100 protein-coding genes (1 of these 100 running past the window's edge) are annotated in these 115,343 nt (G+C 46.4%); 53 read left to right on the top strand and 47 right to left on the bottom strand.

Features of this window, described 5'->3' with window-relative positions:
- Together recN and nadK are read right to left on the bottom strand one after the other, a co-directional pair.
- Nucleotides 1-1,063: the 5' portion of a DNA repair protein RecN gene (gene recN / locus LSG34_RS17865; RefSeq protein ID WP_233010494.1), read on the bottom strand. 605 nt of this gene lie to the left of the window's left edge; only the first 1,063 of its 1,668 coding nucleotides appear in the window; the start codon lies at nucleotides 1,061-1,063; its stop codon lies off the left edge, out of view.
- A gap of 79 nt (nucleotides 1,064-1,142) precedes the next feature.
- Nucleotides 1,143-2,036, bottom strand: a complete 894-nt coding sequence (nadK, locus tag LSG34_RS17860) for an NAD(+) kinase (RefSeq protein WP_233010493.1) — start codon at nucleotides 2,034-2,036, stop codon at nucleotides 1,143-1,145.
- 178 nt (nucleotides 2,037-2,214) lie between these two features.
- On the opposite strand from nadK, the gene hrcA reads away from it, so the two are divergent.
- The 8 genes from hrcA (at nucleotide 2,215) to LSG34_RS17820 (ending at nucleotide 11,058) form a co-directional block, all read left to right on the top strand.
- Nucleotides 2,215-3,240 (top strand): heat-inducible transcriptional repressor HrcA, encoded by a 1,026-nt coding sequence (gene hrcA, locus LSG34_RS17855; protein ID WP_233010492.1) that lies wholly within the window; start codon nucleotides 2,215-2,217, stop codon nucleotides 3,238-3,240.
- Nucleotides 3,241-3,269: 29 nt separating this feature from the next.
- Nucleotides 3,270-3,839, top strand: a complete 570-nt coding sequence (grpE, locus tag LSG34_RS17850; RefSeq protein ID WP_127020729.1) for a nucleotide exchange factor GrpE — start codon at nucleotides 3,270-3,272, stop codon at nucleotides 3,837-3,839.
- Nucleotides 3,840-3,981: 142 nt separating this feature from the next.
- A complete protein-coding gene (locus LSG34_RS17845) occupies nucleotides 3,982-5,262 on the top strand; it encodes a PqiA/YebS family transporter subunit (protein ID WP_233010490.1) in 1,281 nt (426 codons plus the stop codon).
- Nucleotides 5,255-7,009 carry an intermembrane transport protein PqiB gene (gene pqiB, locus LSG34_RS17840; RefSeq protein ID WP_233010489.1) on the top strand — a complete coding sequence of 585 codons (1,755 nt, stop codon included), beginning with the start codon at nucleotides 5,255-5,257 and terminating at the stop codon, nucleotides 7,007-7,009. Before LSG34_RS17845 ends, pqiB begins: the two co-directional genes overlap by 8 nt.
- On the top strand, nucleotides 7,009-7,572 hold the full coding sequence (locus LSG34_RS17835; protein ID WP_233010488.1) for a PqiC family protein: 564 nt from the start codon (nucleotides 7,009-7,011) through the stop codon (nucleotides 7,570-7,572). Before pqiB ends, LSG34_RS17835 begins: the two co-directional genes overlap by 1 nt.
- 292 nt (nucleotides 7,573-7,864) lie before the next feature.
- Nucleotides 7,865-8,131, top strand: coding sequence for an OadG family protein (locus LSG34_RS17830; RefSeq protein WP_233010487.1), 267 nt, complete (start codon nucleotides 7,865-7,867; stop codon nucleotides 8,129-8,131).
- Complete coding sequence (oadA, locus tag LSG34_RS17825; protein ID WP_233010486.1) at nucleotides 8,128-9,918, top strand: sodium-extruding oxaloacetate decarboxylase subunit alpha; 1,791 nt, start codon at nucleotides 8,128-8,130, stop codon at nucleotides 9,916-9,918. The genes LSG34_RS17830 and oadA overlap by 4 nt, the downstream gene beginning before the upstream one ends.
- 9 nt (nucleotides 9,919-9,927) lie before the next feature.
- Nucleotides 9,928-11,058 carry a sodium ion-translocating decarboxylase subunit beta gene (locus LSG34_RS17820; protein ID WP_233010485.1) on the top strand — a complete coding sequence of 377 codons (1,131 nt, stop codon included), beginning with the start codon at nucleotides 9,928-9,930 and terminating at the stop codon, nucleotides 11,056-11,058.
- 21 nt (nucleotides 11,059-11,079) lie between these two features.
- Here LSG34_RS17820 and LSG34_RS17815 read toward each other — a convergent pair whose 3' ends face one another.
- Nucleotides 11,080-12,177 carry an anhydro-N-acetylmuramic acid kinase gene (locus LSG34_RS17815; protein ID WP_233010484.1) on the bottom strand — a complete coding sequence of 366 codons (1,098 nt, stop codon included), beginning with the start codon at nucleotides 12,175-12,177 and terminating at the stop codon, nucleotides 11,080-11,082.
- Nucleotides 12,177-13,484, bottom strand: a complete 1,308-nt coding sequence (locus tag LSG34_RS17810) for a peptidoglycan DD-metalloendopeptidase family protein (protein ID WP_233010483.1) — start codon at nucleotides 13,482-13,484, stop codon at nucleotides 12,177-12,179. Before LSG34_RS17810 ends, LSG34_RS17815 begins: the two co-directional genes overlap by 1 nt.
- A gap of 162 nt (nucleotides 13,485-13,646) precedes the next feature.
- Here LSG34_RS17810 and tyrS point away from each other — a divergent pair, with 162 nt between their 5' ends.
- Nucleotides 13,647-14,849 carry a tyrosine--tRNA ligase gene (gene tyrS / locus LSG34_RS17805; RefSeq protein WP_233010482.1) on the top strand — a complete coding sequence of 401 codons (1,203 nt, stop codon included), beginning with the start codon at nucleotides 13,647-13,649 and terminating at the stop codon, nucleotides 14,847-14,849.
- Nucleotides 14,850-14,904: 55 nt separating this feature from the next.
- On the opposite strand, the gene LSG34_RS17800 is transcribed toward tyrS, so the two are convergent.
- On the bottom strand, nucleotides 14,905-15,453 hold the full coding sequence (locus LSG34_RS17800) for an excisionase family DNA-binding protein (RefSeq protein WP_233010481.1): 549 nt from the start codon (nucleotides 15,451-15,453) through the stop codon (nucleotides 14,905-14,907).
- Nucleotides 15,454-15,620: 167 nt separating this feature from the next.
- On the opposite strand from LSG34_RS17800, the gene LSG34_RS17795 reads away from it, so the two are divergent.
- Together LSG34_RS17795 and LSG34_RS17790 are read left to right on the top strand one after the other, a co-directional pair.
- Nucleotides 15,621-16,472 (top strand): SPFH domain-containing protein, encoded by an 852-nt coding sequence (locus LSG34_RS17795; RefSeq protein WP_233010480.1) that lies wholly within the window; start codon nucleotides 15,621-15,623, stop codon nucleotides 16,470-16,472.
- A 12-nt stretch (nucleotides 16,473-16,484) separates the two neighbouring features.
- Nucleotides 16,485-16,667 (top strand): Arc family DNA-binding protein, encoded by a 183-nt coding sequence (locus LSG34_RS17790; RefSeq protein WP_233010478.1) that lies wholly within the window; start codon nucleotides 16,485-16,487, stop codon nucleotides 16,665-16,667.
- On the opposite strand, the gene LSG34_RS17785 is transcribed toward LSG34_RS17790, so the two are convergent.
- Nucleotides 16,664-17,239 (bottom strand): TetR/AcrR family transcriptional regulator, encoded by a 576-nt coding sequence (locus tag LSG34_RS17785; RefSeq protein ID WP_233010477.1) that lies wholly within the window; start codon nucleotides 17,237-17,239, stop codon nucleotides 16,664-16,666. The two genes, LSG34_RS17790 and LSG34_RS17785, sit on opposite strands and share 4 nt — an antisense overlap.
- Nucleotides 17,240-17,343: 104 nt before the next feature.
- On the opposite strand from LSG34_RS17785, the gene LSG34_RS17780 reads away from it, so the two are divergent.
- Nucleotides 17,344-17,844: an HPP family protein gene (locus LSG34_RS17780; RefSeq protein ID WP_233010476.1), complete on the top strand. Its 501-nt coding sequence runs from the start codon at nucleotides 17,344-17,346 to the stop codon at nucleotides 17,842-17,844.
- Here the strand turns inward: LSG34_RS17780 and LSG34_RS17775 are convergent.
- Together LSG34_RS17775 and LSG34_RS17770 are read right to left on the bottom strand one after the other, a co-directional pair.
- A complete protein-coding gene (locus LSG34_RS17775) occupies nucleotides 17,801-18,712 on the bottom strand; it encodes an AEC family transporter (protein WP_233010475.1) in 912 nt (303 codons plus the stop codon). The genes LSG34_RS17780 and LSG34_RS17775 overlap by 44 nt on opposite strands.
- Complete coding sequence (locus LSG34_RS17770; protein WP_233010473.1) at nucleotides 18,712-19,074, bottom strand: GIY-YIG nuclease family protein; 363 nt, start codon at nucleotides 19,072-19,074, stop codon at nucleotides 18,712-18,714. Before LSG34_RS17770 ends, LSG34_RS17775 begins: the two co-directional genes overlap by 1 nt.
- A gap of 73 nt (nucleotides 19,075-19,147) precedes the next feature.
- On the opposite strand from LSG34_RS17770, the gene LSG34_RS17765 reads away from it, so the two are divergent.
- The gene (locus tag LSG34_RS17765; RefSeq protein ID WP_233010471.1) at nucleotides 19,148-20,410 is read left to right on the top strand and encodes a DEAD/DEAH box helicase; all 1,263 of its coding nucleotides are present in this window, start codon (nucleotides 19,148-19,150) and stop codon (nucleotides 20,408-20,410) included.
- A 67-nt stretch (nucleotides 20,411-20,477) separates the two neighbouring features.
- Here the strand turns inward: LSG34_RS17765 and LSG34_RS17760 are convergent, their stop codons facing one another.
- Entirely contained in the window at nucleotides 20,478-21,011 is a 534-nt protein-coding gene (locus tag LSG34_RS17760) for a GNAT family N-acetyltransferase (protein WP_233010470.1), read from the bottom strand.
- Between the two features lie 12 nt (nucleotides 21,012-21,023).
- Complete coding sequence (locus LSG34_RS17755; protein WP_233010469.1) at nucleotides 21,024-21,302, bottom strand: peptidylprolyl isomerase; 279 nt, start codon at nucleotides 21,300-21,302, stop codon at nucleotides 21,024-21,026.
- A 350-nt stretch (nucleotides 21,303-21,652) separates the two neighbouring features.
- On the opposite strand from LSG34_RS17755, the gene LSG34_RS17750 reads away from it, so the two are divergent.
- Nucleotides 21,653-25,681: a S8 family serine peptidase gene (locus tag LSG34_RS17750; protein ID WP_332909092.1), complete on the top strand. Its 4,029-nt coding sequence runs from the start codon at nucleotides 21,653-21,655 to the stop codon at nucleotides 25,679-25,681.
- 247 nt (nucleotides 25,682-25,928) lie between these two features.
- On the opposite strand, the gene aguA is transcribed toward LSG34_RS17750, so the two are convergent.
- From aguA to LSG34_RS17735, 3 genes are all read right to left on the bottom strand, one after another.
- The gene (gene aguA, locus LSG34_RS17745) at nucleotides 25,929-27,035 is read right to left on the bottom strand and encodes an agmatine deiminase (RefSeq protein WP_233010466.1); all 1,107 of its coding nucleotides are present in this window, start codon (nucleotides 27,033-27,035) and stop codon (nucleotides 25,929-25,931) included.
- Between the two features lies 1 nt (nucleotide 27,036).
- Nucleotides 27,037-27,927 carry an N-carbamoylputrescine amidase gene (gene aguB, locus LSG34_RS17740; protein ID WP_233010465.1) on the bottom strand — a complete coding sequence of 297 codons (891 nt, stop codon included), beginning with the start codon at nucleotides 27,925-27,927 and terminating at the stop codon, nucleotides 27,037-27,039.
- 289 nt (nucleotides 27,928-28,216) lie between these two features.
- The gene (locus LSG34_RS17735; RefSeq protein WP_233010464.1) at nucleotides 28,217-28,858 is read right to left on the bottom strand and encodes a peroxiredoxin-like family protein; all 642 of its coding nucleotides are present in this window, start codon (nucleotides 28,856-28,858) and stop codon (nucleotides 28,217-28,219) included.
- 143 nt (nucleotides 28,859-29,001) lie between these two features.
- Here LSG34_RS17735 and LSG34_RS17730 point away from each other — a divergent pair, with 143 nt between their 5' ends.
- Nucleotides 29,002-30,162, top strand: coding sequence for an FAD-dependent oxidoreductase (locus tag LSG34_RS17730; protein WP_233010462.1), 1,161 nt, complete (start codon nucleotides 29,002-29,004; stop codon nucleotides 30,160-30,162).
- 1 nt (nucleotide 30,163) lies between these two features.
- Here the strand turns inward: LSG34_RS17730 and LSG34_RS17725 are convergent, their stop codons facing one another.
- The 3 genes from LSG34_RS17725 to LSG34_RS17715 all read right to left on the bottom strand — a co-directional run bounded on the left by LSG34_RS17725 (nucleotide 30,164) and on the right by LSG34_RS17715 (nucleotide 34,937).
- Entirely contained in the window at nucleotides 30,164-32,491 is a 2,328-nt protein-coding gene (locus LSG34_RS17725) for a beta-L-arabinofuranosidase domain-containing protein (RefSeq protein ID WP_233010461.1), read from the bottom strand.
- Between the two features lie 68 nt (nucleotides 32,492-32,559).
- Complete coding sequence (locus tag LSG34_RS17720) at nucleotides 32,560-33,507, bottom strand: glycoside hydrolase family 43 protein (protein ID WP_233010459.1); 948 nt, start codon at nucleotides 33,505-33,507, stop codon at nucleotides 32,560-32,562.
- Between the two features lie 44 nt (nucleotides 33,508-33,551).
- The gene (locus LSG34_RS17715; protein ID WP_233010458.1) at nucleotides 33,552-34,937 is read right to left on the bottom strand and encodes an MFS transporter; all 1,386 of its coding nucleotides are present in this window, start codon (nucleotides 34,935-34,937) and stop codon (nucleotides 33,552-33,554) included.
- Between the two features lie 324 nt (nucleotides 34,938-35,261).
- Between LSG34_RS17715 and LSG34_RS17710 the strand changes: the two genes are divergently transcribed.
- The 3 genes from LSG34_RS17710 to LSG34_RS17700 all read left to right on the top strand — a co-directional run bounded on the left by LSG34_RS17710 (nucleotide 35,262) and on the right by LSG34_RS17700 (nucleotide 39,947).
- The gene (locus tag LSG34_RS17710; RefSeq protein ID WP_233010457.1) at nucleotides 35,262-36,299 is read left to right on the top strand and encodes an arabinan endo-1,5-alpha-L-arabinosidase; all 1,038 of its coding nucleotides are present in this window, start codon (nucleotides 35,262-35,264) and stop codon (nucleotides 36,297-36,299) included.
- Nucleotides 36,300-36,544: 245 nt separating this feature from the next.
- The gene (locus tag LSG34_RS17705) at nucleotides 36,545-37,939 is read left to right on the top strand and encodes a family 43 glycosylhydrolase (RefSeq protein ID WP_233010456.1); all 1,395 of its coding nucleotides are present in this window, start codon (nucleotides 36,545-36,547) and stop codon (nucleotides 37,937-37,939) included.
- A 127-nt stretch (nucleotides 37,940-38,066) separates the two neighbouring features.
- Entirely contained in the window at nucleotides 38,067-39,947 is a 1,881-nt protein-coding gene (locus LSG34_RS17700) for a family 43 glycosylhydrolase (protein WP_233010454.1), read from the top strand.
- A 74-nt stretch (nucleotides 39,948-40,021) separates the two neighbouring features.
- On the opposite strand, the gene LSG34_RS17695 is transcribed toward LSG34_RS17700, so the two are convergent.
- From LSG34_RS17695 to LSG34_RS17660, 8 genes are all read right to left on the bottom strand, one after another.
- The gene (locus LSG34_RS17695; protein WP_233010453.1) at nucleotides 40,022-41,635 is read right to left on the bottom strand and encodes a methyl-accepting chemotaxis protein; all 1,614 of its coding nucleotides are present in this window, start codon (nucleotides 41,633-41,635) and stop codon (nucleotides 40,022-40,024) included.
- Nucleotides 41,636-41,699: 64 nt separating this feature from the next.
- Nucleotides 41,700-42,113, bottom strand: a complete 414-nt coding sequence (locus LSG34_RS17690) for a type 2 periplasmic-binding domain-containing protein (RefSeq protein WP_233010451.1) — start codon at nucleotides 42,111-42,113, stop codon at nucleotides 41,700-41,702.
- A gap of 11 nt (nucleotides 42,114-42,124) precedes the next feature.
- Nucleotides 42,125-43,258, bottom strand: coding sequence for a hypothetical protein (locus LSG34_RS17685; RefSeq protein WP_233010450.1), 1,134 nt, complete (start codon nucleotides 43,256-43,258; stop codon nucleotides 42,125-42,127).
- Between the two features lie 337 nt (nucleotides 43,259-43,595).
- Entirely contained in the window at nucleotides 43,596-45,230 is a 1,635-nt protein-coding gene (locus LSG34_RS17680; protein WP_233010449.1) for an amino acid ABC transporter ATP-binding/permease protein, read from the bottom strand.
- On the bottom strand, nucleotides 45,227-46,945 hold the full coding sequence (cydD, locus tag LSG34_RS17675) for a thiol reductant ABC exporter subunit CydD (protein ID WP_233010448.1): 1,719 nt from the start codon (nucleotides 46,943-46,945) through the stop codon (nucleotides 45,227-45,229). Before cydD ends, LSG34_RS17680 begins: the two co-directional genes overlap by 4 nt.
- Nucleotides 46,946-46,962: 17 nt before the next feature.
- Entirely contained in the window at nucleotides 46,963-47,079 is a 117-nt protein-coding gene (gene cydX, locus LSG34_RS17670) for a cytochrome bd-I oxidase subunit CydX (RefSeq protein ID WP_053425345.1), read from the bottom strand.
- A gap of 11 nt (nucleotides 47,080-47,090) precedes the next feature.
- Nucleotides 47,091-48,227, bottom strand: a complete 1,137-nt coding sequence (gene cydB, locus LSG34_RS17665; protein ID WP_233010447.1) for a cytochrome d ubiquinol oxidase subunit II — start codon at nucleotides 48,225-48,227, stop codon at nucleotides 47,091-47,093.
- Nucleotide 48,228: 1 nt separating this feature from the next.
- Entirely contained in the window at nucleotides 48,229-49,779 is a 1,551-nt protein-coding gene (locus LSG34_RS17660; RefSeq protein WP_233010445.1) for a cytochrome ubiquinol oxidase subunit I, read from the bottom strand.
- A gap of 238 nt (nucleotides 49,780-50,017) precedes the next feature.
- Between LSG34_RS17660 and LSG34_RS17655 the strand changes: the two genes are divergently transcribed.
- On the top strand, nucleotides 50,018-50,827 hold the full coding sequence (locus LSG34_RS17655; protein ID WP_233010443.1) for an NAD-dependent epimerase/dehydratase family protein: 810 nt from the start codon (nucleotides 50,018-50,020) through the stop codon (nucleotides 50,825-50,827).
- Between the two features lie 29 nt (nucleotides 50,828-50,856).
- Here the strand turns inward: LSG34_RS17655 and LSG34_RS17650 are convergent, their stop codons facing one another.
- Nucleotides 50,857-51,057, bottom strand: coding sequence for a heavy-metal-associated domain-containing protein (locus tag LSG34_RS17650; protein ID WP_233010442.1), 201 nt, complete (start codon nucleotides 51,055-51,057; stop codon nucleotides 50,857-50,859).
- A 184-nt stretch (nucleotides 51,058-51,241) separates the two neighbouring features.
- Here LSG34_RS17650 and LSG34_RS17645 point away from each other — a divergent pair, with 184 nt between their 5' ends.
- Nucleotides 51,242-53,419: a heavy metal translocating P-type ATPase gene (locus LSG34_RS17645; protein ID WP_233010441.1), complete on the top strand. Its 2,178-nt coding sequence runs from the start codon at nucleotides 51,242-51,244 to the stop codon at nucleotides 53,417-53,419.
- A 4-nt stretch (nucleotides 53,420-53,423) separates the two neighbouring features.
- Nucleotides 53,424-53,834, top strand: a complete 411-nt coding sequence (cueR, locus tag LSG34_RS17640) for a Cu(I)-responsive transcriptional regulator (protein ID WP_233010440.1) — start codon at nucleotides 53,424-53,426, stop codon at nucleotides 53,832-53,834.
- Nucleotides 53,835-53,898: 64 nt separating this feature from the next.
- Here cueR and LSG34_RS17635 read toward each other — a convergent pair whose 3' ends face one another.
- The 5 genes from LSG34_RS17635 to LSG34_RS17615 all read right to left on the bottom strand — a co-directional run bounded on the left by LSG34_RS17635 (nucleotide 53,899) and on the right by LSG34_RS17615 (nucleotide 59,894).
- The gene (locus tag LSG34_RS17635) at nucleotides 53,899-55,674 is read right to left on the bottom strand and encodes a S8 family peptidase (RefSeq protein ID WP_233010438.1); all 1,776 of its coding nucleotides are present in this window, start codon (nucleotides 55,672-55,674) and stop codon (nucleotides 53,899-53,901) included.
- Between the two features lie 395 nt (nucleotides 55,675-56,069).
- Nucleotides 56,070-57,464, bottom strand: coding sequence for a multicopper oxidase family protein (locus LSG34_RS17630; protein ID WP_233010436.1), 1,395 nt, complete (start codon nucleotides 57,462-57,464; stop codon nucleotides 56,070-56,072).
- Nucleotides 57,465-57,476: 12 nt separating this feature from the next.
- Nucleotides 57,477-58,865 carry a TolC family protein gene (locus LSG34_RS17625; protein WP_233010434.1) on the bottom strand — a complete coding sequence of 463 codons (1,389 nt, stop codon included), beginning with the start codon at nucleotides 58,863-58,865 and terminating at the stop codon, nucleotides 57,477-57,479.
- Nucleotides 58,849-59,358, bottom strand: coding sequence for a hypothetical protein (locus LSG34_RS20790; RefSeq protein WP_269822950.1), 510 nt, complete (start codon nucleotides 59,356-59,358; stop codon nucleotides 58,849-58,851). Before LSG34_RS20790 ends, LSG34_RS17625 begins: the two co-directional genes overlap by 17 nt.
- A gap of 83 nt (nucleotides 59,359-59,441) precedes the next feature.
- Nucleotides 59,442-59,894, bottom strand: a complete 453-nt coding sequence (locus LSG34_RS17615) for a hypothetical protein (protein ID WP_233010432.1) — start codon at nucleotides 59,892-59,894, stop codon at nucleotides 59,442-59,444.
- Between the two features lie 166 nt (nucleotides 59,895-60,060).
- On the opposite strand from LSG34_RS17615, the gene LSG34_RS17610 reads away from it, so the two are divergent.
- Together LSG34_RS17610 and LSG34_RS17605 are read left to right on the top strand one after the other, a co-directional pair.
- Nucleotides 60,061-60,426 (top strand): DUF3703 domain-containing protein, encoded by a 366-nt coding sequence (locus LSG34_RS17610; protein ID WP_233010431.1) that lies wholly within the window; start codon nucleotides 60,061-60,063, stop codon nucleotides 60,424-60,426.
- A 60-nt stretch (nucleotides 60,427-60,486) separates the two neighbouring features.
- The gene (locus LSG34_RS17605) at nucleotides 60,487-62,064 is read left to right on the top strand and encodes an ATP-binding protein (protein ID WP_233010430.1); all 1,578 of its coding nucleotides are present in this window, start codon (nucleotides 60,487-60,489) and stop codon (nucleotides 62,062-62,064) included.
- On the opposite strand, the gene LSG34_RS17600 is transcribed toward LSG34_RS17605, so the two are convergent.
- Together LSG34_RS17600 and LSG34_RS17595 are read right to left on the bottom strand one after the other, a co-directional pair.
- Nucleotides 62,061-62,363 carry a DUF1330 domain-containing protein gene (locus LSG34_RS17600; RefSeq protein WP_233010429.1) on the bottom strand — a complete coding sequence of 101 codons (303 nt, stop codon included), beginning with the start codon at nucleotides 62,361-62,363 and terminating at the stop codon, nucleotides 62,061-62,063. The genes LSG34_RS17605 and LSG34_RS17600 overlap by 4 nt on opposite strands.
- Before the next feature lie 74 nt (nucleotides 62,364-62,437).
- Nucleotides 62,438-62,776, bottom strand: coding sequence for a DUF4144 domain-containing protein (locus tag LSG34_RS17595; protein WP_233010428.1), 339 nt, complete (start codon nucleotides 62,774-62,776; stop codon nucleotides 62,438-62,440).
- 274 nt (nucleotides 62,777-63,050) lie between these two features.
- On the opposite strand from LSG34_RS17595, the gene nhaR reads away from it, so the two are divergent.
- Nucleotides 63,051-63,962, top strand: coding sequence for a transcriptional activator NhaR (nhaR, locus tag LSG34_RS17590; protein WP_233010426.1), 912 nt, complete (start codon nucleotides 63,051-63,053; stop codon nucleotides 63,960-63,962).
- On the opposite strand, the gene LSG34_RS17585 is transcribed toward nhaR, so the two are convergent.
- Nucleotides 63,959-65,173: a methyl-accepting chemotaxis protein gene (locus LSG34_RS17585; RefSeq protein WP_233010425.1), complete on the bottom strand. Its 1,215-nt coding sequence runs from the start codon at nucleotides 65,171-65,173 to the stop codon at nucleotides 63,959-63,961. The two genes, nhaR and LSG34_RS17585, sit on opposite strands and share 4 nt — an antisense overlap.
- A gap of 175 nt (nucleotides 65,174-65,348) precedes the next feature.
- Here LSG34_RS17585 and LSG34_RS17580 point away from each other — a divergent pair, with 175 nt between their 5' ends.
- The 5 genes from LSG34_RS17580 (at nucleotide 65,349) to LSG34_RS17560 (ending at nucleotide 68,591) form a co-directional block, all read left to right on the top strand.
- On the top strand, nucleotides 65,349-65,579 hold the full coding sequence (locus tag LSG34_RS17580; protein ID WP_053425361.1) for a ParD-like family protein: 231 nt from the start codon (nucleotides 65,349-65,351) through the stop codon (nucleotides 65,577-65,579).
- Nucleotides 65,548-66,342 carry a type I methionyl aminopeptidase gene (gene map, locus LSG34_RS17575; RefSeq protein WP_233010424.1) on the top strand — a complete coding sequence of 265 codons (795 nt, stop codon included), beginning with the start codon at nucleotides 65,548-65,550 and terminating at the stop codon, nucleotides 66,340-66,342. Before LSG34_RS17580 ends, map begins: the two co-directional genes overlap by 32 nt.
- On the top strand, nucleotides 66,339-67,163 hold the full coding sequence (locus LSG34_RS17570) for an SDR family oxidoreductase (RefSeq protein ID WP_233010423.1): 825 nt from the start codon (nucleotides 66,339-66,341) through the stop codon (nucleotides 67,161-67,163). The genes map and LSG34_RS17570 overlap by 4 nt, the downstream gene beginning before the upstream one ends.
- Before the next feature lie 86 nt (nucleotides 67,164-67,249).
- Nucleotides 67,250-68,218 (top strand): DUF4382 domain-containing protein, encoded by a 969-nt coding sequence (locus LSG34_RS17565; RefSeq protein ID WP_233010422.1) that lies wholly within the window; start codon nucleotides 67,250-67,252, stop codon nucleotides 68,216-68,218.
- 172 nt (nucleotides 68,219-68,390) lie between these two features.
- On the top strand, nucleotides 68,391-68,591 hold the full coding sequence (locus tag LSG34_RS17560; protein ID WP_127020837.1) for a hypothetical protein: 201 nt from the start codon (nucleotides 68,391-68,393) through the stop codon (nucleotides 68,589-68,591).
- Nucleotides 68,592-68,681: 90 nt separating this feature from the next.
- Here LSG34_RS17560 and LSG34_RS17555 read toward each other — a convergent pair whose 3' ends face one another.
- The 5 genes from LSG34_RS17555 to ppnP all read right to left on the bottom strand — a co-directional run bounded on the left by LSG34_RS17555 (nucleotide 68,682) and on the right by ppnP (nucleotide 75,125).
- A complete protein-coding gene (locus tag LSG34_RS17555; RefSeq protein WP_233010421.1) occupies nucleotides 68,682-70,010 on the bottom strand; it encodes a hemolysin family protein in 1,329 nt (442 codons plus the stop codon).
- 159 nt (nucleotides 70,011-70,169) lie between these two features.
- Entirely contained in the window at nucleotides 70,170-71,243 is a 1,074-nt protein-coding gene (locus LSG34_RS17550; RefSeq protein WP_233010419.1) for a calcium/sodium antiporter, read from the bottom strand.
- 281 nt (nucleotides 71,244-71,524) lie between these two features.
- Nucleotides 71,525-72,961, bottom strand: a complete 1,437-nt coding sequence (locus LSG34_RS17545) for a DUF4397 domain-containing protein (RefSeq protein WP_233010417.1) — start codon at nucleotides 72,959-72,961, stop codon at nucleotides 71,525-71,527.
- A gap of 31 nt (nucleotides 72,962-72,992) precedes the next feature.
- Nucleotides 72,993-74,804, bottom strand: coding sequence for an ABCB family ABC transporter ATP-binding protein/permease (locus LSG34_RS17540; protein WP_233010415.1), 1,812 nt, complete (start codon nucleotides 74,802-74,804; stop codon nucleotides 72,993-72,995).
- 39 nt (nucleotides 74,805-74,843) lie between these two features.
- On the bottom strand, nucleotides 74,844-75,125 hold the full coding sequence (gene ppnP / locus LSG34_RS17535) for a pyrimidine/purine nucleoside phosphorylase (RefSeq protein WP_233010414.1): 282 nt from the start codon (nucleotides 75,123-75,125) through the stop codon (nucleotides 74,844-74,846).
- 211 nt (nucleotides 75,126-75,336) lie between these two features.
- Here ppnP and LSG34_RS17530 point away from each other — a divergent pair, with 211 nt between their 5' ends.
- Genes LSG34_RS17530 through LSG34_RS17520 form a run of 3 tightly spaced genes read left to right on the top strand, consistent with a single transcriptional unit; the run spans nucleotide 75,337 to nucleotide 78,909 of the window.
- Complete coding sequence (locus LSG34_RS17530) at nucleotides 75,337-76,032, top strand: TorF family putative porin (protein WP_233010413.1); 696 nt, start codon at nucleotides 75,337-75,339, stop codon at nucleotides 76,030-76,032.
- 9 nt (nucleotides 76,033-76,041) lie between these two features.
- Nucleotides 76,042-78,156 (top strand): methyl-accepting chemotaxis protein, encoded by a 2,115-nt coding sequence (locus LSG34_RS17525; protein ID WP_233010412.1) that lies wholly within the window; start codon nucleotides 76,042-76,044, stop codon nucleotides 78,154-78,156.
- Nucleotides 78,157-78,171: 15 nt separating this feature from the next.
- Entirely contained in the window at nucleotides 78,172-78,909 is a 738-nt protein-coding gene (locus tag LSG34_RS17520; protein ID WP_233010411.1) for a substrate-binding periplasmic protein, read from the top strand.
- 114 nt (nucleotides 78,910-79,023) lie between these two features.
- Here LSG34_RS17520 and LSG34_RS17515 read toward each other — a convergent pair whose 3' ends face one another.
- Nucleotides 79,024-80,961 (bottom strand): alpha-amylase family protein, encoded by a 1,938-nt coding sequence (locus LSG34_RS17515; RefSeq protein ID WP_233010410.1) that lies wholly within the window; start codon nucleotides 80,959-80,961, stop codon nucleotides 79,024-79,026.
- Nucleotides 80,962-81,066: 105 nt separating this feature from the next.
- Complete coding sequence (locus tag LSG34_RS17510) at nucleotides 81,067-81,333, bottom strand: DUF3081 family protein (RefSeq protein ID WP_233010409.1); 267 nt, start codon at nucleotides 81,331-81,333, stop codon at nucleotides 81,067-81,069.
- An 83-nt stretch (nucleotides 81,334-81,416) separates the two neighbouring features.
- Between LSG34_RS17510 and LSG34_RS17505 the strand changes: the two genes are divergently transcribed.
- The 4 genes from LSG34_RS17505 to LSG34_RS17490 all read left to right on the top strand — a co-directional run bounded on the left by LSG34_RS17505 (nucleotide 81,417) and on the right by LSG34_RS17490 (nucleotide 86,260).
- A complete protein-coding gene (locus LSG34_RS17505) occupies nucleotides 81,417-82,037 on the top strand; it encodes a hypothetical protein (protein WP_233010408.1) in 621 nt (206 codons plus the stop codon).
- A 124-nt stretch (nucleotides 82,038-82,161) separates the two neighbouring features.
- Entirely contained in the window at nucleotides 82,162-83,865 is a 1,704-nt protein-coding gene (locus LSG34_RS17500) for a M28 family metallopeptidase (RefSeq protein ID WP_233010406.1), read from the top strand.
- Nucleotides 83,866-83,967: 102 nt separating this feature from the next.
- Nucleotides 83,968-84,516 carry a hypothetical protein gene (locus LSG34_RS17495; RefSeq protein ID WP_233010405.1) on the top strand — a complete coding sequence of 183 codons (549 nt, stop codon included), beginning with the start codon at nucleotides 83,968-83,970 and terminating at the stop codon, nucleotides 84,514-84,516.
- 115 nt (nucleotides 84,517-84,631) lie between these two features.
- Nucleotides 84,632-86,260, top strand: coding sequence for a M28 family metallopeptidase (locus LSG34_RS17490; RefSeq protein WP_233010403.1), 1,629 nt, complete (start codon nucleotides 84,632-84,634; stop codon nucleotides 86,258-86,260).
- Between the two features lie 54 nt (nucleotides 86,261-86,314).
- Here LSG34_RS17490 and LSG34_RS17485 read toward each other — a convergent pair whose 3' ends face one another.
- The 3 genes from LSG34_RS17485 to LSG34_RS17475 all read right to left on the bottom strand — a co-directional run bounded on the left by LSG34_RS17485 (nucleotide 86,315) and on the right by LSG34_RS17475 (nucleotide 87,280).
- A complete protein-coding gene (locus LSG34_RS17485) occupies nucleotides 86,315-86,587 on the bottom strand; it encodes a RebB family R body protein (protein WP_233010402.1) in 273 nt (90 codons plus the stop codon).
- Between the two features lie 64 nt (nucleotides 86,588-86,651).
- Complete coding sequence (locus LSG34_RS17480) at nucleotides 86,652-87,050, bottom strand: hypothetical protein (protein ID WP_233010400.1); 399 nt, start codon at nucleotides 87,048-87,050, stop codon at nucleotides 86,652-86,654.
- A 17-nt stretch (nucleotides 87,051-87,067) separates the two neighbouring features.
- Nucleotides 87,068-87,280 carry a RebB family R body protein gene (locus LSG34_RS17475; RefSeq protein WP_233010398.1) on the bottom strand — a complete coding sequence of 71 codons (213 nt, stop codon included), beginning with the start codon at nucleotides 87,278-87,280 and terminating at the stop codon, nucleotides 87,068-87,070.
- Nucleotides 87,281-87,615: 335 nt separating this feature from the next.
- On the opposite strand from LSG34_RS17475, the gene LSG34_RS17470 reads away from it, so the two are divergent.
- The gene (locus LSG34_RS17470; RefSeq protein ID WP_233010396.1) at nucleotides 87,616-90,390 is read left to right on the top strand and encodes a TonB-dependent receptor; all 2,775 of its coding nucleotides are present in this window, start codon (nucleotides 87,616-87,618) and stop codon (nucleotides 90,388-90,390) included.
- 241 nt (nucleotides 90,391-90,631) lie between these two features.
- Nucleotides 90,632-92,497, top strand: a complete 1,866-nt coding sequence (locus LSG34_RS17465) for a putative bifunctional diguanylate cyclase/phosphodiesterase (protein ID WP_233010395.1) — start codon at nucleotides 90,632-90,634, stop codon at nucleotides 92,495-92,497.
- Nucleotides 92,498-92,543: 46 nt separating this feature from the next.
- On the opposite strand, the gene LSG34_RS17460 is transcribed toward LSG34_RS17465, so the two are convergent.
- The 3 genes from LSG34_RS17460 to LSG34_RS17450 form a co-directional block, all read right to left on the bottom strand.
- On the bottom strand, nucleotides 92,544-95,645 hold the full coding sequence (locus tag LSG34_RS17460) for an efflux RND transporter permease subunit (RefSeq protein ID WP_233010394.1): 3,102 nt from the start codon (nucleotides 95,643-95,645) through the stop codon (nucleotides 92,544-92,546).
- A 55-nt stretch (nucleotides 95,646-95,700) separates the two neighbouring features.
- The gene (locus tag LSG34_RS17455) at nucleotides 95,701-96,819 is read right to left on the bottom strand and encodes an efflux RND transporter periplasmic adaptor subunit (RefSeq protein WP_233010393.1); all 1,119 of its coding nucleotides are present in this window, start codon (nucleotides 96,817-96,819) and stop codon (nucleotides 95,701-95,703) included.
- Between the two features lie 483 nt (nucleotides 96,820-97,302).
- Entirely contained in the window at nucleotides 97,303-100,143 is a 2,841-nt protein-coding gene (locus LSG34_RS17450; protein ID WP_233010392.1) for a M16 family metallopeptidase, read from the bottom strand.
- A gap of 204 nt (nucleotides 100,144-100,347) precedes the next feature.
- Between LSG34_RS17450 and LSG34_RS20875 the strand changes: the two genes are divergently transcribed.
- From LSG34_RS20875 to LSG34_RS17435, 3 genes are all read left to right on the top strand, one after another.
- Nucleotides 100,348-102,348: a YdbH domain-containing protein gene (locus LSG34_RS20875; protein WP_233010391.1), complete on the top strand. Its 2,001-nt coding sequence runs from the start codon at nucleotides 100,348-100,350 to the stop codon at nucleotides 102,346-102,348.
- A gap of 76 nt (nucleotides 102,349-102,424) precedes the next feature.
- Nucleotides 102,425-102,610, top strand: coding sequence for a YnbE family lipoprotein (locus LSG34_RS17440; protein ID WP_233010389.1), 186 nt, complete (start codon nucleotides 102,425-102,427; stop codon nucleotides 102,608-102,610).
- Nucleotides 102,611-102,622: 12 nt separating this feature from the next.
- A complete protein-coding gene (locus LSG34_RS17435; protein ID WP_233010387.1) occupies nucleotides 102,623-102,964 on the top strand; it encodes a YdbL family protein in 342 nt (113 codons plus the stop codon).
- A gap of 136 nt (nucleotides 102,965-103,100) precedes the next feature.
- Here LSG34_RS17435 and LSG34_RS17430 read toward each other — a convergent pair whose 3' ends face one another.
- Nucleotides 103,101-103,400, bottom strand: coding sequence for a YciI-like protein (locus LSG34_RS17430; RefSeq protein WP_233010385.1), 300 nt, complete (start codon nucleotides 103,398-103,400; stop codon nucleotides 103,101-103,103).
- Nucleotides 103,401-103,585: 185 nt separating this feature from the next.
- Here LSG34_RS17430 and LSG34_RS17425 point away from each other — a divergent pair, with 185 nt between their 5' ends.
- From LSG34_RS17425 to LSG34_RS17370, 12 genes are all read left to right on the top strand, one after another.
- The gene (locus tag LSG34_RS17425; protein WP_233010384.1) at nucleotides 103,586-104,854 is read left to right on the top strand and encodes an efflux RND transporter periplasmic adaptor subunit; all 1,269 of its coding nucleotides are present in this window, start codon (nucleotides 103,586-103,588) and stop codon (nucleotides 104,852-104,854) included.
- 19 nt (nucleotides 104,855-104,873) lie between these two features.
- Nucleotides 104,874-105,566 (top strand): ABC transporter ATP-binding protein, encoded by a 693-nt coding sequence (locus LSG34_RS17420; RefSeq protein ID WP_233010382.1) that lies wholly within the window; start codon nucleotides 104,874-104,876, stop codon nucleotides 105,564-105,566.
- A 13-nt stretch (nucleotides 105,567-105,579) separates the two neighbouring features.
- A complete protein-coding gene (locus LSG34_RS17415; protein WP_233010381.1) occupies nucleotides 105,580-106,881 on the top strand; it encodes an ABC transporter permease in 1,302 nt (433 codons plus the stop codon).
- A gap of 3 nt (nucleotides 106,882-106,884) precedes the next feature.
- On the top strand, nucleotides 106,885-108,078 hold the full coding sequence (locus tag LSG34_RS17410; protein WP_233010380.1) for an FtsX-like permease family protein: 1,194 nt from the start codon (nucleotides 106,885-106,887) through the stop codon (nucleotides 108,076-108,078).
- 13 nt (nucleotides 108,079-108,091) lie between these two features.
- Nucleotides 108,092-109,426: a sigma-54-dependent transcriptional regulator gene (locus LSG34_RS17405; protein WP_233010379.1), complete on the top strand. Its 1,335-nt coding sequence runs from the start codon at nucleotides 108,092-108,094 to the stop codon at nucleotides 109,424-109,426.
- Between the two features lie 48 nt (nucleotides 109,427-109,474).
- Nucleotides 109,475-110,788 carry a sensor histidine kinase gene (locus LSG34_RS17400; RefSeq protein WP_233010378.1) on the top strand — a complete coding sequence of 438 codons (1,314 nt, stop codon included), beginning with the start codon at nucleotides 109,475-109,477 and terminating at the stop codon, nucleotides 110,786-110,788.
- 26 nt (nucleotides 110,789-110,814) lie between these two features.
- Entirely contained in the window at nucleotides 110,815-111,867 is a 1,053-nt protein-coding gene (locus LSG34_RS17395; RefSeq protein WP_233010377.1) for a LacI family DNA-binding transcriptional regulator, read from the top strand.
- Between the two features lie 41 nt (nucleotides 111,868-111,908).
- Nucleotides 111,909-112,748 (top strand): endonuclease/exonuclease/phosphatase family protein, encoded by an 840-nt coding sequence (locus tag LSG34_RS17390; RefSeq protein WP_233010376.1) that lies wholly within the window; start codon nucleotides 111,909-111,911, stop codon nucleotides 112,746-112,748.
- Nucleotides 112,749-112,802: 54 nt separating this feature from the next.
- Entirely contained in the window at nucleotides 112,803-113,618 is an 816-nt protein-coding gene (locus LSG34_RS17385; RefSeq protein ID WP_233010374.1) for a c-type cytochrome, read from the top strand.
- A gap of 35 nt (nucleotides 113,619-113,653) precedes the next feature.
- Entirely contained in the window at nucleotides 113,654-114,397 is a 744-nt protein-coding gene (locus tag LSG34_RS17380; protein ID WP_233010373.1) for a hypothetical protein, read from the top strand.
- 417 nt (nucleotides 114,398-114,814) lie between these two features.
- Nucleotides 114,815-115,084: a hypothetical protein gene (locus LSG34_RS17375; protein WP_233010372.1), complete on the top strand. Its 270-nt coding sequence runs from the start codon at nucleotides 114,815-114,817 to the stop codon at nucleotides 115,082-115,084.
- Nucleotides 115,085-115,185: 101 nt separating this feature from the next.
- Nucleotides 115,186-115,329, top strand: a complete 144-nt coding sequence (locus LSG34_RS17370) for a hypothetical protein (RefSeq protein WP_233010371.1) — start codon at nucleotides 115,186-115,188, stop codon at nucleotides 115,327-115,329.
- The last annotated feature ends 14 nt before the right edge of the window (nucleotides 115,330-115,343 follow it).

Genomic DNA, 115,343 nt, shown 5'->3' with positions numbered 1-115,343 from the left:
GCTGAGCCTGCTGAATTTCAAGCTGAAGTTCAACTATGCGATCATCATCACCAGCCAGTTCTGATAACTGCTGGGATAATTGCTGATGGAACAGCGCCAGCTGATCGTTTGGAATTTGATGTTTACGGCTTAAACTGAGCCACTGCCCAAGGCGCTGATCAATTTCTGCTAAACGCTCCGGATCTATATCTACTTTTTCACTGTAACGGCGTAGTTCGCGGCCTGCTTCTTCAATTTGTACTAAAGCTTCGCTCAGCATCTGATGAATAGGAGCTAAAGCCGGGTCTACTTCTATATAGTCGTCCAGTTGCTGACAGGCATGACTTAATAAACGATAGCTGTTGGCATCTTCATCGTCATAAGCCAGTTGCAAGGCTTGCTGGCTGGCCTGGATCAGGCTGTGGCTATTGCTTAAACGCTGATGTTCAGTTTCCAGTTCAGCAAATTCATCTGCTCCTGGGGCAAACTGATCCAGCTCAGCGACCTGATACTCCAGCAACTGACGTTGTGCTTCACGTTGCTGCTGACTGCTTTGTAGTTCGCCATATTCCAGCTTCAGTTGCTGCCAGGCTTTCCAGTACTGGCGGCAATCGGCTAAAGCGGATTGGGTATTGGCATAAGCGTCCAGTAACTGGCGCTGGTGATCTGATTTTAATAACAGTTGATGCGCATGCTGACCATGAATACTCAGCAGATGATGGCCCAAAGCTTTCAGTTGTTGAGCCGGTACTTGTACACCATTGATATAACCACGGGAGCGGCCTTCGCTACCCACCACACGGCGCACTATACATTCGTTGCCCATGGCGAGATCTTGTTCGGCCAGCCAGTGCTGAGCTGCGCCCAACTGACTGATATCAAAAGTAGCCACTATATCGGCTTTATCACAACCGGGGCGTACCACTAAACCATCGGCACGGTCGCCTAAACATAAAGACAAGGCATCTAAAGCTATAGATTTACCTGCGCCTGTTTCGCCTGTAATGGTGGTCATGCCGCCACGCCAGTCGAGTTCCAGCGCGCGTACTATGGCAAAGTTGCTGATATGCAGATGGTTGAGCATGGTCCAACTCCCTTATACTGAATAACTGTTAATTTATACAGTAATTCAGCTTTTAGCAAGGGAGTGGTGAAGAGATTTTTTAGTAGAGTTTACTGCCCCAACCGAGCTTGTTGCGCAGCACGTTAAAGTAGCTGTAACCAGGCGGGTGCACCAGTTTCAGTGGCTTGGGGTGTTTACGAATACGGATTTCATCGCCCGGCATGACGGCCAAAATCACATGACTGTCGCAGCTAACCTGTAAATGTGCGTCATTACTTGGCGATACTTTTAAGACTATTTCGCTGGTACCGGATACCACTAAAGGGCGGCTGCTTAAGGTATGGGGGAACATGGGCACTAAACTCATAGCGTCCAGCTCAGGTGTCAGAATAGGGCCACCACCTGATAAGGAATAGGCGGTAGAACCTGTTGGAGTGCTGACAATTAAACCGTCGGAGCGCTGGCTAAACACAAATTCGCCATTGATATGAGCTTCAAACTCAATCATATGCGCTACTTTGTCAGCGTGTAGCACGGCTTCATTCACAGCGCTGTTGCTGCTTTTGACGCAGTCATTGCGATAGACTTCCACCTCCAGCAGATTGCGTTTTTCAGTGACAAAATTACCGGCTAACACAGCGGCTAAAGGTGTTTCAAAATCTTCCGGTGATAAGTCGGTTAAAAAACCTAAGTTACCGCGGTTTACTCCCAGCACCGCGACACCAAAACGCGCTAATACGCGCGCAGCACCCAGCATATTGCCGTCACCACCTACCACTATCGCCAGATCGCAGTTTTTACCCAGTTCGACTAAATCCATCACCTGCACATCGGGCAAGGCTAAAGATTCGGCCACTTTTTCTTCCACATAGACCTTTAACTTCCGTGCAGTTAAAAACTGATACAGGCTGATAAGAGTGGTATTGGCGCCCGGATGATTAGGTTTGCCAATGAGGCCAATGGTTTGAAATGCGCTGCCTGGGTTTTGACTCATGAGTGTTCCTTTCAAAATGCCGTTTGAGTATACCCATAGTTTCTGGCAGCGAACAGGCTTTGTGTACAGACAGCGGACTAAGGACAAGGCTTGAATTTTTAAATAATGACCCCACAATATCTAGCAGTATAAATGAGCAGTATTCTGCACCGTCTTATTAACCGGAGTAACAGCTGTAGTGGTTCAGTTAAGCAGACCAGAACTGATATTAAAACTCATAGTCGAGCAGTACCTGACGGACGGCATGCCGGTGTCGTCTAAGCTGCTGTGTGAGCAGTCAGAGCTTGGTGTCAGTTCAGCCACAGTGCGCAATACCATGATGTTGCTGGAGCAGCAGGGCTTTATCCGCTCTCCTCATACCTCAGCAGGTCGTGTGCCTACTACTTCGGGTATCCGTTTATTTATCGATAAAATGCTGCAGCTGGAGCCTTTAACAGGTCGATGGCTGGATGCTATTCAGGTGAATTTGCCACCGCAATTACCAGTTTCTTTATTATGTCAGCAAGCCGGCCAGTTGTTAGCCAACTTAACAGGTATGGTCAGTATTGTCAGTGCGCCTAAAAGTCAGGGCAGGGTGATACGGCAGGTAGATTTAGTGCGTTTAGCCACGCAGCGACTCTTACTGGTAGTGATAGACGAAGACGGCGACATTTTGCACCGGGTGCTGTTTCACGACGATTTAATTGATAATCCAACCTTAAGCCGGGTTTTGTGTTTACTCAACGCTGCTTTATGTGGTCAGGATTGGCTGGATGGTATTTCACGTTTAGCATTAATAGCAAAGGAAGAATGCGGTACTGTGCAGTCTTTAGTGAAAACCGCGATGGCGCAACTGAGTCTGGACGAGATGCAGCAGCATCAGCCGCTGATTTATGGTCAGCACCAACTGATGCAAGCCACTGATTATCATCGCGACCCACAATTACAGCAAGTGATCGAACTTTTAGATAATCCATCTTGTCTGGTGAAGTTATTGACGCCCATCACTCAGGATGAACAACCAAAATTAATACTGGGGCGTGAATCTGGTATTGAACCTTTAGCCAAGGTGAGTTTGATTTGTGCACGCTACCGCTCGGAGCCACATGGCTTTATCGCCTTGCTTGGACCACGACGGATGAACTATGGTCGTTTTGTGCCTTTAGTTGAAGCTGTAGCACAACAAATGTTTTTTAACTTGAATCATCTTAATCAATCCCCATAATAAGCCAACCTATGGTGGAGTAGTAACTAATGAGCGAGCAAGATAAAGTGCAAACTGAACAACAACAGGCTGCGGAAGCAGCGGCAGAGCAAGAAGTGGTAGAACTGACGCCGGAGCAGGAACTTATTGCAAAGCTGGATGCAGAATTACAGCAGGCAAAAGCCCAGTTGGCAGAGCAGCATGATTTAATGCTTAGAATTAAAGCTGAAGCAGACAACAGCCGTCGTCGTTCAGCTATGGATGTTGAAAAAGCCCATAAATTTGCGCTGGAGCGTTTCGCTGGTGATTTATTACCGGTTGTAGATAACCTTGAGCGTGCTTTAACTTTCTTAAATCGCGAAGACGACAGCCAGAAAGCTCTGGGTGAAGGCGTGGATTTAACCCTGAAAGGTTTGCTGGATACACTGGCGAAAAACGGTGTGCAGCAAATTGACCCACAAGGTCAGCCGTTTAACCCTGAATTCCATCAGGCGATGTCTATTCAGCCAAGTGCTGATGTAGCACCAAACACTGTGACTTTTGTCATGCAAAAAGGCTACGAGCTGAACGGTCGTTTAGTACGTCCTGCTATGGTGGGTGTATCTAAAGCTGTTGAATAAACAGCAACTGCATAAAAGCAGGGGGCAGAGACATGGGATGCCAGCATCTGATGTCTCTGCCCCCTTATTTTTTACTGGGCTTTATTCTTGCGGGCTTTTACAATAGCTTCATCGCAGTATAGGCATTTGCAAAGGAATCTTTTTGTCTGATCTGGAGTCTGGTATAGCGCCCCCGGCGCAACCTGGTGCTGAACTGGTGCTTTGTCGCCACTGCGATCTATTGCAGCAATTGCCGTTATTGGCTATTGGTCAGGAAGCGGCCTGCAGCCGCTGTGGTTATTTACTGGATATGCGCCAGAAAGATCCGGTATTACGTCCTGTACTCTACGCTGCAAGCTCGTTGTTTATGCTGATTTTGGCAAACCTCTTTCCTTTTATTGGCATGGATGTGGCGGGTAACGTCCATATCATGAGTTTTTTTGATACCTCCTCTGTATTATTTAACGAACATCAGCAGTGGCTGGCCGTATTGGTCTGGTTATTTATTCAGGCGATACCGGCTTTTTGTATGCTGGCGGTGATTTACATCAAGCTTGGCATGGTGCGCCGTGTCCGTGGTTTGGTTTGGACTGCCCGCGTGCTTTATATGCTCAAACCCTGGAGCATGGTGGATATTTTCCTGATTGGTATTCTGGTCGCTTTTGTCAAACTGGTGGTCTATGCCGATATTTCTGTGGGCATGAGCTTCTGGGCTTTTTGCCTGTTTTGTTTGTTGCATTTGCGCACTTTTCAGGTGATAGACCGCCATGCCTTGTGGGAATCGATAGCTCCTGCGCCTCAGCCTGTTGCAGCGCATTTGGCAGGAAAAACCGGTGTTTCCTTGAATTTAGCCAGTTGCAGCTGTTGTACTGCTATAGTGCCGCTGGAACAAAAACACTGTGACCGTTGTGGCACTAAAGTCACGGCCCGTATTCCGGCCAGCTTACAAAAAACTCTGGCCTGGCTGATTACTGCAACTCTGTTGTATATCCCTGCTAACTTGCTGCCTATTATGGAAACTGTGTCTTTGGGCAGCAGCATTCAGTCTACAATCATCAGCGGTATTATATTGATGTGGCAGGACGGTGCTTACCCTGTGGCCATTGTGATTTTACTCGCCAGCGTGGTGGTGCCTGTAGTGAAAATAGTGGTGATGTTCTGGTTATGTTATTTAGCCAGCCACACAGGACATAAACGACAGTTACTGTCGACCCGGGTGTATTTGTTAGTCGACTGGATTGGTCGCTGGTCTATGGTGGATGTGCTGGTGGTGGCTATTCTTGCTGCTTTAGTACGGTTTGATTTATTGATGGGCGTGTACCCTGGTATGGGCGCGATAATTTTTGCGACTGTGGTGATCACCACCATGCTCGCCGCTATGAGTTTTGACCCACGTTTATTGTGGGATCAACGGAATAAAAAAGAGGAGCAGCAGCGTGGCTAAGACGCAGGGCCGGGTGGCCGCGGTGAAAAAGATCCGACAATTATCCCCCATCTGGATAGTGCCAGTGATAGCAGTAGCTATTGGCATCTGGATGCTTTATTACACTCAGAAAAATCAGGGGCCTGTGATTACATTAGTCACACTGAATGCTGAAGGCATAGTGGCTGGCAAAACTCAGATCAAAAGCCGCAGTGTGGACATAGGCCGCGTAGAGTCGGTGCAGCTGTCTGAAGATTTAAGCAAAGTACTGATCAAAGCGCGGATGGATCCGGGCATTGAAGCTTTACTGAACGAAGACTCCCAGTTGTGGGTAGTTAAACCTACCATAGGCCGTGGTGGTGTCAGTGGTTTGAATACGCTGTTATCCGGTGCTTATATTGAATTGCAGCCAGGCAAAGCTAGTGTGCAAAAATACTATTACGAATTACTCGATAGCCCGCCTATAGCGCCAGCTGATGCGCCAGGGGTACGAGTGACGTTGTTAAGTGATGATGCGACTGCTTTAGCTGTCGGCGACCCTGTGCTTTATCACGGTTATGCTGTGGGTACTGTAGAGACCAGTAACTTTGTTGCTGAAAAAGGCCATATGACTTATCAGTTGTTTGTGCGTGCGCCTTATGATGCCCTAGTGACTGAAAATGTACGCTTCTGGCAAGCCAGCGGTATGGCGCTTGATGTGTCAGCTCAAGGGGTTCGGGTTGAATTAGCTTCTGTGGCAACTTTGCTCAGTGGTGGTGTGCATTTTGATGTGCTGGATGGCTGGCCTGTGGGCGATAAAGTGGCCAGTAACAGTGAGTTTCAGCTGTTTAAAAATCAAAAGGCCATCAAAGAAGGTTTGTACACCGAATACAACGAATACCTGATGTTTTTTGACGAATCCATTCGTGGTTTAACAGCGGGTGCTCCTTTGGAATACAAAGGCATACGCATTGGTACTGTGGCTATGGCTCCGTACTTTTTTAATATGGAAAACCCACTGGATGTGGCCTTTAAACGGGGTATTCCGGTGTTGGTGCGGGTGGAAGCGGGTCGGCTTGCTGGTGAGATGAGCCTGAAAAAGCTGGCGCAGGAATTAGAAACTGCAGTGCAACATGGTTTAAGAGCTGTATTAAAAACCGGTAGTTTGTTGACTGGTGCTTTGTATATCGAATTGGTGCAAACCGATGCAGTGATTGAAACACCTAAAGTAAAAGTGGATGTGCCAGCCCTTGCTGATGCTGATAGCTCTGAAAAAGTGCAAGTGGCCACTGCTCAGCCGCCAGAATTTTCCAGCGAAGGTTTTGTGCCTGCACCTTTTGCTTTGGCGGATCACGCTGGTCTGAAAATTATGCCAACAGCCCCAAGCGGCCTAGCCAACATTGAACAAAAAGTGCTGCAGGTGCTGGATAAGGTTAATCGTCTGCCTGTGGAAGATGTGTTGGCTCAAAGCTCAGCTACCTTGGCGCAAAGCGAAAAAATGCTGAAAAATGCAGAACAGCTGATCCAGTCACTGGACCAACTGGTGAAACATAATGCAGTGCAGCAATTGCCGGCTGACTTACAGCAAAGCCTGGCTGAACTGCGTAAAACACTGGCAGGCTTTTCGCCAGGTTCACCTGCTTATGAGCGTTTAAATGGTAATTTGCAGTCGATGGATCAATTGTTACGTGACTTGCAGCCTGTGATTAAAACCATGAACAGTCAAAGTAATTCACTGATTTTTAATGCCGATCTGCCTAAAGATCCAGAACCTGAGAAGGGTAACTAATGCGTTATTTAGCTTTTGTATTCTTAAGTCTGGCGGTGGCTGGCTGTGGCAGTTCTCCGTCTGAGCTGCAGTATTACCGCTTACCAGCAGTAGCTGCCAAAGCGCCAGTAGTCGATAGCAGTAAAGTGCTTGTGATTGAACCTGTGATGGTCGCCAGTTATTTAAATAGCAACGCGCTGGTGTATCAAAATAACGAGGTGAATCTGCAACTGACCCGCACTCACCAATGGGCTGAAGCTTTGGACCAGCAACTGACCCGTAATTTGCAGGCGCATTTATCTGGTGCTTTAACGGATTGGCGTGTGACTCAACAGGTCAGTAGTCCAGCTGACAGCCGCCTGACAGTGCAAGTTACTCAGTTTCATACCACAGCTGATGGTGTTGTATTGATCAGTGGTCAGGCGCATTTGTTGACAGGGGCTGTCGTCAAGCAGATGCCTTTTGAGCTGCAATTGCCTATTGCCGATGATGGTTATGACGAAGTAGTGAAAACTTTAGGTCAGGGCTGGAGCCAGGTAGCCGCCCAGATCGCAGCTGCAATCACAGAAAGTCCCAGCTCTTAATTATCCAGACTAAATAAATCGGCTGTGGCTGGTTTCAGATAAAAAATAAACCCCGCCTTTATGGTGGGGTTTATTTTTTTACCTGTCAGATGAAATTCGGAGGCAACTGAACATTGAGTTATAGATGTTTAGATTCTTAGCTGTCTGAATGGCTATTTCTTGCCTTTGTCAATAGAGTTCCGTATACATTGTATAAATAACAGGCATCAACCAAAGTGATTAAGCAATAGCTTATGTTCTTTGCTGAAAGCTGCTATTAATCAATAGAGATAAATGATGGAGAGGACTCAAGATGGACGCTGAGCAACAAGTCAGTGTGTTACTGCTGGATGCAGCCGCATTAATGGGTGTGGGCATGGGCGTTGTATTTAGTTTTTTATTGCTATTAGTCTGGGCTGTACAGGGCATGTCCTGGTTACTTAAGAATTCAGCTGAACCCGTTTCCGCGTCCGTTGCTACACTGCAACAAAGGCCTGAGACTGGTATTCCTCCCGCCATAGTTGCTGCTATCAGTTCCGCTATTGAACATCACCAAAAACAAAATAAGGAACTCAAATGAGTCAGCCATTATTACTGACTGAGCTGGTGCTCAGAGACGCCCATCAATCCTTATTAGCCACCCGCCTTCGTTTAGAAGATATGTTGCCTATAGCGGCCAAACTGGATCAGGTGGGCTATTGGTCGATGGAATCCTGGGGCGGCGCTACCTTTGATGCCTGTATTCGTTATTTAGGTGAAGATCCATGGCATCGTCTGCGCGAGCTGAAAAAAGCCATGCCCAATACCAAACAACAAATGCTGTTGCGTGGTCAGAATTTATTAGGCTACCGGCACTATGCCGACGACGTTGTCGAAGCTTTTGTCGAACGTAGTTTTGCCAATGGCATAGACGTATTCCGTATTTTTGATGCGATGAATGATGTACGTAACCTGCAAACCGCTGTGGCTGCCGCGGTTAAGGTTGGCGCTCATGCTCAGGGCACTTTGTCCTATACCGTCAGCCCTGTTCATACTATTGATGGCTGGCTGGATATGGCGATGCAGTTGGAGGATATGGGCTGCCATTCGATTTGTATCAAAGATATGGCAGGGTTACTGAAACCTTATGTTGCAGAAGAGCTGATCCGTCGTTTAAAAGAATGTGTGAAGTTGCCTATAGCGATGCAGTGTCATGCGACTACAGGTTTAAGTACAGCCACTTACCAGAAAGCCATTGATGCTGGTATTGATATGCTCGACACCGCCATATCCTCTATGAGCATGACCTACGGCCATAGTGCAACCGAGACTATGGTGGCCATCACCGAGGGCACAGCGCGGGATACCGGGCTGAATTTAGTTTTACTCGAAGAGATTGCGGCCTATTTTCGCGAGGTGCGCACTAAATACGCTCAGTTTGAAGGTTCACTCAAAGGCGTCGACGCCCGCATTTTATTAGCTCAGGTGCCTGGTGGCATGCTGACCAATATGGAAAGCCAGCTAAAAGAGCAGGGCGCTTTAGACAAAATGGATTTAGTGCTGAAAGAGATCCCTAAAGTGCGTAAAGAGCTGGGCTATTTACCGCTGGTCACTCCAACTTCACAAATAGTGGGTACTCAGGCGGTGCTCAATGTGCTCTCTGGTGAACGTTATAAAACCATCACCAAAGAGACTGCAGCTGTACTCAAAGGCGAATACGGCACAACTCCGGCTGCGGTGGACGCGGCTTTACAACAACGAGTGTTAGCTGGTGCTGAAGCTATCCTCTGTCGTCCAGCTGATTTGCTTGAGCCTGAACTTGAGGCCTTAACGGCTGAACTGGACGGCAAAGCCAAAGAGCTTCAGTTGCAGCTGGCGGATGCCAAAGTAGATGACGTGCTGACTTATGCCTTGTTCCCACAGGTTGGCTTGAAGTTTTTACAACACAGAGGCGATGCATCGAAGTTTGAGCCAGCGCCCGGAAAAGCGGTAAAAGAAACCGCTGTGGCGCAAAGCAATGTCACTCCATCGAATGTCACAGCTTCAGGTATAGGTCATTACAGCGTCAAAGTGGATGGTAAGCTGTATCAGGTGGAAGTAGGACCTGCTGGTGCTGTGCAACAGATCAAAGCTGCAGTGGAGGAAAACATTCCACAGTCGGCCAGTATTCAGCCTGCCAGCCGATTAAATTCGCCTTTAGCCGGCAATATACTGGCGCTTAAAGTCAGTGTTGGGCAGCAGGTAGAAGCAGGACAGGTGGTGCTTTTGATGGAAGCAATGAAAATGGAGACTGAAATTCGTGCCAGTCAGGCAGGTATTGTCAGTCAAATTCATATCAGTGTTGGCTCTGCTGTCTCGACCGGCGATCTGCTGATTAGTTTTGCCTGAGGATAGGTCATGGACGCGTTATTCACACTGATAGACTCCACAGGATTGGTGCATCTGACCTGGCCCGCGCTGGTGATGATGGCAGTAGGCTTTTTGTTATTGTATCTGGCGATAGCCAAAGGTTTTGAGCCGCTGCTGCTTATTCCTATAGGTTTTGGTGCCATTCTTAGCAACATTCCTTTGGCCGGCATGAGTGAGCCTGGTGGTTTGCTTTATTACATTTACCAGGTTGGCATTGAAACCGGAGTATTTCCGTTGCTGATTTTTTTGGGAGTGGGCGCCTTAACTGACTTCAGCGCTTTAATAGCCAATCCCAAAATGTTGTTATTAGGCGCCGCTGCACAGTTTGGTATTTTCTCTACCTTGCTGGGAGCTATAGCGTTAAATCTGATCCCGGGTTTAAGTTTCACCATGAAAGAAGCTGCGGCTATTGCCATTATTGGCGGTGCTGATGGTCCTACTGCGATTTTTTTAGCCTCAAAACTGGCGCCTGAGTTATTAGGAGCCATTGCTGTAGCTGCTTATTCTTATATGGCATTGGTGCCTATTATTCAGCCTCCTATTATGCGGGCTTTAACCAGTGTGGAAGAGCGTAAAGTAAAAATGGTGCAGCTGAGGAAGGTCAGTCAAAAAGAGAAAATGATCTTCCCTTTGCTGGTGCTGGTACTCACCTTCCTGTTTTTACCTACAGCTGCGCCTTTAATTGGTATGTTTTGTTTGGGCAATTTAATACGCGAAGCTGGTGTAGTGGAGCGGTTATCTAAAACTGCTCAAAATGAGCTGATCAATATAGTCACTATTTTCTTAGGTTTGGCTGTGGGTTCTAAGTTAAGTGCAGACCAATTCCTGACGACTCAGACTTTAGGCATTTTGGTGTTGGGCGCTGTGGCCTTTGGTATAGGCACAGCTTCCGGGGTTTTAATGGCAAAACTGATGAACAAGGTCTGCAAAGATCCGGTCAATCCATTGATAGGAGCCGCAGGGGTTTCCGCAGTGCCTATGTCGGCCAGGGTTGCTAACAAAGTAGGCTTAGAAGCTGATCCGCATAACTTTCTGTTAATGCATGCCATGGGGCCTAATGTGGCTGGTGTGATAGGTTCAGCTGTAGCCGCTGGTATTTTGCTGGCGTTGTTGCAATAAAGTCTTGGATGTGGGATTTGGCTAGCAGCTAAATTCCGCACCTAATACCACGGCCTTTCGTGCGCCTGTGACTTCAGGGATATTGCCCGGAATTTTTTGGTCGTAAGCATAAGCAAGCCAGGCAAAAGCCATAGCTTCCACATCGTCTGCTTTCACACCTAAACTGGCGGTTTGTTGAAGTTGTACAGTAGGGAATAACTGCTGCAAATCGCTTATCAGTACTTTGTTATAAGCACCACCACCACAGACAAATAACTCCTTTATGGCTTCATTGACCAGTGCGATCTTGATGCTCTCTGCCGTAAAACGAGTCAGCGTTCGCTGTACATCAGCTGCAGCGTAGTTTTTCGCGTGTAATTTTTGTGCCAGCCACTCTGCGTTGAAATACTCTCTGCCTGTGCTTTTGGGGCCTTGTAACTGAAAGTATGGGTCGGAACAAAGAGCTGTTAATAAATCCTGTTGTATCACGCCAGAGGCCGCATAAAGGCCATCTTTATCATACAAGCCTAAGCCTTGTTGCTGGATCCAGTTATCCATCAAGCCATTGCCAGGGCCAGTATCAAAACCACGAACCGGCTGATTGGGTTGCAGCAAGGTGACATTGGCAATACCGCCAATATTTAAAATAGCGCGATAGCTGTTTGGCTCTGCAAAAATAGCTTTATGAAAAGCCGGAACGAGCGGCGCACCTTGTCCGCCATAAGCCATATCTTTGCGGCGAAAATCGGCAATAACCCGGATTTGAGTTTCTGCTGCCAGGCGGAACATATCACCAATCTGATAAGTAAAAGGAAAGCTGACGTAAGGGCGGTGTCGTATGGTCTGGCCATGACAACCAATAGCGCTTATTTGTTCAGGGCTAACTTTGGTTTTAGCTAATAACTCTTTGACTGCATCGGCATAAGCTAAGGCCAGTTGTTGTTCCACTAAGCCCATCAGTTCAAGTTCGTCCGGACCGGATTGAGCCAATTGGCTCAGTTGCTGGCGTAACTGTTCAGGGAAAGGGCAAAGCAGGGAGTCGATTAATTGAGGAAAACGGCTGTCGCCAAAACGAACCAGCACCAGATCGATTCCATCGAGACTGGTGCCGGACATGATGCCTATATACAAGCTGGACATTACTCAGCAGCGGCTACTGTGATCCGCTCGTGGTTCTGCATTTGTGCAATCAGCTGTTTTGCTTCGTTTACAAAAGCAATTCGTTCACTGGTAGACAGTGCATCTGCCTGAGGTAATTTCACAGTACGTGGGTTACGGTGCACACCACCCACCACAAATTCATAGTGCAAGTGAGCGCCAGTGACACGGCCTGTAGAACCTAAACGACCTATCACCTGACCCTGCTTCACGTTTTCGCCTTGCTTCACATCACGTTTGGATAAGTGCAGGTATTTGGTCACTATGTTGTTTTTATGCTTAATAAACACATAGTTACCATTCACGCCGTTACGGGTTGATGCAATGACTTTACCATCACCAGCCGCCATAATAGGAGTACCTACTGCAGCAACATAATCGACACCATTATGAGGTTTTACTTTCTTTAACACTGGGTGTAAACGGCGAGGGTTAAAATTGGAGCTGACATACTGGAAGCTGACCGGGGCGCGTAAGAAGGCTTGCTTAGTGCCCTTACCGTCCGGCTTGTAAAAGGCGCCGTCCTTGTGACGAACTGCCTGATACACCTGCCCTTCGTTTTTAAACTGTGCAGCGAGAATATTACCATTACCAACAAATTGACCATCGGCATAACGGGTTTCAAAAATCACGCTGAAACTGTCGCCTGCTTTGATATCTAAACCAAAATCGATGTCGTAGCTGAAAATGTTGTTTGCCAGTGTCAGCATCTGAGCTTCGGTTAAACCTGCTTCCAGACCTGCGTTCCAGAACGAACCGTTAACCACACCACTGACGACTTCAGTACGGGTTTCAACTTCCTTTAATAACTCTTCGGCAGCAAACTTGCCATTGGCAGTACGCTGAACACGTAAGGTTTTCAGGTTGTTGATTGGATAACGGATTTCCTGCAGCTTGCCCTGGTTATCTAAACCAAACTCAATTTGCTCGCCGGGAAAAATGCGGGTTAAAGTTTTGACTGGTTTACCCAGTTCTAACACTTCCTGCATTGCGGCTTGATCTAATTTAGCTTTGCGGAAAATAGCAGACAGAATGTCGCCTTTTTTCACGTCAACAGTCACCCACTCCAGTGAGTTATCTTCGTGTGGCAAGGTTGCAAGCTGTTCGGCTGCAATTTTCTCTTCCACCAAAGGGATATCAATACTGTATCTTTTTCCAACTTCCAACTCAGATGTATCTGTAGTTCTGGAGGCTGAAGCTTGTTCTGACGGGATCAACAGCATAACGGCAACAATGCCGCTTAAAGCGCCGATTAATAACCGATGTTTGATAGGCAAAGAAGAAATCATAGAAAGCGCATCTCTTATTATTATCAGACAAACCAATAGAAAAACGAGCATATAACGATTTTTTGTGCGATGCCACACTTTTGTTGGTTTGATCTAAAGAAATGTTTCAGTAGAATGCAGGCTTGGAATTTTGCGAAATACAAAGAGATTTAGGAGTAGACCATGGCTCACTGGGAGCAGGCGCTGGCTGAGATAAAACGCGGCTGCGAAGAGATTTTGTTAGAAGAAGAGCTGATTGCCAAGTTAAAGGAAGGAAAACCTTTAAAAATCAAAGCGGGTTTTGATCCAACTGCACCAGATTTGCATTTAGGTCACACGGTTCTCATCAACAAATTACGTACCTTTCAACAGTTGGGTCATGATGTCATTTTCCTTATTGGCGACTTCACCGGCATGATTGGTGATCCAACAGGGAAAAACGTAACGCGTAAGCCTTTAACCCGCGAAGACGTGTTGGCCAACGCACAGACGTATAAAGAGCAGGTGTTTAAAATTCTTGATCCTGCAAAAACCCGTGTGGCTTTTAACTCCGAATGGATGGAAAAGTTAGGCGCGGCAGGCATGATCAAACTGGCAGCACGTCAAACCGTCGCCCGTATGCTGGAGCGTGATGACTTTAAAAAGCGTTATGCCAATAACCAGTCTATTGCTATCCACGAGTTTTTATACCCATTAGTGCAAGGCTGGGACTCCGTTGCTTTAGAAGCTGACATCGAAATGGGCGGAACCGATCAGCGCTTTAACCTGCTGATGGGACGTGAACTGCAAAAAGACGAAGGTCAGCGCCCACAAACCATTATTATGGTGCCATTGCTGGAAGGCCTGGACGGTGTGCAGAAGATGTCCAAGTCCCTGGGTAACTATATTGGTATCACAGACACGCCGGGTGAGATGTTTGGCAAAGTGATGTCCATCAGTGATGAGCTGATGTGGCGTTACTACGATTTGCTGAGTTTCCGTCCTATTGCTGATATTGCAGCTCTGAAGCAACAAGCAGCGGATGGTCGTAACCCACGTGATATTAAAATTGAACTGGCAAAGGAAATTATTGCCCGTTTCCACGATGAAGCTTCAGCTGATGCGGCAGAACAGGATTTTATCCAGCGTTTTCAGAAAAACGCCTTGCCGGACGATATCCCTGAACTGAGCTTAACTTTAACTGCTGACAGTATTCAGATTGCCAACTTGTTAAAAGAAGCTGGTCTGGTTGAAAGTACCTCAGAAGCCTTGCGTATGATTAAGCAAGGTGCGGTCAAGCTTGACGGTGAAACCAAAGTGGAAGACAGCAAGATGGAATTTGCCAAAGGCAGCTGTCATATCTTCCAGGTAGGTAAACGTAAATTTGCCAAAGTCAGTTTGGTTTAACCGCTGATTTACTCTAAAAGACCGGCTTTGATGCCGGTTTTTTTATAGTTGGCTGTTAGCTGGCTTGTTGTAGGCGGGCAAATAGCAGCTTTTGTAATTCAGTCTTAAATTGCAAAGGCTCAAAAGGTAAAGTTAGCCAGATCATATCCATCGTCAGTTTTTGTTGTGGATCTTCGGTCGATAACAATGCCAGTTTTACCTGATGTTGTGTCAGTTCCTGCTGCAGCATGAGCAGATCTATGCCTTGCTGGTCAGCCGTCATCAACACCAGTTCAGGTTTACGCTCGCCCATCATCAGTAATGCGTCCACAGCGTTACGGGCATACTGTAATTCGACCGGGAAATGCCACTGCTGACATAAAACCTGTAATAATTTGAAAAAATCTGCATCCAGATCTACGCACAACAGATGCGTCCGAGGTTGCAATTTTTGCCTTTTATGCAACAGGCTCAGTAAGGATTCCTGCACTATACGTCTGTGTCCGCCTGGTGTTTTCCAGGCACTTAATAAGCCTTGTTCAACCCACAGCTGGATAGTTCGCACTGAAACACCTAAAAGAGTGGCCGCTTGTCGGGTAGAAAGAAGTTGATGTTGCTCTGACATAATGATTTTTCTGATTTGATTAAATTTATCATATTTATCAAATGAGCTTGTGTCAATCAACGGATGGCTTTTTACAGTCAATTGCATGCTTTTTGTACTTATTTACTTGCACTTTTTTTAAATGAAGCTAATTTGATATTAAATTGATATCAAATTAAGAGGTCGTAATGAAAGAGTATCTGGCAACAAGCCGCAGTGGTTTGATGATGTTAGCTGTACTTCCTGCAGTCTTTGTTTTATCCGGTTTTGGCCTGCTGGTTTTAGGCGGCCCTCTGAAATTGGTTGCTATATTGGCATTGATTTTAGTGGGGATTGGCTTTTTTGGTTTCTATATGGTGCAGCCAAATCAATGCGCTGTACTGCAGCTGTTTGGCCGTTACGTCGGTTCAGACTTACAAACTGGCTTACGCTGGGCAAACCCGTTTTACAGTAAACAAAAAGTATCGTTGCGGGTGCGCAACTTTGAAAGCGGTAAACTCAAAGTCAATGATCACAGCGGTAATCCGGTAGAAATTGCGGCTGTTGTGGTATGGAAAGTCGTAGACAGTGCTGAAGCCGTGTTTGAAGTGGAAGATTATGAGAACTTTGTCAGCATCCAAAGTGAAGCAGCTTTGCGCTTTTTGGCTTCGAGTTATCCCTATGAGGCGGTGGAAGATATAGATATCAGCCTGCGCAGTAATGGTCCTGAAGTGACTGATTTACTCAAAGCTGAAATTCAGGCTCGCCTGGATAAAGCTGGTGTTGAAGTGCTGGAAGCCCGGATCAGTCATTTAGCTTATGCGCCGGAAATTGCCAGCGCTATGCTGCAACGTCAACAAGCAAGAGCTGTAGTGATGGCGCGTCAGCAATTGGTTGAAGGGGCAGTGGGCATGGTGGAATTAGCTTTAGCGCGTTTGTCGGAGAAGAACATGGTGCAGCTGGATGAAGAACGTAAAGCCGCTATGGTCAGTAATTTGTTAGTGGTGCTTTGTGGTGATCATCAGGTACAACCTGTGATCAATACCGGCACTTTGTATTAAGCGGAGAGCTAAGTGTCTAAAAAAGCTTTTGCGTTACGTATTGATGAAACAGTGCTGCAGGCTTTGCAGCACTGGGCTGATGATGAGTTTCGCAGTGTGAATGGCCAGATTGAATATGTATTACGCGAAGCATTAATTCAGGCTGGACGGCTGAAGAAAAAGCCTCCGACAGAGCCTGCTGCAGAGCCGGATTAGCTTAAAGCACGGACCAGTAACAGTGCTTGTTTTTTAGCATGCTGAGCCACAGTGGCATCCGCATGCACTAAAGCCATACTGATGGCGCCTTCTTTAAGTAACATCAAGCCATCAAGCAATAAAGACTGTGCTTCTTCTGACAGGTGATAACTCTGAAGGTGAGTGTTCACTAAGTGTTTCACCTTGAGTTTATGTTGAGCACACAGCTGCAATACAGCACTGTCTGGTCCATGGTATTCGGCTGCACAGTTTTGAAAGTAACAACCAAAAAAAGGTCCTAAGACTTGCGCCTTGCCTTCAAACCATAGGGTTAACGCATCAAACAACTTTTCTGCCGGACTTACAGGATCGGCGCTGACCAGCTGTTGTTCCAGCCACTGATAAAAGCGTTGATGCCGAAGCTCCAATGTGGCCATCAACAGCTCATCTTTGCTGACGAAATGGTGATAAAGCGTTTTTTTGGCAATAGCAGACTGTTCTAAAATCTGATTAATACCTACAGCATGCACACCATGGCGGTAAAACAACGTTAAGGCTGTTTCTACAAGCTGCTGTTTTTTATCCTGTTCCATAAAAGTCCTCAGCATAGTTGATACTTAGCTTGACACAGGTAGACCAGTCTGTCTACAATGCAATTCATTGGTAGACAGACTGGTCTACTTTGTAAGGTGATACTATGACTGAACATAAAATCTGGGTGCAAGCTTTGCTGGCTGGTTGTGGTGCAGCTTTGGTCATGGCGCTGCTAGCTTTATTGCAGCAATGGCAGCAGTTATGGCTGGTCGCTCCTTTTGGTGCAACAGCGGTGATCTTATTTGCCTTGCCGGATAGTCCGCTTGGTAAAGCAAAAAATGTGATAGCCGGGCATTTTCTGGCAGCACTGATTGGCCTGACTTTTGTTCATGCCTTTGGTTTAACCGTTTGGAGCTTGTCTGTTGCGGTGGGGTTATCTATAGGTCTGATGGTGCTGTGGAAAATTACTCATCCACCAGCAGGCGCCACTACCTTATTGATTATGCTGACAGCGCCTGACTGGTGGTTTTTATTCAACCCTGTTTTGACAGGTTCTGTGTTGATGGTGCTGGTGGCTCATTATTATCATCAGAGCCATAGAAAAGGCCATCAACATTTGGTTAAACGTAAAGCTGCAGTAGCAAATACCAAAGTGGAAGACTGATAAAACTCAATAGCAAACCCAAGCCAACCAAAGCTGGCACTAAACGTAGTGCCAGCCCTGCACCAATAGCGATAGCGCCGGCAGACACCATAGGCGGCATGGCGGCTTCAAATACTACAACCTGCAGCAGTAACGGATCGGGCTGGAATAAACTTAAGAATCCTAAAGCCAGCAATGGCATTAAAAGTAGCTTTACACCCAAAGCAAAAATCAGAGGTTTGGTTTCTTTGTTATCCAGTTGCAACCTGAACTGAAAACCTACAGCAATCATAATAACCGGCACTAAAGTGGCGGCCAGACTGTCCAGTACCAGACTAAAAAAAGCCGGATAAGTCACTGACTTCAGACATAACGCCAGCACCAAAGCAACAAAAGAAGGGAAGGTCAGTACACGTTTAATAATTTGAGCCGCAGTTGGGGTAGCTGCATTGGGGTTATACCAGGCCGCTAAAATAGTGGAGTAAGTCGCCAGTGCTAAAAAGGAGCCAGCCTGATCGTAAATCATGGCGTAAGGTAAAGCCTGGTCGCCAAAAAAAGCTTCGACCATAGGAAAACCCAAAAATGAGGTATTGCCTAAAGGTAAAACCACCAGCAAGGCGCCGACCGTGGTTTTCTCCCAATTCCAGAGCCGACCTGCCAGTATAATTAATCCAGCCACAATCAATAGCACAACCCAGGGAGTGATAGCCGGTAACCAGAGTTGGCTGGAGAATTCTAACAACGGAATTTTTTGCAGTACTAAAGCGGGCAGCGCCACAAAAAGCACATACTGATTCAGCACTAAACCTGTTTCCTGCGGAAACTGCGGCAGTCTGCGCAGCAAAGAGCCGATCACTAAATACACCAGAACTAAAGCAAAACTTTCCATCATGACTCCTTTGCACAAAGCAAAGTGTAATCTGTCGCAGGTTCTGTGCCTATGCGACTTTCGCCTGATAGCTGGTGCAGCAGGTTCAGTTGTTTAGCGTCTTGCTTGAGCAACAACTCTTTGTCTTTTTTAGTCCACTGTTTCAGTTGATATTCCAGTTTGCTGGCTGAAGATCGGCAGGGCATAACGTAAGTGAAGGCTAACTGCAGTGGGCCTTTGCCTTTGAGCGCCTTAGCGCCTCCTGTTAATTTGCCACTGTGCTGGCGTAAACGCCGTTCAGGATTGGTACTGATGCCTGTGTATAAAGTGCCTGTTGCGGTGCGTACCATATAAACAAACCATGGGGTTGATACTGCAGTCATGCCTTGTCCTGTTGGTTCTGCTACACTAGCGACGATTTAACGGTTTGAAAGTCGCTACTTTAAAGGAAATTGCATGTCATTTGCCACGCTTGGTTTAGATCCCCGTATTCTTTCTGCTGTGAGCGCACAGGGTTACCACACTCCAACCCCAATTCAGCAGCAAACCATACCTGTGATTTTAGAAGGCAAAGATGTGCTGGCCGGTGCTCAGACCGGCACAGGAAAAACAGCAGCTTTTACCTTGCCAGTACTGCAATTACTCAGTAAAAACACCAGCAAAGTAAATAACCTGCAGGTGCGCTGCTTAGTGCTGACACCGACCCGTGAACTGGCACAACAGGTGGCTGACAGCGTCAAAGCTTATGGTGCAGATCTACCGCTGAAATATGCGGTGTTTTATGGTGGTGTGTCGATAAACCCACAATACGATCAGGCCAGCCGTGGTTTAGATATTCTGGTCGCGACACCGGGCCGTTTGCTTGATCATTTACATCAGGGCACTGTAAGTTTGTCAGAGCTGCAAATTCTGGTGCTGGATGAAGCCGACCGCATGCTGGATATGGGTTTTATTCACGATATTAAACGTATTATGGCGAAATTACCCAAAGAGCGGCAGACGCTGTTTTTCTCAGCTACCTTCGCTAAAGAAATCAAAGAATTGGCGGACACTTTATTAAAGTCTCCTGTGTTGATTGAAGTGGCTAAACCTAACAGCACGGCAGATAAAGTTGAACAACGGGCCTATAGAGTAGACTCGCAGCGCAAACGTGAGATGTTGTCTTATCTGATTGGTTCACGGCAGTGGAAACAGGTGCTGATTTTTAGCCGTACTAAACATGGTGCAGACCGTCTGGCTAAACAGTTGCGGTTGGATGGTATAGAAGCAGGCGCTATTCATGGTGATAAAAGTCAGGGCGCCCGCACCAAAGCGCTGGATGATTTTAAAAACAACAGATTAAGTGTGTTAGTGGCCACTGATATAGCGGCCCGCGGTCTGGATATTGAAGAACTGCCTATAGTAGTGAACTACGACCTGCCTCAGGTGGCTGAAGATTATGTACACCGTATCGGCCGTACAGGTCGGGCTGGCAATTCAGGTATGGCGATTAGTTTAATTACGCCAGATGATCTGGTCATGCTGCAAGCCATTGAAAAACTGACGAAACAGGTGATCACGCAGCAGGTTGTTCCTGGCTATGAGCACGATCCGAAAATGAATCACAGCAGCAAGAAAGCCGATGCTGAAGAAGAACGGGTACAAAAAGTGGCAAGCCGCAATAAACAGCTGGCCAAAGAAAAAGCCAAGTTACGTTCTCAGTTGGTAAGCAAAAAGTAACTTTGCAGATTTTGTAGATAGTGACAAATTAAAAAGGCAGCGCAAGCTGCCTTTCAGTTATAGGTGATTAATCATCTTTGGGCTCAAGCGGCGTATTCAGCGTCAGTTGGTAAAACGCCAAATCTAACCAACGATCAAACTTAAAGCCAGCCTGAGTGATAGTACCGCTGTGGGTAAAACCATATTTTTTATGCAAGGCGATACTGGCGTCGTTGGCCGCATCTATTCCGCCAATCAACAGATGATAATTCTCCAGCTGTGCCTGCTCTATGATTTTCTGTAACATCAAAGCGCCATAACCTTTGCCTTGCTGATCTGGCGCTACATAGACCGAATGCTCGACTGAATACTTAAAAGCAGGAAAAGAGCGAAATGTGCCGTAACTGCCAAAAGCCAGCAGTTGACCTTGTTCATTCACCAAGCCTAGCACCGGAAAATTGCCTGCAGTTTTGTTAGCAAACCATTGCTGCATAGTGGTCATAGTGCGGGGCTTGTACTCATACAAAGCCGTGGTATTTAAAATAGCGTGGTTAAATATCGCCAGAATAGCTTCGGCATGTTCATCATAACTACAGTGTACAAAACGCGTCAGGCTCTCCATTCAGATCTCCCGTTAGCTTCTGTACAAGGTTTTGATCAGATGATAACCAAACTGAGTCTTGATTGGGCCATGCACTTCCAGCACTGCTTTTTTAAAAACCACTTCATCAAAAGCTCTAACCATCTGACCTGGTCTAAACTCACCTAAATCTCCGCCTTTTTTGCCAGAAGGGCACAAAGAGTGCTTTTTAGCCAAATCGTGAAAACTGGCGCCTTTGGCCAGCATTTGCTTTAATTTCTCTGCTTCTGCAGCAGTTTTTACCAGAATATGGCAGGCACAGGCTTTTGACATTTTGGGGTTACCTTTTCAGTGGAATTTTATTTTAACTCTTTATATAGAAAAGGGTAATTGTTCTTTGGTGCGCTTGATGTTTTTGATGCAGAGAAATAAGTCACAAGACAACAGGTCGCAAAATCTTCATTCGTCGCATTTTAATCAGTTGTGGCACTTTTTTTGCGTGACTTGTGAATTAATTAATTTCATTTATTGATTTTAAAAAAATTTATTAACAGATGTTTTGTTTTGTAAGTTATTGCTTTATAAGGGTAAATTGTTGTTTTGTTCCTGTGGGTTAAGCTTTTTTTGTAGAATTTAGAGTTAACATTTCCTTGTGATCTGTAAGTCAATTGTAATATATATGGATGTGCGCTAGCTCGATAAAAAATTGCAGTGTTAATAATAAAAAACTTGAAAATCTAGGAAGGTTCATAATGCAACGTAAAGGTTATTCGCTACTAGCGGTCGCAATTTCAGCGGCCCTTGCAGGTCCAGCTCTGGCTTCTGCACCACAAAAATCACAATATTCTCCAGAAGTTGAAAAATTAATCACTTTCGATGTTTCTCAAAAAAATAAAGTGAAGTTAGGACAAAGTCTGAACTACTTCATTGTTAAGCTTGAGAATGCACCTTTAGCTAAGGCAGCAGCCTCAATGAAATCAGCTACTAAAGGTAACAGATTAGACATTAGTTCTGCTGCTGCGGTAAAACATTCGTCTGTTTTGGCCGCTGAGCGCCAGAGTTTTGCACAGAGCCTGAAAAAAGCTGTTCCAAACGCTCAGATTGAACGCCATTACGATACGGTATTGAATGGCGTGGTAGTGACGTCAGAGTCTGATATTTTCGATCAGTTATCTGCTATGCCTGGAGTCTCTAAAGTATATCGCGAAGAAATGTACTACGAGCAAATGGATGCCTCACTTGATTTGATCAAAGCCAAACAAGTGTGGGAACAGTTAGGCGGTAGTGCAGAAGCAGGTAAAGGTATTAAAGTCGCGGTGATCGATGGCGGTATTCGTCCTGAAAACCCAATGTTCAGGGATGAAGGTTTTACAGCGCCTGAAGTCAAAGCAACAGACGATTATTGTGCAACTATAAAGCCAGACTTTTGTAATAACAAACTTATAGTCGCTCGTTTCAGTGCTCCTACATTTACCACTATTCCACAAGAATACATGAGCCCCTTAGGTCAGGGCGGCCATGGTACTCACGTGGCTGGTACTGTAGCTGGTATGCCAACAAGTATATATTTTAACGGTAGCGGTAATACAGATGAAAATGGCGTTGAAGTTACAGACGCTACATCTGCTGAGGGCAAAGAAGGCTTTACTAAGGTTGATATTTCAGGTGTTGCACCTGGTGCTTATCTGATGGCTTACAAAGCTCTGTTTCAGGTATTTCGTGCTGATGGCACTGTGACTGGCAGTGGTTCTAACATTATGTTGTTAGAAGCTTTAGATTGGGCCGTTAAAGATGGTGCTGATGTAATCAACAACTCATGGGGTGGTGGTGCTGGTGGTGATCCTGCAGCCAGTCCTTATCAGGAGTCCTTCTTAGCTGCTGAGGCTGCAGGCGTTGTTGTGGTCACTGCGGCTGGTAACGATGGCCCAGGTGCCAAAACTATAGGTTGTCCTGCTTGTATCGAAAGTGGTATTACTGTTGCGAGTACCACTCATGGTCGTTACTTTGCTAACAAAGTTACTGCCGGTGGCGAAGAATTTTTGGCCATTGCAGGTTCAGAGTTTCCAGCTACGGTGAAAGATCTGGAAGGAAATGTTTCAGCTCCTGTTGTATTAGCTTCAGCTGTAGCCCCAGACAATGCTTTAGGTTGTACTGCTTTCCCTGCGGATACCTTCAAAGATAAAATTGCCGTTATTTCCCGTGGCACTTGTGCATTTAGCGATAAAGCTAACAATGCTGCTGCGGCGGGTGCTATTGCCTTAATCGTTATTCAAAACAGTGATGGTGAACCTAGTGTAATGTCCACACCAGGTATCACTATTCCTGCAGTAATGATTAGTAAAGCTGACGGTGCGAAATTAGTGGCTGATGCCGCTGTGACTATCAGTATTCAGGCAGATAAAGTGATGTCTGCGCAGTTTACCGACATTATGAGCGACTTCTCATCCCGTGGTCCAAATGGAAACAGCAATTTCCTGAAACCAGATATTGGCGCTCCAGGTAGTAGCATTTTATCTGCAACTTCACCTGATGCCTTTGACGATTCCCGTACTTTCCAGTTAAACAGCGGTACATCCATGGCGTCGCCACATGTTGCTGGTGCTGCAGCGATCATGAAACAGCTTTATCCTGAGTGGACAGCAGTTGAAATTAAAACTGCCTTAACTTCAACTGCTGTAAACGGTCTGAAAAAAGAAGATTCTGTAACGCCAACTACGCCTTTTGATATAGGTGCTGGTCGTCTTGATTTGGAGCGCGCGGTAAAAGCTGGTGTTACTTTTGATAAACCATCTTTTGCACAGGACCCTTGTGTCGCTGAATGTTCGTTTACCAGAACCATTCGCAACATGACGGACAAAGAAGTTACCTGGACACCTTCATTATCCCTGACCGACGAGGCGATGACAGGTGAGTTCAGCGTATCATCTGTTACCTTAAAGCCTTATGGTACAGAAGGTGATTCGGCAGAATTTAGCCTGAAACTGAATGGTTCATTTGCGACTCTGGATACATGGAGTTTTGGTAACGTAGTATGGACAGCAAGCGATACAGCTATTCCTTCTGCGACTATGCCGATCGCTGTTCGTGTGGCAACCTCTGCTGACAGTTCTCTGTTATCTACTGTTTCAGTCGGTGAGTTAAGCCCAGGAACTCCTGCCCAGGTATCGACTACCTTGAATAACAAGGCATTCACTGGTCAGGTTTCTGTGGTATCGAAACTTCCAGCTGGTACAAAACTGGTTGAGTCCAGTGGTGCAGCTACAGTGACTGGTGGTACTCAATTTTTGTTTGATGCAAATCCTGATTCAACTGCTGTGTCCTGGTCTGGCCGCTTAAACACTCCAGCTATGCGTTTTAATGCGGATGCAGCAATCAATTATGAACTGGCCACAAACGGTGGTATTCGTATTCCATGTTCTGGTGATTGTGACGAGTTTTATCAGGGATTGAATGTTGGCGGAATTGGTTTACCTGTGACGTTTAACGGTCAGTCGTATAGCCGCGTTTATATCTCGGACAACGGCATTATTAATTTCTCTAATACTGCAACTACTCCGGCTCCATCATTTACAAACCAACAGCTGCCTAACGCAGCAACACCAAATAATCTGGTTGCTCCGTTCTGGGCCGATATGGATTTAACAGGTGGTGCTACTGGTGGCGGTGATCTGTATTACGACATTCTGGCAGTCAGTGGTACAGACTATCTGGTAATTGAATGGAACAAAGCGCAGGTCTATGACGATGCCAGCGGCAGTGAATACACATTCCAGGTTTGGATGGCACTGAATGCTCCGGAAGATATTTTCTTTAACTACATTGATATGGATGCTATGCCGTCTAACGTCACTGTTGGTGCAGAGGATGCAGCTGGTACTTTAGGTGCAAACCAGTACTACAATGGTACAGGTACTGCTCCAGCTACGGGTCAATCATTAGGTTTGGCTACTATTACTGGTGGCAAACTGGTGATGAATTATAGTGTTGAGAATACTGGAGAGTTAGCTTTAGGTCAGGTTGATACTGTTACTATCGCTGAAGATACAGCCAGTGAGCCAGTTGACGTATTGGCAAACGATGCTGCGTCTTTTGAAAAAGTTGTACAAGTCAAAGTAACAAGCGGTGACACCACACTTGATGCTTTTAATACCTTAACTGTTACTCCTGATGGCGCTTTAACCAACCCTGTAGTAGTTACAGCTCCTGTTAATGGCACTGTTGCAGTGACCAGTGGTCAGTTTGTCTACACGCCAAATGCAGACTTCAACGGTACTGACAGCTTCACTTATCAGGCTGAAGACCAGTCTGGTCTGAAAACTGTCCCAGCAGAAGTAGCTGTGACTGTGACAGCTGTGAATGATGCACCAACATTAGTTGCTGGTGCTGCAGTGACAGTAGAAGAAGGTAAATCTGCGACTTTATCAGTAACAGGTACCGACATTGATGCTGATGCCTTAACTTACACTTGGACTCATGTATCTGGCCCGTCTTTGACTATCAGCGCTACTACAGCCTCTGTAACTGTCACTGCACCAGCTGTTGATTCTGACCAAGCTGTTGTCTTAAGAGTTACTGCCTCTGATGGCACTGCAACATCAGCTCCTGTAAACGTAACGCTTAATGTTACTAATGCAAAAGGTTCCAGCGGTAGCTTTGGTTGGTTATCCCTGATGTTATTACCTCTGGCTTTATTACGCCGTCGTCGTAACTAACAGAACTTTATAGTTCAATGCAAAGACCGCCGTTTATCGGCGGTTTTTTTATGTCCAGGGAGGGACGGTATGTCGAAAATGCAGAGTGATGTCGGTCTTTCGAAATGCCAACTGTTTAGCATTTCGCCGATATCACGCCTTCGCTTGTGGCGACGGCTGGAACATATTTTCGACGATGAGCTGAATTATTTTGAAGCAATAAAAAAACGGGATTGTGGTCCCGTTTTTTGTAGCGAATAACTGAAGGTTAAGCAGGTTGTTGCTGAGTAATACAGTGCACGTTGCCGCCACCTAACAGGATCTCCCGACCAGGCACAGTGACCACCTGATGTTTTGGAAAGAGTTTGGTTAAGATGTCGATCGCAACCTGATCGTTCGCATCTTCAAATACCGGAACTACCAAACCCCCATTGCATAAATAGAAGTTGATGTAAGAACCTGCTAAACGGGCTTCAGATTCACGAGGTACGGCTGCGCCTGTTAAATCCACAGTGGCATATTCGTCTGCTTTAGCCAGCATAGGAGCAGGCACAGGCAGCTTATGGACTGTGAACTTGCGGCCTTTCGCATCAGTGCTGTTTTCCAGCACTTCTAAAGCGGCGCGTGAACGTTCGTACTGTGGATCGTTTTTGTCGTCAGTCCAGGCCAGCAAGACTTCGGCTGGGCCGACAAAACAGCACATATTATCGACGTGACCATCGGTTTCGTCGTTAAAAATGCCTTCTTTGAGCCAAATCACTTTATCGATACTTAAATAGTCCGACAGCATCTGCTCGATTTGTTCGCGGGATAAATCCGGGTTGCGGTTTTTATTCAGCAAACATTCTTCAGTTGTTAATAAAGTGCCTTCGCCGTCGACATGAATAGCACCACCTTCCAGTACAAAACCTTCAGTGCGGTAACGTGCTGTGCTTTCTATGTTGGCAATTTTTTGCGCGACCTGGTCGTCTCTGTGCCATGGGAAATAGAGACCACCGTTTAAACCACCCCAGGCATTAAAGGTCCAGTCGACAGCACGCACTTCTTTGCCATTGGTGACAAAAGTAGGGCCTGTGTCACGGCACCAGGCGTCGTCTGTTGAAGTTTCAACGACACGAATTGGGTGAGTGGTTGGCTCTAAGCTCAACTGCGCCTGAGCATTGGCAAACTGAGCGGCAGAAGCCAATACAGTCACAGGCTCAAAACGGGCAATAGCACGAATGACTGCACAAAAGGCTTGCTGTGCTGGCTTGGCGCCTAAACGCCAGTTGTCGGTGCGCTCTGGCCATACCATCCAGGTTTGTTTATGCTCGGCCCATTCGGCTGGCATAAAAAAACCATCGGCACGAGGCGTACTGTTTAAGGTAACAGCCATCTTAGTTGTTACCTTCAGTTGGGGTAGTTTTGCCGTCTTTGGTTAAGATAGCACCGTATAAGTCGATACGACGGTCACGGTATACGCCCCAGTTACGACGGTTTTTCGCGGTTTCGTCTAAATCGAAGGTGTGAACTAACACAGCTTCGCTGACTTCGTCGGCTTCTTCTACTTTGGCACCAAACTCGTTGGCAATAAAAGAGCTGCCGTAGAAGGTAATAGCAAAATCGTCTTCGGTTTCACGGCCAATACGGTTGGACGCAATCAGAGGAACTAAGTTAGCTGCGGCATGACCTTGCTGAGTACGTTGCCAGTGCTCGCGTGAATTGACTGTCTCATCATGAGGTTCAGTGCCGATAGCTGTAGGGTAGAACAGCAGTTCTGCACCCATTAATGCCATGCTGCGGGCACATTCAGGGAACCACTGATCCCAGCAAATACCTATACCAATTTTTGCATAGGCGGTATCCCAGACTTTAAAGCCTGTGTCACCTGGTGTGAAATAGAACTTTTCGCTATAACCCGGTCCATCAGGAATATGGCTCTTGCGGTATAAACCTAAGTTGCTACCGTCGGCGTCAATTACAGCTACAGTGTTGTAGAAGCAGTTGCCGGCTTTTTCATAAAAGCTGATAGGCAGAACGACCTTCAACTCTTTGGCAATTTTGCTGAAGTGTTTAATAGCCGCGTTGTCTTCGACAGTAGTCGCGAACTCTAAATATTCATACTTTTGTTTCTGGCAGAAGTAGTTACGCTCGAACAGTTCCTGCAGCAGGATGATCTGGGCGCCTTGTTCAGCAGCTTCACGGACCAAGCGCTCACCACGGGCAATATTTTCTTCTACATTCCAGCCACCAATCATTTGGGTGGCGGCCACAGTTACCTTACGCATGCAAAGTCTCCTCAAGCCAGGGCTATAATTCAAAATAGAATTCAAAACAGAATTCGGATCTAAAGATGCAGCTACTCTAGTCAGTTTTGCCCCCTAGAGCAACCAACAGTGGCAACCAACAAGGGCAATCAAAAGCCTGGGCTGCAAGGGCGCGCAAAATGCCGTATTTTTGCGCTGTCGTCAATGAGTTTTATGGTGTTGGGGCAGAGTTTCAGGGCAGTTCGTGCTGCCCTGAATTAACTATGGGTGGATATGCATAAATACTGGGTTTTTAGTGAATGTATATAGCTTATTTGCTTTCTTTGGCCAAACGAGCCGCCAGCAACAACAGCTCTGGCTGCAAGCGGACTTTGTAATTAATATGCTGATAGCTGTATTGCACTAAACCCTCTTTATTGAGGATATACACTGCAGGCACGGGCAGCACTACTTTGCCGCTGCTTGCTTCCTTATTTAGATTCAGTTTGTAGGTATTTAAATAGGTTGCGCTGGTTTTTTCATCCAGATAATAAGCCACACCAAAAGCAGAGCTTAAATTGAACTGACTGTCCGATAACAGGGTATAAGTAATAGCGGCGCCTTTGGTATCTTTTAAACTAACCTGAATAGCAGCGGGGCTGTCTGGTGTCACTGCAATCAGTTGATAACCTAAAGCTTCTAGTTTGGGTTCAATCTCACGTAAAGCCGCCAGTTGCAGGTTGCAATAAGGACACCAGCCACCGCGGTAAAACACCAGCACAGTGTCTTGCTGTTTTAGCACTGAATTGAATTCTACGGCTTTGCCCGTCGCATCCTGCAGACTGACCTTAGGAGCCGTCATACCGTTTAATAAGGGTTTAATGTCCTCAGGGCTTTGGGCGATACGGGGTTCTGCCAACAGACTAAAACTAAAGAGGCTGAGGCTAAGTAACAGAATATGCTGAATTTTCATTTTGGTTTTTCCTTAAGTGATTTGAACTTAGATACCGGATCAGTGCAGCTAATCTTTCAGTGGGTGACGAATAATTGCTGATATAGCGCAAAGAAAAAGTCAAAAATCAGGGTAGAATGCCTTGATGTGAGTGGGAGGTGCTTGTGCTGGATATATTAATTGTAGGTGGTGGTATGGTTGGCGCTTCAGTGGCGCTGAAGTTAAGCCGTGCTGGTTTAGAAGTGGGCTTAATTGAAAAACAGCCTGTTTCAGCTTATGACCCACAAAGTACCGTTGATCTTCGTGTATCCGCTATTAACAGACGCAGCGAACAATGGCTGACGGATTTAGGCGCCTGGTCTTTATTGCAGCAATGGCGTTTATGCCCTTATAAAAGGTTACAGGCTTTTGAAGGCGAACAGGCTGGACTCACTTTTCATGCTGATGAAGTGGCTTTGACCCATCTGGGCCATATTGTTGAAAATAATCTGATCCAGCAGGCGCTGTGGGCCAAGTTTCCTGCCAACTTGCAGTTGTTTTGCCCAGCCACTGTGACAAGTTTTACCCAGCAGTCAGATTTTGCTTCTGTCAGTACCGCAGAATTTGGCGAGTTAAAAGCTAAACTGGTGATAGCAGCAGATGGTGGTCAGTCGCAGCTGCGCCAGTTAGCACAAATTGGCGTGTCGGGCTGGCAGTATCAGCAAAGCTGTTTAGTGGTTACAGTCAACACAGAGTACGAACAACAGGACATTACCTGGCAGCAATTTAACGAATCAGGCCCACGGGCTTTTTTACCTTTGCCAGGTAAGCAGGGTTCTTTAGTTTGGTACGACCATCATCATAAAATTAAACAGCTGGCTGCATTATCTAAAACCGCTTTGGCTGAACAGATCCAGCAGGCTTTTCCGGCCAAGCTTGGCAAAATTACAGTGGAACAAGTGGCAAGTTTTCCTTTAGCCCGGGTACATGCGAAAGACTATGTCAAAGGACGGCTGGTGCTGGTGGGGGATGCGGCTCATAGTATTAATCCGCTGGCAGGCCAGGGAGTGAACTTAGGGTTTGCTGATGCGATGTTGTTGTCTGAACTGCTGGAGCAGGCTTTTGCGCAAGGCAATGATTTAGCGGAGCCTGAGTTATTACAGCAGTACCAAAGCATACGTCAGCGTGAAAATGCGTTGATGATGTCGGCTATGGATCTGTTTTATCAAAGCTTTAGCAGCAGCTTGCCTCCTGTGCGTTTTTTACGTCAGTTGGGTTTAGCAGTAGCAGAAAAGGCTGGCCCGTTAAAGCATTGGGTCAGCCGTTATGCGGTTGGTATCAGTTAAGCTACAACTTCAGTAAACGCACCTGATAGAGACCACCTGCTATGCTGCCTGGCTTGGCGACAAATTTGACGCGGAAGTGAGCGGCATTTTTTGGCAGCAGATTATTGGGGATTGGGTAGTCGACCTGATACCAATCCGGCCCTAAACCGCTTTTAAGCTCCACATCGGTCAGTTTTTTATCATCCAGCCAGACCTCAAATTGCCGTCCGCCATCCAGACCAAAATACTCAAGCCTTAAGGTCAGATTTTGCTGGCCCTTGTGGCTTAACTGATAACTAAACCAGCTTTTACTGTGCCGCCAATGTCGGCCTAAATTGATACCAGCTTCGCTTTGTTCGCCCTGATAAAAATGATCCGACTCAGGCTGCTGTTCGCCAGGATAGACTTTATCCAGCGTTTGTTGTTCCAGTAAAGCCGCGGCTTTATCTTGCTGTTCTTGCGCTGCTTTTTGTTGTTGCCAGCCTTCAAGGCTAGTGTGCTGAAAGTAGATTTGGTATCTGCTGTCATGCAGTCGGAAAAAGGGAATCAGCTCAGGCTGACCTTGTAAAAAGCCCTGGCCAGTGCTGAAGCTCAAAGGCTGATTAGGCAAGCGTTTTAAGCTATTCAGAAAGTTTTTTGTATCGCCAATATAAAGTGGGGCAGCGGAGACAGGGCAGGTTGGGCCCGAAGCTATATGGCCCATACGGCTGTCATCACCAATAAATTTTAAGCTTTCGTTTTTAAAAGGTGTACTGCGACTGGCCAGCACTATAGGGCCGTACAATACCGCATGATAATCAGGCTTAGCTGGCATAGGGTCCAGACTTAATTGCATCGGCAGCTCAAGTTTTACTTTGTCGCCTTGCTGCCAGGGGCCAGCAAGCAGAATATGTTCACCGGCTTTGGCTGTTACTTCAACGGCTTTACCATTGCGCCAGACTTTAACGGCTCCGGCCCAGGATGGATAACGCAGCTGCAGGTTCAATTGGCTTGCTGCGTCAAATACCAATTCAGTGCTATTTTCATCCGGGAATAAAGTCTGCTGGTGCAGTTTTATCTCTGGAGTGCTAATGCTGGAGGCTATCCACAAATTCACTTGCAAAGCGTTTTTATCCAGGCTGTAAATAAATTCGCCATGTTTGCTGTGGCTTTCTATGCCTGAGCCAACACAACACCACATACCTTGATCCACTTTGGAGTAAACCCGGTAATGTTGTGGCCGCATAGAGGTGAAATAAACAAAACCGCCATGCTTCGGATGTTGGCTGGCCAGAATATGGTTCCACAAGCCACGCTCATAATAATCGAGGTATTTGCTCTGGCCGGTCTGACGGTACAGCAGCATAGAGAGTTTCAGCATATTGTAGGTATTGCAGGTTTCAGGCCCTTCCACTTCATTTAACATAGGGTTGAAGTCGTCTTTGGGATGAAAATGCTCCCGCACGCTATTGCCGCCTATAGCGACAGTGCGCTGCTCTACCACTAAAGACCAGAAGTATTCAGCCGCTTTTAACCAGTTTTTATCGCCGGACAATTCAGCAATACGGGCTATACCCGCCACTTTAGGAATTTGGGTATTGGCGTGCAGACCTGTCAGCTTGTCTTCGCCTTTTAACAGCGGTTCCAGAATACGTAATTCGGTAAAATCTTTGGCCAACTGCATGTAGCTTTTATCGTCATAAATAACAGCCATATCAGCCAACACTTCGTTCATGCCACCATGTTCGGTTAGCAACATCTGCTGGATTTGCTGCGGTGATAAGTTTTTCACCAGATTTTTCAGCCAGTTGCCATAATTCAGCAACAGGGTTTTGGCGCGCATATCGCCGGTGTGCAGGTAGATATCGCGCAGGCCTGCGAAGGTTTTATGGATATTGTAAAAAGGCACCCAGTGTTTATTCAGACTAAATAAATCAGCTTCAATCTGGCCTTGCCGAATTTGTTGCCATAAAGCTTTACTGCCAGGCACTCCGCCTAAATAACCTTGCTGAGCCTGCTGGATTTTCTGAAGTTCGGTCAGTAAATAATCCAACCGGGCTTTGATCTGCTCATTCGCTGTAGCGCTAAACATAAAAGCCAAAGCCGTTAAATAATGCCCCAGCATATGACCGTCTAAACCGGTATTTTCCCAGTTGCCATAGGACTCCACCTTGTTTTCGATGCCCGCTTCACGGCGCAGTGGTGCCAGCAGTTTGTCGGCATCGAGCGCCAGTAAGTACTTCAGATTGGTTTGCTCTGAATGTAAAAAGGGGCCGTCGGTTAAGCGCACTTCTTTGAGTGGCACAGTCGTCAAGGCAACAGCTTGCACGCAGAAACTGGTGGCCAAAAACAGGGAAAATAATAGTCGCATGGCTTTATATCCTCGGGGTCAGAGCCAAGGCCCTGACCCGGTATTTATTCCTGCAGTTATTCTTGTACTTATTCTTCTAAAGAAGGGCGACCAAAGATCGGCATACCCTGATCATCCCAACGCAGCGCTTTGACGTAGGTATGGCGGTTTGGATCCCAGAGTGGATCGCCCACTATTTCGGTATAAGTGCGGGCGTGATACACCAGTAAGTCGGTTTTTCCGTCGGCGGATACCGTAAAGCTGTTATGGCCGGGGCCATAGACTTTGTGCTCAAAGCAGCTTTGCAGCACTGGCTCTTTCAGTTTATGCCAGCTTTGTGGGTCCATCAGGTTGGCATTTTCATCGGCCCACAATAGCCCCATGGCATAGTTTTCATCTGTGGCACTGGCGGAGTAGCTGATAAAGACTTTGCCGTGACGAATCAACACGCTTGGGCCTTCATTGACCCAAAAACCACGAATTTCCCAGTCAAATTCAGGTTTGCTTAAAAGCACAGGTTCGCTGCTGATTTTGTCGGGTGTGTCCATAGTGGCAATGTATAAATTGCTGTTGCCTTCAATCTGATTATCTTTTTGCGCCCACAAATAATACAGCTGACCTTGGTGCTCAAAGGTGGTGGCGTCGAGGCAAAAAGTATCGATGCCGGTATCAACTTGGCCTAAAAACTGCCACTGCCCTTCAATAGGGTTGGCATCTTTGCAGCAAATCACATACATACGATGCTGAAACAGTTTGTTTTTAATCTCGCGACTGGGAGCCGCAGCAAAGTAGATATACCAGGCACCCTGGCGGAAATGAATTTCAGGTGCCCAAATAAGCTCTGAATAAGGCCCTGTATCGGGTTTTAACCAGGCATTGATGGGTGTGGCCTGCGGCAGTTCTTCGATAGTACGGGCGCGGCGTAACTCGACTCTGTCATAGGCTGGCACAGAGGCGGTGAAATAATAATAACCATCGCTATGACGATAAATGCAGGGGTCGGCCCGCTGCTCAATTAAAGGCGTTAACAATCGCATAAAAACTCCAGTGCGCTGTGGATAAAGAACTATGTCTAAAAAACTTACTTAGCATTCACCAATTGAGTCGCAGGTGATGCCTGATCAGGCTTTGGGGGCTCAATTTGGCCTGCCACCATGTCCTGATAAAAGTTGTCGGTAATTTTGTATTTGTACATCAAAAGGCCCATCAGCAAATGGAAGAAGCCAGGGATCACAGATAACATCAGCGCTATACCCAATAAGCTGAATTCGCTTTGCACTTGATCAGGTTGATAATCAAAAAAGGTTAATAAGCTACCGACGACAAAACCCGCTATGCCCATACCTGCTTTCTGGCAAAACGAAATACCACCAAAAGCTAAACCTGATACGCGCTGGCCGGTTTTGTGTTCGCCATAATCCACGGCTTCGGCAATGGCCGACCAGAACACAGGCGCATGCAAATCCACGACAAAAGAGAGTAAAAAATACAACACAAAAGCCAGCCAGAGATCACCAGGTTTGACTAGCACAAACAGCAGCACACTTAAAACAGCCACCACAATCTGGCTTGTACGAAAGAGTTTTACTTTGCAATGATGTTTGGTGATCCAGGTCGAAGCCACCATCGCCAGAATAGCGGCCACCACACCGGTCGATAAGAAGGCCGATAGCATAGTGGCGTCACCACCCAGATAATACTTAGCGTAATAGGCCGCCACTGAGCCACGAATGACATAACCAATAGTGCCTGTGACACAAACAGCACATAAAATCAGCCACTGGTCATTTTTTAATAACAGCTTTAACTGACTGAAAAAAGGTTTGGTTTCCACCTGATGTTGCAAACGCTCAGTGGTATTAAAAAAGCAGAATAAAAACAATAAACTGGCCATAGCACCCATCAAACCCATAGCGGCCTGATACCCAGCGGCTAGCTGGCCTTCGCCCCACTGCGCTGCTAACACAGGCACAATAATAGTCACTAAAAAGGCTGCAATTTTGGCGAAAAATAAACGGTAGCCATTGGCGGATAAACGCTCTTTCGGGCAATCGGTCAAAACGCTAATAATGGAAATATAAGGGATAGTGACAGCCGTAAACATCAGGGTGACGAAGATGTAGGTGGCGTAAGCCCAGACCAGCTTACCGTTGTAATCCAGATCCGGTGTCGAAAAGGTCAAAAACACCGAGATGCCAAAAGGGATCGCCATAAAGAGGAAATAATGCCGGTAGCGGCCCCAGCGGGTGGTAAATTTATCGGTGATCATCCCCATCAAAGGGTCTGTAACTGCATCAATCAGCCGCACCACCAGAAACAAAATGGCAACGTCTGCGGCTTTTAGGCCAAAGATATCGGTGTAAAAAAAAGTGATGATCAGCATCATGGAAGAAATTACTACATTGACCGCCATATCTCCGGCGCCAAAGCCAATTTTCTCCATAACAGATAGTTTATAACCTGCCATTCGACTCCCCTGTGGATTGCGTCGGTTTTATGCTCAGTTTTTCTCACCTGACCGCAAAGTCATGATGGATCCCGATGCTAAAACCTGTTTTATATTGTTTATGATCTTATAGTATTACTAATGGATTTGGCTGACAAGTAAGAAAGCAGCTTGGTTTTTACAGCCATTAATTAATATCTATCCATTTGGTTTATATAGTTATTTTTTGATTTGTTTTGCTGTGCTCAGCGCAATAACTGGCAGTGGTGTTTCTGCATTTTATTGCTTGCTGAGCTGAACTTATGCTATTTGTAATACAAATTCAACTAAAACAGGATGGACTGCATGAGCAAGTCTCGCTCTTTTTTCGCTTTGCTTCAGTTGTCACTTTTTAGTGGCTGCATGCTTTTGATAAACCCGCTCCAGGCTGAGCAAGTCAGTATCCATGATCCGGTGCTGGCTAAAGAAAAAGGCCAGTATTTTTTATACAGCACAGGTCCAGGCATTACCTTTTACCAATCCAGCGACTTAAAAAACTGGCGTTTAGGCGGCCGTGTTTTTGAGGGGGAGCCGACTTGGGCAAAATCTGTATCCCCAAGCTTTGATGGTCATATCTGGGCACCGGATATTTTTCAGCATCAGGGCAAGTTTTATCTGTATTACTCCATCTCCGCTTTTGGCAAAAATACCTCGGCTATAGGGGTCACAGTCAATACTACTTTGGATCCTAAAGATCCAACCTATCAATGGGTGGATCAGGGCATAGTGTTGCAGTCTGTGCCACACCGGGATTTATGGAATGCGATAGACCCTGCCATTATTCTGGATGAACTAGGCCAGGCCTGGATGAGTTTTGGCTCCTTTTGGGGTGGCCTGAAATTGGTGAAACTGGATCAAAGCCTGACCCGTATAGCGCAGCCTGAACAGTGGCATACGCTGGCTAAAGCAGAGCGACCTGCATTTTTAGATGATGCCGAACCTGGCCCTGCTGAACTGGAAGCGCCTTTTATCTACAAAAAAGGCCGTTTTTATTATCTATTTGTTTCTTATGGAAAATGTTGCCGTGGTAAAGACAGCACTTACCATATGGTGGTTGGACGTTCTCAAACCTTAGTCGGGCCTTATCTGGATAAAAACGGCAAAGATTTAGCTATGGGCGGCGGTTCAGTGTTGCTCAAAGGCAATAACGACTGGCCAGGTTTAGGCCATAACTCTGTGTATGCTATGGATGGCAAAGATTACTTAGTCTTTCATGCCTATGAAATGGCAGACAAGGGCCTGCAAAAACTGAAGATCACTGCATTGGAGTGGGATAAAAACGGCTGGCCTTTGGTCAATGAAAAAGACTGGTTGGGTTATCAGAGTGAGTTGGTGAAAGACTGATCCTCTGTGTTTCAAAAAAGTTGCATTTATGAATTTCTGTTCTAGTTTATTTAGTTGTTATTGTATTACAAATATCAATAACCACTAACCCAAGTACTTTGCAGTTGCAGGGAGGCGACAAGCCAGCGAGACCTCAGGAGCATAGTAAACCTATGTGACTGGGGCGAGATGGTGCAGTTAACAAAGCTGCAGCTTCAAATACGACGGGTATAAAAATAACTATCACGACAGACAAGGACATACTTATGCGACAACAAAACACCAGGCCGTCAGTATACTGGCGGTCCGTTCTGATAGGCCTTTTAAGTTTATTTTGCACCGCTGTACAGGCGGTGACTATCACAGGAGTGCCGAACTCTCATGACCCGGCAGGGCTTATCAAAGACGGCGACACCTATTTTCACTTCACCACTGGACAGGGGATTTGGTATTCCACGTCCACTAACCTGACGCATTGGTCTGCAACCTCCAGTCCTGTGTTTCCATCAGGCTGGCCCGGCTGGATCAACAACGCTGTGCCTGGTTTTACCGGAGCATTTTGGGCGCCTGATGTCATTCAGATGAAAGGCTATTATTACCTGTATTATTCAGCTTCTACCTTTGGTAGCTCACGCTCTGCTATTGGAGTAGCCCGTAGCGTTTCGCTTAGAAATCCAAACTGGACAGATTTAGGCATGGTGGTCAGTTCCAGTGGTGCCAGCACCGACATTAACGCTATAGACCCTGCTTTGTTTCGAGATCACGACGGCCGGATTTATATGAGTTATGGCTCCTTTTTTGGTGGCCTGGGTCTGGTCGAAATCAATCCATCTACAGGAAAAACTATAGGCAATGTGCAGCATATTTACGGCGGTAATCACCAAAGTATTGAAGCGCCTTATATCAGCCGGCAAGGCAATTATTATTATCTGTATCTGAACCGCGGTGCCTGTTGCCAGGGCAGCAACAGCAGTTATTACATTCAGGTGGCGCGTTCCACCTCAGTGTGGGGGCCTTATCAGGAAGAGCGCAGTTTATTACCCAACCAAAGTGGTAATTACAAAGGTCCTGGCCATATAGGGGTTTTAAAAGACAGCGGCTGCCAGTATGTGTCCACTCACTATTACGACTTAAATGATGGCGACAATGCCAAACTTGATCTGCTGAAAATGAGCTTTAGCTCAGGCTGGCCCAGCTTAAGCCGCAATTTCAGTGTGGCCAGTTGTGGTGGCATCAGTGAAGGCACCTATCGCATTAAAGCCCGCCATAGCGGCAAATATTTATCCTTAGATAATGCTTCAACCGCCAATGGCGCTTTGGTGGAGCAATACACATTAAGTTCAGCTTTACATCAGCAATGGCAGCTGATTAGCCTGGGTGATGGCAGCTATAGTTTGATTAACAGCCACAGTGGTCAGGCACTGGATGTCTGGGAGCTATCTACTGCTGCAGGAGCCAGCATAGCGCAGTGGCCTTATTGGGGTGGTGCAGGCCAGAAATGGTTACTGGAAGATGCAGGCAATGGCTATACACGCATTCGTTCAGTATTAAGTAACCATGTACTGGATGTTAGTGGTGCCAGCACAGCCAATGATGCCAAAGTGCTGCAATGGACAGTCACAGGCGGCACCAACCAGCAGTGGCTGTTAGAGAGGCTGTAAGTTGTTGTGGCGGCGGACAGAGCTCATCACTGTCCGCCGCTGTTGTTTTCTTCTGTTTTTCGTTTTAAACTCATAAAGTCTTATTGTAATACAAATATAAAAATCAACAGACCAGACAGGGTTAGCTATGAATTACAGTATAAAGCCTTTGCCCGGCTTAACAGGCTATCGTATTCCATTGGCTATCAGCCTTCTGTGTGCGTTGGTGGCTTGTTCACCAGAGCCACCACCTGAAAGTAACGCAGTTCCTTTAGCTACTGCATCAACTCTGCCTTTACCTGCAATAGAAGATCAAAGTTTTACCAATCCATTATTTGCCAATGGTGCTGACCCCTGGCTGGAATACTGGCAAGGCAATTATTACCTGACCACCACCACCTGGACCTCTCAGCTGGTGATGCGTAAATCACCGACTTTGGCGGGTTTAGCCACTGCTACGCCAGTCAATGTTTGGTCTGAAACTAATCCAAAAAGCTGCTGTAACTTCTGGGCTTTTGAATTTCATCGTTTGCAGGGCCCTGATGGTCCGCGCTGGTACATGATGTATACCTCGGGCAAGCAGGAAAACTTAGATGGTCAGCATTTGTCTGTGTTGGAAAGTGCCGGTGATGACCCTATGGGGCCCTATCAATACAAAGGTTCGCCTATGCCTGACAGTTGGAATATCGACGGTAATTATTTAGAACATAAGGGGAAGTTGTATCTATTGTGGTCTGAGTGGGAGGGGGATGAGCAACTGAACTGGATCAGTCAAATGTCCAATCCCTGGACTTTAACCGGCGAGCCTATGGTGTTATCCCGCCCTTCGTTGCCATGGGAGCAATCTGGCCGTAAGGTGAATGAAGGCCCCGAAGTGCTGAAACACCAAGGCCGTACCTTTGTGATTTACTCCGCCAGCTTTTGTGACACACCGGATTATAAACTAGGTTTATTGGAGCTAACAGGTGACAATCCGATGGACGCCAAATCCTGGACTAAAGCAGATCAGCCTGTATTTGAACGTGGTAATGGCGTCTTTGGCCCAGGTCATAACGGCTTTTTTACCTCACCAGATGGTAGTGAAAACTGGCTGGTGTATCACGGCAATAATAAAGAAACAGACGGTTGTAGCGCGACCCGTTCGGTGCGGGCTCAACCTTTTACCTATAAAGCCGATGGCACACCTGACTTTGGTACTCCAGTGCCTGAAGGTCAAACAGTGGCCGCACCTTCTGGCGAAAATGGTCCTTTAACCATAGTGCCTGAAGGTGTGAAATGGCAGTTGATTAACCGTGCTACACAGCTCTGTCTGACGCCATCAGCACAAGGACTGACAGAGCAGGCTTGTACTGAAGCAGGGCAGTGGATCATCGACCCGACCACCAAAGGACGTTATCGTTTGGCCAGCACGAGCGGATTATTTATGGGTGCACAGCGTGAATTATCAGCCTGGGTCAATCAGCCAACCCAGCAATGGCAGTTTAAAGCAGGTAGCGATAGTTATTACCAGTTGCTAAATGCTGCAGATCAAAAGCCATTTACTGCGACAGACTGCAAAGCCGAAGATGCAGCCTTATGTCAGGACTGGTTAATGCTTCCTGCGGGTAACACTGTGCTGAGCAGCAGACAAAGCGGTAAAGTTCTGAGCACAAAAGAGTGTGCTGCCACTGGTGATACGCAGGTAACACAACAAAGCTGGACAAAACAGGCCTGTCAGCAATGGAACTGGAAAGCAGGGCAAGGAGGTTCTGTTCAGCTACAAAACAGCCTGAACCCGGAACTTTGTTTGATAGTGAAAGACGATGCATTGGCGGCTGGTGCTGATTTGGTATTGGGCAACTGTGCAGCTAAATCCAGTCAGTGGGCTTTGCAATTGCTGGTCAATGGTGCGGTGTCTTTGCTATCCCAACATACAAAGCAGGTGGTTGACCTGCCCAGTTGCAGTTTGTTTGACGGCGTTGGGGTGAAACAGACTCCAGAACAGTCTGATGCAATTTGTCAGCAATTTCAGCTCAGAGCTGTAGACTAAAAAACGAATCAATCAGCAGGACACTAAAATAATTACGGCTGGGAGTCCCAGCCGTAATTTTATTGCTGAAACTTTTATTCCCGAAATTTGGACGACACAGTATTCAGTTCCTGAGCCAGGCCACGCAGTTGGTCTGAAATATCAGCTACGGTATTTTGTACCTGAATAGTCCGGCTGAATGAATCGGCCATTTGGTGGGTATTATCCAGCACTAAACTGGCCACCATGGTTTGTTCTTCTGTGGCAGTCGCTATTTGGGCATTGACCATATTAATTTTGTCAATTTCCTGATTAATCAACTCAATAGAGCTGCCCGCTTCGGCCGTCAATACTGCGCTGTTATTGGCTTTAGTCACAGCCTGATCCATCAGTCGTACTGCACTGTCGACGTTTTGCGTTAGCTTGCCTAACAAATCACGGATAGTCGTAACTGAAGAGGCGGTGCGGGAAGACAATAAACGCACTTCATCTGCAACTACGGCAAAACCACGGCCTTGTTCTCCAGCACGAGCCGCTTCAATGGCAGCGTTTAACGCCAATAAATTGGTCTGATCGGCAATATCATTGATGCTTTTTAAAATGCCGCCAACTTCCAGAGTTTGTTTAGCCAAATCGGTAATCACACTGCTGGTCTGGGCAATTTCTCCGGCCAAATCTTTTGAAGCCTGCACAGAATAGGTGGTTTTTTCGTAGCCGAGTTTGGCAAGTCTGCTGGCGTCATTAGCACTGCCTGACGCGGCGTTGGCCGACTGGCTGATATCTTTGACGCTGCTTTGCATTTCTTCCATCGAATGCGACACCGTATCGGCATCATTTTTTTGCTGGCTGGTCATGCAATCGAGTTCTTTCATGCCTTTGGCCAGTTCGTCGGCGGTGCGACTTACCGGATCGACCAATTGAGCTATAGCCACAAAAGAGCTTTGTAACAGAGAAATAAATTCGTTGAAGTTACGGGCTACAGCCCCAAATTCATCTTCAGAGTCGATGGCAAGACGGCTGGACAAAGAGCCTTTGCCTGAAGCCAATACTTGCAGTGAACTGGCCAGATTATTGGCTGTTTTGCTGATATTCCGGCCTATCACATGACCGACAACCGCCATAATAATTAATAAGACAGTGCCGCATAACACAATAATCAGCACAGAACGTTCAGACGAAGCCGACATATCCACCAGTATTTGCTGGAAGTTATGGTCCGTTTGCTTTTCATAAGCAACAAAACCGGTTTTTGCGGTTTCATACAAAGCGGTTTTATTTTGAATAATGCTTTGTGCTGCGCCCATATCTAAAGTGCCGTCAATCATCGACTGAGCAATTTCTGCAGCTGCTTTGGCATAAGCGCTAAAGTTTTGTTCCAGCGTTTCCAGTTGTTTCAGGTTGGCTGTATCCAGTTTTTTCAGTTGTGCCAGGCTGGTAACGACTCGTTCTTCAGTCGCTTTGGCTGTACTTAGTATGTCTGGATCGGACAAGGAAACGGACTGGGTAAAGAATTCTTCGACCGCGTTAAACTCCACCACCATTTGTGAGGCGAGTTTTGAGCTGTCGTACATTTTGTCTTTAATCAGCACAATGCTGTCGGCATTGCGGGCAGTAAAATAAATGGACGATGTCAGTACTATTAAAAAAGCCAGAATTGCGATAGCAATAATAAGCCAGATTTTTTTTAATAAACTCAGGTATTTCAGCATAAGTAGTATCCAGAATATGGCTTACAACAAAGGCAGGTGATGCGCTCACCTGCCTGGACAAGCTTTAGTTCAGTGTTAAGGCTACTTTGACACTGCCAGTTACAGCACCTGCACTGACATAACCAATGGCCGCAGGGTTTTTTGCCACTGCATCCAGCACTTCCTGTTCCGACGCCAATTCTTTTGGTGGTGTTCCTTTGCCAGTGAAGATCAGTTTAGACCAATATGCTTTCATCTGGCTGGAAGAACGGCCCAGAGCTTTTTGGTCAAAATCCGCACGAACTGCAACAGCCTCCGCCAGATTCATGGGCTCAGCGGCTTTGCCATCGGTAAAACTTTTGGCGCGGCCGGTAAAGATTTTATTGATGTCGTCCTGTGACAAAGTTGCCGCATTAGATGGGTGAACTATCACTGCAACATTGGCAAAAGCCATAAAGCTCAGAGTCAGGGCAGGAATTAAGATTAATTTTTTTAACATGATTTGATTCCTTAAAACACCAGATCTACGCCAACAACCAGTACGCTGTCTTTACGATCAGCCGTTTTATTGTCTGCATTGGTATATTGAGCTTTAAATGCAGCTGAAGGGTGGAAGTCATAACGCACACCGACGTTAATGCTATCCCGCTCTGTTTCCAGACTGTTCACTAAACCCGCAACAGGAGCAAAAATTGGTGAAGCAGTTGGCACACCTGCATAAATTTCAGTTTTGGCCTTATTGTCTTCTTTTTCAAAAGACACATAAGGTGTGATGCTGTCAAAGCGGTGACCAATAGAAATGTAGTAGGATTCCTGATCAGAGATAAAAGAGTCGTCTACCGTGGCTTTAGTGATTTCAGACACCAGCAACCAGTCATTTTTATCGATATTAAAACCAATACCGGCGAAAGAGCTGGATTCATCCACTATGTCTAAATCTTTAGCCAAAGCTCCCAAACCAAAGCCTGTTAACTGTGCATACAAGCCTGCAGGGCTGTCTAATTGATCCACATAAAAAGTGGTTTTACCTACAAGGTAAGCCACCCGGAATGAATACCCATCCTGACCCAATTCCCAGGCTACACCTGTGACATTGTCAATTTGCGCATCTGCAGCGGCATCGCCAATAGCGGCATCACCATCATAACTGCCGAGAATAAACTGCAGAGCAGAATCAAAATTACCTAAAGTGGTGGTGTGGTATAACGAGGCGCCTTCGATATTATCGAAACCTAAACCGTAGACACTTTGTGGCACCCGAGACCAGTCATAGGCATAACCTACGTCACGGAAATCGGAGTATTTGTAAAACGGCGTTCTTAAACGACCTGCGTTCACACGCAAAGTGTCGGTTAAATCGTAACTTAAAAAAGCCCACTCAAATTTAACATCCCAATCATCAGAACCACGGCCTAGCAGCTGCGCAGTGACTGAGAGTTTATCGCCTAAATCCGACTTCACCTGAAGTGCAGCTAAGCTTTCATTTTTAAAGCTGAAATCATCGTCATAGCCGTAGAGTTCGTCATCGCTACTCAGCGCCATACCGCCTTTAATCGAAGCAAAACCATTGATGTCTACTGCAGCCTGACTGGTGCCACACAGGGTCGCAGCAATAGTGATTGCCAGTAATTTACGTTTTAACATAGGGTATCCTCATCGATTTTATAATGTTGTACGTTTTTGCAGGCCAAAGGGGTTCAGCCTTTTAAAAATCAGTAGTCAACCTTGACTAAGTTTTTGTTTTCTATAAGGTGTGCGGCCCTGCTGCTGGTCGGATGTCCCTGTAATACTTCATTGATTTGGAATTGTACCAATTTTACAATTGCATTAACTTTTGTCGCATGAATTATACAACCCGACGAATTGAATTACTAGTTTTTTCATATTTATCAAATTTTCATTTGATTTTTTAGTGAAAAAACATCATCTCATTCTTTAAACATAGCTAAGAGCGCGGAGTTGGTGGGTATTTTTGTTTGATTTACAACAACTTTAAATGCAATTGATGGCAACCCAGGTCAACAGCTAATGTCTGATGACTGGCAATGATCAGAATTTGTTGCTGACAACGATGGCGAAGGGTCTGAATGAGTTGATGTGCGGTATCTGGATCCAAGCCCACTAAAGGCTCATCGAGTAAAAGAATACTGCTGTTTTGTAACAACAAGCGGGCTAAGGCAATGCGTCTGGCTTGCCCACCTGACACTGCAACCCCGTATTCACCCAGTTCAGTGTCAAGCCCCAGTGGTAAAGTGGCTAGCCAATCACTTAACGCAGTATCTGTAAGAACTTGGCGCAGCTCATCATCACTGGCATTTGGCCTAGCCATGCGTAAGTTCGCCGCCAGGGTCATATTAAATAAGCTGACGTGTTGCGACAACAAACTAATATGCTCCCGCTGCGTTGACGCTGTATAAAGCTGTAGCTCTTTACTATTGAGCAAAACACGACCTGATACAGGCGTCAGCCAGCCTGCCAGAGTGGAGAGTAAGGTCGATTTTCCCACTCCGGATGGACCTTGTAGCCACAGCATATCGCCAGCTTTTAAGCTGGAATTCACTGGTGTTGTTTGTTGTAATGCTCCAGGATAAGCAACACTAAGTTGCTGCAGCTCAAGTGTTATTGGTCCGGTTAAGCCAGTGCAAGTGCCGGTCGGAGCTTCTGGCTGAATTTGATTCAGTCGCTGTTTTGCCATGGCGCTGTCCGCCAGGTGCCGATATAAAGTCGCCAATGGCAACCAGAGTTCTGTTAAAGCTAAAGTGGACATCAGCATAGCCACCAGGGCTGCAATGCTGATCTGCTGTTCTGCCGCTAAAGGCAAAGCGATGATCAGCAAATGAAAGCTCATCAGCGCTAAACCGCTAAATAGCAAAAATTGACAGCACAAATCCAGCACTTGCTGGCGCCATAACAAGTCTTGGTACTGGCGTTCTGTCTGTTGCCATTGTTGCTCTGCAGCTGTCCAGCCCTGATGCAGTTGCAACATAGTCAGAGCTGATAAAGGCTCCAGTAATTCTTGCCGGCGCTTTGATGCCAGTTCTACTAAGGTACAGGCGCGTCGATAACCGAATGCAACACCGCAAGCTGGTACTAATAACAAGATACAGAGATATGCCAAGGCAACCTGGGCCAGTTCGGATTGCCAAAACCACAATGCTGTGAGCCAGCCAGAACTTATCAGGCAGGCCCAGAATACTGGAGCGACCACACGCAAAGGCCATTGATCCAGTCGATCTATGTCGGTGATAAGTTTTTGCAACAGATCGGCTGATTTAGTATCAGGTTGAACGCTACTGGCTAAAAAACGTCGCATAAACCATAGCCGCAATTGTTGCAGCAATAACAAGATGGCGTTATGTGAACTCAGGCGTTCGAAGTAGCGGCTGGCTGTGCGGCTGATGGCAAAAAAACGGATAAGGGCTGCAGGGCCAAAATAGTTAAAGCTGGCAGCGCTGGCAAGATGCAAACCCGCCAAAGCAGAGGCAGTAATAAACCAGCCGGAGACAGTTAATAGCCCCATAATACTGGCCAGGGTTAAAGCACCTAAAGCCAGGCTGAGTAACCACCAGCGCCAGTGCGGGCGCATTAAAGCTGATAGTTTCAGTTGATCTTTCATAAGGCGTCCTGCCGGTAACTGGCCTGATACAGCGGATGCGCCTGAACTTCTGCCACTGTGCCTTTGGCGATAATCTGTCCCTGGTTGATTAACCAAACCTGATCCAGCCAGTCAAGATGCTGCAATTGATGGGTCGCCAGCAGCAGAGTTTTGCCGCGGCTTAACTGCTCTACTTGCTGAAAATACAGTTGCTGTTGTTCAGGATGCAACATAGAAGCCGGTTCATCCAGCAGCCAACACCAACTTTGTTTTAATAAAGCTCTGGCAAGAGCCAGGCGCTGCAGTTGTCCGCCCGATAAGCCAATGCCACTCTCGGCAAGTACTGTGTCCAGACCCGCAGGCAAAGCAAAGACAAAGTCGGCACAAAAAGCCTGTTGCAATATCAGTTTGAGTTCAGCTTCTGTTGCAGATGCTTTGGCCAGCAGCAAATTACTGCGCAAACTGCCACTTAACCACTGGCTTTGTTGAGATAAATACACCAGCTGCTGTCGCCATTGGGCTAAATTCAGATCAGTTAAAACATGATCACCAATACTGATCTGACCTTGATCCGGCTGCTGAAAGCCTAATAAAGACTCGAGCAAACTGGTTTTGCCAGCACCGCTTGGGCCTACTAAGCCAATACGTTGCGACGGTAAAACCTGCGCCTGAATATCTGTTAGTAACGCAGCTCTGTGTTCTGAACCCAACACACTTAATTGCCGGAACTCAATACAGACCGGCTCTGTTGGGGCTGGAGTGTCGCCGCCTGTACAAACAGCTAAAGCCCAGATAGGAGCCAGACTGTTAAAAGCGGCTTCGGCCTGAGCTTTGGCATGATAATCCGCACCCAATTGTCGCAGTGGTGCATAAAACTCAGGCGCCATCAGTAAAATAAACAGCGCTGGTTGATAAGACACAGGAATTTGCGCTTTAGCCCAAGGCAGCTCGCCAAGTAGACCTAAACCCAGATACAAAGCGACCAGTGCTATGGCTAAAGAGGCAAACAGCTCCAACACAGCGCCGGATAAAAAAGCTTTGCTTAACACCGACATGGTGCGGGTTCTGTACTCTTCACTGGCGTTATTTAGCCTGTTCAGTACCAATGGTTCAGCTTGTAATTGACGGATAAGCGCCGCGCCTCGTAAAAACTCCAGAAAACGTCCGCCTAATAAACCTAAAGCCTGAACTTGTTGCTGACTGGCTTCTGCGGCTTTTTTGCCGAGTAAAATCATAAAAAGTGGAATAAGTGGAGCTGTGGCTAATAACAGCAGGGCGGCTAGCAGGCTTTGACTGGCTACAGCGATGGATATAAATAAAGGGCAAAGCAGCACAAGATAAAGCTGCGGATAATAACGACTAATATAAGGGTCAAGCGCGTCGACTTGTTCCAGCAAACGGGTAGATAAATCACCGTCAGAGGCGATACGCTGCCGCAGTGGCCCAGCCTGACTAATAATGCCAAGTAGCTGATGGCGGATTGAAGTACGTAGCTTTTGACTGGCAGAGAGCGCCAGTAAATCTTTGGCTGCCAACAGCACAGGGCGCAGCAGCCAAAGCACTAAAATATGCAGCAGCAAATCCGTTGGAATTGGTTGCTGGTGTAAAGCCAGATTGCACAAAGTTGCCAGCAACCAACACTGCCAGATCATCAGTAAAGAGGCCGCTGCACCCAGCGCTATGGCGAGGTACAAGCGGTTTTTTTCTGACTGGACTAATTGCCTCAAAGACAACACAGGCATCAAATCCTTATCTACTCTGATGGCTCGTTCTCTTCGCCGGGGTAGCCATTAAACTCCAGCCACATCGCATTGATGATGCCAAAAGAGCAGGCCAGTAACACGCCTAAAATCCAGGTGAAATACCACATAACGCTGCTCCTTAATACAATGAGTGGTTGTTCTCGCTAATAGAATTGCGGTTTAAACGGCCCCACATTTTCCAGTAACACCAGGCTGTGTAGGCCAGAATGATGGGCACAAAAATACAGGCCACCACAAACATGATTTTTAATGTCAGTTCACTGGAGGTTGCATCCCACATCGTCAGGCTGTGATTTGGCATGCTGCTGGACGGCATAATAAAAGGGAACATAGACACACCGGCGGTCATAATCACCCCTGTGAGTGCAAGTGAAGAGGCAACAAAAGCTTGCCAGCCTTTGGCCAGTTTGCTGCAAAAGGCTGATAGCAGGAAAGCCGCTACACCCAGCACCGGGAAAATCCATAACAGCGGATAAGTTTCATAATTGCTAAACCAGGCGCCACTGCTCACTTCCACTGTTTTAGTCACAGCACTATTAATAGCATTGCTGTCGATCAGGCTAGTCACTTTATAGCCCATACCAGCAGAAGCCAGCCATACACCTGCTGCTATAAACAACACAGCTGCCAGAGTCGCGCTGATTAAAGACACAGCTTCGGCACGCTGGCGTAGCGGCGCTTCGGTTTTCATTTGCAGATAACAAGCGCCTTGATTGATAAACATCAGCAGACTCAATACTCCCACCAGCAAGGCAAATGGGTTTAATAAAGCCCAGAATGAACCTGTATAGTAAATCCGCAGCAGGTCATCAAAGTGGAAAGGCACACCTTGCAACAGGTTGCCAAATGCCACACCAAAAATAATTGGAGGTATGGCAGAACCAGCTGTTAAGGCCCAGTCCCAGTTGCTGCGCCATTCGGCATTATCCAGCTTAGAGCGATAATCAAAGCCGATAGGGCGTAAAAATAGCGCTGCTAATGTCAGCATCATCGCCAGGTAAAAACCGCTGAAGGCCGTAGCATACACAGGCGGCCAGGCAGCAAATAAAGCACCACCTGCAGTGATCAACCAGACCTGATTACCGTCCCAGTGCGGCGCGACTGCATTGATCAAAATACGGCGTTCGGTATCGTCGCGGCCTATGACTTTGAGCAGTGCACCAACCCCCATATCAAAACCATCTGTTACGGCAAAACCAATCAGCAGGACACCAACCAACAACCACCAGATAAAGCGTAAAAATTCATAATCCATGTTAAACCTCCCGGGCCTGTTCGCCGTGATACTTGCCGGTATGGATAGAAGCAGGGCCTTTACGGGCAAAATGCTGCATCAACCAGACTTCGATGATCAGAAACACTGTATAAAGCGCGGTAATAGCCAATAAGCTGATCCAAATTTCTGTGGTACTGAGTTGGGAAGCCGCTAAATGCGTGGGCAATATTTCACCTACAGCCCATGGCTGACGACCATATTCAGCGACAAACCAACCCGCTTCACAGGCAATCCATGGCAGAGGTAACGAAAACAGTGCGGCTTTGAGTAACCAGCGTGGTTTCTCTGGTGTACGTTTTGCGCTGTGATAAAAGGACAAGGCAAACACCAGCAGCATAATAAAACCTGCTGCTACCATCACACGGAAGGACCAGAACAGCGGTGCCACTTTAGGAATACTATTCTGTACAGCTTGTTCCACCTGCTCTGCAGTGGCATTGACAGGATCCTCTGTGTAAGCCATTAACAGCAGGCCATAACCTAAGTCATTTTTCACCAGATCAAAGGCTGCGATATTTTCCGGCGTTTTTTCACCGGCTCGGAGTTTTTTCAGCAGACCATAAGCAGCTTGGCCATTGACGATACGCTGACGGTGAATGTCTTTCAGCTCCGCCAGGCCCATCACTTCTTTATCCAAAGAACGAGTGGCTATCAGGCCCATAGCACCCGGAATTTTCAGCGCATAGTCAGTGGTTTGAGTTTCTTCATTCGGGATACCGAAAAGGGTAAAATCTGCTGGTGCTTTTTGGGTTTCCCACTCAGCTTCTACTGCCGCTAGTTTTACTTTTTGTACATCACCCAGCTCATAACCAGACTCGTCGCCCAACACAATCACAGACAACACACTGGCTAAACCAAAGGCGGAGGCAATAGCAAAACTGCGGCGGGCAAAAGCCAAGTCACGGCCTTTGAGCATATACCAGGCCGAAATGGCCAGCACAAACATAGCGCCTGTGACATAACCTGCGGAGACGGTATGGACAAACTTCACTTGCGCGACAGGGTTAAACACCACTTCGCTGAAGCTGACCATTTCCATCCTCATGGTTTCAAAATTAAATTCTGCACCAATAGGATGTTGCATCCAGCCGTTGGCTATTAAAATCCACAGCGCCGATAGGTTGGAGGCCAAAGCCACCAGCCAGGTCACAGTTAAATGTTGCACTTTGGTTAGTCTGTCCCAACCAAAAAAGAACAAGCCCACTAAAGTGGATTCAAGGAAAAATGCCATCAGGCCTTCAATGGCCAATGGTGCGCCAAAAATGTCCCCCACATAATGCGAATAATAAGACCAGTTGGTGCCAAACTGGAACTCCATCGCTATGCCAGTGGTGACGCCTAAAGCGAAGTTAATCGCAAATAGTTTGCCCCAGAATTTAGTCATATCACGGTAAATTTCTTTACCTGTCATAACATAAACTGACTCCATAATGGCCAGTAGAAAGGTCATACCCAAAGTTAAGGGCACAAATAAGAAGTGATACATTGCCGTAGCGGCAAACTGTAACCGTGATAGTTCTACAACATCCATTCGGATTGCTCCTCCATCTGGAACTGTGGGCCTGTTATTTTGGTTAAAACAGTAATCAGTAGCTAAAACTCATACATCAGCATGAGTGAACACTAAGCTACGCCTTTTGTCTGTCTGCTGTGTTGACGCGGATCAATAAAAATTGATGAATAAGTTGTAAATAGTGGAAATTTGATAAAAATCGCAATCGGTATTCTGTTACTATCAAACTCAACATCAGGATTGTGAAGGCTCAGGTATGAAAATATTAGTGATAGGTGCAGGTTGGTTGGGAACTCAACTGGCGACACAGCTCAAAGCAGATGGGCATGAGTTATGGCTCAGTAGCCGCAGTGCCACTAAATCTTCTGCTGTGACTGAGCAGTTTGGTCATTTTGTGTTGGACTTGGGACAATCTGTAAGGCCTACAGCAGAACTGGAATCTTTGTTTAAGGACGCCCTGATTATCTGCACAGTTCCTGCCAGCCGTTCTGACGGTGAGAGCTACACCAGAGCTGTAGCTCAGCTAGCTACTTTGATGAAGCAGTTAGGCGCTGTAGCTTGCATTCATTTAAGCAGCACTGGCATCTATGAAGGACTGTCTGGCGAGGTGGATGAACAAAGCCAGTTACAACTGGCCGATCCGCGTATTGAATTACTGGCTGTGGGTGAGCAATTATTAAGAGTCGCAGTGCCTTGTTGCACTTTACGTCTGGCGGGTTTAATTGGTCCAGGCCGTCATCCGGCTCGGTTTTTATCTGGCAAGCAAGCTGGTGCAGCTGATGTGGCGGTGAATATGGTGCATAGCAGCGATATTTGTGCTGCAGTATCAGCCATAGTTCAGCAGCAGTTGTGGCCAGAGCTGTATAACTTATCTAGTCCTGCGTTTTGCTCTAAAGCAGAGTTTTATTTAACAGCCTGTGAACTGGCATCTCTGCCAGCTCCGGTATTTGAGTCTAAAAGCACAGCAACACCAAGCCGCAGAGTGATCAGCGCAAAATCTCAGACTATTGCTGGCTTTCACTACCAGTTTGAGTCTGCTTTGGCTGCTTTACCTTTTTGTAGTTGAGTTTTGGCTAAACCAAAGTTACTGCAAAGTTAAAGCTCTGTAGCCGGGTAACCGGCTTCATCCAGCGCTGCGATAATATCCTCTGCTGCCAAATCGCTTTCGACACTCACCTGCTGCTGTGCTAAGTCAACTGTCACTTTGGCATCAGCCTGCAATTTTGCTACGGCTTTATTCACCATGCTGATGCAGTGGTTACAGCTCATGCCTGTTACTTTCAATTGTACTTTCATCGGTCTTTCCTTTTTTTGCTGCTCTTTGTGAGTTCGCGAACATGGTGCAAGCTTGTCCCATGGTAAGGTCAAGCACTGTTCGTTAAAGCTCATTAGTTGAATTTTTCCGTTGACCTTACCCTAAGGGTAAGCTTTAGCCTTATTACTGTCAGGTCATTGCACCTTTTTTGTCTGGAGTCATGGTATGTCTGAACAGATCCAACTGAATATTAGCGGAATGAGCTGTGCTTCCTGTGTGGGCCGCATCGAAAAAGCTTTAGCAAAGGTCAGCGGTGTAGAGCAGGCGAGTGTTAATCTGGCCAGTGAAACAGCAACGGTCAGCGGCCTTTCACTTGTGCCACAACAACTGATAGCCGCAGTCGAAAAGGCAGGTTATCAGGCCAGTTTGCCGGAAGAAAAAGCAGAGGCTTCAACGACAGGAACTGGGTTTTATCAGCAGGAGTGGTGGCCTGTTGCTGCAAGCATAGTACTTACCTTACCTTTGGTCCTACCGATGTTTGGCTTGTTGTTTGGTGTGGACTGGATGCTGCCGTCTTTCTGGCAATGGCTGCTGGCAACTCCAGTGCAGTTTTATTTTGGCGCGCGTTTTTACAAAGCAGGCTGGGCTGCACTCAAAGCAGGCAGTGGCAATATGGACTTGCTGGTGGCCATAGGCACCAGCGCTGCTTATGGTTTGTCGTTGTATTTATGGTGGAGTTTTAATGCGCAGCATGGGCAACACGGCGCCCCTCACCTGTATTTTGAAAGCAGCAGTGCGGTATTAAGTCTGGTGCTTTTAGGTAAATACCTTGAGCACAAAGCAAAAAAACGCACTACTGATGCCTTAAAAGCTCTGGAGAATCTAAAACCTGCTGTGGCTACTTTGTTTCAAAATGGTCAGTGGCTGGAAGTAAAAGCAGAAACTGTACAAAAAGGTGATCTGGTGCTGGTAAAGCCGGGTGAACGCATTCCGGTTGATGCTTTGGTTGAGCAAGGCCAAAGCCATGTCGATGAAGCGCTGATCAGTGGTGAGTCTGTGCCAGTCCCTAAAACACTGGCTGATAAAGTGACTGGTGGTTCTGTCAATCTGGATGGGGTATTACAAATCAGAGCGACAGCTGTCGGAGCTGAATCTACCTTGTCCCGTATTATTCAACTGGTAGAGCAGGCTCAAGGGGCTAAAGCGCCGGTGCAGGCACTGGTGGATAAAATCAGTGCCATCTTTGTACCTGCGGTATTGGTCATAGCTTTAGTCACCTTACTGGGCTGGGGTTTTATAACGGATGACTGGGTGGCTGGTATTTTAAATGCAGTGGCTGTGCTGGTGATTGCCTGTCCTTGCGCTCTTGGCTTAGCAACACCAGCCGCTATTATGGCAGGTACAGGTTCAGCGGCACGTTCTGGCATTTTGATTAAAGACGCCACAGCCTTAGAGCAAGCCCAAGCCATAACACTGGTGGTGTTTGATAAAACAGGCACCTTAACCCAGGGCAAACCCCTGTTGCAGCAATTCAGCACTTTTATTGATGAGCCGAAGCTGCTGAAGTGGGCCACCTCGTTGCAGCAGCACAGTGAGCATCCTTTAGCCAAAGCTTTGGTTAGTTATGCCACAGAACATCAGGTCAAAGCTGTTGAAACAGCAGAGTTTCAGGTGGTGGCAGGTAAAGGTGTATTGGGCAAGGTTGAAGGCCATGACTTAGTGCTTGGCAGCAGTCACTGGATGCAACAGCTTGGGCTTGAGTTACCACAAGATCAAATTCAAACCAGCGGTGCATCAGTATCCTGGCTGGCAGAGCAACAAGCTGATGAAAGTTATAGGTTATTAGCATTGTTTTGTTTTACTGACGAGTTAAAACCTGATGCGCTGCAAGCCGTCAGCTTATTAAAACAACAAGGTATAGCAGTGGCTATGTTAACGGGTGACACTAAGGCCAGTGCGACTTCAATAGCGCAGCAACTGCAGTTAACCCACTGGCAAGCAGAAGTGCTGCCAGTTGAAAAAGCGGCTGCCATTCAGCTTTGGCAGCAACAAGGTTATAAAGTGGCGATGGTGGGGGACGGCATCAACGATGCACCAGCTTTGGCGCAGGCTGATTTAGGTATAGCTATGGCGAGCGGTACAGAAGTGGCTGTCAGTGCTTCAGCTATGACCTTAATGCGTAGTCAACCGCTGTTAGTCAGCGCCGCCTTACAGATAGCACGGCTTAGTTTCCGTAAAATTCAGCAAAATCTGTTTTGGGCTTTTATCTTTAACATAGTGGGCATTCCATTGGCCGCTTTAGGGTATTTAAATCCGGTGATTGCGGGTGCTGCTATGGCTTGTAGCAGTTTAGTGGTGATTAGCAATGCCTTGTTATTACAGCGCTGGAAAGCAAAGGAGTAAAATGATGGCTACTTTGGTTAATTCTTTAGTGACTATTGGCCAAGCTGCAAAACAGACCGGGCTTTCTGCCAAAATGATTCGTTATTATGAAGAAGCAGGGTTGTTGCTTAAAGCCAATAGAACAGATGCGGGCTATAGGTTGTATAACAGTCAACAGCTGCAGCAACTGGGTTTTATTAAACAGGCTCGTACTTTAGGCTTTTCAATAGTACAAATTAGCTCTTTGTTGGGGTTATGGCGTGATCCACAGCGCAGCAGCAGAGAAGTAAAGCAACTGGCTGAACAGCATCTGGATGAAATAAAACAAAAAGTAGCTGAATTACAGCAGATGCAAAAGGTATTGCAACAATTAGCCGACAGCTGTTGCGGTGACGATCAACCCCAGTGCGCTATTTTGGATGGCCTGCAAAAATGAACTTCTGAAGGCTAGAAAAGAAGATCCCGGCAAATACCGGGATCTTCACCTAAAAGCCCAGGGATTAAGGCTGATAAGAGGTTGTCAAGGTTACACCTGATACCGCTGTGTAACCACGGATACCAATATGGTAAGTGGCGGCAACAGGGTTATTGAAAGTACAGCTTTCAGTATTGCCATTCAGGTATGGACGGCAGTCATAAGTAGAAGTGGTAGGTTGTGAACCACGACGTACATACAGATCAGCATCACCTGAACCACCAGAGGTATTGACAGTCAGAACGCTCATACCGGCAGGAACGACCACTGTGTAATATTTCCAGCTGTTACGTGCAACAGAAATATTGTTCACAGTTGAAGTTGCACCTGTGCCACCACCGCCGCCAGTACCTGAAGCTGCCGCTACTGCAGCTGCAGCATCAACAATACCAGTACCACAGCTGGTGCAGGTTGCAGGGAAAGAACGGGTAGTTGTTTTCAGGATGGTTTCAATTTCATCCGGTGTAGCTGCTGGTTTTTTCTGAGCTATTAACGCTGCAACACCTGCTACATGAGGAGCTGCCATTGAAGTGCCCTGACTGTACCCATAGCTGTCTGAACCAGGTGTAGTGGTACCAGTATTATAAGTAGACAGAATACCGTTAGGATCGTTGGCTGAGTTCATAGCACCACCAGGTGCAGCCACATCAATAGAGGTACCGTAGTTAGAGTAATAAGCGCGGCCACCGCTGCGGTTAGTCGATGCAACGTTTACCACACCAGCACAGTTACCCGGGTTAAAGTTGTTGGCGTTTGCATTGTCATTACCTGATGCAATCACAACAACTGTACCACGTGAACGTGCGGAGTTAATGGCTGCCTGAGTAGTAGAGTCACAGGCTCCTGAACCGCCTAAACTCATGTTGATGACTTTAGCCGGGTTGGCGTTCGCCGGAACACCTGACACTGTGCCACCTGAGGCCCAAATGATACCGTCAGCTATATCTGAGGTATAACCACCACATTTACCTAATACGCGCACTGGTACTACTTTAGCGCCATAAGCCACACCAGCTACACCAGAACCGTTATTAGTCACGGCAGCTACTGTGCCTGCAACGTGAGTACCGTGCCATGAAGAATCCTGAGCGGCGTGTGTGCCACCACATTCGTTCGCTAAAATCCAGTCACCCGGATCCTGTGCATTGTTGTCACGACCATTACCGTCATTACCAACAAAGTTGTCAGAAATCATGTCATAACCAGGCAGAATGTTGGCGTTTAAGTCAGCATGTGGACGGTAGCCTGTATCTAATACTGCAACTACAACTCCAGTACCTGTGGCGTTATCCCATGCCGTGTTGGCACGTAAACCACCTGTGGACTCATAATAATGCCATTGACTGGTGTACTGAGTGTCGTTTGGAGCAGCTGCAATTTGTAACATACGGTCTTCTTCAACCGATTCCACCATTGGATCCTGGGCTAACAGCTCAATGGTACGTTGAGTTTCAGCTTTTGACAGACGACGCTCGGCTTTCACCACATGACGGTTAGCGACAGCTAAAGAACGCACAAAGCTCATAGGCTCGCCAGCGCGGCTGGATAATTCAGAAGCAGCATGAGTTTTTAATTGATTCACTGAGCTTGTTGCTGTGCTGGCCAGGCCTTGTGCAGATAAGGTTGCAGCATTTTTGTATTTAACAATAAAGCGGGTTGGCGGCTCAATAGCTTTGGTTTCATTCACTTCTAAGGTGATACCTGATTTTTGTGGAGCAGCTTGTGCGGCCGTAGCCAATAAGGACAAGGCGGACAAGGTAAGCAATGAGACTTTGGATAAGTTGAATGTTTTATGTTGCATTTTGTTCTCTCAAATTATTGTTATGTGAATTGCCTCATCCCTGGAAGCCTCTGTCCCTTAATTAGTTAATAGGTTGGGCAGGCCGTACGATAATTGGTCAATAATTTGTTAATGTAAATAGTTATATATTTATCATATTTAATATTTTGTTTTCATTTTTTCGTGTTTATTGATTTTTTGTGCGATGAGTAGCCTGCTGTGAGCGGCTAAAATTCTGGGTTTGATTACATTTGGTAACAGATGTGTATTAATTGTTTTGGTTATTAGTTATTTCTAAATGATATAAGTGGGCTGTTATATTTGTCATAAAACCGAATTGAGAGCTTTTTTCTGACAAAAATGATTGGAGAGGCAACACCTCAGCACTGTTCAACAGTGCTGAGGTGTACAAACCGTCAGTGATGATGTGCACCTGGTTTTTTTACTTTCAACTCCACTGTCGCCTCTGTGATGTCAGTCTGGACCTGAGCTTGCGCTAAAGTGACTTGAGGTACTTCACCTGTCCACTCTTGTGCCACCGTACCGGTAGGATGTTGATACCACCCCGGATCTTTATAGTCTCCCGGAGCCTGGTCTTTACGCACTTTAAATATGCTGAACATACCGCCCATTTCCACTGAACCAAAAGGGCCATCGCCTGACATCATTGGCAAGGTATTGGCGGGTAGTGGCATGTTCATTTCGGTCATATCCGCCATACCACGTTCACCCATCACCATATAATCCGGTACTAGTTTATTGATTTTTTGCATCAAACCACTGTGATCGACGCCAATCAGCGTCGGCACATCATGGCCCATGGCATTCATGGTGTGGTGCGATTTATGGCAATGAAAAGCCCAGTCACCTTCTTCATCTGCTATCAATTCAATTTGCCGCATCTGACCCACAGCTACATCTGTGGTGACTTCAGGCCAGCGGGCAGAAGCAGGCACAGGGCCACCGTCTGTGCCTGTCACGGTGAACTCATGGCCATGAATATGAATAGGGTGGTTAGTCATTGTCAGGTTGCCGACCCGGATCCGCACTTTGTCGTTTTTGCGCACCACTAAAGGGTCTATGCCAGGAAATACCCTGCTATTCCAGGTCCAGAGATTAAAGTCGGTCATCGTCATAATTTTTGGAGTAGCGCTGCCGGGTTCAATATCGTAAGCGTTTAATAAAAAACAGAAATCGCGGTCTACTTCGCTGATATGCGGATGTGCCTCTTTAGGGTGGGTGATCCACATGCCCATCATGCCCATAGCCATCTGCACCATTTCATCGGCATGAGGGTGGTACATAAAAGTGCCGGGACGGCGGGCAACAAACTCATACATAAAGGTTTTACCTGGCTGTATGGCGCGCTGATTCAAGCCTGAAACTCCGTCCATACCATTAGGTAAACGCTGACCATGCCAGTGTACTGAGGTATGTTCAGGTAACTTATTCGTGACAAAAATCCGCACTCTGTCACCTTCTACCACTTCAATAGTAGGGCCTGGCGACTGACCGTTGTAGCCCCATAAATGTGCTTTCATACCTGGGGCCAGTTCACGCACAACGGGCTCCGCCACTAAATGGAATTCCTTGACACCATTATTCATACGCCATGGCAAAGTCCAGCCGTTTAACGTGACCACAGGGTTGTAAGGCCGGCCAGTGTTTGGGATCAACGGATCCATAGTATCGGCAGATTGTTGAATTACAGGTTCAGGCAAAGCTGCCATTGAGCTTCGGCTGACCGCAGCCACACCTACAGCAGCTGTAATGGCACCAACTTTTTTTAATAAATCACGACGGGTTAACATCATATTCTCCTGTTAGTGGCCAGCTGCAGTGGCAGGGCTGCTTGTGCTGTCGCTGTCTGTAGGCTGTTGCAGCGAAGGACTGCCCCATAAGCTTTGTTGCAGGCGCAGCTCTGACAGATAAAAATCGCGTAGTGCCGTCATTTGTCCTGTCACTGTCTCTACCTGGGCCTGAGTATCCGCAATCAGTTCAAATACGCCAATTAACATACCGTTGTAACGCAGCACATTTTGTTGGTTAATTTTCTGTGCCAATGGCACTAACTGATCCTGATAATGTCGGGCAATCTGATAGGAGCTTTGATGTAAGGACCAGGCCTGACGTACTTCAGAACGGGCTTTTTGCTCCAGCGCTTTGGCTTGCCACCAGGCTTGCAGATACTCTGCTTCAGCCTTGCTGATACGCGCTGACCCCGAATCAAATAACGGCAGTTCAACCCCTAAAGCCACTTCACGCTCTTCGCTATGCTGCACCGAACCTGCAATTTCAGCAGATAAACCCCGGACAAAACGACTGTTTTTCTCAAACCCCAGTTGCAGTTCAAGTTGGTTTAATCTGGCTTTGGCTTGTTGCAGATCCAGTCGTTGTGCCAGTGCTTGCTGTTCCAGATTTTCCTGAAGTGGCAAAGTGGCTGGAATAGCTGGTAAATAGGCTGGTAACTGCAGTGGCGTAGTCGGATCTACCCCTAGCAGCACAGACAACTGCTCGCGGCTTTGTTGCTGTTGTTGCTCCGTTTTAGCCAGTTGCAGGCGGATTTGGGCGGCAAACTTCAGCTGACGTGCTTGTTGCAGTTCGCTGTAATTACCCACCTGATACATACGGTTGGCAAGTTCTGCCGACGCATCTATCGCTTCCTGCACTGTTTGCAGATAGTTAAAACGCTGCTGGGCTACAACGGCTTCAATAAATGCGCTGCGGCTTTGTGTGAGTAAATCCATCAGCTGTAAAGCGACTTGCTGCTGTTGCTGCACTGCCTGCCGCGCGGCAATCGCTTTGTTTTGACTTAAAAAAATCAGGTTAAACAAGTTCAGTGAAAAATCGAGCTCTGTGCTGTAACCATCCTCTTCACGGCTTCGAATGACCCGCACGCCAGGATTCGGCAATAAACCGGCCTGAGTTAATTCAGCTTTACTGATAGCCAGAGATGCCAGTGCTGCCAAAAAGTCCGGATTGTTTAATACCGCAATACGGCTGGCATTTTCTGCTGTTAAAGGCTCTGCCAACAATCGGGCAATTTCCTGCTCTGCTTCTGCTCTTAATGCCGGATCTGTGGCTGCCAGTTGTACCTGCTCCGCTTTTGCTGTTTGCTGCACCAGATCATGCTGCTCAAGCTTTGTTGTTCCGGCGCAGGCGCTTAGTAACACCGCAGCTGCCAGCGGGCTTAGCTTAGTGATGATGCTCATGCTCATCTCCTGTTTTAGCCCTCTGATGTTCTGAATGGTCCATTTGCTGATGATTGTGGTGTTTTGAATGATCCATCGGCATGCTATGTCCGGAATGGTCCATAGTGTTATCGGAGCTATGCTTTGAATGATCCATCGGCATCGTATGTCCGGAATGGTCCATAGTGTTATCGGAGCTATGTTTTGAATGATCCATCGGCATCGTATGTCCGGAGTGATCCATAGTGTTATCGGATTTGTGTTTTGAATGATCCACAGGCATTGAGTGTTTAGAGTGATCCATTGCCTGATGACCACCCCCTTCACTGGCGTAGAATTGCCAGCCACCCAATTCGGCAACTTTTTGATTCGCCTGTTTCCAGTCCGAGGTGTTGTTTTGTATAGCCACAGAGGTGAGTGGCTGAACAGCTACAGACTCTGTATCGGATGCTGCAGGAGCTGCATAAAGCAACGTTGTGGCACAGAATAGTGCCAGATAAATAAGCTGATGCATAAAATAATAACCTGTTTAATAAAGCTGAAAAATACACAACACAACAAGCGCTAAGGTCGGCTTTTGTGGTGCAAAGGCAGTGATCAGCTGTACAAACGGGGAGGGCGTTCCAGACTTGCAAGGGTCAAAGGGAAAACTGAAGAAGTTAAACTCAAGATACGTTCGTTTTGTGGTGGCTCAGGTATAAAATCCGATGGATTGACCATCAGCACTGCAGCGGCACAACTGACAGCACAGCCTGAACAAGAAGATGCGTGGTCATTCATTAACTGATTTACTGAATCATCCACCATCATCTGCTGATGCTCCGACATGTCGCTGGCTTGAGCAGGCAATTCTGCGTTGTGGTGACTATGCCCGCTCATCATGCTGTGATCCATCACTGAGGGCTTAGATTGAACTGAGGAATGTTCTGAATGAGCTGTGTGCTCCGGGCCACAACATAACATAGCGGCAGCTGCCACTCCTTTAAACAGGAGTAAGCTGATAAGCATTAGTAAACTAACCCAGGATACCTGACCCCGATTTCTGTTCATGCTGTTTTGCTTGCTATGTTGTCCAACGAAGTATTGGCGCTACCCTAATACAAAGCATTAAAAAACTCAAGATAAAGGCTGGTTTTAGAGATCAGTGCAAAACCTTGACTGAGCAACAAAGCCGCGTCATTGTAAGGATAATTACCTATACCGGAACTTTATAAAGATGCCATCAGCAGTAGAACAGGCTTTTCATGCTGAAGTAAAACAAGCTTTACAGGCACGCTATCAGCAAAACTGGTCAGAAGCCTGGTCGCATTTAGAGCGTGCGCATATTCTGGGACAACAGTTGTTTATCCTACATATGCAAAGTCACTGGCTGATGCTAAAACTTGCAGCTGATCAGTCCAACTGGACTGAAATTCGTGGTCAGCTATTGCGCTTATTACTGACCCCTGTCGGGCACTTAACCGGACGTTTGCCTCTGGGTAACCCAGGGTCCAGTCGTTACCCGGTGTTGCAACCTCTGCCTGTGCCGGATGATCTACAATCGCTGTTATCAGGTACAAAAAAACAGGACCATCAAGGCTGAGTTAATTATTCTATGGTATGTTTTAGCTAAAGAATGTGTTGCCGCATAAGGAGTGCACGTATGCAGGTTGCTGCAGTTCCCCAGAATGAACAAGACAGATTAAAAGCGCTGCTGAAATTACAAATCCTTGACACTGAACCTGACAGTACATTTGATGCGGTAACGTCTCTAGCTGCCAGCATATTTCAGGTGCCCATAGTCTTGGTGTCGTTAATAGACGAACAGCGGCAATGGTTTAAAAGCAGGCAAGGGCTGGATGTGTGCCAGACAGACCGTAAACTGGCGTTTTGTGCTCATGCTATTTTGCAGCCAGATATTTTTATCGTTGAAGACGCATTACAAGACGAACGTTTTTCAGGTAACCCTCTGGTCTGTACTATTCCAAATATTCGTTTTTATGCCGGTTGTCCGCTGATCAATGAGCAGGGTTATGCTTTAGGTACTTTGTGCATTATTGACCGTGTACCGAGGCAGATGACAGAGCAAGACAAAACTATACTGCGCAAGCTTGCAGTGATGGTGATGGAAAGACTCAACGAACACAAACGCAAACTGCAAACTGAACATAAGCTGCAACTACTGGATTTGTTGCTCGATTCCATTCCTGATGCGCTGGTGGCCTGTGACAGTGAAGGGCAACTGGAGCAATTTAACAAAGTCGCGCGTGACTGGCACGGTGTCGATGTGCGTCATTGCGACGCTGAATTATGGAGCCATCATTACGATTTGTACGAAGAGGATGGTCATACCGTATTACCGGTTGAGCGAATTCCTTTGCTCAGAGCTTTTCACGGCGAAACTGTGGTCAGTCAGGATATTTGTATTAAAAGTAAAAACCAGCCTCCGCGCTGGGTGCGTTGTCGTGGTGAGCAGCTCAAAGCGCGCTCCGGTCAACTGCTTGGTGCTTTAGTTTTGATGCATGATATCAGTGAGCAAAAACAGCTGGAGCAGATGAAAACTGATTTTATCTCGACAGTCAGTCATGAACTACGAACCCCTATAACCGCTATTAGTGGCGGATTGGATTTAGTCATTAATCAGGTATTAGGGCCTATTCCTGAAAAAGCTTTGGCGATGCTCAAAGTGGCCAGCCAAAACAGCAAAAGGCTGCAACTGCTGGTCAATGATTTATTGGATATGGAAAAACTAAGCGCAGGGAAAATGGACTTTTATCTGCAACCTTGTGATTTAGCTGTGGAATGTCAGCAAGCTGTTGCACAGAATCAACCCTACGCTGACAAGTATGCTGTGCAACTTTGTGCGCCCAACAACGAATCTGTGAGGATGCAACTTGATAGCCACAGATTGCAGCAGGTGCTGAGCAATTTATTGTCCAACGCTATAAAATACTCAAAAGCCGGTGCAGAGGTAGTGCTGAGTTATGCTCAGCTTGATGGCAAGATTCGCATTCAGGTGGAAGACAAAGGCGAGGGCATACCGCTGCATTTTCAGGAAAAAATCTTCCAGCGTTTTGCCCAGGCTGATGGCTCTGATTCCAAAGCCAAATCCGGCACAGGTCTGGGGCTTGCGATCAGTAAAGCCATTATTGAATCTATGGGGGGCAGCATAGGCTTTCACTCAGTGCCCGGACAAGGCACTGTGTTTTATTGTGACTTTCCGGTTGTTGAAAGCCTCTAGTCCGCTTTTTGATAACTGGCCAGAATATGGGAAGCGGCAACCGCAGGTTCAAAATACTGTTGCCGTATCGCCAGATAATCCGGATGGCTAAAAAAACTGTCCATCAGTTGTTGGCTGGCAAAATAAATGGTGAAGACTCTGTTGATTGCCGTATCTGCAGGTTTCAGGCTATGTTGCACCATAAAATCACAACCAAAATCCCCCTGATGCTGATGCAATAGAGGCGTCATTAAACGGCGATATTCGGCATAAAGTTGTGGATTGCTGACCTCCAGACCTACTAATAATTCAACAGCCATTTTTTGTCCTCTGCCTTAGAAAAAACACCACTTTAAACAGCAATGATCTGCTGAGCAAGTTGCGGTATGAAATTTTATTCGTTGTCAGTATCGACCAAAAGCTCAAATAAAGCAGTGATCGAAGGCGCTTGAATTTTTACAACACAACTTTGAGCTAAAGCAAAAAAATGCGCTTGCACCAAAGCCGTCAATTCAGGCTGTTCAAACCGCTTGGCTAATGCGGGCAAAGAACTGCTGTGTTGTGTGAACTGATGTAGCAGATAAGCTTGCCCAGTCGCATCAATCAGCAGATCCTCAGGTGTGAAATAGGGCTGTTGCAGCTGATACTGCTGCTCAAAACTGCTCTGTGTGGCGATATAGATCAGTTCATCCTGACCTGCGAACTTAAAAATGGCGGGGTAGTGAATCATCATCAGCACTCTTTAACTCGTTTGCGCCATTGTATCCGCAAAATCACTGGACTTGCAGCATAGAGATGATGCGAGCCAATAAAGCTGTAGCTTTGTTTTGGACATAAAAAAGCCCCTTGCTAACAAAAACAAGGGGCAAAAGGCGCGGATGAGCCTATGGGTTAAACTGTCTATGAAATTCTGCAGGAACCTCACAACAGCTATCTTTATACGCTCTTTACTTTGTCAGTAAAAATCGAATATAACTTCCTATATGTTCGTAAATAATTGAATTCATATGACTCCGGTAAATTACAACCAACTCTATTATTTTTATCTGGTGGCTGAGCATGGCAGTATTGCCCGTGTCAGTGAGCTGTTGCATATCACACCACAAACCATCAGTGGCCAAATCAGCGCCTTTGAGCATGGTATTGGCACAGCTTTGTTTTCCAGGGTGGGCAAACGACTGGTTCCTACGGAATTGGGTGTGGTGGTGCAGCGTTACGCTGCTGATATCTTTCAGCTGGGAGATGAGCTCAAAGCTGTACTGACTCGCCAGCACAGCAGTTGGCAAAGTTTTAGTGTCGGTATTACTGACGTTTTGCCGAAGGCATTTGTTTATGAAATGCTAAAACCTATTTTGCAGCTGCCTATTAAACTGATTTGCCGTGAAGGCGAGCAGGCCGGGCTTTTGTCTGAACTCGCCATCAATAAACTGGACATGGTGTTATCGGATCAACCTATTCAGCCTGGCAGTCATGTCAAAGCCTACAGCCATTTAGTTACTGAGTCTCCTATGGCTGTGTATGCCTGTGAAGCTTTGGCAGAGCAGCTCAGCGCAGATTTTCCACGTTCGTTACACGACAAGCCTTTCTTATTACAAGGTAAAAAGTCCATTATTCGTCAGCAGTTGATGGGCTGGTTTAATGAAGTGGAAGTTCAGCCGGATGTAGTGGCCGAATTTGATGACAGCGCGTTAATGCAGGCTTTTGCTCAGCAAGGCCTGGGAGCTTTTGCTGCACCTTTATTGCTGGAAACTCAGCTATTAACCAACTATCGCTTATTAAAAGTAGGGGTGATCCACAGGGTGACCGAACGTTTTTATGCCATATCACCTGAGCGTAAACTGACTCACCCGGCCGTGTTGCAGCTGGTCAAAGCGCTGCAACAGGATAGCCGGACAAGTGATAAGAGAGTGGCTGGTTAAGCTGCTGAAAAAGGTTGCAGCTGCTGTTGGGTGCGTTGAGTACCGGACAGCAACTGCTCCGTGGCCTGATCAATAGCGGCCATTTGTTGATAAGCCAGGTTGGTACCTTGTTCTATTTCAGTCAGGTGGTGATGGTTTTGCTCTGAGCTATGCGCCAGTTGCTGCACATGTTGCTGGATATGGTTCAGCTGTTGCTGGGCATTTTTCAGTTGCTGTTCCAATTGACTAAAGTCGCCACTGGTTTGTTGTATTTGCTGCTGAGCGGCGCCTGCTTGTTGTTGCAGTTGCTCCGATTCATTCTTGGTATCACGCACCAATACATCCATCTCATTCAGAAAACCTGAGATCTGGCCTGTGGCGCTATTGACCTTAGCCGCCAGAGTGCGGACTTCGTCTGCCACCACAGCAAAACCACGGCCAGCTTCGCCAGCCCGTGCTGCTTCTATTGCCGCATTCAGTGCCAACAGGTTGGTTTGATCGGAGAAGTTTTCCACCATCAATAAAATCTGCCGCACGTTTTCAGCGTTTTTCTGCAGGCCTGTGACAGTGCCACCAAAGTTGGCTAACAGCTGTTCAATTTTATGCAGTTGGGTTGTGAGCTGATCAAGCTGGGTACTGGCTGTTTTCGCGTTATGCACTGTGCTGCTGGCGACCACTATCACCTGATCGTTGCTTTGCACTATTTCAGCTAAACGCTGTAAGGACTGGTCACTTTGTGCCCGGATTTGTTGGCTACTTTGCTCTGCCCCCTGCAACTGGCGTCTGGTGCTGTGCACTGCTTCTGCTACTTGCTGATTGACATCAAAATTGCTGGAGGCCTGCTGGTGAATCCCACGTAACATGCCGGATAACTGGTCGACAAATAAGTTGTATTGCTCAGATAAAGTGCGGAATTCATCAAAAGTAAAAGCCGGTAAGCGGGTTTTTAAGTCGCTGCCTGTTTGATTAGCTTGTTGCAGAGCATCGACCAGAGCTTTAACCGGGCGCACTATTAAATGCATCAGATAGCCGATGGTAAAAACAAAAGCGCCGGTGCCAAGTACTAAAATCCACCACCAGCTATGACCTGCGCCACCTTCGGCAGGATAAGCTGCAAACATCGCCAACCAGAAAATCAGCGTTAAAAAGCCGATATTGCCGACAATTTTTAATGTCAGGCTGTAGAAAAACTGCCGTTCGACTGCACTGTAGATATCGTTAAATAAGCTCATGCATAAGTTCTCAGTATCTGTTCCAAACCCAATTGCTGATAATGAACTATAACCCACTGTTACAGGGGGTTTATTGTTCTATGTCATACCATAACCAGTTTTTCCGTGTTTTTTAAGTGCATTAAGCGGATTGTTTTTATACAATGAATATACGAAACGTATATAAAGTGTATCTATGGGCATAGTGAAAATATCGGACGACCTGCATGACGACCTGCGGGAAGCCAGCAGAGTGATGGCGCGTTCTATTAACGCTCAGGCTGAATTTTGGATCCGGGTGGGCATGCTGGCTGAGTTGAACCCACAGCTTAGTTACCAGGAATTGTGTCGTAAATTACTGAAAAACAAATCAACTACTTTGCAGGACTTGCTGAATGAACTCGATCCATCTGAAAACCCAGGCTGAACTAGAGGTCCAACATAAAGCCGGACAGTTACTGGCACAGGTTTTTCTGATGTTGGATGAGCTGGTAAAACCCGGTATCAGCACTATGCAGATTAACGATGCAGTGGAAGACTTTATCCGTGGACCGCTAGGGTCACGTCCTGCCAGCAAAGGTCAATACGATTATCAGTATGTGCTGAATAGCTCCATCAATGAGGTGGTTTGCCATGGTATGCCAAGACAAACTGATATTTTAAAAGAAGGCGATATTGTCAATCTGGACATTACACTGGAAAAAGACGGCTTCATTGCCGACTCCAGCAAAATGTATTGTGTTGGTAAGGTCAATCCTTTGGCACAACGTTTGGTGGATGTAACTTATCAGGCGCTATGGCAGGGCATTTATCAGGTCAAACCCGGAGCTCGTTTAGGTGATATAGCCGCCGCTGTGCAGCAATACGCTGAGAAGCACGGTTATTCGGTGGTACGCGAATACTGTGGCCATGGCATAGGCCGGCAAATGCATGAAGAGCCACAAATTTTACATTATGGCAAAGCTGGCACTGGTTTAACGCTCAAACCCGGCATGGTGTTCACCATAGAGCCAATGATCAATCAGGGGGATCGGCGTGTAAAACAAAAATCTGATGGCTGGACTGTGGTGACGAAGGATAAAAAGTTATCAGCCCAGTGGGAACATACAGTGGCTGTCACAGACACTGGTTTTCTGGTGTTGACCTTGCGACCTGAAGAGCAACATTTAGTACAGGTTGGCCAACTATGAGCAAAACCATACTGATCACAGGCTGCTCCAGCGGCATAGGCAAAGCCTTGGCGTTAGCAGCAAAACAGCAAGGCTACAGAGTCTTTGCCACAGCGCGAAAAGAGGCTGATTTAGCACAACTGCAGCAGTTGGGCTTGGAGACTATAGCGCTGGAAATGACCAATCCCGATTCAGTGAAACAAGCTGTATTACAGCTGCAACAACAGGCAGGGCGTTTAGATATTCTGGTGAATAATGCTGGTTTTGGCGCTATGGGCCCGGTGCTGGATGCCGGGGCTGAAGGCTTACGAGCGCAGTTTGAAGTCAACGTATTTGCGGTGATGGATTTAACTCAGGCTTGTTTGCCTTTGTTGTTACAAAGCAAAGGGCTGATCGTCAATATAGGCAGCGTATCAGGCGTGTTAACTACACCTTTTGCCGGAGTCTATTGTGCATCCAAAGCGGCTTTGCATAGTTTGTCTGATGCGCTGCGGATGGAACTTGCACCTTTGGGTGTGCGAGTCTTGACTGTGCAGCCAGGTGCTATAAATACAGGCTTTGCCAGCCGGGCTAAACAGGAAGCAGAGCAGTTGTTAAAACCTGACTCTCTCTGGTGGTCCATGCGTGAAGGTGTGATGCTGCGCGCTAATGCCAGTCAAAACCAACCTACATCGGCAGAAAGTTTTGCCAACAGTTTAGTACTAGAGCTGAATAAAGCCGATTGCAGCGGTGTGGTGGGTATAGGGCATGGCGCTGTCACTTTGCCTTTGCTGGCAAGATTATTACCACAAAAATGGTTGGATCGTCTGCTACAGCGCAAGTTTTTATTACAGAATCCCTAAATTAGGGTTTCAGCATAAATTCAGTTTCATTGCTTTATAACTGCTGAGTTGAATGGGAGTTATCCCGGCTATCAGGAGTAGAGCAGATGAATAATACGAAACAATGGCGTACTTTGGTATTGGTCAGCGCCTTGTCAGCCACTCTGGCTGCATGTGGGGGCAGTTCCTCAGAAGAGGTTGATCAAAGTGCCAGTTTTAGTCTGGCAGTCAGTGATGCACCAGTAGATGGTGTAGATAAAGTGATGTTGTGTTTTGGTTCGGTTGAACTGGTAGGAAATGGTTTGGGGAATCAGACTTTTACTCCGGGTTTGGAACCTGTGGCAGCAAACAATAACACTGAGTGCCGCGATAATAACGGCGCAGTCGTGGCAAATAGCATAGGGGTAGACCTGTTAACTTTACCTGGCGCCAGTTCTTTGGCTTTGATTTCGCAAGCCACAGTACCAGCAGGTAACTACGGTCAAATGCGCCTGAATATTGTGCCTGGCAGTTATATCCAACTGACGGACGGTACTCAATATCCACTGGAAGTGCCGTCAAACCAACTTCGTCTGAACGGGGTCACTTTATCTGCAGGTGGCACCTTTAGTTACACTCTGGAGTTTGATTTACGTAAAGCCATGGTTCTGTCTAACCCACAAAAATACCTGCTAAAACCTACAGGTTTACGTTTGGTGAATACCAGTGAAATTGGTCATCTGGAGGGAACTGTCAGTGAAGCCTTTTTATTAGCTAATAACTGTACTGTAGCTCCTGCCGATCAAAATCAGCCAGTTGCAGCTGTGTATTTGTATCCTGGATCAGATTTAGATCTGAGTACACTAGCTGACTACGGTGGTGCTGAAACTGTATTACCTTATGCCAGCGCTCCGGTGTTGTTTGACGGTGCATCCAGCTACAGCTATGAGTTAGGCTTTATTGATGCCGGAAATTATACGGCTGCTCTTACTTGCCAGCTGAACGACGAACCTGAGCAAAATGATGAAGTTGTATTTTTGCAGGGCAAAAATCTGACTGTTACCAGTTCTGCCACACCGGTTCAGCTTGATTTTTGATCTTGTCACCATCAGGCAAAGGCGCAGATAGGTGCCTTTGCCGTTAAGTTTTTGTTTGTATTCCAGTTTAATTTTATTCGAAAAAATTGTTTAAATTTTCGTCGAAAATCACTTGCCTGCTGCTGAATATTTCACCACTATGACGTTCGCTTTTCTTCAGGGAGTGACTGTCATGACATCTAACTTTATGCGAACTGTGCATTTAAAAACTGCACAACAATTCAAAGAACAAGGCCATGATGTGCAGTATGTGGTGAAGCATTTTCACAAGGTAGGCATACCGGAAGATGAAATACCAGAACTCTTGCCTTTGCTGGGCTTTGGTCTTGATGCCGACCCATTGGCTTTACGAAATAAAAGCCGCAAAGATTAAACTAAAAACGCCACTTATAAAGTGGCGTTTTTGTTTTGGGCAGAGAGATACACCCCAAATCATTAATAGCGCGGCAAGTTAATCACAGGCTTAGTCGTGCATCTCATCGACACCGGCTTTTATTTCTGCCATTTGTTCTTCAGTCAGTTGCACTGCCAACACTTTGTCGACTCGCTTACCGTCCATATCAACAATTTCCAGCAGCCAGTTATGGATCAGCACTTTGTCAGCCGTTTGCGGAATTTTACCCATTAACAGCATCAATAAGCCGTTTAACGTCTGATAGTTACGCTGATTTTCTTCAGGTAATTCGTCTAAACCTAAACAATCTTTTAAATCGATAATAGGCAGCAAACCATCCAGCAGGTAAGAGCCGTCGTCACGCTGCACCACCATTAAATCTTCACCGTCATCCGGATTTAATTCACCTGTTAAGGCTTCCATTAAATCCTGCAAGGTCACCATACCCTTTAAGTCACCGTATTCATCCACCACAAAGACCACCTGGCGGGCAGTAGTGCGGAAATGTTCCAGCAATTCCATACCAGTTAAACTGTCCGGTACATAATGGCAAGGTTGTACTAAAGGCGATAAATCAGTCAGCTGACCTGCTACAGACTGCGCCAGTAGCTGTTTGGCTGAGACTATACCTATCAGTTCATCCGCGCTTTGTTTGCAGACCGGAAAACGTGAATGAGGCGATTGCATCACACGGTGCAGGTTATCTTCCATACTGATGGAGGTGTCTAAAAAGATAATGTCAGAACGTGGCACCATCAAAGAAGAGATAGAGCGCTCGTCCAAACGGAATACGTTTTTCACCATGGCATGTTCGTTGTGTTCTATGGCACCAGAGCTTGAACCTTCCAACAGCATGGCCTGAATATCTTCATGGGTCACATTGGATTCGGTGCTGTGGGCAAAACCAAACAAACGCATCAGACCATGGGTTGAACCTGATAATAAATACACAAAAGGTTTAGTCACTAAAGCCAGTAATAACATCGGCTTGGCCATCAGGCAGGCGATAGACTCAGCGCTGATTTGGCCAATACGTTTAGGCACCAGTTCACCTACAACGATAGACACATAAGTCACCACTATAACCACTAAAGCTGTGGCAAAAATGCTGCTGAATTCAGGTGTCATCCCCAGGCTTTGCAACCACAGGGCAAAAGGTTCGGCAAGAATAGATTCACCGAAGATACCGTTTAAGATACCAATAGAGGTAATACCGATCTGGACTGTCGACAAAAACTGAGTAGGGTCTTCAGCCAGTTTCAGTGCTATGGCTGCGGAGGATTTCCCTTTTTGTGCCAAAGCCGTTAAACGTGATTTTTTGGCAGTGACAATAGCAATTTCAGACATGGCAAAAATGCCATTTAATACGATAAGTCCAACTAGTATAAAGATTTCCATGGGGTCTCATTGAGGTTATGAACTGCGGCGGATTATATAAACAAAAGTGCGGGTTGGATAGTGCTCTGGTCAGCGGCAGGCTTCAGATCACCGAAATGTCATATGCCTCGTAAATAAAAACAGGCCCAAGAGGGCCTGCTTTTTACATAAGTAGCTAACTTATTGATGTATTTGTTTGTTTTTCATGCGGTCGTGAATAAATGACAGCACCACAAAAAGCACTACTGCAGGTAACAAACCGTACAAAATGCCCTGTTGTAAGTCTGGCAGGTAGCTTTCTTTTAATGCCATAGCGACCAGATACCAGGTGTAAGCAATATACAACAGCATGAACAGCAAACCTTCCATGCGGTTTAGTACAGAGCCGATAAAAAACAGTGGCACACAAAGCACGGCGACACCTACCATCACCGGAATGTCGACCATCGCCATTTGTTCTCCGGCCACCAGTGGGATAGGAGACACCAGGCCTGAGATACCCAGTACACAAAGGATGTTGAATATATTGCTGCCTACCACATTACCTACTGCAATATCGCGTTCCCCCCGAATTGTTGCAACTATGGAGGTGACCACTTCAGGCAAGGAGGTGCCAGCTGCTACTATGGTTAAACCAATAACAGCTTCATTGATGCCCCATGCCCGTGCAATTTCCACTGCACTTTCAACCAACCAACGGGCGCCTAATACCAGTAATATCAAACCACCCACGACCAGCAGAACATTTTGCCACGCTGGTGTATTGGACTTGAGCATCGCCTCCACTTCTTCATCAACAGTGTCAGCGCCTTTGGCTTTACCCTGACGGAATAAAAACCAGGTGTAACTTAAAAGGCCCGCAAACAAAATAGCTGCTTCCAGTCTGCTGATACTGCCATCTAAAGTCATAAGCAGAGCTATGACAGACACCAGAACCATAATAGGCACGTCCTGACGGATCAGCTGGCGTGAAATAATTAAAGGCGAAATCATCGCTGCAGCGCCGAGAATAAACAGCACATTAAAGATGTTACTGCCAACCGCATTGGCAATAGCCAATTCAGCCTGACCAGAATAAGCTGCTTTTACACTAACTGCCAATTCTGGTGCGCTGGTGCCAAAAGCTACCACAGTCAAACCTATAACTAAAGCCGGAATACCAAAAGAGCCTGCTAAACGAGCAGCCCCTTTGACCAGTAAATCCGCACCAACGACCAGTAATACCAGGCCGACCACTAAAAAAATCCAGGTCATGCTTTACTCCATCTGATGATTTCAACTGGAAGCTAATTTAGAGGAAAAACAAATAACAAGGAAGAGCGAAGGAGGACATAGTCGCAACCCATCCACTAAATCATGCCCTAAGTAATTGATGTTGCAGCGAGGCGACAAGTGATTGAGACCCCAGGAGCATAGTTGTCCTATGTGACTGGGGCGAAGAGCGCAGTCAACAAAGCTGCGGCTTCAAGTACGACGGGTATGTAAAAAAAGGCCCGCTGCTCAGACGGACCTTTGTCATCAAATCAATTTACGCTTTAGTACTGCAAACTGATTTTATAACCTGTTTCAGTATCAGGATCTTTTTCCGCGACCAGCAGATAGGAGTTACCCTGGATAAATTCAATTTCAGCGGTTTGCGCCAGCAAGGTCTTATTGTTATTTAAGTCTTTGCGCACCAACAACACCGTATAACTATCCAGCGGCAAAGTAATGCTGGCGCTGGTGGCATCGTTAATACTGCTGATGTAATAGGAGGTGGTTTCCATGGTTTTGCCAGGTGGCACAAAGTAAATACTGACATTCTCAAAGTCCGGCACCACGTTCACTACATTAAATACAAAGTCGTATACCTGTGGTGTCGCGCTGTCTGTGACTGATAATACAGTGGGCTGATCATTTTCATCACGGTAAAACACCAGACTTTTGCTCTCGCCCTGGTTGAGTGTTAATAAGCCATTTGGAATTTGGCTGGAGCCTTCGTTTGCCGTTAATGTCACTCTGTAATCACCATGTGGAATTTCAACATAAGACGTCAGAGTATCAGCTGGTACATCAGCAAAGACCGGAGTGCCGCTGGTACTGCCTGCATAAATCTGTGCCGGGTCTAAATCGTTCAGGCTGTTATAAACACGGAACTGGGCGTTACTGTTGATGTCTTCAAGTGGATAGACTGTCGTAGTGTTGCCTATGATATCCAGCGCAATTTTACGTTTAAGCGGACCCGCGTTGTCACGCAAAGCCAGAACGTATTCTGTTTCGTAGCTAAAAGCGTAAACCGGGCTTTGTAATACGACGTCTTTGCTCCCCGCGTCAGTTAAATACAAAATGTAGCTGCCGGTATCAAAAGTAACGGCTTCACTAAAAGCGTTTTGACCTACAGTAGCGACAAAATCAGCATCATCAAAGTCTTCGGTAGAGCTGCTGATATACAAATCCATACTTTTATTTTCAGCCAGTAAGTTTGCAAAGTAGATTTTAAACTGGTCATCCAGCTCATCATCCCGCACAAAACTTAAGTTTAGTATTTTGGGTGCTTCATAGTTATCCACCATAAAAAGCACAGTTTTCTGACTGGTTTTCATAGTCACCTGATCTTCCAGCACCGTCTGAACGTCGCCGCTGTTGTCGGTGTAAGTAAAATCCAGATCGTAGGTTTCAGCCGAAACTGTGGTTAAAGCTGTAGTGTCGCCAAAGGCCGCGGAACCCAAAGTACTTTCTGTGTCATCGCTGTCGGTTAAGGTTAGTTTGGTTGTCGCACTGTTGGAGGAGCCGTTATAAAACTGCAGATAACTGCTTGGATAGGTATCGTTGCCTTCTGACGAACTGCCGCCACCGCAGGCACTCAGTATAAAAAGACTGGTAATAGGTAATATGAGCTGACGTAACAACATAGTGGTTTTCTTGTCCTGTAAGAAATAAATACCGTCATCAGAACAAAAAAACAAAACCGGGTTCAGCCCTTTACCCGGCATTTACTCTGCTTAACCTAACTTAATATCAGCTTTACTCAGCTTTGGTTTTGGCCTCTTGTTGTTGGGCCCACAACTGTGCATAAAGCCCTTGTTGGGCCAGCAATTGCTGGTGAGTGCCAGCTTCAGCTACTTCACCTTGTTGCAGCACTAAGATCTTGTCAGCGTCGGTAATAGTCGACAATCGATGAGCGATAACCACTGAAGTATGGTGTTTCGCCAGCTCACGTAAAGCTTTTAAAATAGCGGCTTCTGAATGTGAATCCAAAGCTGAGGTGGCTTCATCAAAAATCAGAATAGGAGAGCCTTTTAACAGCACCCGGGCTATCGCAATACGTTGTTTCTCGCCGCCTGATACTTTTAAACCCCGCTCGCCGACTAAGGTTTGGTCGCCTTGAGGCAAACTTTGGATAAATCTGTCCAGATGGGCCAGTTTAATCACCTGATCCACTTCAGCCTCACTGGCATCAGGTTTACCGTAACGAATGTTTTCCCTGATGCTGGTGTTAAACAACACAGTATCCTGCGGCACTATGGCAATACTTTGGCGTAATGAGCTTTGGGTGACATCCCGTAAATCCTGGCCATCAATCTCGATAGCCCCAGTTTGAATGTCATAAAATCGGTATAACAGTCTGGCTATGGTGCTTTTTCCCGCGCCTGATGCGCCGACAATCGCCAGTTTCTGACCCGGCTCTACCACAAAACTTAAGCCATTCAGAATAGGCCGGCCTTGCTGATAACTAAAATGCACCTGCTTAAATTCAATGCGGCCTTGTTGTAATTGCAGCTCTGGCGCATTGGTTTTGTCTTTGATCAGCGCTTCTTTTTTCAAGAGTCCGAGCATGTTTTCCAGATCCGTTAAGGAGCGGCGTATTTCACGATAAACAAAACCTAAAAAATTCAGCGGGATAAATAGCTGTAGCATATAAGCGTTCACCATCGCCAAATCACCTAAAGTCAGCTCTTTGTCGAGTACACCTTGTGCCGCCATCCACATCATTAATGTGATAGCTATGGCAATAATCAGCGCCTGGCCGGAGTTTAACGCCAATAACGACATACGGTTTTTCAGCTTGGCGCTTTCCCAGTTGGCTAAAAACTGATCGTAAGTACGCTCTTCATAGGCTTCGTTATTAAAGTATTTGACGGTCTCATAGTTCAGCAGGCTGTCGACCGCTCTGCTGTTGGTGGCAGAATCGGCCTGATTGGCTTCACGGATGTATTTGTTACGCCACTCGGTGACATAAAATGTGAAGGCCACATACAAAGCCACAGCAACAAAAGTCAGCACTGCATACCAGTAAGAAAACAGCAGGGCAAAAATCACCGCCACCATCAGAATTTCCAGCAGGGTAGGCACAATATTAAACATTAAAAACCGCATCAGAAAACTGATGCCGTTGGTGCCTCTTTCGATATCTCTGCTGATACCGCCGGTTTGGCGGTCTAAATGGAAACTCAGTTCCAGTTGATGCAGATGATTAAAGACCCGCAGGCCAACTTTACGCATGGCATGTTCAGTCACTCTGCTAAAGAGCGCATCACGGACTTCACCAAAAAATACTGAGCCAAAACGTAAGGCGCCGTAAAATAAAAGAAACGCCAGCGGTAAGGTTAATGCTGAATTTAAGCTCGGATCTAAGTCGTCAATAATGAGTTTTAACGCATAAGGCAGGTATAAAGTGGCGGCTTTTGCTGCTAAAAGTGCGGCCACAGCCAATAACACACGGCCTTTAAAGGCCCAGATATAGGGCCACATATACTGCACTGTTTGTTTCAGGTTCAGAGCTTCAGTTTGTTTTGAAGCATCTGCTCTTTTGGCTGCTGTTCCCATACCACGCATAAATCAGTTTTTCCTGAAAAGGCGTGTCGGATACACACCTTATTGATAAGTGCAAAGATAAGCTGTATCAGTTTCTACTTTTAACTGAAACTTAGCGTGAGATGGTACTTCAAACACAGCGCCACGGGCGAAGGTTTGCCACTGAGTCTCACCCGGCAATAATACGGTTAAAGCACCGCTAATCACAGTTAAAACTTCATGTTGGCTGGTACCAAATTCGTAATCACCCGGTGCCATCACACCTACAGTGGCTGGTAATTCTTCGCCCTGAAAAGCAATGGATGTCACCTTACCGTCAAAATAACTATTTACTTTAAACATTTGATTTTGCTCCTTTGAAATACTGATTTCAGTTAACCCTATTTCGATTTTGAAATAAAGAGATTTCTGGGTGTTTAGAAGTCTATATCTGAATTAGGAAAGTTGAATATGACTCGGGCTTTTTTTAACAACAGTGCTATACCTTTAAAGCGATATGACGGAATGGAATCTAAGTAGTTGAATTTGTACTTTAATCAGCATTGGAGTATTTATGCGGATCACAAAACAGTTCATTCTTCCCGGTTTATTTATGTTGGGGGTAAGCCCGACCGCTCTGGCCAATTTAAGCTCCACTGTCACCCTCTCTTCAAACTATTTATTTAACGGCATTACGCTAACCGAAGATGACCCTGCTTTACAGCCGAGTCTCGACTGGGTATCTGATTCGGGTTGGTATGTCGGAAGCTGGGGATCGAATGTCAGCTTTGTTGAAAATACCGATCTTGAAGTGGATTTTTACACAGGCTATTACACAGATTTAGGCAGCAATTGGGCGCTGGATCTTGGTATAGCGCATTACACTTATTACGGCAGCAGCGACAGCAGTGCTTTTGATTATCCTGAGGCGTACATCAAAGTATCTTATGGTGATACCAAACTAAGTTACTGGTATGCCAAAGATTATTTTGGTGCTGGTGGTGGCCATTACATTGTGATGTTGAGTCAAAACTTTCAGCTAACAGAGGGCATGACCTTAATGCTGTCCGGTGATCGCTCAACCTCGACTGACACTAACAAATTTCTACGCGATAACGACGGTACTTACCATCACTGGCGCGTAGCGCTTGTCAGCGAATGGTTAGGGGCAAAATGGACTGCAGCCTTTGATGACACCGATCTGGAACTGGACGATTTAGGTGAACCCACCTTTTCGTTGTCAGTGGCAAAAACCTTCAATTGGCTTTAGGTGGCAGTTATGCAGTTAAATTCCTTACGTTTTAAACTTACTTTTGGTGTCGCGCTTTTACTTTCTATCAGTATTGGCAGCATGGCCTTTATTGGCTGGTATTCGATGACCAGCAGTAATGAATCGGCTGTCACCAAACTGACGCAGTCGGTACGTACATTAGCCGAGCAAATCCTGACTGAAGCCGCACAGCGCACAGCGCTTGAAACAAGCAGCGTACTTGACCGCAATTTTGATACCGCTAAAAACTTTGCAGCTGTTTTGTCCGGCTCAGCCCTTGGCAGCGGGCAGACGCCTTATAGCCGCGATCAGGTCAAAGTCATGGCGGGGCAAATTCTGGGCGCGAATAAAGGCATTTCATCCTTATTTGGCCAGTTTGAACCCAATGGTTATGATGGTGCTGATAGTCAATTCTCCATCAACAATGATCACAGTTCTAAAACCGGCACCATGGAGATTTATTGGATCCGTGAGCAAAACCAGCTGAAGTTTGTGCAAACGCCGGATCCGGCGGTGAAATATAAAGACAGCAAAAACGAATACGGAGTGCGTGAAGCTGAATGGTATCTCTGCAGCCGCGACACTAAGAAAGCTTGTTTGATGGAACCTTATTTGTGGGAAATCTCGCCTGGCAACCAGGTACTGTTAACCTCACTGGTGTATCCGGTCGTAACGCAGGATCAGTTCAGAGGCGTGTCCGGTGTCGATTTAAACTTGCCTGTATTACAAACCTTGTTACAGGCACAGGCCGATTTATTGTACGGCGGCAAAGCTGAACTTTATTTGATTAGTAAATATGGTTTGGTAGTAGCCAGTAATAAATTCCCGGATAAATTGGGCCAGTCGATTAAAACTCTGGACGTGGATTTAGCCGCGCATTTGCAGCAACAACAAGCTGGAGTCAGTTTATACAAAGACGCCATGCTGGTGACTGAGCCTATAAAACTCGACAGCACCGAATCAGGTTGGAAAGTCGTAGTGGCTGTGCCTGAAGCCACAGCTTTAGCTATGGCGACTCAACTGGCGAATCAACTGAATGAAGACTCAGCTCAAACCACGCAAAGCATGATTGGTTTAGGTCTGGTGCTGTTATTGGCTTTTGTGGTGTTGATGGCATTGGGTTTAAAAACTGCGACAGCGCCTATATTGCATATGAGTGTACTGATGAAAGAGCTGGCTGGTTCTGAGGGGGATTTAACCCGGCAGTTAAAACAAAGTCAGCATCAGGAACTGAATGATATGGCCGATGGATTTAATATGTTTACTGCCAAATTGCGCTCAATGATCAATAACTTAAAAGAGTCGTCCAAGTTAATGCAATACCAGTCTGAGCAAATGGTTAAAACCACAGATCAAACCAACAGTTCGGTCAGTATTCAGGCCAGTGAAATTCAGAACGTCGCTTCTGCTATGCACGAAATGTCTGCGACAGCCCATGAAGTGGCCAATCTGGCCAGCAGTACAGCACAAGGTGCACAGCAATCACTGGAAGCTTTAACCTCGGCCAATCAGTTATTTCAAAATACAGTGGAAGCCTTTAAAGCTGTGTCTGTTGAATTTAACCACACTAGTCAGGGCGTGAATGAAGTAGCACAAAGCAGTCAGAAAATTAACGGCATTATTGATGTGATCCAGGCCATAGCGGAACAAACCAACTTACTGGCATTAAATGCTGCCATTGAAGCTGCGCGGGCAGGGGAGCAAGGCCGTGGTTTTGCTGTGGTAGCGGACGAAGTGCGGTCTTTAGCTGCCCGCACTCACAGCTCTACTGATGAAATTAAAAACCTGATCCATGCTTTGCAGCAACAAGTGGCTGCTGCCGTACAACAAATTCACACCAATACAGCCAAAGTGACCAGTACCTTGCAGGAAGCAGAAAGCTCGTATGAGAAGTTATCTATGGCCACTCAAGGCATTTCCAGCATAGCGGACAACGCTTTTCAGGTCGCTTCAGCGGCGGAAGAGCAAAATCAGGTGAGTGAAGAAATCAACCGTAATATCACAGCCATAGATGATGCCACTAAAGCGCTGCATCAATTGGCCAAACAAAACCTGTTGATCAGCAAAGAAATAGACACTATTACCGGAGCTATGGATGCTCAGCTGGCGCAGTTGCGCTGCTAAGTTGAGGCAAATGGTGTGAAGAAGTGGTTGTTTTGGGTCCTGGCTCTGCCAACTTTTGTGTGGGCTGTTGTTGCTGAACCTGTGCGGCTGGCTAGTTTAGACTGGCCGCCTTACACAGGTCATCAGCTTGAGCAACAAGGTGAGACAGCTGTGCTGCTCAGGCAGGTATTTGCTGCAATGCAACAGGAAGTGCAGACTGAGTTTTTACCCTGGTCCAGAGCCATTCGCGTCAGTGAGAAAAACGGTTCTTTGTACGCAGGTTATTTCCCTGAATATCAAACCCATAACCCAAAGTTTATTTTATCCGATAGCTTAGGGGTCAGCGAACTGGGTTTTGTTGAAGCCACAGCCAAACCATTAGGCCAGCTGAATGTTGAATTGCTATCCGGGCTCCAGTTGGGCGTGGTGCAGGATTACGTCAATTTAGCTGTGGTTGATCAGATGATTAGCAGAGGCCAACTGACACCCCAGTTAGCGTTTTCTGATCGGCAAAATATTCTCAAAGTAGCCTTAGGGCGTTTGGATCTGGCCGTGATAGACCCTAGGGTTTTAGCGTATTTGCTGGAACATGATGTGGAGGTAAAACGTCTGGCGACAGGAAAAGTGCAATTTAATGCCAGTTTAACTGAACTAAAAACCTTACATCTGGCGCTTCGACGTGAACCAGCTCATCAGCTATTGATAGAGAAATTTAATCACTATTTACAAAAGGTTAAAGCTGATTCTTTAGCCAAATCTGTTATCAGTGATTAGCGCTTTTGTGGCAGAAAAACCAGTCTGCTGCTGACATACTCAGTGGCGCCATGGGGGGGCGATAAAGTGAAAAGGCGCCACAGGCGCCTTTTCACTTACAACTGAGTGAGCAATTTAAAACTTCAGCACCACAGACTCCAGCGGTGCCAGTTCAATCTGCACTGACGCTGTATCGCCTGTCACTTTTAATGAAGCTTTACGTTCAGACAACAGGTCTTTTAGCCCATAATCGCCTTTACCCAATTGCCATTGCTGCAGCAAATCTGCAGGCAATTTCAGTGCAAAACTTGTGGCCGTTGTGGCGAAGTTACTGGCGACTATCACTTTGGTTTTCTCGTTAAAACGGGCAAAGGCGTAGGTTTTATCGCTGTAGCCTTGTGTGGCTTTGTTTAGCGTATGCAGCTCTTGGTAAGCGCCGTTAAATACAGCTTCAGTTGCCGATAAGTTCATTAACTTGGTGTAAAACTCCCGCAGTTGCTTTTGTTCTGGAGTTAGTTTGCCACCATCAAATTTTCCTTCATTGAGCCAGTTTTGATGTGCGGGAACTCCTGCGTAGTCAAAAATAGTGGTGCGGCTTGGGTCGCCAAAACCAGAATCTAAAGCGCCAGCTTCGCCGACCTCCTGACCAAAATACAACATAGTAGGAGAGCTGCTGATCAAAGCCGACACCACCATAGCAGGCTTGGCTTTGTTGGCATCACCGGCAAATTCAGGCGCAGCAATACGTTGCTCGTCGTGGTTTTCTAAAAAGTGCAGCATATGGTGTTCAATATCCGCCATGCCTTTTTGCACGCTGGCAATAGCATCAGTACTGCCTTTGCCTTGCATCACCAGCTTTAAGCTGTCGTACATTTCCACTTTGTCGTACAGGTAATCCATTTTGCCGAGGCGAATATAGTCGCGGTATAAGGTGGGGTTATAGACTTCTGCCAATAAAAAGGCATCTGGATTCTTGGTTTTAATGCTGGAGTTTAAAAAGCTCCAGAATTCGACCGGCACCATTTCAGCCATATCAAAACGGAAACCATCTACGCCTTTATCCAGCCAGTAGAAGGCGATATCGCGAAATTTCAGCCAGGAATTAGGCACGTCTTTGCCTTGCCAGAAGGCTGCGTGTTCTTGCACTGATTTATCGGCGAAGTCGGCAGGTAAGCGATCAAAATCGTAGCTGCCGTCTGGTTTAACACCGTAGTTTACTTTAACGGTTTCATACCAGTCGTTAAAATCTGGCTGAGCTAAACGTGAGCCATTGCCTGTCCATTTGGCCGGGTTTTCGTCAAATTTTCCGTCGCTCAGTGGATGCGCTTCGCCACCCAAAGCCTGATAACCGTTTTGTGCTACTGGTACCTGAAACGGTTGACCTGGCACGTAATAGAAGTTGTTGTCACGTTTGTATTCAACGCTGGTGTCGTCATTGGCTCCAAAATCTTCAATGCCGGCAGGTTTGTCTAAGGATTTATAATGCCGTGCCACATGGTTTGGCACTATATCAATAATGACCTTTAAACCCTGGGCATGAGTGCGGTTTATCAGCGCCTGAAATTCCTGCAGTCGTTTGGCCGGATCCACTGCTAAATCCGGGTTGACACTGTAATAGTCTTTGACCGCATAAGGAGAACCTGCGCGGCCTTTGACTACATCCGGGTCATCTTGGCTTATGCCATAAGCGCTGTAATCTCTAATCACTGCATGGTGCAAAATTCCGGTGTACCAAACATAACTTGCACCCAGCTCTTTAATGCCTTTCAGTGCAGCTTCGTTAATATCGTTAAATTTACCCACACCGTTTTGTTCTATCGTGCCCCAGGGCTGATTTGTGTTGTTGGTATTGCCGAATAAGCGGGTGAACATCTGATAGACCACCACTTTGCCAGCGGCCTGTTCGGCTTGTGGTTTGGCTGGCGCTGGTTGTTCTGCCGCTTTTTTTACTTCAGTTGATTGAGTTTGGTTTTGCACTGGCGCTTTACCGCAGGAAGCCAATACAGCTAAAGCAAAGGCGCTGAACAGCCATGTTTTGAGCGGGCTGCTTTTGGCATAAATAGGAAATTGCATCGTCGTCTGTTTCCATGTCGTTTTTCCTTATGCTAACACAGCCACTCTGTCAGGCTTTTTTCCTGCATACGTTTTCATAACCAGGCCATTTAAAGAGTCTGTTGGCTATTTAGCTTCTATCCGCTTTAAACGCTGGACAAAGCGGTCTATATGCTCTTCGTCTTTAGCATCTATATGATATTTCTGGTGAAAGCCTAAAGTGACAGTCACTTCATCGGCCACAAAATACAAATCGTAGCCATCAAAACCACTGGCAATAGTCATGCCGTCCAGTTCAAAACCTTTACCAAAAGTGGTGTCCACTGCCACCCCTTGTTGTTCTACTTTGCTAAATACTTTCATCAGTAATTTAGCGTCTATTAAATTTTGCATAAGTTTTCCTGAGTAGCCGCGCCCTTTTGCGTTAGAGCATTTAATAAAGGTATAGTGCGGTGACGAAAAAAAGGAGTCCACGGATGCAAATAACTAAAAAAACATTATTTATCAACGCCTTTTCTATCACCGCTACTATTACTGTAAGTCTTGTTTCATGCTCTGTTTCTGCTGCACCAAGCCCGGCACAACTGCAATTTTTTGACCAGTTAAAAGCCCTTTGTGGTAAAGCTTTCGCTGGCAAAACTACAGTGGATAACCAACCAAGCCCGGCTTTTAGTGGCGATATGGTGATGCATGTGCGCGATTGCAACGACACACAAATTCAGGTGCCTTTTGTCGTTGGTGAAAACCGCTCCCGCACCTGGATTATTACCAAAACCGACACTGGCCTGCAGCTGCAGCACCAACATAAGCATGAAGATGGCACAGATGATGAGTCTACTCTGTACGGTGGCCATACTTCTACACCAGGCTGGGCTGAAGCTCAGAGTTTTCCGGCAGATGATTATTCAAAAAACCTCTTTATCAAAACCAAAACACCACAATCAGTCGGCAATACCTGGCATATGTACTTATACCCTAATGAAAGTTTCAGCTACCGCTTAACCCGCGAAGGCCGTGAATTTCGGGTTGATTTTGACTTAAGCAAAGCTGTTGCTTTACCAAAAGCCAACTGGGGTGCTGATAAATCATCCAATTAACAGCGAAATCACCGCTAATGGGGCAAAAGTTGCGATAACTGCTCTGGTCAGTCGCAGCTAGCTTGGTTAGTATCGAAGAGTCAGTTTATATCTACATACAAAACAATAATAAATCGGGAGTGTTATGAAGCCACAATTTTGGTTTTCAGCCACAACGCTGACCGTGATGGCCGCTTTAACCTTAACAGCTTGTTCTAAACCAGCTGAACAGGAACAAACAGCCAGCACCGCAGCAGTTGAACCTGCCAAAGCCGCCACAGCTTTGGTTGGTACTGAGTTTAACTCAGCCTACAAAGACTACTTAAAAACTCTGGCGTCTGATGAATTTCAGGGCCGTATGCCTGCAACGCCAGGCGAAGAAAAAACTATTAATTACATTTCAGAGCAATTTAAACGTATTGGCCTCAAAGGTATTAATGGCGACAGTTACCTGCAGCCTGTGTCTTTAGTGCGTATTGACCCTAAAGAAGTGTCTGGCCTGAAACTGTCTGGCGACAAGCTCAATGCTGAACTGAAATACAAAGAACAAATGATGGCCTGGACCACGCAAGTGACGGAACAGGTTGAAGTCAAAGACAGCGAGTTAGTCTTTGTCGGTTACGGCATAGTAGCGCCAGAATACGACTGGAACGACTACGAAGGTTTGGATGTAAAAGGCAAAACCGTGGTGATGTTTGTTAACGATCCGGGGTTCGCCACTAAGGATCCAAACCTCTTTACCGGCAATGCCATGACTTATTACGGTCGCTGGACTTATAAATACGAAGAAGCGGCCCGTCAGGGCGCTGCTATGGCCTTGATTATCCACGAAACTGAACCTGCTTCTTATGGCTGGCAGGTGATAGCTGGTGGTTCACCTACTAAGTTTGATCTGATTAATCCTAATAAAAATATGGACAGATCCAAAGTAGAAGGCTGGCTGACTACTGAGTCGGCGCAGCAATTGTTTGCCTCTATGGGCACTGACATTGAAACTATGCGCCAAAAAGCGCTGAGCAAAGATTTTGCCCCTGTGCCTATGGGTTTAAAAGCTTCGGTTTCAGTGAAAAACAATATCAGTGAACTGACATCAAACAACGTGATGGGGTATATCGAAGGTTCAGAAAAACCGGACGAAGTGGTGCTTTATATGGGCCACTGGGATCACCTGGGTGTGGATTTCTCTAATCCAAAAGACAAAGTTTTTAACGGTGCACAAGACAACGCCAGCGGTACCGCTGCGGTGATTGCTTTAGCCGAACATTTTGCCAAACAACCTAAACCAAAACGTTCAGTGGCTTTCCTTGCTGTGACAGCTGAAGAGCGTGGGTTATTAGGTTCAGCCTGGTATGCCGCTCATCCGGTATTTCCGCTGCAAAAAACTGTCGCCGGTATCAATATGGACGTGATGAACGTCTATGGTCCGATGAAAGATATGGTAGTGGTTGGCCATAACAACTCAGAGCTGGAAAGTTTATTAACTAAATACACTGAACAGCAGGGCCGTTATGTGGCGCCTGAGCCAAGTCCAGAGCATGGTTCGTTCTACCGCTCAGACCACTTCAATCTGGCCAAAGTAGGTGTGCCTATGTTGTACGCTAAAGGTGGCATCGACAGTTTTGAACATGGTAAAGAGTGGGGCGCTGCCCAGAAGAAAGATTACAACGTCTGCTGTTACCATAAAGCCGCTGACGAATTTAACGACAGCTGGGATTTACGTGGTGTGCAGCAGGACATGAATGTGTTCTATCAGGTAGGTAACGAGCTTGCCAACTCAGAGCAGTGGCCAAACTGGTTTGAAGGCCGCGAGTTCCGCGCTATACGTGATGCTTCGTTAGCTGTGAAGTAAATTAAAAATGGGGCAGATCTTTAGAATATGATCTGGCCCCATTTTGATGAGTGCTTTTCTTATTGAAGTAAGGTCACAAACACGGACGTCGATTGATATTTAATGAAAAAATCACTTTTGATCCCTTGCCTGCTCGTTATTTTACCATTGCTTGAAAGCTTGTTTCTGGGCAATGCGCTGGGTCTGGGCTGGAACAGTCCCTTCTTGATGCATCAGATTAGTGTTTATCTGATCCCGGTGAAGTTGCTGCTTACTCTGGCAGGTTTAAAACTGCTACTTAAAGCAGATGCTCCCTCAGTGTTTAACTACCTAAAAATACCTGTGATCATAGTTGGTGCTCTCCATAGCTTTATGCTTACTTTGGTGTGTTTTTTCTATCTGCTTTTGGGCTCCACCGCGCAATTTCACCGTGAAAATGGCAATATTTATGTGTATACCGCTGATGCTGGCGCTATGGGCAAGTCCTATCATTATTTTTCTTACATTTGCCGTGATAACTATGGTTTCTATACGCTGCATCCAATAGCCAAACTGGATTGGCTGGGGGAATTCAGGTTTTACCAGAAAGAGAATTTATTGATGATAGAGCATACAGACTATGACGGAGAGCATGAAAAACAGCTCGATTTAACTGCATTTAGTTGTGAATAAACTATTTTAGGCCCGCCTGCCTAATATGCTATTGATTTGCTGATCTCAGGGCAGAATTGCTGTTTTGTCTTATTTTTATTGGCCTATGAACAGACCTGTTTTTAAGGAATATAACATGAAGAAGATATGGAGCGTTGTCGCTCTGACCTCTGTATTTGCAGTGCATGCTGCTGATAAACCTTTGGTTCAAACCGACTTTAACGCCAATTTTTCCCGCTATTTTGAAAAAGTAGCGTCGGATGAAATGCAGGGCCGGGCTCCTGCCACCGAGGGTGAAAAGCGCACTGTCGCTTACCTTGAAACTGAATTTAAACGTTTAGGCTTAACAGCTTACAAAGACGGCAGTTACCGTCAGGCTGTGCCAGTGGTACAAATTGACCCTGTGGCTGTCTCCAGCATGACTTTAACCGGTGATAAAACGGCTGCTACGCTGGTGTACAAAACCGATATGATGGCCTGGTCGACCCGTATGGTGCCTGAAATTAAGCTTGAGAATAGCGAGATGGTATTTGCCGGTTACGGCATAGTAGCGCCTGAATACAACTGGAACGATTACAAAGATTTAGATGTAAAAGGCAAAACGGTCGTAGTGCTGGTGAACGATCCGGGTTTTGCCACTCAGGATCCAGCCCTGTTCACCGGCAATGCCATGACCTATTACGGTCGCTGGACTTACAAATACGAAGAAGCGGCCCGACAGGGCGCAGCTATGCTGTTGATAGTGCATGAAACCGAAGCTGCCAGTTATGGCTGGAATGTGGTCGCTGGCACCAGCCCAATTCGTTTTGAACTGGCTGATGCCAATAAAAACATGCACAAAGCTCAGGTGGAAGGCTGGTTATCTTTGGATGCGGCCGAGCGTTTATTTGCCGCCAATGGCAGTAGCTTAAAAGAGATGAAAGCCAAAGCCTTAAAGCCTGATTTTAAGGCGATACCACTGCATGCCAAAGCCAGTATCAGCATTAAAAACAACTTACGTGAAATAGACTCCAACAACGTGATTGGTTTTATTCCTGGCAGCAAAAAGCCGGATGAAGCTGTGATTTACATGGCGCATTGGGACCACTTTGGTCTGGATTTCAGCCGCAGCGATGACAAAATTTTTAACGGTGCTCAGGATAATGCCGGTGGTATTGCTGGTTTATTAGCGCTGGCTGAGAAGTTTAAACAAGGCCCGGCACCAGAGCGTTCCATCGCTTTTGTGGCGGTCACAGCTGAAGAGCGGGGTTTGTTAGGTTCACGTTGGTATGCCGAACATCCACTGTTTCCGGTCAATAAAACTGTGGCCGGTATCAATATGGACATTATGAATGTCTACGGCCCAATGCGTGATGTGATGGTATTTGGTTATGGCAGCTCAGAGCTGGAACCCATTCTGGCCAAATATGCCAAAGCGCAAAACCGCTACATAGCACCAGAACCTACACCACAGGATGGTTTTTATTACCGTTCAGACCACTTTAATCTGGCGAAAAAAGGTGTGCCTATGTTGTATGCCCGCGGTGGTATCGACAGCGTAGCCAATGGCAAAGACTGGGGCTTACAACAACGTAAAAACTATGTCACAGATTACTACCATAAAGTGAACGACGAATTTGATCCGAACTGGGATTTACGGGGTTCACAGCAGGATTTATTCCTGTTTTATCAGGTGGGTTTAGAGGTGGCGAATAGCCAAAACTGGCCTAATTGGTTGCCAGGAAAAGAGTTTAAAGCGATACGGGATAAATCGTTGCAAAACTGACATATCAGGTGAAATCTTCAGGCCACAGCTTTCTGTGGCCTGAGTTGTGCAGCATTAGCTTTTAGAGACATCCTGCATTTTGGCTACAGCTGTTGCATCAGCAATAGTGTCCACACTATAAATCTGCATGACACCCTGAGTCGTTGCGGCCTGTGCCAGAATGTTTTGCTGGTTTTGGTTATTCACCGCATTTTCATACATGATCCCTGTTGAGTGCGCCAAGCTTTGATACAAAGTCCCCATAGCCATGGCCGGAGCTTCGGCTACAACTTTGACATTACTTTGGGTCACTGCGTCAGTCACTTGGCTGTTTACTGTTTCTGCCATTTTAGCTTTCCTTTTATGACGATGCGCTGACGGCATAGGCGGTCAGCACTGCTGTTTGATTTGGTTATGAGCCTGAGCTGGCTGTTTTAGCTTGTTTAGTGGTTGTCTGCTCATCAAAGACTGTGGCGACAGAGCTTGCTGCAGAAGATATTTCCCGGGCAAACAAAGTTAAGCCCTGTAGGGCTTCTGTGATTGAAGTTAACGCAACTTTGCCCTGCTCAGCTGTTTTTTCCTGGGTGGCCAGTTGTGCTGCTTTGGCCAAAGCCAGCAACAGCATTTGTTCACTACCCTGCAGAAACGAACGCATATCTTCCAGCATTAATGCTGCCGTCTGATGAGCCATTAACCTAACTGCACCTTTGGCAAGCTGAGGATTAGCCTGGATCAGATGCTGATAGGCTGCATCGATTTGAGCTGCAATATGCTCCGGATCTGAGTGGGTATCTTGTGTTGTGGTACTCATAGTGTGTTAGTCCTTGCTTAGCTTTTCAGCAACTTCACAGCCTGAGCCACAATAGCCGGATTCAGCTGATTCAGGTTTTGCTGATTGCTGACTGCGTTATGCATGGCGAGACCCAAAGCATGAGCGCTGAGCTGGTACAAGGTTGCTATCGCCTGAGAGGGGGCATTGCTCAGAACAGTGGTATTAGTTTGGGTCACTGCGTCGGTAATTTGCGGATTAACAATACTCATGATTTCTCCAGTTGGTGTTTCGGATGTTACTGATCAAAAGCTGTTTTTTGCATAACTGATTCATTTGCCCTGATCAATTCTGAGTGTTCAGTGACTGGCGGGCAGCTAAGACTATAGGTTGTAGTTGATATAGGTGCAAATGGAGCTGTGAGGCTAAAGAGATTTTCCGTTTTAGGTATTCATCAGTGGTGCTGAATATTTCTTAGTTCATTAGTTGACAGTCTATTAATCATACAATAGCATGATTTGAGAAATGATAAGAAAAATGCCTCGAAGGTCTGCTGTGTTTTGGCCGGGAAGGTGTAATAAAACCACGACAAGGGGAGAAGAAGCTCATGTTTAAGCGATCCGTCTTAAGCAGTGCGGTGTCTATGGCTATTGTTCTGTTAAGCCAGCCAGTTACTGCAGCGCAAGAAGAGAATAAACCAACAAGTGTAGAAATTATTGAAGTCAAAGGGATCCGTGGCAGCTTAGCCAAATCTATGGATCTGAAAAAAGAGAATTTACAAATCGTCGACTCGATAGTCGCCGAGGATATAGGTAAGTTTCCTGACAATAACGTGGTTGAAGCCTTACAGCGTTTATCCGGTGTTCAGGTCACAGACCGGGGAGCAGGTGAAGTCAATACAGTCTCTATTCGTGGTTTAAACGACGTCACCACGACGATCAACGGCCGTAATATTTTTACCGCTTCAGGCCGTTCAGTTGCATTGGCTGATATTCCGGCCAGTTTATTAAATCGCGTCGATACTTACAAAACCCGCTCTGCTAAATTAATTGAAACCGGTATTGCCGGTCAGATTGATATTCATACCCAAAGGCCTTTTGATTTTGATGGCAGCAAGTTTGTCATTGCAGGTCGTGGTATTCATCAGGATAAAGCTGACAAAACTGACCCGAATGTCAGTGCTTTAGCCAGTAATCGCTGGGATCTTTCAGGTGGTGACTTTGGCGCTTTAGTGAACCTGTCTTATGCCGAAACCAATTACCGCGATCAAAGCGTGACAGCCGGCGCTATGGTGCCGTTTTTTGATGCTAATCCACCGCCGGGTTTTGCTCCGTTTCAGCGCATAGATACTCAAATTGGCGGTCAGGAGGTATGGCAACCAGGTCTGGAAGCGGGTTTACCTTTTGCTGCTGGCTCCACTTTACCTGTCAATGGCCAGCAGTATGGTTATCTGCTATCCCGAGACGCTATTTTTGCCAGTGATTTTACCGGTAAACGTGAACGTCCTGCTGCCAATATTGCGTTGCAGTTTGCGCCTGATGATAAATCTGAATACCTGTTTGAAGCCTTTTATAACGGCTATCGCAACGAGTCGTACAACTCGCTGTTGTTCTCTTTTGTCGACTGGTGGGGCAGCTTAACACCAGAAGCTGTTGATAGTATTCAAACCTTTGATGGCACAAATATTATTAAATCCCGCACTGTGAACGCACCTTATATGTTCACCAGTGGCGATTTGTCGACAGGTCAGACCGACAGTTATGTCTATGCGTTAGGCGGTAAATGGGATTTAACCGATCATCTGCAACTGAAGTCTGAAGTGGTGTATCAAAAAAGCGAGTTTGAAAGCTCATTTTTTGCGATGCGTACCGACAGGGTTGCCGACAGTGTGACTGTTGATTTTAATTCGGGTGGCGGTTTACCGGCTTTTAGTTTTGGCCCTGCGACAGATTTAACCGATCCAAATCAATGGAATATGGCTCAGCTGTATGACAACGCCAATGCCAATGAAGGGGATGCTTTAACCTGGACCGCCGATGCGGATTACAGCATTGACGAAGGTTTCCTGAAAAAAGTTAGTTTTGGTGCCCGTTATGATGATCGTAAAGCTTCTGAATCTCAGCGTATTCAGGATGCTCCGGTTTGTAATTCAGGCACTGCAGCTTGTCAGTTAGCCACTTATCCTGGTTTGTTAAGCATTAATAAGGGTTTCTTTGATGGTGAATCTGATGTGCCGACGTCCTGGTTAACACCTAATGGTTATTACATCAGAGATAACGCAGAAATGTTCCGCGATCTGTATAACACTGAAGTGAATGCAGGTCTGGACACAGGTTCAGCGCTGATGTTGATTGAGAATTTTAACGTCAATGAAGCAACCACAGCTGTGTATGCCCAGGCTGATTATGAAACTGAAGTAGCTGGTCATATTGTCGACGGCCAGTTTGGTTTGCGTTATGTCTCAGTTGATACAGATATGGAGTTTGGTGGTAATTCAGCTTCGGCCAGCAGCGATAAGTTATTGCCAAGTTTTATGCTACGTTATGGGATCACTGACGATTTAATAGCCCGCGTCAGCTATGGTGAAACTATCCGCCAGCCAGGTTTTGCGCAGTTAAACCCGACCATCACTTATGTGGAAGATGTCACCAACATAGGATACGGCACAGCAGGGGGCGGTAATCCGAACCTGAAACCTACAGAATCCAAAAACTATGATCTGTCGCTGGAATGGTACTTTGACGAAGGTAATGCTATTTATGGTGCCTTATTTAAACGGGATATCGAAGGTTTTGTTGTCGATTTCCGCCGTCGTGTTACTCATGTGAATAATGATGGTGATCCGTACGATTTTATCCTGACACAACCTGATAACGCGTCAAATGGTGAGTTAAAAGGGTATGAGCTGGGTTTTGTATATTTCCCTAAAGAGTTACCTGAAGTGCTGGACGGTATGGGGGTGCAAGCCAGTTATACAGCGCTGGATTCTTCGCAGGATATACCTATTACTAATACAGCTGGTGAAGTGACAGGTACCACAACCACACCTTTATTTGGTGTGTCGGATTCGTCTTACAGCGTGGTGCTGGCCTATGAAAAAGAGCGTTTTGACATGCGCTTGTCTTATGTCTGGCGCGAAGATTTCCTGAATAACTATGAAGCCGCTTTGTTTGCTAATCCGCTGGGTGTCTATCGTAACCCAGAGAAAAGTATGGACTTTCAGGTCAGCTTTGATGTCACAGACAATCTGATGTTAACCTTTGACGCAACCAACCTGACCAATGAAGTCTTCCAGAGTTATTACGAGTATCCTGATACTCATAACTTCGGCTCCTCCATTTATAGCCGGACTTTTGCTTTAGGTTTCCGCTACAGCATGTAAAACCCCTGTTGTCAGTAAAACACCGGACTTAGTTCCGGTGTTTTTTTGTTTTTATAAGCTGCAAAACGCTGGAACAGGGCCCGCACTGGCCACAGTAAAATCGAGTTTCATATCAAATTATCTCCACCTTGACTGTATTAATTTGTTAGCAGTCTGGTATTCTGACTATTGATCCTGGTGTTGCAGGTTTTATCGTTTTCCGAAACGGTATGGTGTTGGAAATGCAGAAACAAGGCAGGATATGAAGCAGCGGACCTTATTTGAATTTTCAGCAGGTTCTGATGGCACCTTAGTCACAGGCGTGCGATTGAAGCGGCTAAAACAAGTGGTCTGGATATGCCTTGTGGCTGTTCTGTGTGGTGCTTTGTTCTCTGGACCTTTGTCTACGGCTATTTTGTTAGTAGCCGCAGTAGCTTTGGTCTCTACGCTTTTGCTATTACAGCAAGGTAAAATTCGTTTTGCTACAGGATCTTTATTGTGTCTGCTGACGTTAATGATCAGCAGTCTGATCAGTATCAACCTGGGTATTTTTGACTTGATGCTGCTTGGGTATCCGCTGGTGCTGGCTTATGCCGCTATGTACAGTGGCCGGCGTTTTTACATACTGTTATTTGGTTTTATTCTGCTGTTTTGTTCCACTCTGGCTTTAGCCACTTTGTATGGCTGGCTGGAGTTTAGCCAGCCAAAACCCACTTTCAACTCTTTTATCACCTTAAATATTTTGTTGTTGGTCAGTGGTTTAACCATGCGGCTGATAGCCCGTGATACCAAAGATGTGTTGCTGCAGTTAAAACAAGAAAACGAACGGGTTGTGGCCTCTCAACTGGAAATTCAACGCTTGGCTCAGCATGATCCGCTAACCGGATTAGTGAACAGAACTCAATGTGAACTTGGTTTTCGACGTGCCATTGCCAATAGCTCACAGCAGTCCGTGGCTTTGTTATTTATTGATTTGGATAACTTCAAACCTATTAATGATGCACTTGGGCATCAGGCTGGTGATGAAGTACTGCAAAAGCTGGCTTCTTTGTTACAACAGCAATTATCAGAGCAGGATGTTCTTAGTCGCTTTGGTGGCGATGAATTTGTGGTGATTTTAAGCCAGTGGCAAGATTCGGCACAACTGGAACAACGTATCTGCAATTTATTGCAAAGCTGTCAGCAGGAGTTTTTAGTGCAGCAGCATAAAATTCAGCTGTCGGCTTCTATTGGTGTCACCTTGTCACCTGCGGATGGTACAGATTTTCACTTGCTATGCAAAAAGGCAGATACAGCAATGTATCAGGCGAAGAAGATGGGGCGTAACAGGTTTTGCTGGTATCACTCTGAAATGGAGCAGCAACAGCTGGACAAATTTAACCTGATGATGCGTTTGCGTGTTGCGGTCAAGCAGCAGCTTTTTACAGTGGCTTATCAGCCGACTTATGACTTAAAAACCAATACCATCAGTGGCGCTGAGGCTTTATTACGCTGGACTGACGCAGAGTTAGGTGTCATTCCGCCCGATGTGTTTATACCGCTTGCTGAGGAAACGGGTTTAATTCAGGAGCTTGGTTTGTTTGTACTGCAGCGCGCTTGTGCTCAGGCTATGGTATGGCAAAAGTCGGGTTTTGCTTTAGGTATTGCTGTTAACATTTCAGCTATGCAGTTTAAGCAAGCTGACTTACCAAAAGTCGTCACACAAGTACTCAATGATACAGGCCTGGCTGCACATTTACTGGAGTTGGAACTGACCGAATCCGTACTGATTGATGACACGGCTTTAGTAAAACAGCAAATTGATCAGCTGTCAGCTTTGGGCGTACGTTTTGCTATTGATGATTTTGGCACTGGCTATTCGAACCTGGGGTATTTAAGCCAATTTAGCCTGAGCAGTTTAAAAATAGACCGCTCCTTTGTTGCCCGTATCCGGCAAAACGACAAAGATCTGGCCTTGGTGAACGGTATTATTCAACTGGCAACCAGCTTAGGTTTGCATACAGTGGCTGAAGGGGTGGAAGACAATCAAAGCCTGGTATTACTGCAGCAGGCAGGTTGTAGTTGCGCTCAGGGGTACTTATGGTCAAAAGCTGTATCACCACAAGAATTTGAATCGCTGTTATCTTAATAAAAAAGGGCTAACTTGCGTTAGCCCTTCGTTAAAGCATTCTCAATCAGGCTGGTTTTACCTGATGGTCTTCTTCTTGATCATCGTCTTCATCCATCACTTTGTCATGGCTGTGATCTTTTGCGATCAGCATATAGACAGAAGGTAAGACAAAGAGAGTCATCAGAGTACCAATGGTCATGCCCAGCACTAAGACTATACCTATAGAGTTACGGGCCGCAGCGCCTGCACCTTCGGCAAAGATCAGCGGAGTGTGACCTGCAATAGTCGCGATACTGGTCATCATCACAGGGCGTAAACGCAACACTGAAGCTTCACGAATGGCGTCCAGCTTGGATTTGCCTTGTTCCTGCAGCTTATTAGCAAATTCCACCACCAGAATACCGTTACGCGCAATCAAACCTATCAGTGTGACTAACCCCACCTGCGAATAGATATTGAGCGTACTGGTAAAACCGTCGGTGAAAAATGGCATAGGCGCCGGGATTTTCAGGAAGGTAAAGACCAGCGCACCAAACAGAGCCAGAGGCACCGAACCTAACAAAATAACGATAGGGTCACGGAAGCTGTTGTATTGAGCCGCCAGCACCAGGAAAATCATAGTCACGGCCAGAGTAAAGGCCGGCAGGAAGGTATTGCCTTCACGTTTTAACTGACGGGATTCACCTGTGTAATCAATAGAATAACTACTTGGCAGTAACTTTTTCGCTTCAGTTTCGAGGAAGGTTAAAGTTTCATCCAGGGGTTTAATAGTCACACCACTGATTTTCACTGCATTTAGTTGCTGCATACGGTTGATACTGCGTGGCACTGTGCTGTGCGTCAGGCTGGCGATTTGATCGACCCGTATCATCTGATCCTGCGGACCTTTGATATAGAGGTTGGTTAAATCATCAGGCGTTAAACGCTCTATACGTTTCACTTGTGGCACTACTTTGTAGCTTTGGCCTGACATGTTAAAGCGATTGACGTAACCACCGCCTAACAAAGTGCCTAAGTCCTGCACTACGTCACGCATATTCAGGCCTAAATCTGCCACTTTGTCGCGGTCGATATTCAGCTGATACTCTGGCTGATCCACTTTCATATCAATGACCTGGAACGGGAATATGCCGCTTTCACGCATCACTTTTTCCAGTTTCAATGCATAGTCATAAATCTCTTTAGATTCAGCGGTAGAAGCAATCACAAACTCAACCGGGAAATTACCACCACCAGGCAATGAAGGAGGAGTAATAGGTAAAATCCGTACCCCTGAAATTTGCGCCAGCTTTTGCTGTACTTCCGGCATCACTTCAAACACTGTGCGTTCACGTTCTGACCAGGGTTTGGTGACCATGCCGCCAAAACCACCGGTAGGGAAGGTGATCTGGAAGGTAAAGTCAGTTTCTGGCACTGACATAAAGGCTTCGTTGACGTATTTGCCGTAATAAGACGACTGATCGACTGTCGCATTGGCTGGTGAGTCAACAATACCAAAGATAACGCCCTGATCTTCCACTGGCGCCAGTTCTTTGGGTGACATGCTGTACAAAGGCACACAGAGCAGCATGATGCCAATCCAGAACACATAAACACCGGATCTGTTATTTAAACTGCTTTCCAGTTTACGGCTGTAAAAGTGCTGGAAGCGGGTGAAAATACCGTCCAGTGGAGCTTTTAAGCTGGTATGAGGTTTTAACATACGCGATGCCATCATAGGCGACAGCGTAATAGCGACTATGGCGGAAATAGCCACGGCACCTGCCAGCGTAATAGCAAATTCGCGGAACAAAGTACCGGTTAAACCCCCTTGTAAACCTATAGGCACATAAACCGAAATCAGCGTTACTGTCATCGCAATAATAGGGCCACCCAATTCGCGGGCAGCGACTAATGCTGCTTTGAATGGCTTCAGGCCGTTTTGAATATGACGTTCAATGTTTTCCACCATAACAATGGCGTCATCCACCACCAGACCTACAGACAACACTATCGACAACAAGGTCAGCAGGTTTAATGAGAAGCCAAAGACTTTCATAATAAACATGGCGCCAATCAATGACAGCGGTATGGCGATAATAGGAATAAGCACTGAACGGCTGAAACCTAAAAACAGGAATATGACCACTATGATGATCAGTAAGGTTTCGCCAAGCGTTTTTACGACATCATCAATAGCTGCTTCAATGTATTTAGTAGCGTCGTAAGACACTTCCCCTGTTAAGCCACTGGGCAGGTCAGCTTTAATCAGCTCCATCTCTTTAGTGACGGCTTTAATCACGTCCAGAGAGTTGGCGTTAGGCGCAACAAAAACACCCATAAATACTGCGGTTTCGCCTGAGTAGTTCACGTCAGTGTTGTAATCATCAGCGCCTAAAACCACATCTGCGACATCAGACAAACGCACAATACCTTCGCCATTCTGGCGTAAAATCATGCGCTTAAACTCGTCCACACCTTTCATATCAGTGTTAGCGCGTAAATTCACCTGAGTGTAAGCACCCCGGGTCTGACCTATAGTGGCCTGAATATTGTTATCGGTCAGCGCTGTGCGCACGTCTGAAGCGGTAATACCTAAAGCCGCCATACGTTCTGGTTTGAGCCAAACCCGCATTGCGAAGGTACGGCCACCGAGAATATCGGCTTTTTGCACACCACTAATGGCAATTAAACGAGGCTGCACTGAGCGGGTTAAAAACTCAGTGATCTGGTTTTGCTCCAGAATATCTGAGCTAAAACTTAAGTAAGCAGCGGCAAACTGACTGTCGGCGGCTTCGATGGCAATAGCAGGTACTTCGGCTTCAGGGGGTAAATCACCCCGTACCTGATTCACCTTAGCACTGATTTCTGTCATCGCTTTGAGCGGGTCATAGTTCAGATGCAAATGCGCTATCACTGTTGATACGCCCATAGTGCTCTGCGATTCGATGTAGTCGATACCACCAGCTGAGGCTATAGCACGCTCTATAGGAGTGGTAATAAAACCACGCACTAAATCAGCGTTGGCACCTATGTAGGCTGTGGTAATTCTTATCACAGCTATATCTGAACGTGGGTACTGTCGTACCGTCATATTGCTCATCGACTGGAAACCAGCCAGCAATATCAGCAGGCTGACCACTATGGCCAGCACAGGCTTTTTAATAAAAATATCGGTAAAATTCATAATCTGCTCATTCTTAATGGCTGGTGATCAATGATTGCGGTTCGGCTATCGCAAATCAGGTATCAGCTGGTGTTGGCGCAGCTTTAAATTCTGGTGGTTGAGTTTTGCTCAGCACCACAGCCTGGCCATTAAACAGCTTAAATGCACCTGCGCTCACCACTTGATCACCGGCTTTTAAGCCATCAATCACTTCAACAAAATCACCACGGGCTTTGCCTAAGCGGACAAACTGCTGGCGGGCTTTTAAGCCGCCTTTGTCATCTTTTTCCACCACAAACACAGTGTCACCAAAAGGAGCGTAAATAACGGCTGTGCTTGGTACCACTAATAATTGATGTGGGTCCGTTAACGTCACAGTGGTTGATACCGCCATACCAGGGATTAACACGTCAGTGCTGTTATCTAAAATCGACTGCACTATCACATTACGGGTGTTGGTATTAATTTCGGCGCCAATAGCACTGATTTCACCTTTGACTATGACTGCGCCATCACCTACTGACACTTCAACAGGTAAACCTTTAGTGATTTGAGTCAGCCAGTTTTGCGGTACAGGGAAATTCACCCGTACTTTGTTGGTGGCTTGCAGTGACACTATGGCTGTACCCGCCTGCAAATCAGTACCTAAGTCGACCTGGCGAATACCAATACGGCCATCAAAAGGTGCGCGAATGACTTTTTTCTGTAAAGTAGCTTTTAAGTTGTCTACCTGAGCAGAGGCGCTGTCGAGTTGTTGTTTGGCGTTGTCTAATTCACTTTGAGTGGCAATATTGGTGCGGCGTAACTGCACTAAGCGATCGTAACTGGTTTTTGCCAGTTTCAGACTGGCTTCGGCTGAGCGCAACTGAGCTTGTTCGTTGGTCACGTCCTGCTCAATCAGCACAGTGCCCGCTGTGACTTGCTGGCCATTGCTGAAGCTAATTTTTTTCACCCGGCCTGGTACTTCAGCAGCAACGACAATACCTTCGTCTGCCAGCACTGTGCCTATAGCATTGTAAGTATTAGGCCAGCTTTGTTGTTCAACACTAAAAGTACTGACATATTCTGGAGGAGGCACAAAAGTTTCGCCTGATTCGATCATGGCTGCAATCTGGCCACCTTTGACCCCTGCAAGCACCATAAACACACAGATCAGGCCAAGAACGGCAAACAATATGGATTTAAATCTTTTCATAACAGTAACCAGATTAAAAAGTTAATAAGGACCCAAAAGTTTCAGCATTGGCAATACGACTTCACTGCACTTTCGGATTAGATCCATTGTGAGTGCAAAGATCAGATTAACTCTTCTGATCTTACACATTACTTACTCACATTCAGCGGGCAGGCTAGTGTGCCACGTTTTTTTATAAATTGTGACGATTAGTCATAAATTAATAAAAATTTAAGAAAAAGAAGCTGTTGCTTCCCTGTTGGCATCAACCAGTTTGTCTAATTTCATTGTTTACCTTTGTTTTAAACAGCAGAAAAGGCGCAAAAAATCGGCAGCTATAGTGTAGCGAGCAAAAACGCTTTCACCTATGGATAAATGAGGTAAATTTGTAACCAAATAACAAAAATGTTAAGGACCAGGGGAGTGAGGGCAGATCACTCTTGTTGGGTAAAAAACAAAGCCACCCGAAGATGGCTTTACAAAGATAAGCAGAGGCCTATTGCATTACAGGCTGATTTTTTCCACCGGATAACCCAGTTTTTCCAGTTCAGGCGTTAAGCTTTTTGCGTCGCCCACCACCAGAATTGTCATTTCTTTGGTATTTAAGTGCTTAGCTGCCAGCGCGTTAATTTGCTCTTTACTGATACCAGACACAATCTGATTACGTTCACGCACAAAATCCGGCGTTAAGTTAAATTCCAGAATTTGCGCCATAAAACCTAACTTGGCATTTGGCGTTTCGTATTTCAGCGCATCTGACTGATTAATGGCCTGACGCATAAAGGCCAGCTCATCATCCGCAATGCCTTTTTGCTGGAAGGTATCCAGTTCATTGATAAATTGACGGATAGAATCAGCTGTGGCATCAGCACGCACTGCTGCAGACGCGGTGTAAGTACCTGCAAACTTGTCAGCAATGAAGCTGGCGCGGGCGCCGTAGGTGTAACCTTTGTCTTCACGCAAATTCAGGTTAATACGGCTGTTAAAAGTGCCACCTAACACGAAGTTCATCAGGCTTGCCTGATAAAACTCACCAGTAATGTCCTGGGTCAGTGAACGCTTACCAATGCGAATTTCAGACTGTGGTGCATCAGGTTTATCCAGCAGATAAATAGTGCCAGGCTTAGCTTTCATATTGCCTGTATTCACCTGCACAGTCGGGCCTTTGCCTTGCCAGTCAGCCAACTGAGTTTTCAGCTCTGCTGCTACTTTGTCCTGGGCTAAATCGGACACCACAATCAGCTGACCACCTGCTGGTTTAAAGTAGGTCTGATACCAGTTTTTCACATCATCCAGGGTTAATTTGCTGACAGACTCCAGCGTGCCTTCGTTAGGTAAAGCCGCAATGCTGCCATCAAACATCATTTTGTTGTAGGCCGTCGCTGCTATATAAGCCGGGCTCGTTGCGTTGTGTTGAATACCTTGCAGGGTTTGTTGCTGCAGGCGGCTGAAGTCTTCCGCTTTAAAACCTGGGCTGCGTAACTTTTCTTCCAGCAGCTTTAAGGTTTGTGGCAGATTTTTGCTTAAGCTGGATACAAAGACATCAATGTAACTGTCGCCTGAACTGATGCTGATGGTGCTGCCCAGCTTTTCCAGTTCCAGACTCATTTGTTCTGTGCTGTAGTTTTGCGTGCTTTCATTCAGAATGGCTGCAAGTAAGGCAGATACGCCAGCTTTATCAGCCGTTTCGTAATAGCTGCCTACAGGGATTTTCAGCAATAACGAAGTCGTAGGCGTTTCTGTACTTTGGCTGCCTAACACCTTAATGCCATTACCTAAATCCATGGTCCAGGTGGCTGGCAATTCAACAGCAGGGTTTATACCCGCCATAGGTTGTTTGCTGCGGTCAAAGTTATCTGTTGCTTTACGTACCTGTAAATCTTCAGCTTTGGTTTTTGAGGGGCCACCAAAGTCGTGTTGTACCGGCGTGAAATTGTCTGCTTTGGCAATCAGTTGTTTCTGACCTTTTGGCACCACACTCATCACCACAGAGTTTTGATTTTTAATGTAGCTGTTGTACACCCGCATTACATCTTCTTTGGTTACGGCGTTATAACGGGCTATATCATCAGCAATAGTATCGGGTTTGCCCTGGAAGGTCTGACTGGCAGCTAACTGGCTGACTTTGCCGGATACACTTTGCAGACCAAAAATGCTGCTGGCTTCCATCTTGGCTTTTACTTTCAGTAAATCGTCGTCTGTCACGCCACGTTGTTCAAATTCGGTCAGGCTGGCACGGATTACTTGTTCGATATCGGCCAGAGTTTTGCCTGAAGCCGGATGAGGCAGTGCATATAAAGAAAACTCACAAGCCAGCTCACGGCATGGGTGCGATACCGCGGCTTGCACAGCCAGCTGGTTTTTCACCAGATTTTTATAAAGCAGTGAGTTGTTACCGCCGCCTAAAATTTCCGACAAAATATCCAATGCGGCTTCGTCTTTATGGGTGGCGTAGACTGTTGGATAGGTGATGTAGATCAGTGGCAAATGCACATTGTCTTCCATCGAAATGTAACGGGTTTCCGGCAGTTTGACGAAGGACTTGGTTGCATCCGTCACTTCAGGACCACGTGGAATAGAGCCAAAATACTTTTGCACCAGAGGCAGAATATCTTCGGCTTTGACAGCACCACCTACTGTTAAAGTAGCGTTATTTGGACCATACCAGCGCAGGAAAAAGGCTTTTACGTCATTGACGTTAGCGCGGTTTAAATCGTCCATATAACCAATAACAGGCCAGGAGTAAGGGTGGCCGTCCGGATACAATGCCTGAGATACACGTTCATTTAAACGGCCGTACGGTTGGTTGTCCACCCGCTGACCCCGTTCGTTTTTCACAGTTTCACGCTGAACTTCAAACTTCTTCTCTGTGACAGCGTCCAGTAAAAAGCCCATGCGGTCAGCTTCTAACCAGAGCATTTTTTCAACCTGATTCACCGGCACTGTTTCGAAGTAGTTGGTGCGGTCTGAGTTGGTCGTGCCGTTTAAGGTACCACCAGCTTCGGTGATAATTTTGAAGTGTTGTTCGTCACCGACGTTTTCAGAACCCTGAAACATCATATGTTCAAAGAAGTGAGCAAAACCTGATTTACCTAACTCTTCACGGGCTGAACCTACATGGTAGGTGACGTCTACATGCACCAGCGGATCTGAGTTATCTTCATGAACAATAACAGTTAAACCATTGTCCAACTGATACTTTTTATAGGGAATATGAATGCCTTGCTGGGGTTTTGACTGGTCAATTAATTTCACGCCAGCGGGTAAGTTTGTATGAGTCTGAGTGCCACAAGCGGCTAAAGTTACGGCAAAAGCTATGGCTATTGCCAGTTTAGATTTGTTCATAGGTTCCTCCTTGTTGATGGCCCGATTAAAACACGTTTCTTTTGGCTTACAAAGATACAACTGTGTAACAAAACGATACAATGCGGCCAGAAGCGGCTCAATAGCACTGGTTTCCGGCACTGTTTAGCGCCAGACCAGGGGCCTGAATTCATTCATAATTCAGCCTGTCTGGCTTATAGTTCTGACAAGCAAAGAGGATACGAAGTGACTAAGCCTGTTTCTGGCACGAAAAAATCGACATCCTGGTTAAAATGGAACCTGCTGTTATTGCTGCTGGCAGGCAGCGTATTTGCTTTTATTCAGTTGCAATTTTGGTGGACTCAATTGAGTCCAAAGTGGCAAGGACTTGAATTGTCATGGGGCTCGGCGCGCGTTGAACAGTTGTCCTTACAATTGCCGTTTTCTGGTCATCAGCAGGTGCAACTGGAACAATTAGAGCTCGGCTGGACGGGCTGGCCCTGGCCTTTGGATTTGGTAAAAGCTAAATCCCTAAAAGCCCAATTGGATATACAGCTGGCCGCATCCACCGAAACAGAACAAGAAGCTGCGCCTTCAGTACCCACCTTACCGCTTTGGTTACCAAAGGTTTTGACGTTCGAACAGATAGAAGTCTCGCTGCCTTGTGCCCGTTTAAACACTAAGCTCAGCAACAACACTGAAAATACCGACTGCCTGCTCACTGGCGCTTTAACCTACAGCGAACAAAGCCAACAGATACAATTACAACTGGCGAATCAACAAGCCGTATTTATTGAAGGTGTCGGCGATGCAAAGCTGGCGCTCAAAGCCTTGATCACACCAACAGCCGAACAACTGCAAATTCCACAGTTTGAACTGAGCCTTTTAAGCAGCAAGCTCAATTGGCAGCAGTATCAACTCTCTGACTTAATGTTAAAGCTAAGCGGTCGAGCCGTCTGGCAAAACAACCTGCTGCAATTTGAAGCTACCGAACCTTTGCAACTAACCACCAGTTATCAGCAACCTGATTTGCAGGTACAGCAGTTGGTGCTGAATGCAAGCTCATTGCAGCTGGAATTGGACCCAACGCAGTTGGTGAATGCGCAGCTGAAAAGCGATCTGAAACTTGAAGTGAAGCAGCTGCAGCATCCTTTGCTCAAAACGCTGGACTGGAATTGGGCCGGCACTGTTTTGTATCAACAGCAACAAGCACAAATCGAAGGTCGGTTAGCGAACAGTTTATCTTTGGCACTTGATCATAAAATACAAATGGCAGAGCAAAAAGTCAGTGCCAGTTGGACCTTACCAGAGCTGTTTTTTCTGGCCGGTAACCCGCTGCAAATTGGACCTTTTTGGCCTGAACTGCTGACGTTGCAAAAAGGCAAAGCGTCAGGCAAAGGTCAGTTGGAGTTTGACCTTGGCAGCATGGCGCTGACCAAGCAGCAAACAGAACTGGTGCTTCGGGATTTAAGCGGTATTTACGACAGAACTGTATTTACCGGTTTAACCACCAAACTAAAGTTGTTCAGCGAAGGTGCGGCCTGGACAGTTCAGACTGGGGATCTAAAGCTACAACAGATTAACCATGGTCTGGTGATGGGGCCTTTGGAATTGAATGCGGTGTACAAAACAAAAGCGCCGGATTGGTTCAAAGGTAAGTTAGACCTGAAGCAGCTGCAACTGGCTTTATTTGGCGGACAGGTCAGAGGCACCCAGCAGCAGATCGATTTAAGTAAAGATGCTAAAGTATTGCTGCAACTCGATAAATTACAGTTGGCAGAGCTGCTGAAGCAGCACCCCAGCGCCGATATGACAGGGCAAGGAACTATATCTGGTACTTTGCCTCTGAGCATAGAACAAGGCAAGCTGACTGTGGCCCAGGGCTCTGTGGCGGCTTTGGAGCCTGGTGGCAAAATTGCCTATCAGTCGCAAAAAGCTCAGGCTATGGCCGCATCGAATCAGGGCATGAAGATTGTAATGCAGGCACTACAGAATTTTCATTTTTCAGTGCTGTCAGCCGGAGTCAGTTACAGCAAAGAAGGCCAGTTGTTACTGGCGCTTAAACTGGAAGGCAATAACCCGGATTTTGAAAAAGGCCGGGCTGTGAATTTCAGTATTAATTTAGAAGAGAATTTACCGGCAATGATCACCAGCCTACAGTTAAGTGGTCAGGTCAGCGAGTTAGTGAAAAAACGGGTTCAACAGCGTCTGGCAGCCCAAAAAGCCAAAGATGCCCGCAAGGAGTAACAATGCATAATTGGCAGGATAGACAATTTTCACGGCCAAAGGCCGCCCATCAGGGTAAGGCACATGGAGGTGCCGCATGAACAAAGCTCTAAGCCTTTGTTTGGCCATCTTAGTCACTGCAGCCTGTACCCCAACAGTGCAGGTGGCTATGCCCAATGAGCCGATTAATATCAATTTGAATGTCAAAATTCAGCATGAAATTTTGATTAAAGTGGACAAAGAACTGGACGAATTAATCAGTGATTCCAGCGGTTTATTTTAAGGAAGCCAAGATATGAAAACTTTAACTAAATTAGCCCTTTCAGCTGTATTTGCTGTCAGTTTGCCTTTAATGGCCATGGATTTACAACAAGCTATGTCGGCCTTAGGCGCAGCAAAAACCCAGGGCTTGGTGGGTGAACAACCGAACGGTTATTTAGGAGTGGTGGGCTCATCAGCGCAAGCCAAAGAAATAGCTGATTTAATTAACAAAGCCCGCAAAGCTGAGTATCAGAAACTGGCCGCTAAAAACGGTATTCAGCTATCTGATGTCGAAGCTATTGCAGGCCAAAAAGCCATAGAAAAAACCGAAGCTGGCCAGTTTATCCAGCTAAACGGTCAGTGGCAGAAAAAGTAAAACTGGGGTCAGAGCTTTAGCTCTGACCCCCATATTTGGCTCTGACCCACATATTTAGCTCATATCTACTATCAAAATCGACCGGGTTCAGAACTGTTATAGAAGCTGTTCAGATTTTGAGGTCAGAGCCGATGGCTCAGACCCTTATAGGCGTTGCGGCTTGTTCACCCACTACCGTATGCCATGGCAGGATACGGTAGCTGCTGACTAAGCCGTTGATCACGTAGGGATCCGATTCGGCAAAGGCTTTCACCTGCGCCGCATCTGCAACGTTAAACAGCAGCATCGCGCTTTCTATGGGCTCGCCAACTGCTCCGCCTAATACCAACTCACCTCGTTCAGCGGCCAACCAGGCCAACTGCAAATGTTCGGCACGAAACAACACCCGCTTTTCCAGATAATCCGCTGATGTTTGATACTGCAATAAATAATGCATCTTTACTCCTTCGTTTCCGGATGTCCGCTGTCCGGCTGATGTTTGCGGACACTTTTTATGTCCGCGGACAGTTTTAATTAGTCATTAAATTTTCATTGTTTCATTATAAAACAATAAGTTACGCATATTTTTTGTGCTGGCACGTTCCCTGCTATATCTGGTTAATCAGAATACGGAGAACTACGATGATCCAGGGCACAGAAAATCAGGATATTCAAATCCAACCGCACAAAACCAGACAGTGGCGTCGTCCAGCGCTCGCCACTTTGTTTATGGCTGGTATCTGTTATATCAGTTATAGCCTGCTGGCGGCCAGCTCGGCTCAGGCATCTTTGGTGTTGCCAAAAGATCAGGTGCAGCTGGCTATAGTGGAACGCGGCAGTTTTACCCGCGACTTATCGGTGCAGGGTAGAGTGGTTGCGGCCAATGCGCCTACTTTATTTAGTCAGGAAGCGGGTCAGGTTCAGTATCTGAAGCAACCTGGTGAAGCAGTGCAACTAGGCGATTTATTGGCTGTGGTATCAAGCCCGGCTCTGGATAACGAGTTAGAGCAACAACGCGCTTTACTGGCCAGTATGGAATCTGACTTTGAGCGTACCGCTTTATTAGCACGTGAACTGAAGCTGGATATGGAGCAGGTGCAAAATACGGCTCAGGTCAACTTAATAGCCGCCAAACGTGAACTGGCCCGCGCTGAGCAATCCATTAAAGTGGGTGTAATTCGTCAACTGGATTACGACGTCGCCAAAGACAAGTTATTGCAGGCTGAGCTGGAATTTGACCATGCCAAACGTAAAGTCGCCTTGGCTTCGGATAAGCTTAATTTCGAAAAAAAGTCTGGTCAGTCCGCTTTAGCTCGTCAGGCTTTGGTCGTGTCTGAACTGGATAGAAAGCTGGCGGCCTTACAAATTAAAGCACCTGTGACAGGCCAGGTCGGTAACTGGCTGGTAGAGCAGCAAAGCCATGTACTTGCGGGTGTAGGTTTGCTCACTGTGATCGACTTAAGTCGCTACGAAGCTGAGTTGTCGGTACAGGAAAGTTATATCCGCGATTTAGCCGTGGGTATGCCGGTCGAAGTGAATTTGGGCAATCAGCAACTCAAAGGTGAACTGAGTCATATAGCGCCTGAAGTCAAAGACAACTTAGTCACAGCCCGGGTACGTTTTTCTCAGAACGACAGCACCAGCTTACGTCAGAACCAGCGTTTATCGGCCCGCGTCATTATTGAGCAAAAAGACAATGTGCTTCGCATCAAACGTGGCGATTTTGTGGCCAGTGGCGGAGGCCGGACTGGTTATCTGGTGCAAGACGGATTGGCAACAAAGACCCCTTTGCAACTTGGAGCTATTTCTGTGCAATGGGTGGAATTGCTAGATGGTGCAAAAGAAGGCGATCAACTAGTGATTTCCAGTTTGAGTGAGTTTAAGGATGCCGCTAAGGTGCGGCTAAACTGATATAGATCAGGAGGATATGATGATTGAATTAACAGGTTTATCAAAAATTTTTCGCACTGAACTGGTGGAAACACATGCGTTGCGTGACATCAGTATTAGGGTTAATGAAGGCGAGTTTGTGGCATTAACTGGTCCTTCGGGTTCGGGGAAGTCGACTTTGCTCAATGTACTTGGAACTTTGGAAAACTTTGATCAAGGTGATTACCTGCTGGATGGTAAGTCGGTTAAAGGCTTGTCTGACCGGGAGTTATCGACACTGCGCAATGAGAAGATTGGCTTTATTTTTCAGGGTTTTAACCTGATTAAAGACTACAGCCTGTTTGACAATATTGAGCTGCCACTTCGGTATCGTGGCTTTAAACCAGCAGAGCGGAAGCGTCGTGTAGAGCATGCGCTGGAAACTGTAGGTTTAGCTGCGCGTCGTAATTATCACCCTAGTCAGCTTTCTGGTGGTCAGCAGCAACGTGTTGCCATTGCCAGAGCCATAGCCGGTAGTCCACGCGTTTTACTGGCCGACGAACCCACAGGTAATCTTGACTCGCTGATGGCTCGTCAGGTCATGGAGTTGCTGGACCAAATCAACCGCGATGGTTGCACTATCCTGATGGTCACCCATGATCCGGATCAGGCTCGTCGGGCTAGCCGGCAAATCCAAATCATCGACGGGCAACTCAGCGACGCTGTGTTGTATGACCCTCTGGCTGTAGCCTGAAAGGAATCATCTAATGGAACAATTGCAGTATTACTTCAAAATTAGCCTGGTCAGTATTAAACGTGCCCCCTTGCCTTATTTACTAACGGTGCTGATTTTAAGCCTGGGCCTCGGCATGTTTTTCGCTAATGCGACCTTTTATTACCGGTTAAACAGCGACCCGCTGCCGCAGAAAAGCGACAAGCTGTTTTTCCCCATGATGCTGTTGGTCCCCGGGGACTGCGACAGTGGTTGTGAGCCGCCGCCTGTACTGAGTTATAGCAATGTGCAAAAGCTCGCAAGTAGCGGTATTCCGACCGCACAAGCTGCGATGTACAGCTCTGATAGTTATGTCCGGTTAGACAGTAAACAACAGCCGTTGCCTGTACGTTTACGACTGACTCAGCGCGATTTTTTTCAGCTGTTTGATGTCCCCGTCATTGCAGGAAGTATTTGGCCTGACAACAGTGCGCGCTATGAAGTGGTGATTGGCAAGCAACTTGCCGAAAAGTTATACGGTACAGCTGATGTTGTGGGGAAATCATTATTGGTGGATGACCGCCATTTTACAGTCAGTGCCGTCATCAACCCATGGCAGATGTTGCCACGTTTGTATGATGCGAATAATGGCAATCACATATCTGATACTGAACAGCTGTTTATGCCACTGGAGACAGCTTACGACCTGAACTATATGTCGGCCACCATGTCTCGAACCATGGATGATACCGACTATCGTCAACTGGCGACGCAGGGACGCACAGGTGCTTTGCATCAGCTGCAGTTCTGGGTTCAGTTGGACACACCAGCACAGCAGAAAGCCTATAAGGATTTTATGCTGCAACTGGCACAGTCTGAGCAGGCTGCGGGCCGTCACCCGGTTCATATTAATAATCAGTTGCCAGCGCTGCGTGATATTGTCCGTTATTTCGGTCGTGAGTCGGGAGACGTGAAAGCGTACGCACTGGTCACTCTGTTGTTTCTGGTGGTTTGTATATTCAACGCCAGTCATTTATCGCTGAACCGATACATCAGCAACCAGTATGAGTTCAGTCTGCGCCGCGCGCTTGGCGCCAGTCGCTGGCAGCTGCAGCAGCAACTGTTGGTGGATGTGGTTGTGCTGACCTGCATTACTTTGGTGTTTGCCTTGCTGATTGGTGCTGCCAGTATCCAGCTGATGAATTATCTATGGCCTTTTAATCGCCTGTTTGCAAGTTGGGATCTTTCGTTGCTTAGTGCTCTGTTGCTGCTGAGTTTGTTTTGCAGCTATCTGGTGACTTTGTATCCGTCCTTACGTGCCTCGTTTGGCGCGCTGAATCAGCAGTTAAAGGAGTAAATGATGTCTATCCGTCTAATGATAAAAACAATGCTGCGACGTAAAGTAGTCACGGCGCTGTTGTTGGTGCAACTGGCACTTACACTGGCTTTGATCCTCAATAGCATGGTATTGGCCAAACAAACACACGAGCGTTTGCAGGAGCCTACAGGACTGGATTTAGCTAACACTCTGCTGGTTCAAATCAAACCAACAACGCCGGCGTTACGCCAGTATCCGGCGCTTGGCGAATTACTTGAACGGCAACTGGGTGCAATACGTCAGTTACCCGGCGTAGTAGCTGTCGCTTATACCAACCAATCACCGCTACTACAAGGCGGTAATAATGGCAGTCTTTACAAAGTGGGCAATGAAGAGCGTAACAATCTATCTACGGTGCCGCAGTATTATGCCTCTGCTGACATCTTTCAGGTGCTTGGTGTTGAGCTAAAAAGCGGTCAGCTCCCACAAATACCACAGTCCTTTGATAGCGATTCGAGTCCACCGGTGGTACTGACAGAATCCGTGGCACAAAAGCTATTTGAGAGTGATAACCCTATTGGCCAGGCTACGAATCAAGGCATCATCGCCGCCGTGGTCAGTGATTTTTATGGGCAGCGTTCAGCAGATATGGTGATGTACAACACCATTCGGATAGCGCCTCTTTATGGCGTGGATTGGGGCTATTCGTTGTTGTTGCGAGTGGAGCCTCAGCAGGTGGTTTCTGTGCGCAGCCAATTGGACAACCTGTTGCGTCAGGTAGACAGCAATATAGAGATTTTTCATATCAGAACTCTGCAGGAGCAACACCAAAGGTTATACAACACTGAATATGGTCTGTCTGTGTTGTTGGCTTTGCTTAGTGCGCTGATGTTACTGGTCACTATGATTTCCGGTTACAGCAATGCACATTTCCATGTACTGAAGTCGCAGAAGGAGATAGGTATTAAACGCGCATTGGGTGCCAATAAAGTCACTATTTTGCTCGAGCTGTTGGCTGAAGGATGGTTATGTACTGTGCTTGGAGGGCTATTGGGTGTTGTTGCTGCAGTATTGCTGAATCAGGCACTGGCTTTGGTGATTAGTATTCCAGTCTTGAGCGGATGGCTGGTGATGCTGACCCTGCTATTACTGCTGCTTTGTGTCACGCTGGCCACATGGTATCCTGCCAGAATAGCAACACGGATATCTCCGGCCACAGCAACTAAGACTTTGTAAGTACTATAAAAAGATGAAAAAAATACTGGTCATAGACGATAACGAGGCGGTGTGCACCGCCCTGATGACCCTGTTTCAGTTGCAGGGTTATCAGGTGTTTATTGCCCAACATCCGGCTCTGGCCAAAAGCATTTTGCAGCAGCAATCTATCGATCTGATTTTGCAGGATATGAACTTTGCTCAGGGTGAAATGAGTGGCGCCCAGGGCAAAGAGCTGTTTTATCAGTTGCGCTCTGATCACCCGGCTATTCCCGTCGTGCTGCTAACAGCCTGGACTCATCTGGATATGGTGGTGGAACTGGTCAAAGCCGGTGCCACCGACTATATCGCCAAGCCCTGGGATGACCAGCGTTTGCTGACCACTGTTGCTAATGTGCTCAAAATTAAACAACTGACCGAACAAAATTTAAAGGCTGAACGCAAGCAGCAAGAAAGATTGGGCCTTTTTGCCGGCAAAGATTTATGTGGTCTGGTGTTTGCGAGCACAGCCATGGAGCAGTTGCTACAAATGGCATTGCAATTGGCACCAAGCAATGCAGCAGTACTGATCACTGGTGAAAATGGTGCTGGCAAAGAGGGCATAGCTCAGGTGCTACATGCCAATTCAAACCGCAAACAACAGCCTTTGATTAAAGTAAATATGGGCGCATTGCCTGCTGATTTAATGGAAGCTGAGCTCTTTGGTGCAGAAGCCGGAGCCTACAGCGGTGCCACTAAAACCCGTATTGGCCGTTTTGAAGCTGCAGATGGCGGTACTTTGTTTCTGGATGAAATAGGTAACTTGTCGTTATCGGGCCAGATGAAGTTACTGCGTGTGTTACAAACCGGCGAATTCGAACGTCTGGGTTCCAGTCAGACCCGCAAAGTGGATGTGCGTATTATCAGCGCCACCAATGCAGATTTAACCAAAGCCATCAGCTCAGGAATTTTCCGCCAGGATTTGTATTACCGCATCAACGTAGTACAGCTGCATTTGCCATCGCTGAAAGACAGAGTGGATGACATTGTGCCTTTAGCGCGACATTTTTTAGCAGGTCAAAAAAGTTTAACGAAAAAAGCCGAGCAGGCGCTGCAAAGTTACCACTGGCCTGGCAATGTGCGTGAGCTGCAAAATTTATGTCAGCGCGCTTTATTACTGACTTTGGCTGATGAAATTGATGCTGCCGATTTAGCTTTGCCACAAGAGCTAAGCACAACGAAAAAAGCTTTGGATGATTTGGATAAACAGCAAATTGAACAAGCGCTGCAACAAGCTCAGGGAGTAGTGGCCCGGGCTGCTAAACAATTGGGTATAAGCCGTCAGGCTTTATACCGGAGAATGGAGTTCTACGGTATTGAACCTGCATAACGCGAATAGTAGTGGCGTATTTACTGCACTGAAAAGGTGTAAATCAATATGCGACTGATCAGGCATTTATATCTGCTGGTGCTGGCTTTGCTTGTACCGGCTTTTTTGCTGTTACAGTATCTCGATTCGGATCCGCTATGGTACTTGCTGTTTACCGGTTTTGATCTGCTGGTTCTATTGGTTATTCAGGTGATGTTAAAACCTTTACTGCAAGAAATTGAAGCGCTGAATTTACATGCTCAAAATTTGCAGGATGGCAGTTTTAATGTCGATGCCAATAGGCAACTGTTACGGGAGTTAAAACCTTTAGCTGAAGTATTGCAGCAAATGTCGGCGCAACTGCGGCAGGAACGCGCCACTTTGTATCAGCGTGAATTGCTGCTCGATACTGTTTTGCAATCCAGCCCAAGCGCTATGGTCTTAACAGACCAGACAGGTAGGGTGCTGATGACCAACCCTGCAGCCCGTGTCTTATTGCATCAGGGCCAAAAGTTTGAAGGGCTGCTGTTTTCAGAGTTAATAGCGGAATTACCTGAACTTGCCCTGGCTATTCAAAGCGGCCAACAAGGTTTGCTGCATTTGGGCGAACCAGTGTCGATCTGGCATTTGTCGGTAAGCAGTTTTTCGCTAAATCAAAAAACACATCAGCTGTATTTGTTAAAACCTATGACCCGTGAAATTCACCGCGAAGAAGTCAAAGCCTGGAAAAAGCTGCTGCGGGTGATAGGGCATGAACTGAATAATACACTGGCGCCTTTGTCCTCGTTGGCCTACTCAGGCCAGTTAGTGGCGACAGAGCTGCAGCACAAACAGTTGCAACAAATTTTCCAGACCATCAGTGAGCGCCAGCAGCATTTAAATCAGTTTTTGCAATCCTATATTCAGTTTGCCAAATTACCTACCCCAGCTTTGGCGCCAGTGCAGTGGGCCCGGTTGATTAATCAGTTACAGGACCAGTACGAGTTTGAACTGGAAGGCGATTTACCTCACCGTGTCTGGCTGGCCGACCCGCTGCAGTTATCACAGTTGCTATTAAACCTATTAAAAAACGCCCACGAATCCGGCTCTGATCCGGAGCAAATTCAGTTAAGTTTTACCGAATTGCCTGATCAGTTATTGATCCGTATCCAGGATGCTGGCGGCGGTATGAGCAGCGAAGCTTTAGCCCATGCCATGGTGCCTTTTTACACCAGCAAGGAGAATGGCTCTGGCATAGGTTTAACTTTATGCCGCGATATAGCTGAAGCTCATGGTGGCAGTTTAAGCCTGCAAAATCAGGGCGCAGGACTTTTGGTCAGCCTGATAGTACCGGGCTCAGGTTCTGTTTCGGGCGCTGGCAATTCTGCTACTGAACAGGCATGATAAAGCCTGAACTAAAACAGGGTGTTATGGCTGTGTCGGCAACTGAAAAACCAAAAAAACTGAATTTAAAAACTGTCGCTTCCTACCTGGGGGTTTCAGTCGCTACTGTTTCCAATGCCTACAACAGACCCGATCAACTTTCCCCTGAATTACGCCAACGTATTTTGCAACAATGCACAGAATTGGGTTACGACGGCCCTAATGCCGCAGCCCGCAGTTTGCGTACAGGCCGCTCCGGCATTGTGGCGGTGTTATTGTCAGACACGCTGGAATATTCAGTCAGCGATCCTGTTGCCAATCAATTTATTAAAGGTGTAGCCGAAGTGCTGCAGGAACACGGCATGGATATGCTGTTGTTATCTGGCCGCCATAACACCAGCAGCAGTAGCGCTGAAGCTGTACCCGATGCTTTTATTTTGTATGGTGCGCCCAGTAACCCTGAGCAGCTGAACCGCATTATCAAAAGCGGTAAGCCCTTGATCACAGTCGACTGCAATCTGGATAATGTGGTGTCGGTTAACGTCGATAACTATGCCGCTGCACACCGTATTGCTGAACATGCTTTTGCTAAAATGCAGGGCAAAGTAGCAGTGCTGGGGTTGCGCTTGATTGAATCAGACCGGGTATGCCGTATTCAGCCGCATGAGCTGTACAGCACAGAACAAGCCATTTCCCGCCGTCGTTTAGATGGTTATTTAGCTGCAGCCATAGAACAAGGCCGCGATTTACCTGCCGATGCAGTGTGGCATATTCCACTGAATACCCACCATTTTGCTTTAGTGGCAGCCCGTGAAGCTTTAACCCAATTTCCGCGACCTCAAGTACTGCTGTGTATGAGCGACCGTATTGCCTTGGCGGCCATGGCGGTAGCGCGTGAGCTGGGGATCAATATACCGGACGATTTAGTAGTGGCTGGCTTTGATGGTATTGAAGAAGCTGAGCGTTCTTACCCCAGCCTGACCACTATTGCTCAGCATAGTGACGAAAAAGGCCGTACTGCCGCCCGCATCTTGTTGTCGGGTGAATTAGGGGCTGACCTTTTAATGCCATCAGAATTAATAATTCGGCAAAGTTGTTAGGTTAGTTTTGTAGCTTCTTTTTACCTGAACAGGCTAACTGCATGAAATTTTTACTACTTATTTTATCCCTGCTGGCTTTTTCAGGGCTGGCCCAAGCCGAATCACTCAAACTAATAAGCTACAACATTCGTTGTGGTTTATGTGAAGCTGAAGGTATGCCGCAGTACTGGCCAGAGCGTAAGTTATTGCTGGCGCATTTAATCCAGACCCAACAACCGGACTTGATCGGTTTACAGGAAGCCGAACTATTTCAGGTGCACGATTTAGTAGCTATGTTGCCGCAGTATCAGTGGTTTGGCGAAGGCCGGGACGACGGCAAAACCAAAGGCGAAAGCACTGCTGTGCTCTATCGCAAAGACAAGCTACAGCTGCTTTCGGCCAAAACCTTATGGTTATCTGAAACACCAGAAAAAGTATCAAAAGGCTGGGATGCAGATTTAAACCGCACTTTTACTAAAACTCAGTTTAAAGCGCTGAAATCCGGCCAGAGCTTTTATTTTTTGAATACGCATTTTGACCATATGGGCCAGCAAGCCCAGCTGCAAAGCGCCTTGTTACTGAAAGTCGAAGTGGAACAATTACCCAAAGAGAGCAAAGTGCTGCTGACCGGTGATTTTAATGTGGAGCCGAGCAGTGAGCCCTACAAAGCGCTGAGTAAAAGCTTAAACGACAGTGCTTTGGTTGCTAAACAAAAGCTTTCCAAAAACGCCGGTACCTTCAATGGTTTTGGCCGCGAACCTAATAGCCCAAGCCAAACCATAGATTTTATTTTCGTAAGTAAAAACCTGCAGGTAGCCAGTTATCAGGTGGATAACAGAAGATACAACGGCTTGTATCCTTCTGATCATGAGGCGCTGGTGGCTGTAGTAGAGCTAGACTGAACTCGGAAAATCCAGCACAGTATCTTTTTATCAACAGAGCAGGCAGGAGCAGCTATGAACAGACTTTTGGCATCGGCGTTGCTTTTGCTTTGTGGCGTTTTATCTTCAGCTCTTTATGCTCAAAGCTTGGATATTCAGCTGCCTGATCAGAAGGTGAACTGGACACTGGCCGACATCACACAAAAAGTACCAGTGCAGCAGATCAAGCTATTTGACCCTGTGTATAACAGCGAAAAAAGCTTTGAAGGCGTGTCTTTACTGCAGCTGTTAAAGGCTGCAGGTTATAAGCAGGATCAGGCTGCAGATGAAGTGGTGTTGACCGCCTCTGATGGCTATGCGCCTAGTATGCCTTTAGAGTTTTTGCTGGATGACCAGGCGGTATTGGTGTTTGCCGAAACAGGCAAAAAGGACTTTGATTTTTCCCTTGTCGCCCAGGGCAAAGCCATGGTATCGCCTGCGCCATTTTATCTGGTGTGGAAACAAGGCAAAGCGGTGGAAAAAACCAGACCCTGGCCTTATCAGTTAGTGAAGCTAGAGCTGGTCAGTTTTCAGCAACGTTACCCCAAACTCTATCCAACCAACGCAGCCCAAAGCTCGGCGGCTTATCAGGGCTTTTTGTTATTTAAACAAAGCTGCATCAGCTGTCATTCCATCAACCTGCAAGGTGGCGAACTAGGTCCTGAGCTAAACGCGCCAAAAAACGTCACAGAGTACTGGACTGAAGATCACCTAAAGGCCTTTATCCCGAACGCATCCGGCTACAGATACAAAAGCAAAATGCCCACTTTTCCGCAGTTGAGTAGCCAGGATATCGATCACTTAGTCGCGTATTTAAAGCATATGAAGGGTTATAAAATTCAGCAGCCTTAGTGGCTGCTTTTTCTTAAGTTAAAGGACTAACAATGATGAAAATTCAACACCTAATAATGAGCATCAGCCTGATCTGCTTATTTAATGCCACGGCTCCACTTCAGGCAGCAGAACCTGTCAGGCATATGACGCTGCTGCAATTGTGTAACTCCTTGCCAGTGCAATTTACTTATGAGCAATTTCAGGCCTATGAGCACTGCACAAAAGAGCAGGGGCCTGAACAAATAGCGACCTATTTTGCGGATATCTATCAAAAAAAGCAGGGCAAAATTACATTGGCTTACCTTGATGGCGCCGAACTTGTGCTGCAAGACTTTATCGCAGACGATGCTGAGCGTTATCAGGATTTCTCTTTGTGGGGTTGTGACCACAGCAAAAGGTACTGCGTGATCTTTAAAGCAGGCTGGGAATGGTGGAGTTATTTACTGATTGATCGCAAAACAAAACGAACGACTGAATTAACTGGTTATCCGGTGTTTTCACCTGATAGTCAGTTGGTGTTTGAGTATGTGGATAGCCGGATGTCAGATAACTTTAGTCGCAATATCCTTAAGCTCTATCGCTTAAATGACGAAAAACCCAAGCTGTTACTGGAAAGAAATGAGACAGATTTTGGTGTTCACAGCGCTAAATGGCTTGGTCCTTCAACTCTTGAGGCCAAGTTGCAGCACTTTGCGGCCAATGATTTTAATCGTTATGTCGAAGTTGGACAGATGAGGTTGGTTGTCACTGGGGACGAAGTAAAAATGGCTATTGAAAAAACAACACAGAGGAAATAACCGCTGCTTGCTGTGCAGAGTGCTCTCTGAAAAGGTTGTGTTTCTGCTATGCAAGTCATTTAGTGCCGCACGATGAAGACATCAGGCGCCTAATATAAGAGTGAAACGGAAAGTCAGTTTGTGCCAGAAACGGAGCAATGCTTTGTGGTAAATCGCAGATCATTCCTCATTTTGTTGACCCAAACCAAAGGTTAGATTTCCAGATACCTCTCTGGAGTAAATTTAATAACAACTAGCGTACTGCCCGTATAAGTTTTGTCGGCCATAAATTTAGTGATTTCAGAAAAACCTGTTGAAATAGAGGTACATCATCGTTAGTTTGGTATGAGTAAAAATCATGAAAGAAGGCAGAGAAATGTTCGACTTGCGGGCAGAGAACCTTCTATTAAAAAGTTCTGTTTCACTAGGGAAAGATCTATGAGAGATGAAGATATATTAAAATTTCTAAATGAATTGGATATTCATATTCCTAAAGGTGAAGCAGAAGCTAAGTTGGTTGCTTATGGCGAAACGGTGCTTTATGCCAATAAAGAGGGGTTTCTGAGAATGGCTGTAGAGTTAATGAAGTGCGCTTTCGAAGAAACATACCCTGATGCCTGTATGAATTACCTGCTTGATAAAGATTCAGACTTTAGAATTGATAACCTGGCAAGAACAAAGGAGCAGCTTGACTTTTTCAGTAGCTAGCTCAAAACAGAACAAGTTGCTGTTGCGGATCACCTTCGGTGCCCGCAAAACAAGGCGTTATTGCTAAGTAATTTCGTATTCAGATGTTTTAGGGAAGATTTATGATTAATGAAATTAAAAATTGGTGGAACTCAGTGCCAAAAGCCCAGAAAACTGGCCTGATTGTGTTAGCGGCATTTGTTGCGGCAGTTATTATCATGAGCTTTGGAGTAATTATTGGCTCATCTCTGGGCAAGGCCCTCTAAGGTCCGCTTTGGGG

Origin of the sequence: Rheinheimera faecalis (assembly GCF_021290965.1) — a bacterium.
Taxonomy (GTDB): Bacteria; Pseudomonadota; Gammaproteobacteria; order Enterobacterales; family Alteromonadaceae; genus Pararheinheimera; species Pararheinheimera faecalis.
The sequence above is the reverse complement of the archived record's forward strand: the minus strand, read 5'-3'. Positions and strand labels throughout refer to the sequence as shown.

Coding starts and splice junctions, on each gene's coding strand:
- LSG34_RS17385 (WP_233010374.1), top strand. CDS start 112,803: ATGAACAGACTTTTGGCATCGGCGTTGCTTTTGCTTTGTGGCGTTTTA.
- LSG34_RS17645 (WP_233010441.1), top strand. CDS start 51,242: ATGTCTGAACAGATCCAACTGAATATTAGCGGAATGAGCTGTGCTTCC.
- LSG34_RS17800 (WP_233010481.1), bottom strand. CDS start 15,453: ATGTCAGAGCAACATCAACTTCTTTCTACCCGACAAGCGGCCACTCTT.
- LSG34_RS17565 (WP_233010422.1), top strand. CDS start 67,250: ATGAATAATACGAAACAATGGCGTACTTTGGTATTGGTCAGCGCCTTG.
- LSG34_RS17610 (WP_233010431.1), top strand. CDS start 60,061: ATGCCATCAGCAGTAGAACAGGCTTTTCATGCTGAAGTAAAACAAGCT.
- LSG34_RS17685 (WP_233010450.1), bottom strand. CDS start 43,258: ATGTTAAAACGTAAATTACTGGCAATCACTATTGCTGCGACCCTGTGT.
- tyrS (WP_233010482.1), top strand. CDS start 13,647: ATGGCTCACTGGGAGCAGGCGCTGGCTGAGATAAAACGCGGCTGCGAA.
- LSG34_RS17760 (WP_233010470.1), bottom strand. CDS start 21,011: ATGGAGAGCCTGACGCGTTTTGTACACTGTAGTTATGATGAACATGCC.
- nadK (WP_233010493.1), bottom strand. CDS start 2,036: ATGAGTCAAAACCCAGGCAGCGCATTTCAAACCATTGGCCTCATTGGC.
- LSG34_RS17450 (WP_233010392.1), bottom strand. CDS start 100,143: ATGAACAAATCTAAACTGGCAATAGCCATAGCTTTTGCCGTAACTTTA.
- LSG34_RS17650 (WP_233010442.1), bottom strand. CDS start 51,057: ATGAAAGTACAATTGAAAGTAACAGGCATGAGCTGTAACCACTGCATC.
- LSG34_RS17400 (WP_233010378.1), top strand. CDS start 109,475: ATGCGACTGATCAGGCATTTATATCTGCTGGTGCTGGCTTTGCTTGTA.
- LSG34_RS17555 (WP_233010421.1), bottom strand. CDS start 70,010: ATGGAAATCTTTATACTAGTTGGACTTATCGTATTAAATGGCATTTTT.
- LSG34_RS17495 (WP_233010405.1), top strand. CDS start 83,968: ATGAAAAAATCACTTTTGATCCCTTGCCTGCTCGTTATTTTACCATTG.
- LSG34_RS17605 (WP_233010430.1), top strand. CDS start 60,487: ATGCAGGTTGCTGCAGTTCCCCAGAATGAACAAGACAGATTAAAAGCG.
- LSG34_RS17510 (WP_233010409.1), bottom strand. CDS start 81,333: ATGCAAAATTTAATAGACGCTAAATTACTGATGAAAGTATTTAGCAAA.
- LSG34_RS17720 (WP_233010459.1), bottom strand. CDS start 33,507: ATGCGATTGTTAACGCCTTTAATTGAGCAGCGGGCCGACCCCTGCATT.
- LSG34_RS17390 (WP_233010376.1), top strand. CDS start 111,909: ATGAAATTTTTACTACTTATTTTATCCCTGCTGGCTTTTTCAGGGCTG.
- LSG34_RS17375 (WP_233010372.1), top strand. CDS start 114,815: ATGAGAGATGAAGATATATTAAAATTTCTAAATGAATTGGATATTCAT.
- LSG34_RS17625 (WP_233010434.1), bottom strand. CDS start 58,865: ATGAGCATCATCACTAAGCTAAGCCCGCTGGCAGCTGCGGTGTTACTA.
- LSG34_RS17475 (WP_233010398.1), bottom strand. CDS start 87,280: ATGAGTATTGTTAATCCGCAAATTACCGACGCAGTGACCCAAACTAAT.
- LSG34_RS17765 (WP_233010471.1), top strand. CDS start 19,148: ATGTCATTTGCCACGCTTGGTTTAGATCCCCGTATTCTTTCTGCTGTG.
- LSG34_RS17815 (WP_233010484.1), bottom strand. CDS start 12,177: ATGTCCAGCTTGTATATAGGCATCATGTCCGGCACCAGTCTCGATGGA.
- LSG34_RS17775 (WP_233010475.1), bottom strand. CDS start 18,712: ATGGAAAGTTTTGCTTTAGTTCTGGTGTATTTAGTGATCGGCTCTTTG.
- LSG34_RS17490 (WP_233010403.1), top strand. CDS start 84,632: ATGAAGAAGATATGGAGCGTTGTCGCTCTGACCTCTGTATTTGCAGTG.
- LSG34_RS17440 (WP_233010389.1), top strand. CDS start 102,425: ATGAACAAAGCTCTAAGCCTTTGTTTGGCCATCTTAGTCACTGCAGCC.
- LSG34_RS17455 (WP_233010393.1), bottom strand. CDS start 96,819: ATGAAAAGATTTAAATCCATATTGTTTGCCGTTCTTGGCCTGATCTGT.
- LSG34_RS17785 (WP_233010477.1), bottom strand. CDS start 17,239: ATGGAACAGGATAAAAAACAGCAGCTTGTAGAAACAGCCTTAACGTTG.
- LSG34_RS17635 (WP_233010438.1), bottom strand. CDS start 55,674: ATGCAACATAAAACATTCAACTTATCCAAAGTCTCATTGCTTACCTTG.
- LSG34_RS17595 (WP_233010428.1), bottom strand. CDS start 62,776: ATGATGATTCACTACCCCGCCATTTTTAAGTTCGCAGGTCAGGATGAA.
- ppnP (WP_233010414.1), bottom strand. CDS start 75,125: ATGTTTAAAGTAAATAGTTATTTTGACGGTAAGGTGACATCCATTGCT.
- LSG34_RS17380 (WP_233010373.1), top strand. CDS start 113,654: ATGAAAATTCAACACCTAATAATGAGCATCAGCCTGATCTGCTTATTT.
- LSG34_RS17485 (WP_233010402.1), bottom strand. CDS start 86,587: ATGGCAGAAACAGTAAACAGCCAAGTGACTGACGCAGTGACCCAAAGT.
- map (WP_233010424.1), top strand. CDS start 65,548: ATGAACTCGATCCATCTGAAAACCCAGGCTGAACTAGAGGTCCAACAT.
- LSG34_RS17550 (WP_233010419.1), bottom strand. CDS start 71,243: ATGACCTGGATTTTTTTAGTGGTCGGCCTGGTATTACTGGTCGTTGGT.
- LSG34_RS17405 (WP_233010379.1), top strand. CDS start 108,092: ATGAAAAAAATACTGGTCATAGACGATAACGAGGCGGTGTGCACCGCC.
- LSG34_RS17780 (WP_233010476.1), top strand. CDS start 17,344: ATGACTGAACATAAAATCTGGGTGCAAGCTTTGCTGGCTGGTTGTGGT.
- LSG34_RS17410 (WP_233010380.1), top strand. CDS start 106,885: ATGTCTATCCGTCTAATGATAAAAACAATGCTGCGACGTAAAGTAGTC.
- LSG34_RS17715 (WP_233010458.1), bottom strand. CDS start 34,937: ATGGCAGGTTATAAACTATCTGTTATGGAGAAAATTGGCTTTGGCGCC.
- LSG34_RS17660 (WP_233010445.1), bottom strand. CDS start 49,779: ATGGATGTTGTAGAACTATCACGGTTACAGTTTGCCGCTACGGCAATG.
- LSG34_RS17795 (WP_233010480.1), top strand. CDS start 15,621: ATGAAAGAGTATCTGGCAACAAGCCGCAGTGGTTTGATGATGTTAGCT.
- LSG34_RS17580 (WP_053425361.1), top strand. CDS start 65,349: ATGGGCATAGTGAAAATATCGGACGACCTGCATGACGACCTGCGGGAA.
- LSG34_RS20790 (WP_269822950.1), bottom strand. CDS start 59,358: ATGCATCAGCTTATTTATCTGGCACTATTCTGTGCCACAACGTTGCTT.
- cydX (WP_053425345.1), bottom strand. CDS start 47,079: ATGTGGTATTTCACCTGGATTTTAGGCGTGTTACTGGCCTGCTCTTTT.
- LSG34_RS17420 (WP_233010382.1), top strand. CDS start 104,874: ATGATTGAATTAACAGGTTTATCAAAAATTTTTCGCACTGAACTGGTG.
- grpE (WP_127020729.1), top strand. CDS start 3,270: ATGAGCGAGCAAGATAAAGTGCAAACTGAACAACAACAGGCTGCGGAA.
- LSG34_RS17545 (WP_233010417.1), bottom strand. CDS start 72,961: ATGCCGGGTAAAGGGCTGAACCCGGTTTTGTTTTTTTGTTCTGATGAC.
- LSG34_RS17500 (WP_233010406.1), top strand. CDS start 82,162: ATGAAGCCACAATTTTGGTTTTCAGCCACAACGCTGACCGTGATGGCC.
- cydB (WP_233010447.1), bottom strand. CDS start 48,227: ATGGATTATGAATTTTTACGCTTTATCTGGTGGTTGTTGGTTGGTGTC.
- LSG34_RS17430 (WP_233010385.1), bottom strand. CDS start 103,400: ATGCATTATTTATTGCAGTATCAAACATCAGCGGATTATCTGGAAAAG.
- LSG34_RS17735 (WP_233010464.1), bottom strand. CDS start 28,858: ATGAAAATTCAGCATATTCTGTTACTTAGCCTCAGCCTCTTTAGTTTT.
- nhaR (WP_233010426.1), top strand. CDS start 63,051: ATGACTCCGGTAAATTACAACCAACTCTATTATTTTTATCTGGTGGCT.
- aguB (WP_233010465.1), bottom strand. CDS start 27,927: ATGCGTAAGGTAACTGTGGCCGCCACCCAAATGATTGGTGGCTGGAAT.
- LSG34_RS17415 (WP_233010381.1), top strand. CDS start 105,580: ATGGAACAATTGCAGTATTACTTCAAAATTAGCCTGGTCAGTATTAAA.
- LSG34_RS17810 (WP_233010483.1), bottom strand. CDS start 13,484: ATGATTTCTTCTTTGCCTATCAAACATCGGTTATTAATCGGCGCTTTA.
- LSG34_RS17425 (WP_233010384.1), top strand. CDS start 103,586: ATGATCCAGGGCACAGAAAATCAGGATATTCAAATCCAACCGCACAAA.
- LSG34_RS17830 (WP_233010487.1), top strand. CDS start 7,865: ATGGACGCTGAGCAACAAGTCAGTGTGTTACTGCTGGATGCAGCCGCA.
- aguA (WP_233010466.1), bottom strand. CDS start 27,035: ATGGCTGTTACCTTAAACAGTACGCCTCGTGCCGATGGTTTTTTTATG.
- LSG34_RS17705 (WP_233010456.1), top strand. CDS start 36,545: ATGCGACAACAAAACACCAGGCCGTCAGTATACTGGCGGTCCGTTCTG.
- LSG34_RS17630 (WP_233010436.1), bottom strand. CDS start 57,464: ATGTTAACCCGTCGTGATTTATTAAAAAAAGTTGGTGCCATTACAGCT.
- LSG34_RS17505 (WP_233010408.1), top strand. CDS start 81,417: ATGCAAATAACTAAAAAAACATTATTTATCAACGCCTTTTCTATCACC.
- LSG34_RS17525 (WP_233010412.1), top strand. CDS start 76,042: ATGCAGTTAAATTCCTTACGTTTTAAACTTACTTTTGGTGTCGCGCTT.
- LSG34_RS17530 (WP_233010413.1), top strand. CDS start 75,337: ATGCGGATCACAAAACAGTTCATTCTTCCCGGTTTATTTATGTTGGGG.
- LSG34_RS17750 (WP_332909092.1), top strand. CDS start 21,653: ATGTGCGCTAGCTCGATAAAAAATTGCAGTGTTAATAATAAAAAACTT.
- LSG34_RS17680 (WP_233010449.1), bottom strand. CDS start 45,230: ATGAAAGATCAACTGAAACTATCAGCTTTAATGCGCCCGCACTGGCGC.
- LSG34_RS17820 (WP_233010485.1), top strand. CDS start 9,928: ATGGACGCGTTATTCACACTGATAGACTCCACAGGATTGGTGCATCTG.
- LSG34_RS17615 (WP_233010432.1), bottom strand. CDS start 59,894: ATGAACAGAAATCGGGGTCAGGTATCCTGGGTTAGTTTACTAATGCTT.
- LSG34_RS17835 (WP_233010488.1), top strand. CDS start 7,009: ATGCGTTATTTAGCTTTTGTATTCTTAAGTCTGGCGGTGGCTGGCTGT.
- cueR (WP_233010440.1), top strand. CDS start 53,424: ATGGCTACTTTGGTTAATTCTTTAGTGACTATTGGCCAAGCTGCAAAA.
- LSG34_RS17690 (WP_233010451.1), bottom strand. CDS start 42,113: ATGTTAAAAAAATTAATCTTAATTCCTGCCCTGACTCTGAGCTTTATG.
- LSG34_RS17370 (WP_233010371.1), top strand. CDS start 115,186: ATGATTAATGAAATTAAAAATTGGTGGAACTCAGTGCCAAAAGCCCAG.
- LSG34_RS17515 (WP_233010410.1), bottom strand. CDS start 80,961: ATGCAATTTCCTATTTATGCCAAAAGCAGCCCGCTCAAAACATGGCTG.
- LSG34_RS17655 (WP_233010443.1), top strand. CDS start 50,018: ATGAAAATATTAGTGATAGGTGCAGGTTGGTTGGGAACTCAACTGGCG.
- LSG34_RS17755 (WP_233010469.1), bottom strand. CDS start 21,302: ATGTCAAAAGCCTGTGCCTGCCATATTCTGGTAAAAACTGCTGCAGAA.
- LSG34_RS17560 (WP_127020837.1), top strand. CDS start 68,391: ATGACATCTAACTTTATGCGAACTGTGCATTTAAAAACTGCACAACAA.
- oadA (WP_233010486.1), top strand. CDS start 8,128: ATGAGTCAGCCATTATTACTGACTGAGCTGGTGCTCAGAGACGCCCAT.
- LSG34_RS17460 (WP_233010394.1), bottom strand. CDS start 95,645: ATGAATTTTACCGATATTTTTATTAAAAAGCCTGTGCTGGCCATAGTG.
- LSG34_RS17435 (WP_233010387.1), top strand. CDS start 102,623: ATGAAAACTTTAACTAAATTAGCCCTTTCAGCTGTATTTGCTGTCAGT.
- LSG34_RS17695 (WP_233010453.1), bottom strand. CDS start 41,635: ATGCTGAAATACCTGAGTTTATTAAAAAAAATCTGGCTTATTATTGCT.
- LSG34_RS17470 (WP_233010396.1), top strand. CDS start 87,616: ATGTTTAAGCGATCCGTCTTAAGCAGTGCGGTGTCTATGGCTATTGTT.
- LSG34_RS17770 (WP_233010473.1), bottom strand. CDS start 19,074: ATGACTGCAGTATCAACCCCATGGTTTGTTTATATGGTACGCACCGCA.
- LSG34_RS17395 (WP_233010377.1), top strand. CDS start 110,815: ATGGCTGTGTCGGCAACTGAAAAACCAAAAAAACTGAATTTAAAAACT.
- LSG34_RS17585 (WP_233010425.1), bottom strand. CDS start 65,173: ATGAGCTTATTTAACGATATCTACAGTGCAGTCGAACGGCAGTTTTTC.
- LSG34_RS17600 (WP_233010429.1), bottom strand. CDS start 62,363: ATGGCTGTTGAATTATTAGTAGGTCTGGAGGTCAGCAATCCACAACTT.
- LSG34_RS17540 (WP_233010415.1), bottom strand. CDS start 74,804: ATGCGTGGTATGGGAACAGCAGCCAAAAGAGCAGATGCTTCAAAACAA.
- LSG34_RS17725 (WP_233010461.1), bottom strand. CDS start 32,491: ATGCGACTATTATTTTCCCTGTTTTTGGCCACCAGTTTCTGCGTGCAA.
- LSG34_RS17465 (WP_233010395.1), top strand. CDS start 90,632: ATGAAGCAGCGGACCTTATTTGAATTTTCAGCAGGTTCTGATGGCACC.
- LSG34_RS17700 (WP_233010454.1), top strand. CDS start 38,067: ATGAATTACAGTATAAAGCCTTTGCCCGGCTTAACAGGCTATCGTATT.
- LSG34_RS17710 (WP_233010457.1), top strand. CDS start 35,262: ATGAGCAAGTCTCGCTCTTTTTTCGCTTTGCTTCAGTTGTCACTTTTT.
- LSG34_RS17480 (WP_233010400.1), bottom strand. CDS start 87,050: ATGAGTACCACAACACAAGATACCCACTCAGATCCGGAGCATATTGCA.
- LSG34_RS17570 (WP_233010423.1), top strand. CDS start 66,339: ATGAGCAAAACCATACTGATCACAGGCTGCTCCAGCGGCATAGGCAAA.